Source organism: Corynebacterium wankanglinii (assembly GCF_013601005.1).
Lineage (GTDB): Bacteria > Actinomycetota > Actinomycetes > Mycobacteriales > Mycobacteriaceae > Corynebacterium > Corynebacterium wankanglinii.
The window spans coordinates 1-112,015 of the sequence record NZ_JABFED010000003.1 but is presented as its reverse complement, the minus strand read 5'-3'; the positions used below and the strand labels follow the sequence as shown (position 1 = coordinate 112,015).

Genomic DNA, 112,015 nt, shown 5'->3' with positions numbered 1-112,015 from the left:
TTTCAGCAGATCTACACGAGCTCGGTCAACCGCCACGGATCGCGAGGGTTGTCTTCATTCAAGTACGACGACCTCGCCGGCCAGATGCTCACCGCCGCGAAAGAACGCGGTCAGCTCACGGAACTCGGCGAACGCCTCATCCCGCAGGTCGAGGCGATGAGCAAAGCTAACCGCGAACTGACCGGTCCGGGTGAAGGCGGCTACGGCAACCTCACTGCCTTCGGTCGCGCCGAGTTGAACGGCATCGGCGAGCGCAACGCGCGGCGTAACGCGGAACTGTTCGGCGCTATCGACCGCGAAAAGCGCTCCATTAGTTTTCTGTCCTCCGGTGAGGACCGCGCGATTGAATCCGGCTGGTACTTCGGCAGTGGCTTGCTTGAAACCAATCCGGAACTTACCGACAACCTCACGTACGGTACGGCCGACGGCCATGTAGAGCTCGAGCCCCGCCGAGACCTCCTTTACGCGCACAAGGACAAAACCGCGCCGAGCTACGAGGCATACAAAGCGTGGGCCGACAGCGACGTACTCGCAGAAAAGGTGGAGCAAGCCTACGCAAAACCCGCATCCCGGGAGGCGGCCCAGAGCCTACTGAGAAAGATATTCGCGCCGGAATTCATCGATGCGATCGATAACGGCACCCTGACGTTCGTCGGCGTTGAGAAGAAAGACAAGTCTGTCGAGGGCATCGTTGATGCCGCCCTGCAATTCTATAACCTTTACATCATTGCCCCAGCCATGGAGGAAGAGCCAGCGAAACCCGCCGAAGGTTGGATCTTCGCCGAATACATGGATGAGTCCGACGGACCGACATTCGCTTACCTTCTCGATGTCGAGGACTACTACGAGAAGGGCCCAGCTATCGCAGGCCAAACGGTCTCGTACGACAACTTCGCGCCACTGCTCGACCACATGCTCGCCGGTGTGCGCGAGCGCGCCGAGGGCGGTGACATCGCGGCCGAGTTCCGTTTCGGCCACGCGGAGACCATCATTCCGCTAGCGGCGTTATTGAAACTGCCGGGCTCAGAAAAGGGCGTGCCGGCGAACCAGGTCATGGACTATTCCAACTCCTCGTGGCGTGGCGACAAGGTCGCACCGATGGGAGCGAACATTCAATGGGACGCGTTTCAAAACGACAACGACGACACCATCGTCCGGATGCTGTACAACGAGGCCGAAGTTCCGTTCCACTCAGGCTGCGTGCCGATCGAAGAAGGTTCGATGTTCTACACGCTCGATGAGCTTGAAGACTGTCTCCCGCTGGGCGCAACCTCAGACCACGCAAAGGCCCGCCTCACCGAGACCGCTACGCCCGTTCCGGCGCCAGAAACGTCGTCCAGCAAGATGGGCGCGCCCGAAGTCATCGCGATTGCCGTTGCAGCCTTCTTCTCGGTCTGGGCCCTGCTCGGTCTTGGTGGGGAGGTCATTGCGCGGCTGATGCCCCGCTAGCCCAATAATCAATTGCGCAGGACGTCCCGGTACTTGCCGGGTTCTGGCTGCGGGGCGAAGTTCGGGGACTGGTCCTTGTCCACCAGCACGGCGCGCACCCCTTCGGCGAAGTCCGGCTCACGGGTCATCAGCGCGCCCAGGCGCCGCTCGTTGTCAAGCGCCCCGGCGAGGTCCTTTGATGCGTTGGCGGCGAACAGCTCGGCGGCTGCGACCAGCGACGACGGGGAGGCCTGCGCTGTGAGCTTTGCGACGAGCTCCGCCAACTTGCCGTCCAGCCTTCCCTGAATCTCCGCCCAGGAGCCCTGGAACGTGCGCTCGATTCCGTCGTAAAGCGATGAAAGCTCCGACTCCCCCGGCTCCACCGCAACGGTGTCCAGATAGCCGGGGCCCTCCTCGATGATGCCCTCGAGCACTCCGTCGAGCGAGGAAACCTTGTGCGTGGCAAGCCCTGTGGCCAGCATGTCGTCGGGGCTCAAGCGATAGCCCGTCAACCCCAAAAAGGTGCCCAAGCTTTGCGACGGCACCTTCGGCAAATTCTGCAGCACCCACGACATGCCCACGTCTGTGATGTAGCCGATGTTCATCTCCGGCATGGACGCAAAGGCGTCTTGGGTGACCACCATGTGCGAGCCGTGGGCGGACACACCCATGCCTCCGCCCATAATCACCCCGTTGCACAGTGCGATGTAAGGCTTGGGGTAGTTCGCGATGTCCAAGTTCATGGCGTACTCGTCGGCGAAGAACGCGTCTACTTCGGCCTCGCGGCCTTCGAGGATGCCGTCACGGGCCGCGCGGACGTCGCCACCGGAGCAGAAATGCTTGCCGGAGGATTGGATGACAACCTGTTCGACGGCGTCATCGTCGCGCCACTGCTTGAGTGTGGCGTCGATGGCGCGGGCCATCTCGGGGGTGAGTGAATTCAGCGCCTTCGGGCGGTCGAGCGTGATCACCCCGGTGGTGTTGCGGACTTCGGTCTTCACAAACTCGGTCATGCCAGCCAAGTGTTCCACATCACAGCTGTACTGTGGGGCCAATGCACGTACCTCGGTTAATTGCGCTGGATATGGACGGCACACTGCTCGACCCATCTGGGCGGGTCCCAGACGATTTTTGGCCGCTGGCCGATACCGCACGCGAACGGGGCATCACCATCGCGCCGGCGTCCGGACGCCAGCTGGCCACGCTGCAGGCGATGTTCCCCGGCTTCGACACCTTCATCGCGGAAAATGGCGCGGTGGTGTGGCACGGCGGGCGGGTCGTCTCCACCACTGCCCTTCCCGCCCAGCCGGTTCAACGCCTGCTCGCCGCGCTGCCTGACGCGCCGTCTGCCGCCCACGCCGTGGTGTGCGCGCCCGAGGTCGCGGCCACCGCGCCCCTACCGCCGGTCGTGGACGCGGAGGTGGATAAGTACTACGCGTCGCGCACCCTGCTTCACGACGTCCCTCCGGCCACCACCGTCAAAATCGCGCTCTACGTCGAATCGGACGCGGAGCGAGACGCGCTTGCGTGGGCCCGCGAGGTAGTGCCGGAGCTGCGCGCCGTGGTCTCCGGGGCGCATTGGCTGGACCTCATGCACCCGGACGCGGACAAAGGCAAGGCGCTGCGTGAGCTCGCCGTAGCGCTCGATGTGCCGATGCCTGCCACCGCGGCGTTCGGCGACTACCTCAACGACCTCGGCATGCTCCAAGCTGCGGGCCACGCCGTGGCGATGGGCAACGCCCACGACGACCTGAAGGCCGTCGCCGACGAGGTGGTGGGGACAAACGCGGAGCACGCCGTCGTAGCGAGGCTGGCACAATGGCTCAAATGATCGACTTTGCCCAACCCGCCGATGTTGTCGCCCCGCAGCTGCTCGGCTGCGTGATCACACACAACGGGGTGAGCATCCGGCTTACCGAGGTGGAGGCGTATGCGGGAGCGCAGGATCCCGCCGCGCACACATACCGGGGCAAAACCGCCCGCAACGCGGCGATGTTTGGCCCACCCGGCAGGCTGTACGTGTATTTCTCCTACGGCATCCACTACAACGGCAACATCGTGTGCGCCCCCGAAGGCGATGGCCAGGGTTGCCTCATGCGCGCAGGTGAGGTGATCGCGGGCGAAGAGCTGGCGCGTGAGCGCAGGCAACGCCCAGACAGGGCTCTCATCCCCTTCGATAACCTCGCACGCGGGCCCGGAAACCTCGGCCAGGCGCTGGGCCTGACCTTGCCGGATAACGGCACCGAGGCGCAGCTGACAATGCGGGAGCAAGAGCCCGAGTGGGTCGCCGGCCCGCGCATCGGCATCTCTAAGAACTCCGACGCCCCGTGGAGGTTCTGGATCCCCGGGGACAAGACGGTGTCCTCACCCCGCGGGTACCCGAAAAAGCGCTAGTTACTTGCGCTTGTTCTTGTTCTTTTTGCCCTTGCCGTCCCCCTTGTGGCGCTCGAGGTCGGCGGCGACGTCGGGGACGTAGCGGAACTCGTCGCGAGGCGGGCGCTCGTAATCGGTGATCTCCGGGCGCTCCGGAATCTCCGGCAGGTCGGGCGTGATGTGCTCGTACGGGATGGTGGACAACAGGTGCGAGATGACGTTGATGCGCGAACGTTTCTTGTCCTCGCTCTCCACCGTGTACCACGGCGCGGACGGGATGTCGGTGTGCACGAACATCTCGTCCTTGGCACGCGAGTACTCCTCCCACTTCGTAATGGATTCGAGGTCCATCGGGGACAGCTTCCACTGGCGCAGCGGATCGTTGCGGCGGGACTTGAAGCGCTTGTACTGCTCCTCGTCAGACACGGAGAACCAGTACTTGCGCAGCATGATCCCGTCCTCGACCAAGAGACGCTCGAAGATTGGCGCCTGGTGCAGGAAGCGGCGGTACTCCTGGGAGGAGGCGAAGCCCATCACGCGCTCAACACCTGCGCGGTTGTACCACGACCGGTCGAAGATGACGATCTCGCCGGCGGTGGGCAGCTTCTCCACGTAGCGCTGGAAGTACCACTGCCCCGCCTCGCGGTCGGTCGGCTTCGGCAACGCCTCGACGCGGCAGGTGCGCGGGTTCATGTACTGGGTGATGCGCTTGATTGCGGAACCCTTGCCGGCGGCATCGCGGCCCTCCATGACAATGACGAGGCGTTCGCCGTTTTCCACCACCCACTGTTGCATGGCGACGAGCTCGGCCTGCAGGCGCAGCAGCTCTTTTTCGTAGGCCTTCTTGGACAGCTTCGGCGGTTTCTTGTCGTGGCTCATGGGTGTCACCGTACTCGGGTGCTGCGAAACGCCTCAAAAAACGCTGGAAGCTGAGAAGAGAGATCAACATGAAAGAAGCGCTACATTGTTGAACAATAAATGCGATATACTCTTGGTAGCTCTTTTCAGTACCGTCACTCAACTGCACAAACGCGGTAGGTGACAAACGATTTCAATACGGATGCCATGCTTGCACACAACGTTTCCGCCGAGATCCGCCGCGCGATCTCACGCGGTGAATTTGCCCCCGGGCAAAAGCTCAACGAGGTCGCACTGGCCGAGCGCTTCGGGGTTTCTCGTAACACGTTGCGTGAGGCGTTCGCAATGTTGACCTCGGAGGGTCTGTGCGAACGCATCCCCAACCGTGGCGTGTTCCTGGCCACCCCGTCCCCGGAGTTCGTCACCGACACGTTCCGCGCACGTGCGGCCATTGAACCGGCCGCGCTGCTATGGGGTCCCGACCTCGACGTCGACCGGCTGGTGGAGCTCAACGCCGAAGCCCGCGTGGCCATCGAGGAAGAGGACGACGACCTGTTCATCGCCGTGAACCAGGCGTTCCACCACGTGGTGCTGGCGTCCATGGGCTCGAAAACCCTGGGCGACACTATGGACCAGCTCGACGCGTTCCTCCGCCTGGCCACCCTGCCCATCCTGGAGCGGGAACCGGCATTTAACCGCCGCTTCATTGAGGTCAACGAGCACATCGTGGAGCTAGTCAAGGCCGGAGACCGCCAAGCCGCCTCCGACTACCTCCAAGAGCAGCTGATGAAGCAGGCAGAAGCGATCATCGAAATGATCGAAGCGATCAACAACGGCACAGCCTAAGCCTGAGTTACAGATCACACGCGTCGGGCGGTATAACTGAGGTCATGCACATCGATCTCAATGCTGACCTCGGCGAGACCACCGCGGGCAACCCGGTCGCTGACGACGCAGCGATGCTGGAAATGGTCTCCAGCGCCAACGTCGCCACCGGCTTCCACGCGGGTGATCCCCATTCCATCGCTGGCACCCTCAAAAATGCCGCAGGCCACAGCGTCACACTCGGCGCACACGTGGCCTACCACGACCCCGTCGGCTTCGGCCGCCGATTCATGGACTACACGCCCGCAGAGCTGGCAGATGAGACGCTCTACCAAATTGGCGCTCTCGACGCGCTGGCCCGCGTGCACGGCTTGACCGTGCGTTACGTCAAACCGCACGGCGCGCTGTACAACACCATCGTCCATCACGAGGCCCACGCCAAGGCCGTCATCGACGGCATCAAGGCCTTCAGCCCCGAGCTGGCCGTCATGCTTCTGCCCGGCGGCGTCGCCGTCGACATCGCAGAAAAGGCTGGGCTGCGTGTTATCCGCGAGGCGTTCGCGGACCGCGGCTACAACCCGGATGGCACGCTGGTGTCCCGCCGCGAGCCGGGTGCCGTGATGCACGACCCGGCAGACGTGGCGCAGCGAGTGCTCCAAGTCGCCTCCACCGGCTCCGTCACCGCCATCGACGGCAGCGAGGTCAAGGTCCAAGCAGAATCGGTCTGCGTCCACGGGGACTCCCCCGGCTCAGTCGACCTGACCCGCGCCGTTGTGCGCAAGCTTCACGACGAAGGCATTCGCATCGAGGCCACCCTATGAGCTACGACGTAAAACGGGTGGGCACCCGCGCCCTCATCGTCGACCTCCCCGACCTGAAAACGGTCATGGACTTCTACGCCGCCCTGACCGCGACCCCGCTTCCGCACCAGACCGACGTCGTCGCCGCCGCCCGCACCGTGCTGGTCACCTTCGACTCGCCCACCGCAACCACCAAAGCCGTGGATGTTTTAGCCTCCTACGCCCCCGATGCCGCAGACATGGGCACCCCGCGCGACATCGAGATCGACGTGCGCTACGACGGGGAGGATGTGGAAACGCTGGCGGCGTCGCTAGACATGAGCGCCAGCGAACTGATCGAATGGCACACATCCACCACCTGGGTTGCGGCCTTCGGCGGGTTCGCCCCGGGCTTCACGTACTGCGTGCCGGAAGACGCCTCTCGGGCGCTCGAGGTACCGCGCCGGGACTCGCCGCGCACCGCGGTGCCCGCAGGCGCCGTCGCGCTGGCCGGCGAATTCTCCGCCGTTTACCCGCGCACATCGCCGGGCGGGTGGCAACTGATCGGCACCACAACTACGCCGATGTGGGATTCCACCGCCACCCCGCCAGCGCTCGTAGCACCCGGCGACCGCGTGCACTACCGCGCCGCGGAAGCGCTGCCGGAAGACTCGCAGACCGCGCGCAAGCACCTGGCCAGCCCGCCGCGGCGGCCCGTCTTCACGCTCGACGACGCGGGGATGCAAACCCTCTACCAGGACCTCGGCCGCCAAGGCAACGGCAATCTGGGCGTGACCACGTCGGGTTCTTCCGACCGCGCCTCCGCCCGCACCGCCAACGCGGCGGTAGGCAACAAACGTAACGCCACCCTGCTGGAAAACGTCGGCGGGCTGGCCCTGACCGCCCTGGCGGAAACGGTCATTTGCGTCACCGGAGCGGATGCCGAGGTGACCGTCGGCGGGAGATCCGCCCCACTGGCCACCCCCACGATCGTGCCGGCCGGGGCCGAAGTGGTGGTCAAACCAGCCCGCCTGGGCTTCCGCACCTACATCGCGGTGCGCGGCGGCCTGATCGCGGACACCGAGTTGGACTCCGCCGCCACCGACATGCTCTCCGGGCTCGGACCGAAGCCGCTTGCCTCCGGCGACACCATCGCCATGGCGCTGACCCCGCCGCAGTCCGCCAACTCTCTTCTGTCCAACCCCCTGCGCGTCGAGCGCGACGGTGCCGACGTCGTCGGCGTGGTGCGTTGCGTGCTTGGCCCCCGAGACGACTGGTTCAGCGACGACGCCGTGAAGCACTTCTTCTCCACCACATTCACCGTCACCGGAGATTCCAACCGCGTCGGCCTCCGACTCGAAGGTGACGCGCCGCTGACCCGCTCCCGCGACGGCGAACTGCCCAGCGAAGGCATGGTGGCAGGCTCCGTGCAGATCCCGCCGAACGGCCAGCCTGTGCTCTTCCTTCGCGATCACGCGGTCACCGGCGGGTACCCCGTGATCGCCACCGTGATCAACGAGGACGTCGACATCGCCGCACAACTCCCGCCCGGCGGAAAACTCCGCTTCGAGCGCTACTCCCTGGAAGGTTAAGGATGACTCTTTCTGCTGTACTGATTGCCAACCGCGGCGAGATCGCCGTGCGCATCGCACGCACCGCCCGCGATTTAGGCATCCGCTCCATCGCCGTCTACTCCGAGCCCGACACCGGTGCCCTGTACACGCAGGTAGCCGACGAGGCTTACCTGCTGCCGGGCAAGACCTCCGCCGAGACGTACATGAACATCCCGGCGCTGATCGAGGTCGCGCACCACGCCGGCGCCGACTGCCTCCACCCCGGCTACGGCTTCCTGTCTGAAAACGCGGACTTCGCCCGCACCGTCGAGCAGGCCGGCCTGACCTGGATCGGCCCCTCGCCAGAGGCCATCGAGCTGCTCGGCGACAAGCTCTCCGCCCGCGCGCTGGCCGTCGAGGCGAACGCGCCGCTCGCGCCCGGCACCGGGGAGCCGCTGTCCACATGGGAAGAAGCGCGCGACTTCGCTGAAGAACACGGCATGCCTATCGCCATCAAAGCGGCGTTCGGCGGCGGCGGCCGCGGCCTGAAAGTCGTCTTCGACGAGGCCGACATCGAGGAAGGCTTCGCCTCCGCCGGCCGCGAGGCCAAGGAAGCCTTCGGACGCGGGGAATGCTACGTGGAGAAGTTCCTCACCCACCCCCGCCACGTGGAGGCGCAGGTGCTTGCCGACGCCCACGGCAACGTCGCCGTCCTCGGCACCCGAGACTGCTCCACCCAGCGTCGCTTCCAGAAACTGATCGAGGAAGCGCCAGCCCCGTTCCTCACCGACGAGCAACGCACCGCCATCGAAGAAGGCGCGCGCGAAATCATCCGCAAGGCCAACTACCAGTCTGCAGGCACTGTCGAATACATCGTCTCCGAGGACGGCACCGTATCGTTTTTGGAGGTCAACACCCGCGTCCAGGTCGAGCACCCCGTCACCGAGGCTGTCACCGGCGTAGACATCATCGCCGAGCAGTTCCGGGTCGCCGACGGGCTGCCGCTCTCCTTCGTTGAAGGCCAGGACGTTGGCAACGGAATCGATCCGTCGATAAGCGGCCACGCGTTTGAATTCCGCATCAACGCCGAAGACGTCACCAACGGGTTCGCGCCCTCGCCAGGCACCGTCACCCGCTTCGACGTGCCCACCGGCCCCGGCGTGCGCATCGACACCGGCGTGCGCACCGGCGGCCAGATCCCGCCGTACTACGACTCGTTGATGGGCAAGCTCGTGGTGTGGGGCCCCGACCGCGACACCGCGCTGCGCCGGGCCAAACAGGCACTCAGCGAATTCGACATCGAGGGTGTGCGCACCGTCCTTCCGTTCCACCGCGACATGGTGGACGCACCCGAAATCACCGGCGACTCGCTGGACGTGTACACGGACTGGGTGGATCACAACTACTCCCCGTCGCAGAAGCACAACGGTGTGGACATCGAGCACATCTACGACGAGCGCCGCGACGTCGTCGTTGAAATCGACGGGCGGCTGCACACCATCGGCTTCCCCGTCGCACTGCTCGGTGGCGGCGGCTCCGGCCCAGCCGAACCCTCCACCCCAGCCGGTGACGTGGCCGGCGCGGTAACCACCAGCTACGAAGCGACGATCGTGGAATGGCTCGTCGCCGACGGCGACGTTGTGTCCAAGGGCGACGCAATCGCCACCATCGAGGCGATGAAGATGGAATCCTCCATTAAGGCGCCGCGCGACGGCCAGATCTCGCTCGCCGCAAAGCAGGGCGAGCGCGTGAAGGCGAACGCCACCATCGCGACAATCTCCTAGAAATGGGATACGTCACGGCCATAGAATGAGGGTGTCTCCCGCCACAAACAGACGGAGGGACCCTCACTATGGCCGAGACCATGCAAGCGCTCACGTACTTCGGCGAAGGCGACGTCCGGGTCGACACGCGCCCGAAACCGACCATCCTTGACCCCACAGACGCAATCATCCGCATCGACACCACCACCATCTGCGAGGCGATGCAAAACTTCAAACCCGGCGACAAGGTGCTCATCTCGCGCTGTGGCGCGTGCGAACGACCTGCCAATCACGTCGCTTGCAACCCACCACTTCACGTGGGACCAGCTCGATCAGGCGTGGGAGACGTTCTCCCACGCCGATACACACCAGGTGATGAAGGTGATCATCGACAACCCCTAGCCGCCGAAGAGTTGGTTGAGTGCTCCTTGGTTGGTGTTTGTGTGGTGGTGTCCGGTTGGTGAGGCCCATATGGGTGCGCCGCGGTCCATGGTGATGCGGCCGCGTTTGCGTCGTGTGGGGTCGTCGTCGTTGACGCGGTTGTGGTAGCGCCATAGCGGGGCGAGGTTGTCCAGGTTGGTCTGCCCGCCGTGTTGCCATGGTGTGACGTGGTGCGTCTGGCACGCGTATGCGCCGTGGCGGCAGTCGGGAAACGCGCACACCGGGGAAACCATGGCGGCAAGGTCGCGCTGCTTCTGGTTGGCCAAGCGTGTGGTGCGGTACAGGTTGACCGCCCCGTGTGTGGGGTGGAATGCGGCGACTTGCAGTGTCTCGCCGAACTCGGCGGCAAGGTAGTCCGCCCCGGTCATGGTGGTGCCGTCGGTGAGCACCAGTTCGATCTCGTCGCCGGCACCGGCGAGGATGCGCATGTGGGTGTCGATGGGCACCATCACGATCGGGCGGGGTGCGGCGGCAACGACACCGCCGGTGTCGCCGTCGAGGATGCGCCAGAATTCTTGTTCCATTTGGGGTGCGGCCGGAAGCGACGGATCAATGCTGCTACGCAGGCGGTGTTCTAGGTCGGCGGCGTTGCGGTCGGTGGTGTCGATGGTGATGCGTGCCCGGCCGTTTCTCGGCCGGGAGAAGGCGACCTGTTTTTTCTTCGGGGTGGTGTCGGCGGGGATGAGTTCGCGTGCGGCGTGTTCAATCGTGCGGTACCCGCCGCGCACCTCGAGCAGGGCTAGGCGCAGCCGCCACCGCTCGGCCGTGTCTTTGACCCCGCTGATGCGGCGTTCGATCAGGGCGAGTTCGTCGATGGAAAACCCGTGGGCTTTCTGCGCGGCGAGGGCTTGTTTACGGGTGAACTTTGTCGCCCCGTAGTAGACGTCCTGCATCGCCGCCCATGCGCGGGCGCGCTCTGGTGCCATGCCGGCGGCCAGTGCGACGGACAGGTCGAAGTGGCGCAGTGTCTCCATGGATTCTGCGGCCATCGCCTGGATCAGTGCGTCGAACGGGTTCATGGCCACAGACACTAACCACCCCGCACACCCACACAACCCCCAAAACCCAAACCTGTGGACAACCCCCGGCGACGCACACGGACGTTATCCACAGCCACACCCTCTATGGAACCTGATAGGTCAGATCCCGGGCGTCGGTGATGAGCATCTTGCCCGGCGCGTGGCAGATGGCCAGCTCGGGCTTAGAGTGCATCACGATCGACTGAGGTGTTACCCCGCACGCCCAAAACACCGGCACGGTGCCCGCAGGGATGTCCACGGCCTCCCCGAAATCCGACGCGTCCAGGTCCGCAATGCCGATCAGCGCCGGCTCTCCCACGTGCACCGGCGCGCCGTGCACCGCTGGGTAGCGGGAGGTGATGCGCACCGCGTCAGCTACCTGCGACGCCGGGATGGGGCGCATGGACACCACCATCTTTCCGCTGAACACACCGGCGGGTTCGCAGTCGATGTTGGTCAAGTACATGGGCACGTTGCGGCCCTGCTCGATGTGGGCAACGGGCACGTCGTTGTCCAGCAGCGCCTGTTCGAAGGTGAAGGAGCAGCCGATGAGAAACGCGACGGTGTCATCGGTCCAGTAAGAGGTAGCGTCCGAAGGTTCGTCGATAAGCGAGCCATGCGAAAACACGCGGTAGGACGGGATGTCGGTGCGAATATCACCGCCGGCGAGCAGCGGCGATGTCACCTGCCCTGGCTCGAGCACGCCAAGTAGCGGGCACGGCTTCGGGTTGCGCTGCGCAAACAGCAGAAAATCGAAGGCGTACTTCTTGTCCAGCGCGATAAGGTTAGCCTGGGCGTAGCCAGCGGAAAAGCCCGCCGTTGTCGCCACATCGGTGGTGCGGAACAACGCGCGGGCTTGCGCTGGAGGCATGAAAGCGGGCTGCATACAGCTAGGCTACGCCCAAATCTCCGGGAGCCGGGAGATGGAAGACCACCCCATCCAGGCACAACCGACGAGCACGATCAGCCCCACGTACAGGGTCCACTTGGGCGGCTCCCAACCTTTTAGGAGATCCTTGCGGAAGAAGCCGGCCCAGAGGACAACCCCAAATCCGATCGGCAAAATCAAACCGTTGAATGCACCTGCGAAGAGCAGCAGCCTCTGAGGAGCAGAACCCACGAAGAGGTAGATCACTGATGAGACGACGATGAACCCAACAGTGAGCCAGCCGCGCTTCCTCGGGTCGAAGCCCTGTTTGGTCAGGAACGATATCGAGGTAAATGACGCGCCGATGACCGACGACAGGCCAGCCGCCCACAGCACGAGGCCGAATGCCCGGCGGCCAAACTCACCGGCCGCGTGGTAGAAAACGTCTGCCGCGGTATTGTCCTTCGACAGGACGACACCAGTCGTAACAACGCCGAGTACTGCTAGGAAGAGCAGTACACGCAAAATGCCGGTGACGATAATCCCGGTAATGGACGACTTGGTCAGATAGTCGAGGTTTTCAGGGCCTGTGTGCCCAGCGTCGATAAGCCTGTGCACACCCGCGAACACAATGTAGCCGCCTACGGAGCCGCCAATAAGGGTGGTGATGATTTTGAAATCGATCTTCTCCGGCGCGATGGTTTGGCGCATTGCCTCGGCCACAGGCGGGTGGGAGGAGATCGCCACGTACAGCATCAGCACGATCATCAAGGCGCCGAGGATGCCCACAATCACATCCAGGGCAGCACCTGCGCGCTTCCAGAGGAAAACAACGATTGCGATGATGGCGGAAATGGCACCGCCGATCTTCGGATCGACAGACCCTCCCGTCAGCGCCTGCACGCCCAATCCGGTGCCAGCGATGTTGCCAATGTTGAAGACTAGACCGCCGATGCCGACGAGAATCGCGAGGAACCAGCCAAGGCCGGGGAGGATCTCATTTGCCAGCTCGCTGGCGCGCAGCCCGGACACGCCGAGGATGCGCCAAACGTTGAGCTGGATGGCGATGTCCACGAGGATCGACAGCAGGATCGCAAACGCGAATGCCGCGCCCATCTGGACCGTGAACACGGACGTTTGCGTGAGGAAGCCGGGGCCGATGGCCGAGGTGGCCATGAGAAAAATGGCGCCGATCATGGGGCCGATGCCGGCTTTCACCGGTGAGGTGGCTGCTGGCGCATCTGCCGCGGTCGAGCCGCCGGCGGTGGCCTTTTTCGGAGCGGTCACTGGGACACCCCTTTCGAAGACGAGAAATTAATGTGACGCGCAACATCGTAAGGTATGAGTTCCCCACCGGTCACACACCGGGGGTAACGCGCGCCACATCCCCCTCCCCCTGGGGGCGTCTCACCAGCTCGCACGCAGCCGTCGCGGTCACGCAGACCGCTTCAACCGCTGCTTAGGAGACCTTGAACTCCGCCATCTCGTCCCACTCGGTTTTGCCCTCGATGAGGGTGTTGATGATGGTGGGGGTCTCTTTGAGGATCGTGGGGAAGAATTCCTGCGCGGCCTTGAAGTGCTCGGAGTTGACGTGGGCTTCGGCGGCGTCGTCCTGGAACGCCTCGATGAGCAGGTACTCATCCGGGTTGTCTTCGTTGCGGTACCAGTCGAAGAAGATGTTGCCTTCCTCGGCGCGCGAGGCGTCGGTGAAATCCTTGACTAGCTCGCGGAAGTTCTCCACGTTTTCGGGCAGGGGTTTGAATCGCACGTTAATCAGGATCATGCGCCCTACTCTAGCGTTCTAATCGCTCTCCCAGCTCCAGCCATTCCAGCTCGAGCTCCTCGCGCGCATCCTTCGCGGCGGTCAGTTCTTTGGTCTTTGCGCCAATGGCTTCGAAATCACCAGCCTCGGACAGCGCCGCGATGTCGGCCTCGAGCTCCGCCGCCCGTTCGTCTTCCTTGGCAATCTTGCGCTCCAGCGTGTTCATCCGTTTGCGCAGTTCGCGCTCTTCCTGAGAGCTCAGGGCCGATTGCCTATCGACGTCCTCCGGTTTCCCCTCCCCCAGATCCAGCGTGCCGGCGGTGCGGGCTTGCGCGGCGCGGGTGTCGAGGTATTGCTGGATGCCGCCGGGCAGGTTGGTGAGCTTCCCGTCGCCGAAGAGGGCGTAGGTGGAATCGGCGATGCGCTCGATGAGGTAGCGGTCGTGCGAGATGACCACCAAGGTGCCGGGCCAGGAGTCGAGGAGGTTTTCCAGCTCCTGGAGTGTGTCGATGTCCAGGTCGTTGGTTGGCTCGTCGAGAAGCAGCACGTTCGGCTCTGCCATGAGCACGCGGGTGAGTTGCAGGCGGCGGCGCTCGCCGCCGGAGAGGTCTCGAACCGGAGTGCGCTGCCGCTTCGGGGAAAAGCCGAGGCGCTCGGCGAGCTGAGACGCGGACAGCTCCTTCTTGCCAAAGGAGATGTAGGTGGCCACGTCCTCAACAGCGTCGATGACGCGGCGCTCCGGATCGAGGTCGTCGAGCTCTTGGCGCAGCCAGCCGATGCGGGTAGTTTGCCCCTCGATGCGCTTGCCGGCAGCCAGCGGGTGTTCACCGGCAAGGGCGCGCAGCAGCGTGGTTTTGCCGGAGCCGTTGACGCCGACCAGTCCGATGCGCTCGCCCGGCGCTAACCTCCATGTGAGATGGTCGACGAGGGTGCGCCCGTCCGGGGCATCGATGCGGGCGTCTTCCAGCTCGATGACCACGCGGCCCTGGCGCTGCTTGGAAAACGCCATCAGCTCGACGGTGTCGCGCGGCGGCGGCACGTCCTTAATCAGCGCTTCGGCGGCCTCGATGCGGTAACGCGGCTTGGAGGTGCGGGCAGGCGCGCCGCGGCGCAGCCACGCCAGCTCTTTGCGGGCGAGGTTCTGGCGGCGCTGCTCGATCGCATCGGCTTGGCGGGCGCGCTCGGCGCGGGCGAAGGTCCAGTCGTTGTAGCCGCCGTCGTAGACGTCCACCGCGCCGTCGTGGACCTCCCAGGTCAACGTTGCGACCGTGTCCAAGAACCAGCGGTCGTGGGTGACCACCACGACGGCGAGCTTGCGGGACAGCAGGTGGTCAGCGAGCCACTGCACGCCCTCGACGTCGAGGTGGTTGGTCGGCTCGTCTAGGACCACCAGGTCCAGGTCCTGCGCGAGCGCCGCGGCGAGGTTGACCCGCCTGCGCTCCCCGCCGGAGAGCTGCCCCACGGGTGTGTCCAGGCCCAGATCGGCCACGCCTGTGCCCTGCAGCACCTCGCGGACCTTGGCGTTTGAGGCCCATTCGAAGGTCTGCAGTCCAAGCGGCTCGACAACGGCTTGGCCGACCGTCAGGGCGTCGTCGAGCAGAAAGCGCTGCGTCACCACAGCCATGCGCAGGTCGGACGTGTGCGACACGCGGCCGGCATCCGGCGGTTCGATACCGGTGAGCACTTCCAGCAAGGTGGTTTTGCCGCCGCCGTTGACACCGACGATGCCGATACGCTCCCCGCTTTGCACGCCGAGGGAGACGCCGTCGAGCAGCGTTTTGAGCCCCCAGGTTTTGGAGACGTTTTCCAGGTTAATTAGGTTAGCCATATCGGCTGTTCATCTTACGCAGGCAGCAAGTCGTGCAGCCCTCGACTGCGTTGGAACTGGGCCACGATGTGGGCGCACGCCAGCGCATCCGAATCCGCCCGGTGGTGGTTGAGCGCAAACCCCGGGGCGCAATACCCGGCAACCGTGGGCAGGCGGTGGTCCGCTAGGTGCGGCAGCAGCCTCCTGGCCATCCGGCAGGTGCAATAGAACTGGTCCGGGTAGGTGCCGGTGAAGTAATAGCGGTCCAGGCCCCGCCACACCGACGCGTCGAAGGTGGCGTTATGCGCGTACACGGGCGCACCGCCGACGAAATCTACGATGTGGTCGGCGATATCGAACCAGCTGGGCGCGTCCTCGACATCGCCACGGTCGATGCCGTGGATGTGGCTGAACTCAAACAGGATGTACTCCTCCGGCGGGCGCAGGTAGGTGCACAACTGGTCCACGACCTCCCCGTCCGCGACCTTGACTAACGCCACCTGGCACGCCGAAGCGCCAGCAAGGCGGTTGGCGGTTTCGAAGTCGACGGCGACGAACTCGTCTTCGAGCAGCACGCTTGTCGACGGTATCCACTTCGCCGCCGCCACCTTCTTCGGTGCCCGCGCCTTCCCGGTGAGCTCCGCGCGGGGTGTGGCGGGCAAGCGTTTTTCCTCCGCCACCTTCGCCTGCCACGCTGCCTTGTGTGGCGCCGGATTGCGCCCGTGCCTTCGCGCGAGGTGCTCCTCCGCTTTGGCCAGGCGTTTTTCCAGATTCACGCGGGCTTTAGCGTGCTGCGGCTGCGGCGCGGCTGCGAGCCAGCTGCGGATAGCAGCGGCCGCGTCGCTGTACTGGCCCAGCCCGTGATGCAGCGCCGCCACCTCCGCGACGTAGATGTCGAGCGCCCACGCCGGGTCCGAGCACGCGGCGTCCTGCATCGCAAACATGAGCTCCTCCGCGAGCACCAGCGCCGCCCGCGGGTGGCCGTCGCGCTTGAGTTCGCTCACCCGCGGGAGGTGTTCCCAGATTGGCCGCCCCTTCACGGTGGGCGGCACGGGATGTGCGAAATCGCTCAGGCGAGCCTCAACCGTGGAGGTGTTGCCGTCGAGGTAATTGCGGGTGGCGTCGATGAGAGGCATGTCAGGCACACTACGGGGCGCACCCGACACACCCGACGGCCAATTAGCTCACACGTTCGACAACGGCACCGTGGTCGGGGCCCTCAGCCACGAAAACCTCGTACGCGTCGAACTGCTCGGCCACGTGCTCAGCGGCGAACCGTGTGGCATCAGCGCTGTCGCAGAGCACTGCCACAGTCGGCCCGGACCCGGAGACGATCGCGCGGCGGCCTGCATCCCCCGCAGCCGCGAGAACCCGCTTGAGCACCGGGCGCAGCGTTAGCGCGGGCTCCTCTAAGTCGTTGTGGAGCGCCGCGGCGATGCGACCCACGTCGCCCGAGGTCAACGCCTGCGACAGCTGCGCTGAATCCAAGTGAGGGAGCAGGGCGGGGTTGCCGTGCCGGAGGTCGTCGAGAAGCGAGAATGCTTTGCCGGTATTGATGCCGATCTTGGGGTTGATAAACACCCAGTGCAGGCGCCCGCGCGAGAGCATCTCCACCAGCTCGTCGCCGCGGCCGGTGCCCAGGGCCGTGCCACCCATGAGCGAGAACGGGACATCGGCGCCGAGCGAGGCGGCGAGCTCGTACAGCACTTGCGGCGAGAGCGGTTCGCCATACTCGGCCACGAGCGCATTCGCGGCCACGAGCGCGGCCGCCGCGTCGGCGGAGCCACCTGCCATCCCGCCGGCAACGAAGACGTGCTTGTCCACCTCGATGCGCACGCGCGGCACGGCCACGCCGGCGCGCGCTACCACGGCTTCGACGGCGCGCCACGCGAGGTTGCCCGGCCCGTCGATGTCCTCGTCTGGCCGGTCCACGAAAAACGTGGTGCGCATGGTTTCGACGGCAGGGCCGGCGACGGGATCGCCGTCGATACGCAGCCGCACCACCTCGCGCCTGTCCACCGCGTGAAAGACACTGACCAAATCGTGGTAACCGTCCGCGCGCGCCTCACCCACGCCGAGGTGCAGGTTCACCTTGCCCGGCGCGGAGGCGACGATCTCACGCACCTTGCGATTAGCCACGACGGGCCTGGCCTAACCGGATGAAGTCATCCACGATGAGCTTCTCCCCGCGCAGCCCCGGGTCGATGCCGGCGGCGCGCAGCGCATCCTCGGCGGCCGCGGCCGAACCGTAGATGCCCGATAGCGTCGAGCGCAGCGTTTTGCGGCGTTGCGCAAACGCGGCGTCTACCAGCGGGAAGACGGTGTCGCGCAGGTCGCGGGGAGCGTCGTCAGCGACATCGATGCGCACGAGCCCCGATTCGATGTTCGGTGCAGGCCAGAACACGTGCTTGCCAATCGTCCCGGCGCGCGAAACGTCGCCGTAAAACGCGGCCTTCACGCTGGGCACGCCGTAGATCTTGGACCCGGGCTGAGCAGCGAGGCGGTCGGCCACTTCCTTTTGCACCATTACCAGCACTCTGCGTATGGACGGCATCTCCGCCAACACATGCAGCAGCACTGGCACCGAGACGTTGTAGGGCAGGTTAGCCACGAGCGCAGTGGGCGCGACAGGCAGATCAGTGCGGCGAACCTGCAGAGCATCCGTATTCACCACGGTTAACCGGTCGGCGTACTCCGGCGCGAACGCCTGCACGGTGGCAGGCAAACGGCCGGCGAGACGCGGATCGATCTCCAACGCAGTGACGCTGGCGGCGGTGTCCAGCAGCCCCAGCGTTAGAGAGCCCAAGCCCGGCCCGACCTCCACGACGTTGTCGTCGGCCGCGAGCTCAGCCGCGGCGACGATGCGGCGCACGGTATTTGGATCGTGCAGGAAGTTCTGCCCGAGCTTTTTCGTCGGCGTGACGCCCAGCTCGGCGGCAAGTTCCCGGATCTCGGCTGGCCCGAGCAGGTGCGACTGCCCCATTTAGCGGATACCCAGGCGGGCGGTGCAAGCCGGCCAGGCACCCCAGCCCTGGGACGCCTGAACCCGCTCCGCCACGGCGATCTGCTGCTCGCGGGTCGCCTGATCCGCGGTCGGAGCGTATGCGGTGCCACCGTGGCCTGCCCAAGTAGACGGCGAGAACTGCAGCCCACCCTGGTAGCCGTTGCCGGTGTTGATGGCCCAGTTACCGCCTGATTCGCACTGTGCGATGGAATCCCACACACTGCCACCCGCTACAGCCGGGGCGGCCGCACCCGTGTTACCGGAGGCAGCTACGGCCCGTTTGGTTCCGCGGGCGATAACGGCCGGCTTCGCCTTTTTCACTACCTTTTCCTCGGCGATGCCCTCGGACTCGACGACGCCGTTGACGGTGACGGTGCGGTGGATGACCTTGGTCTCTCCCTGCTCGCCCTTCTCACGGACCTTCTCGGCGCCCTCGTCCAGCGCGTCGTCCTCGACGTACTCCGCAGGCGCCTCCACCACCACGGTCTCCGGCCGGTCGACGGTGCTCACCCGGTCCAGCACAATTTCCATGCCGGGCACAACCGCGTCTGCCAGCGCGACATTGAGGCGGTCATCCGAATCGAACGTCACGCCGCGTGCAGACAGGAGCTCCCCAACAGTTTTCGCCGCAGCGGAAACGTAGGTCAGTTTGCCGCCGTCGCGCAGCGCGACAATCTTCGGGGTGGTCACATCCACATTCATGCCGTCGGCAAGCGGCTGTTCGCGGTCGGCGTTGACGGCGGAGGCGCCGGCAACACCAGCTTGGTCGATCAGCTCGCCTACCGTGCTCGCGGTGGAGGTGATCTGCTGGGCCACACCGTCGATCACCACAGCAACCGGCTTGGCGGTGCGCACTGTGACGGTATCGCCGCTAGCCAGCTTTTCTCCCGGCGCCGGGTACACCAGATCCTCCGGCGCTACCGTCACGCCGGCGGAGGCGAGCGCACCCGCGACATCGCCGGCGTAGGTGCGTACGTTTGTTGCCTCACCGTTGACGTCCACCGTGACCTGCTTCTGGGTGGCCAGGGCAGTGCCCGCGCCACCGACCAGTGCGGCACCGGCGACGGTGCCGGCAACTGCGCGCTTGGCGGCGTTGGACTTCTGGTTAATCCGCTTGATTTGACGGGACATGCGCTTCCTCACGACGGGGCTCTGCAAAATCGCGCTGAATCTCCTCAGCACGCAACCCGGGTAACATTACGGTAACGCCCGCCGCGTTTCAAGGCCCTCCGCCCAGCTCACACCCCGTAGACCCGCGAGAATGTCTCTCCAATCTCTCGCGCCACATCGGCCACTTCCATGCCACGCGCGTCCGCCAGAACCTTTGCCGTGTGCCCGATCAACGCGGGCTCATTCTTCGCCCCGCGGAACGGCTCGGGGGTCATGTACGGCGCGTCCGTCTCAACGAGCAGCTGGCCCGCCGGCGCGAGTGCCGCCGCCTGGCGCAACTCCTCGTTGCGCTTGAAGGTGACGTTGCCGGCAAAACTGAGCACGTAGCCGCGCTCGATTGCCTCTCGCGCCACGTCCAAAGGCGAGGAGAAGCAATGCAGGATCACGTGCTCCGGCCGCGGCGCGTCCGCAAGAATACGCATCATTTCCGCGTCGCCTTCGCGGTTGTGGATCATCAGCGCCTTGCCTGACTCCACCGCCAAATCGATGTGCCAGCGAAACGCCTCCTCCTGCACCTCAAGCGGCGCAGTGCCATCGGCGTCGTGCGTGAGCCAATACGTGTCGATGCCGGTCTCCCCCACCGCCACGCAACGTTCGTCCCGGGCCATCTCGGTCAGGCGGGCGCGAGCAGCGTCGTCAAGCTCCTGCGCCCTCGTCGGATGGATCGCGCACGCGGCGAAAACGCGGTCGTTGAGGTGAGCGGCCTGAAGCGCGTACTCCGCTTCCTCCAGCCCATCGCCGACGGTGCAGATGCGCTCCACACCGGCTTCGAGCGCGCGGGCGACAAACGCGCCGACATCTTCCTTCGTGCGCGCGCCGCAGGACGCGAGGTGGGTGTGCGCATCCACCAGGCCGGGAATCGGCTCGGCGGGCACGGGCGTGGGACGCGGTTTCTTTTTGCTCATACGATGCACCCTATGGCATTTGCAGACATCGACTCAGCCATCCAGATCCAAATCGACGCCGACCTTGCCGAAGCCGCCGGCCGCGGCATCAACGGCTCGCCCGCCGACATCGTCGGATCCTTCGAGGCCGAGCTCGCCGATTACCTCGCGCTCCCTGCGGACGTGCGCCGCTCCTTCCCTCGCGGCGAAACCGCGCGTCTCTACGGCACCGCCCTCGGCCAAGCGCTCGTGCGCGAGGGCTTTACATGGCAATTGCTTCACGACGCCTACGGCACCGACCTCGTCGTAGTCAAAGACGCCGGAGGCACGAACGAGAAATACACCGCCCCGCTCGTCGTGGTAGATCAGCGCTTCGAGGACGAGGAACCCGGCAAGCTCACCGAATTCCTCGGGCAATTTCTGTGAACGCGCCACAGTCGATCATGCCGCTGGTACGCCCGGAGCTGCCGCCGGCGTGGCTGTCCACGGGCGATATCGAGCTGTTCTACGAGGAAATCTGCGAGTACACCCGCAGGTTGCGCGAGGCCGGCGTTCCCGCTCAGCTCGAGGTGATCGAGGGCGCACCGCACGCGGTGGAGCTGTGGGCATTCGACGTCGACGTAGTCAAACGCATGCTCGCATCCGCGCGGCAGTGGCTCGGCGCGCAGTTGTAGCCGCCCGGGCTACTGCACTGGCGCCCACTCCGGGCCAGTCTCGCCGAGTTCCGGGTCCAGCTTGGCAATCAGCGGCTGCGGCTTGGCAAGCTCGGTGCCCGGCACCACGTCCACGCGCTGCCACACCGCTTGCTGCTGCGAGTAGTCGCCTGTGATGGTCGGGTACGTCTGGCCTTTCTCCGGCAGGCCGACACCGACGAGGTTGTAGTCCGCGTCGTCCACGACCTCCTCCACTCGCGGCTCCGCGGCCCAGATCCCGGTACGCCCGAGCGTCTCGTGGACCTTCTGCGCTGTGTGCGGGAGGAACGGGGTGAGCATGGCGTTGCAGTCGGAGACCACCTGCAGCGCAGTCCACAGCACGGTGGCCAAACGCTCGCGCTGGGTGTCGTCCTTGGCCAGCTTCCACGGCTCCTGCTCCGCGATGTAGGCGTTGGCCTCGCCAACGACGTGCATCACCTTGGTAACCGCAGACTTGAAGTGGGCCTTGCCCAGCTCCTCGCCGGCGGTGGTGAACGTCTCGGCGGCCAGCTCGAGGATGCGCTCATCGGACGCCGACAGCGGGCCCGGGGCAGGGATCTGGCCGAAGTTCTTGTGCGCCATGGACACGGTGCGGTTGACCAGGTTGCCCCAGCCGTTGGCCAACTCGTTGTTCACGCGGCGGACGAACTCGTCCCACGTGAAGTCCGTGTCGTTGTTCTCCGGTCCGGCCACCGCGATGAAGTAGCGCAGCGGGTCCGGGCCGAATTCCTCGAGGAAGTCCTTGACGTAGATGACCACGCCTTTGGAGGAGGAGAATTTAGACCCGGACATGGTAAGGAACTCAGACGACACGACCTCCGTGGGCAGGTTCAGCTCGCCCAGCTCGCGCACCTCGCCGCCCTTGGCGCCCTTGCCCGCGTAGCCGAGCAGCTCCGCCGGCCAGATCTGGGAGTGGAAGGTGATGTTGTCTTTGCCCATGAAGTAGTAGCCCTCAGTGGCCGAGTTCTGCCAGAACTCTTTCCACGCGTCCGGGTTGCCAGAGCGGTGCGCCCACTCGATGGAGGCGGACAGGTAGCCGATCACTGCGTCAAACCACACGTAGAGCTTCTTCGACGGGTTGTCCTGCCAGTCCTCCACCGGGATCGGGATGCCCCAGTCAATGTCGCGGGTCATGGCACGCGGGCGCATGTCCTCCAGCAGGTTCAGGGAGAACTTCAGCACGTTCGGGCGCCAGTCCTGGCGTGTGCGCAGCCACTGTTCCAACGCGTCGTGCAACGCGGGCAGGTCGAGCATGAAGTGCTCGGTCTCGATGAACTCCGGCGTCTCGCCGTTGATCTTGGACACCGGGTTGATCAAATCAGCCGGGTCGAGCTGGTTGCCGCAGGTGTCGCACTGGTCACCGCGCGCGTCGGTGGCGCCGCAGATCGGGCATGTGCCTTCGATGTAGCGGTCCGGCAGAGTGCGGCCTGTCGAGGGAGAAATCGCTCCCTGCGTGGTCTCGCGGATCATATAGCCGTTCTCATTCAGGCCACGGAAGAGTTCCTGCACCACCGCGTAGTGGTTGCGGGTGGTGGTGCGGGTGAACAGATCGTAGGACAGGCCCAGCCCGGCGAGGTCCTCCACAATCTGACGGTTGTAGCGGTCCGCCAACTCCTTGACGGTGACACCTTCTTTATCCGCCTGCACGAGCAGCGGGGTGCCGTGCTCGTCGGTGCCGGAGACCATCAGCACGTTCTTGCCCGTCATTCGCTGGTAGCGCGCGAAGACGTCAGAGGGGACGCCAAAGCCTGCGACGTGGCCGATGTGGCGCGGGCCGTTGGCGTACGGCCAAGCAACGCACACGAGAACGTTCTGATTGGTCTCGGGAGAAGTCATGGTTCACAGCATAAGTTATGGCCCCGCTCACGCACTGCAATGCGTAAGCGGGGCCGCGACTTTAGGGCGTCGATAGGCAATCGCGCCTATTCCGCGCGTGGTTTGAGCATGCCTTTGACCTGGGCACGACGGGCGTCCAGTTGCGCCTGATCGCGGTGCATGCGGCGCTCAATGGCCAGCTGCCGGGCGAAGCGCTCCTGTTCCTTCTTGTCCAGGTAGATCGTGTCATTAGACATGTCCTTCACAATCGCAAACATGAGCGCGATGAGGATGAACAGGAACGGTGTCGCGGCAACAATAGTTACGGACTGCAGGGAGTTCAGCGCGTCGGAGCCGCCGGAGATGAGCAGGGTCAGGCCGACGAATGCGGTGGCCAGGCCCCACATGGCTGCGAGCCACGGCCTCGCCTCAGTTTTGCCGGACTGCGTCATGGACGCCATCACCGTGGAGGCCGAGTCAGCCGAGGTGATGAAGAACGTGGCCAGCAACAGCAGGGCAAAAATACCCATGATGAAACCGCCCGGCAAAGAATGCAGCAGGTTAAACAGCTGCTCCTCGTTGGAACCGCCGCCGTAGATGGATTCGCCACTTTGCTCCATTTTGATGGCCGTTCCACCGAAGATGGCGAACCACACGGTGGACAGGCCTGCCGGGACGAGCATGACGCCGAGGCAGAATTCGCGAACGGTACGGCCGCGGGAAATGCGGGCCAGGAACGTCCCCACGAACGGCGACCAGGAAATCCACCACGCCCAGTAGAAGATGGTCCATCCGGAGAGGAACTCGCCGGCCTCGCCATCCGCGCTTTCAGCGGTGCGGGCGGCCATCTCGAAGAAGTTATTGAGGTAGTTGCCTACAGCGGTCGGCAACATGTTCAGCTGTGCGACGGTGGGGCCAAGCACGAACACGAAAAGTGCGAGGACGGCCGCGATGACCATGTTCGTGTTGGACAGCCACTGAATGCCCTTGGACACACCCGACATCGCCGACAGCAGGAACGCGAGGGTGAGCACCGCCACGATGCCGATGATCAGGGTGTCGGACGGGTCGTCGACGAAACCGGAAGCTTCCAAGCCGGAGCTGATCTGCAGCGCGCCCAAACCCAGGGAGCAGGCGGTGCCGAAAATGGTGGCGAAGACGGCGAAGCCGTCGATAAGCTTGCCCAGCCAGCCGTTGGCGCCCTTCTCCCCAATCAGCGGGATGAACGCGCTGGACAGCAGCTGTTTACGGCCGAGACGGAAAGTGGAGTACGCGATGGCCAGACCGATGATGGCGTAGACGGCCCACGGGTGCAGGGTCCAGTGGAACATGGTCTGCGCCATCGCGGCGCCGACCTCGTGCGGCTCGTGGCCCGGAACGCCGTCCCGGTACATAGCCAGCGGCTCAGAAGCGCCGTAGAACATCAAGCCGATGCCCATGCCGGCGGCGAACATCATGGCAATCCAGGAGGTGGTTTTGAACTCCGGGCGCTCGTCGGCACTGCCGAGGCGAATCCGGCCGAAACCCGATGCGGAAATCACGATGACGAACGCGACGAAAATCGTGCCGCCGAGGACGAACGCCCAGCCCAGGTTCTCAATGACCCAGCCGAACGCGCTGTCCGCAAAGGTGGAGAAGTTGTCCGGAGCCGCAAGGCCCCAGCCGACAACTGCAGCGACGATTACCGCAAGCGGGATAACAATGCCCCAGTTCACCGGTGCGTCTTCTGCGTCGGCTTCGCGCTCGACGCTTTCCTCCGGGTCGGTGTACCCGGGATACACGCCGCCGCGGTCGGCGCGCAGCAGCGCGGCAAGTTGGCCAGCTGCGGATGATTCGTTATTTTTAATTGGATCCGTACTCCGTGGCTCCGCAGCGGGATCGTGGGGATCCCGCTGGAGATCACGCTGAGACATACAATTCTCCTCGCAAATTTTTATTGTTTTTCTAGGGCGCAAGCAGGCTAGCGCAGATCACACCTGCACGCGAACCAGCGCCGGACAAAAAGCGAGGAAGACGGCACTATTCACGCGCGGACAAAGCCGCGTCGTAGAGGTCCCCCACCTTCACGCCGTGCTCTTTGGCTACCCGTTTCGCGGCGTCTTTCATGCGTTCACCGCCGTCCACCAGATCCAGCACCAGCCCCACCAAGTCTTCCGGCTCTGCTTGCTCGACTGCCCCGCCTTCGATCACGAGCGTGATTTCTCCGCGAACCCCATCTGCCGCCCATTTGGCTAGCTCCCCCAGGGTGCCCCGCTTCACTTCCTCATATGTTTTGGTCAGCTCCCGGCACACCGCAGCCCGGCGGTTCACGCCGAGGACGTCTGCCGCGTCTTCCAGCAGCTGCGCGATCCGGTGCGGCGATTCGAAACAGCACACCGCGCGCCGCTCGTGCACCAGCGTTTCCAACCAAGCCCTGCGCGCCCCCGACTTCCGCGGCGCAAACCCGTCGAAGATGAAATGCCCAACGCTCAGGCCGGACAATGCGAGCGCGGTAGTCACCGCGGACGGCCCGGGGATGCAGCTGACGGGAATACCGGCGTCGTGGGCGGCGGCGACGATGGAATGGCCCGGGTCGGACACCAGCGGCATCCCGGCGTCGGTGACCACGAGGACGGTGCCAGCGCGTGCCGCGTCGAGCAGCTCGCGCGCCCGCGCATCCTCGTTGTGGTCGAAGTTGGACACCACGCGTCCGGTGATCTCTACCCCGAGCGCCGCGGCGAGAGCCCGGGTGCGGCGAGTGTCCTCGGCGGCGATAACGTCCGCGGCGGCCAGTGCGTGCGCCAAGCGCGGCGATGCGTCCGCCACGTTGCCCAGCGGGGTGGCCGCGAGCACAACTCCGGTGGGAAGGATCTGCGTGAGGTCTTCGTGCTCGGCGGACATACCACGGGAGCATACGCCCAAGGCGCTAATATCTTCCGTCGTGACCACTATCGCGAGCACCCCGAACCCGACTGGACCAGCCGCCGGCGCTAACGCTGCAACACCTGAGGCAACGCGAACGGTGCGGCCCACCCGCCCGGCGCCAGAGGCTCCCGTGACCGTGCCGTGGACGCGCCGCGACACCATCGCAGCTTCCGTCATCGGTGTGCTGGCGCTGCTGACCCGCTTCATCGGTTTGTTCCAGCCCACCAGCTCCGGCACCCCCGTCTTCGACGAGAAGCACTACGTGCCGCAAGCCTGGGACATGGTGCGAAGCTCTTTCAACCCTGTCTTGGGCGGCATCGAGTCTAATCCCGGCTACGGCTTGGTTGTGCACCCGCCGCTGGGCAAGCAGCTGCTGGCCATGGGCGAGACTCTCTTCGGATACACCCCGTACGGCTGGCGCATCATGACCGGCTTGTTCGGCACCGCCGTGATCGTCTTTGTTTTCCTGCTCGCGCGCCGAGTCAGCCAGTCCACCAACATCGCGCTGATCGCGGGCATCATCGCGCTTTTCGACGGCGTCCTGCTCGTCTCCGCGAAATTCGGCATGCTCGACATCTTCCAGGTGCTGTTTGTGGTCATGGCCGCCTGGACGCTCGCAGGCGACATGCGCGAGGTGCACCACCGCTGGCACGATGCGTGGCTGGCTGGCAAGCTCGACGGCACTGGCCCGTTCGGCCCCCGCATGGGATTCCGGTGGTGGCGCTTCGCCACCGGCGTGCTGCTCGGGCTCACGCTTTCTATCAAATGGTCCGGTCTGTACTACATCATGTTCTTCGGGCTGCTGTCGTCGTTCTGGGATCTCTACCTGCGCCGGCGCTACGGCGTAGAGAAGCCCGTCGCGGGCACGTTGCTGAGAGACGTCCCTTCGGCCCTTGCCTCCATCGTCCTCATCCCCGCTGTCTTGTACCTGTGGTCGTGGCGCGCCTGGTTCGCTTCCGAGACTTCCGTGTACCGCCACTCGCTTTCCGACGGCACCATCGCAAGCTCCGATTGGCCTTGGCTGGCCAACCTCCCGGAGCCCATTGCAGGCTGGTTCTACTACCACTTCTCGGTGCTCGACTTCCACGCCTCCTTGACCTCCTCGTCCGGCCACTCCCACCCGTGGGACTCCAAGCCGTGGGCCTGGCTGGTCTCCGCCCGCCCGATCCTGTACTACTCCGCCACCGACCTGGAGTGCTCCGTGGCTCCCGGCGACGGGACGTGCCGGGAGATGATCTACATGTTCGGCACCCCCGCCATCTGGTGGCTGACCGTGCCGGTGCTGCTGTGGGCGTGCTGGGTGTGGCTGACCCGTAAGGACTTCCGCGTCATCGTGCCGGTCATTGCGTTCGCCGCCGGATTCCTTCCGTGGCTGGTCGCGTTCGACCGCCAGATGTACTTCTTCTACGCCACCGCACTGGTGCCGTTTACCGCAGTGCTGCTGGCCCTAGCGGTGGGTAACGTGGCGCGCAAGGGCGGGCCGGTGACGTGGTCGTGGGTGAATAAGGTCGCAGGCTTTGAGATGCGGTGGGGCCAGCTCGCCGCCGTGGTCTACCTCGCCCTTGTGGTGGCCAGTTTCATCTACTGGTCCCCCATCTTCTACGGCTTCCGGATCCCGGACTCCTACTACGAGTCCATCATGTGGCTGCCCAGCTGGAAGTAACGCACGCAAATAATTCGCTCGCGGGTAATTTCAGCCCGGCCGGGGTGTGCTCCCCCGGCCGGGCTTTGTGTTTCCCGGTTGTGTTTCCCGCCGCGGCGGTGGGTGTCCTAGTAGGGGCGGGCGTCCAAAAGCTGCCATGTCCGGCGGAGCGCCCCGCCGCGGTCGGCGACCCACGTCCACACCAACGCAACCAGGCTGAGCAGCGGAATGAGCACCCCGGCGAGCTCGAACTGCCCTGTGCCGAGCACCGCGTCGCGCACGGCGAATCCGACGGTGAAGGTGAACATGGTGCCCACAATCAGCAGTACCCCTGGGATCTGTTGCGGACGCCACGCCGTGAAGCCCAGCGCCAGCGCCACCCCGAATCGGACCGAGGCGGTGGAGGCGACCACGGGTTCGTCCCCGCCGGCGATGATGAGGCGCACAGCCCACAGCACCCACACCACGGCCATAGCGCCGAGGAGCACACGCCCGACAGCAATGCCCAGCTCGCGGCGGCGGGCGAAGCGGCGCCACTCGTCGTCCACGCCCGCGAGGATGACGGACGAGAGGTCCTGCGGCGGCGCAAAGGCTTCCTCGTCGTCGCCGTGGAGTTGCTGAGTTAGGGCGAGGGACCGATCTAAAAAGGCGCGGCACTCGGGGCACCCGGAGACGTGGGCGTCCACCACAGCGTCGTCGAGACCGGACGGTTCCCCGTCGATACGCGCGGACAGCGCTTTTTGCACCTCTTCGTGGCTAATCACGGGTGAGCACCCCGTCTAGGCTGGCGCGGCCGGTGCCGAAGACGGTGATGATAAACAGCGACGCGGCCAGCACGAGGATGTATTCCACCCCGCCACCGTCGACGAAGAAGCCGTTGCCCAGGTGCACGAAGTACCCGGCAGAGAGCACCAGAAGGGCGAGGAGCGACGCGGCGATCGTCGTCAACAGCCCCACCGCCAAAAACGCCCCGCCGATGAGTTCGACGGTGCCGGTGAGGTAGGCGGACAGCTGCGGCTGTGGCACCCCGAGCGCGGCGAATTGGCGGCCGGTTTCCGTCATACCGACCTCGAACCAGTGGTTGTAGCCGTGGGCCACGAACACCGCGCCCAGCACGAGCCGGAGCACAAGCAGCGCGAAGTCGCGGACAGCGGGCCTATTCATGCCGATTAGGGTACCCGTGGAACCGAAGCGGGTAGAACTGAGTCCAATACCTATGACTGATCTTCACCTCACACCAGAACAAGGCTGGCCCGTCACCGGCGACGACGGCCTCGCTCGCCCGCCGTGGGCTGCCCATGACCCACTGTTGCGCGAGTATTACGACACCGAATGGGGCATGCCCGTCACCGACGAGCAGGGCATGTTCGAGCGCGTCTGCCTCGAGGGTTTCCAGGTGGGGTTGTCGTGGCGTCTGATCTTGCAAAAGCGCGAGGCACTGCGGAGCGCCTTCCACGGATTCGCCCCGGAAGCCGTAGCAGGCATGAGCATCGAGCATTTGCTTGGCGACGCTTCGTTGATCCGCAACCGGCGCAAACTGGAGGCTGCGGTGAACAACGCCGAAGCCACCCTCGCGCTGCGGGATGAAGGAACGCACCTCGGTGAATTTGTGTGGTCCTACCAGCCCGCCCAGACACCCGTTCCGCGCACGATGGAGGAGGTGCCCACCCGCTCGGCCGAATCGGAGCGGTTGGCGAAGGACCTGAAGAAGCGCGGTTTTACTTTCGTTGGGCCGGTGACCATGTACGCGCTGATGGAGTCCACCGGGATCGTGGACACTAACCTGGTGGGCACCTGGCGGCGCGGGGCGTCCGGGGTGTGGGGGTAAGCGCCGTTTAGTCGTCGTCCATCTCGGCGAACGCTTCCTCCACCGAGTCGTGCTCCTCACGGGAGGCCTCCCACACTTCCTTCGCGGCGGAGAGGTTGATGGCGGCGATGACGGCGCCGACCACGATGTCGAACCAGGCTGTCTCCCACACGAAGGTGAGCAGACCGGCGACGATGATCAGCACATTCGCAAGGGCGTCATTGCGGGCAGCGAGCCACGCCCCGGTTGCCAGCGAGGACCCCTCATCCCGCAGCTGCATCAGCAGGACGGCGCAAATAACGTTGACCACCAGGGCACCGACCGCGATACCGGTCAAGCCCTCCGGTGAGGGTGCCACGGGGTTCATAATCTTGGACACCACCGTGACGATCGCCGCGATCGCTGGAATGAGGATGAGCGCCGCTAGCACGCTGCCAGCGGTACGGCGCCGCGCTGCGGGCCACGCCACGGCGAAGAACACCAACAGGTTGATCGCCGTGTCCTCGAGGAAGTCCGCGGAATCGGCGAACAGGGATGCCGAGCCAATGGCCAGAGCACCGAAAAATTCGACAAAGAATTATGCCAGGTTCAACAGGGCGACGACCAGGACCGCGCGACGGATTTTTGAGCACTCACGGCTGGCAGCATACCATCAGGGTTCCGCTGAGCAGCCCTGGGCCATGCGCCCGTTGAAGGGCTGAGGTAGTCCGCCGGGCACTACTTGCCTAGCTGCTCAACCCAAACAAGGCGCGCACAAAGATAAGAAACCGCAGGCATTTCTACCTGCGGTTTACTGTGGAGCTAAGGGGAATCGAACCCCTGACCTTCGCATTGCGAACGCGACGCTCTACCAACTGAGCTATAGCCCCTCGGCTGCAAAGTTACGTTACTCCTCCCCCGCACTGCGATTAAATCGCCAGCGTGCGAGGGGTGGATGCCGCCCTAACTCGCACGAGTGCCGTAGCCGTCAAGGCCACCGTACCCGTCAGAGTTACGGTACCCGTCAGGGTTGTCGTGGTTGTCGTGGTCCTCGTGGTCGTCGTGCGTCGGAGCAACGCGGGCGGATGGCAGGGACTCGAAGTCTGGGCTCTCATCGTCCAGTTCCAGCACCACAGAGCCTGCGCGAAGGCGTGCGTCCCTAGCGTGCTCCCTGGTGCCTCCCGTGGCCACACCCATCCGCGCCCGGCGCAGCTGGCGCAGACGACGCTCCTGCAACGCACGCTCCTGCAGCACGACCCGGCGCAGCGCGATCATGAACCACGCTGTCATTGCCACGGTGATCGCCGGCAGGACCCACGCCCAGCCTCCGGAGACAAACGCCACGACGAACGTGATCACGCACGCGATGATGAGCCCAAGCAAGGTGCGCTGGCGGCGCTGGAACCGGGTCGCGGTGGTCTTGCGCTCGCGCTCGGGGTCGTAGCCGCCGCGGCCTCGGCGAGATGCCGCGAACGCAATATCCTCCTCGGAGGCGTTCTGGGAGGCCCCGGCGTCCCCAGTGTCCTCACCGCCCTCGTCGTGTGCGGACAGCCCCTTCCCGGCGGTGCCGTCTACGACGTCGGCTTCCGCCTCCACCGCGGCGCTGTCTTCGTGCGTCTCTGCGGCTGGTTCAAAGCCGGTCTCGCGGTCGGCGTAGCCGTAGTCCTCGGGTGCGGTGTAGGACTCGTCGAGCTCGTAGCGATCCTCGTCTGTCAACGCTTCGGCGTCGGCAGCATCAGCCTTTTTGGTCTCATCTGCCTCGGTCTTGTCGTCGGTTGCACTTTCCTCGGCGAGGAGTTTCACCGACGTCGAACCGCCGGTCGAGGCGGCCGCGACTTTAGTGGATCCGCCCGTGGGCACGGCGTCAGCCTCTGCGGTCGCGGTGTCCGCCCTGTCGGGGGCATCCACCTCGTCGGCGGAGCCGGCTTCCTCGGCGGCTGCTTCTGCCTCGTCCTCGACGTGGTCGATCACTTCCCCGTCGACATGGTCCGCAGCCGAGTCGTCCTCCGTGGCGCCGGGGCGGCGGAAGATGGTGCGCAGGGCGGGAGCGTCGTCGATAAGCACGTCCTCCTCCGCGTCTGTAGCCTCCACCACCTCGTAGTCGTCGTCCTCACTGTGGCGGTGGATGTCCGCGGCGGTGAGCTTCGGGCGGCGGCGCTCAACCATCGGCGCGGTGCCGCCCTCGTGCAGCACCCGCGTCTCCTCGTATCCTTCGCCGGAGCGGCGGATCGGTTTGTTGTTGCCGATCATCAGCGGGGCGAGGACGATGATCCAGACAACGAGGATCAAAATGATCATTAAGCTCGGGCTGCCCATCGGCATTGCCACCTTTCCGCGTACGTTGCACCCTAAAGTCAGATGCCCACGCTATCCGGCTGTGCGGCCGGTCCTGGGGTGGCGCGCCGTGGAGTCGGATGCTTTTTCGCGGCGTGCAGCAGCGTTCGTGCTAACGCGCGCGGCCGGCGCCGCGCAGCCGCTGCACCGCGCTCGTGGCGTAGTCGTCGGCGTTGAGTGCAACGAGGTGGTGGTCGCGCCACTGTCCGTCGATGTGGAGGTTGCGCCGCAGAAAGCCCTCCTCGCGGAAGCCGTTGTGCTCGAGCACCTTTCCCGACGCAGGGTTGCCGGGCAGGTACGTGGCCGTGAGCCGGTGCAGGCCGACACGGCAAAAGGCGTGGTCCACGCCCAGCGCGCACGCGAGGGTGGCCACCCCGCGCCCCATGAACGGCGAATGCACCCAGTAGCCGATCCAGCATTCCGACACGATCCCGTGCTGGATGTTGCCGAGCGTCACCTGCCCGGCGAACGTCCCGTCGACCTCAATGACCAGCGGCACCACCGTTCCCTGCCGCGCCAGCCGCTTCAGGTTCAACCAGGTGTTGCGCCACGCCGCGTGCGAGTGCGCATCCTCCCAGGTGCCGCCCACTGTGGGCTCCACGGGCTGAAGCCACTGCTTATCGACGATCCGGGTGCCCGACCACTCCTCCCCGTCGCGCGGGGACAGGGGGCGGAGGTGGACGGAACCGCCGTCGATAAGCGTGGCTTCGGGTGTGGATTCTGGCCACCCTGGAGTGGGCTGGCGAAACATGTCGAACACGGCTGGGGCCTCAGCTGCGTTGGCGGAGGAACTCAACGTCCACGATGTCGCCCGGGCGCACGTGCGTTGCGTCCTCCGGCAGGTGGACCATCGCGTTGGCCTCGGCGAACCCGGCCAGCAGATGGGTCGGGCCGGCCTGGAGGGCAGAGAGTGGCTCCACCAGGTACTCGCCGCTGTCCGCATCGCGCATCAGCCGGGCGCGGATGTAGCCGCGGCGGCCCGGGATGGAGTCCAGCTCGCGCAGGGAGCGGGCCTTGACCCTGCGTCGCGTCACGGCCGTCTTGCCCAGGGAGCGGCGGATGGCCGGGCGGATAAACGTCTCTGCGATGACTAAGGCGCTTACCGGGTTCGACGGGAGAAGGAACGTGGGGATGCGCTCCTCCCCCATCACCCCAAACCCTTGGACGGATCCGGGGTGCATGGCCACCCTCGTGGTATCCACTTGGCCAAGCTCGCGCAAGATCTCCAGGATCGGACCGGCCCCCGAGCCGCCAACCGCGCCAGTGATCACAACGAATTCGCTTTTAGCCACGTGCCCGGCAACTGTCTCGCGCATACGTCGGGGCTCAGCGTTGATAATGCCGGCGCGGTGCACGTCCGCGCCCGCTTCCTTCGCGGCTGCAGCGACGACGTATGAGGCGATGTCGAAAACCTGACCCAGCCCCGGGTTGCGGTCCAGCTCCACCAGCTCCAGCCCGTAGCTCATCACCGTCACGCGGGGGCGGGGGTACACCAGCAACTTGTCGCGGCCCGCCGCAGCGGCCAAACCGATCTGGGCAGGGCCAAGCACCGCGCCTTGGTGCACAGCGATATCGCCAGGCTGGATGTCGTCGCCCGGCTTGCGCACGAAATCGCCGGTTCGGACAGGCCGCTGCGGGGTCACTCGCTTGCGTCCGCGGTCGGTCCATTCCAAGGGCAAAACCGCATCAGCGAGTGTGGGCAGCGGGGCACCGGTAGCCACCCGCACCGCCTGACGGGGTTGCAGCCGCAATGGTTTCTGCGATCCGGCAGGGACCTCTCCCACCACCGGCAGCGCGCGTTCGCGGGCAGGCTGCGCGGCGGCGGGCGTGTCGCCGCCTTCTGATCCTTCGCCGGCCCCTGTGTGCTCGTTACGCTCCGGGCGGCGCAGCCCGGCGGAGCCGCCCACGTCCACCGCGCGCACAGCGAACCCGTCAACCGCGGCCTGGGGGAAGCCCGGGACCTGCTTGGTTGAGGTGACCTCCTCGGCGCACATGAGCCCCAAGGCGTCCGTGAGGGCAACCCGAATGGGCTCAGGCGCGACGGCGGCGCCGATAACAGCGGCTAGCTGGTCCTCTACGCTGCGCATGGCCCGCACCCCTTTCTCCGTCTAGCCGTTGTCCCGCACCTTCGCCGCAATCTCGGGGTGTTCTGCTTCGTACTCGGCGATGATCTTCTTTACCGCGGTGTACAACGCCGGGCCGTACTTCGCATCCCGCAGACCGAAATCCACATTCGCCGGGATATACCCGCCCGGGTTGCCCAAATCGTGCCGCTTGCCATCGTGCACCACCACATGCACCGGATGGCCCTCAGAGATCATCAACTCAATCGCATCCGTGAGCTGCAACTCCCCACCCTTACCCGGAGTGATCCGACGCAACGCATCAAAAATCCCCCGGTCCAGCAAATACCGGCCAGTAGCCACCAACGTCGACGGCGCATCCTCCACCGCAGGCTTTTCCACCATGCCGCGCACACGCATCACCTCAACACCATCGACACCGGCCGCGGCCTCCTCCACGTCGAACACGCCGTAATTGAACACCTCCTCACGGCTGACGTTAAAGGCACACAACACCGAACCCCCGAGTTCGTTGCGCACAGCGACCATCTTGTCCATCACACCCGCCGGCAACACCAAATCATCCGGCAACATCACCGCGACAACATCCTCGTCGTCATCGAGCGCCTCTTCCGCACACCCGACCGCATGGCCCAACCCCAACGGCTCATCCTGGGTCACCGCCACCGCCTCAATCAGACCGTTGGCACGGGCAACCTTGTCCGCCTGGGCGTTCTTGCCGCGGGAAACCATCAGCTCCTGCAGCTCCGAAAACTCGCCGAAGTGGCGCATGATCTCTTCTTTATTCGGCGCGACCACCACCGCCAGACGCTGCGCCCCCAACGCGGCAGCCTCCTCGGCGATCAGCTCAATGCCCGGGGTATCCACCACCGGCAGAAGCTCCTTCGGGACCGTTTTCGTCGCCGGCAAAAAACGTGTCCCCATGCCCGCCGCCGGCACCACAACGGTCTTCACCGAGGGGTTCGAGGCAGCAACGGGGTGGTCAGTAGAATTCGCCATAAACGGGAAGCTTACAGCCCCCGCCCACCACAACCCGGCTGCGACCCGGACGACGTGTCCTAGCTAAGGCAGCCAGACGAGATAGCCAGACAAGTTCAGCGAACACAAGGAACGCGAGCACCACCTTGGATGCCACCCAGCCCATTTCTAAAACCGCAATGCGCAACTCCCACCTGGCCGCGCGGCGGGATCTGCGCACGACCCCGGCGCGCAAGCGGGCCCTCGACCAAGCGATTGTGGATCACACCCGCGCGTGCATCGCCGCGCTGGGTGCCCAGGGCACTAATATCGCCGCGTACAATCCGCTACCTTCCGAGCCTGGCCCCGCTGGTTTCGCGTCTCAGCTCGCACATGCGGCGCGCACGGTGTTTCTCCCCATCGCTCTCCCTCACGGGGTCATGGCCTGGGCAGAGGCGGGCGACGCTAGCGAGCGGGGTGCACTGGGCATTTCGGAGCCCGGCGGCCCGCGCTTTACCTCCCAGGTGTTGCGCTCCTGCGGGCTTGTGGTGGCGCCGGCGTTAGCCGTCGATAGGCATGGCATGCGCCTTGGCAAGGGTGCCGGATACTACGACAGAGCGCTGCATGGCCTGGAAGTACCGGTAGCGGCGGTAGTCTACAGCTGGGAGTTGGTGGATGCTGTGCCGCACGACTCGCACGATCAGGCAGTGGATGCGGTGATTACCCCGGAAGGTTTCTTCTGCGTGTAGGGAACCGTGATGCGCGCACGAGCGTCCTATCCCTATGGATATTCCCGCGTACCTCGACCAATTGCGCACTCCCGGCTACCGGCGCTCCGTACTCATCCGCAGAGCTGCCGCCGTGGTGCTTGTGGTCGCCGCAATTGCGCATCTGCTTATCGACGCCTCACGGTCCGACCCGCCAGTCCTCACCTTCGCGCGCAGCGTCGCCCCCGGGGCGGTCCTCACGGCGGCCGATCTGGAGCTGCGGCGCCTACCTGCAGAATCGGTGCCGGAGGAAGCGTTAACGGACGCCGCGCTGGCGGAAGGGCAGTTGCTCGCGGCGGCCGCCGCACGAGGTGAGGTGGTGACCTCGACCCGGCTCGTCGGGCCGGATTTGGCGGCGCTGCTCACGGCGGACGAACCCGACCAGGATGCGTTCTCGATGGTCCCTGTGCCGCTAGCGGAACCGGACATCCTGCCGATGCTGCACCACGGCGCCTTCGTGGACGTAGTCGGGCAGGGCCCGCGCGTGGTTGCGGCCAACGGGAGGGTCGTCACCACAGGCGACGGTGACGCAGTACTGGTGCTGCTGCGGCAGCAAGACGCGGCGGCGGTCGCAGCCGCATCGCTCTCGGAGCCGCTCACGCTTGTGTTGAGCAACCGCCCACGCCCATTTACTATCCCCTAGCATGCTTCAAGGCTTTAAAGACTTTATTATGCGCGGCAACGTCATCGAGCTTGCCGTCGGTGTTGTCATCGGCGCGGCGTTCACCGGCGTTGTCACGTCGTTCTCCGACGCGATCATCAACCCGCTCCTCGCGGCCCTGGGCGGCGTGGATTACTCCGGCTTGGGCTTCCACGTGCGCGAGGGAAACGAAGCAACCTTCGTCGACTTCGGCGCCGTGCTGACCGCCATCATCAACTTCCTGCTCATCGCCGCGGTGATCTAATTCCTGCTCGTTGCGCCGATGAATAAGCTGGATGAGGCTCAAAAGCGCCACAAGGGCATCAATCCGGAGGAGCCGGCACCGACCGACACCGAGCTGCTCACCGAGATCCGCGACCTGCTCGCCAGCCAAAACCCCACCACAGCACAAAAGCCGTTGAAATAACCCGCGGCCAGCGCCCCGCTACTCCCCGTAGTGCGGCGGCCGTTCCGCATCGTAAAAAGCACGGCCCGTCAGCCCCGGCTCTTCATCGTCGAGCAGCACCTCGCGCTCGGCGTCTAGAGCCGGGTTTTCGTCATCCCACGGGGTTGCCGCCGAGTCAGCGGTCCTGTCGTAGTCCACCTCGGCGATGCGCGCAGCCCGCCTTCTTTTCTTCACCACTATCGCCCGTTCCTGTTCTTAGACGGAATACTGGTTCAGCTCGCCAATGAGGTGGGTCACCAGTGGGGCCAGCGTGGACACACCGTCGCGGATGGCCTGCCGGCTCGATGCCAGGTTAACCACCACCGTGGACCCGGACACTCCGCAGAAGCCGCGCGAGGTGCACGCGTCTACCGCACCGCACGCCTGCCCCGAGGCGCGGATGGCCTGGCTGACACCCGGCACGATCTTGTCAATCACCGCGCGGGTGGCTTCCGGGGTTTTGTCCCGGGGGCCCACGCCAGTGCCGCCGAGGGTGAGCACGAGGTCCACCCCTCCAACGACCCCGGTCTCGATGGCCTTGCGGATCTCTGACTTCTTCGACTTCACCCGCACCACGCCGTCGACCTGGAAGCCGACCTCGCGCAAAAGCTCCACCACCATCTCATCGGTGTTATCTCCGGGCGCGTCGTAGCGGCGGTCGCCCACCAGCACAACGATCGCACACGGCGAGGTGGGCGAGTCGCGCTCCAGCTCAGAGGCGCGCAGTGTGGCGTCATCCGGCTCGGTGATGTCGAGCGCGTCAAACAGTTCCGGCATCGTGGTGGGACTCCCTTTGAAGCTAGACGGGCGAGTGAGACAGATAAGAAGTTACTCGGAACTTAAGGTCACCTCTACCGGAATCGGTTGGGATTGCTCACCACGCTGCACCTGCAATGTGACAGTCTCGCCGAACCCCTGAGAACGGGTGGCTGCAATGAGCGCATCTGCGGAATCAATCGGACGGTCGTTCAGCCGGGTGATCACGTCGCCAGCCTGCAACCCTGCCTGGTCCGCGGGGCTGCCGGGTTCCACCCCCGCCACCACCGCGCCGCCACCCAGGCTCTCAACCACGCTGACGCGCACACCGAGCATCGGCTGCGTCGCCTCCCCCTTCGCAATGAGCTGATCGGCCACGCGCTTAGCAAAGTTCGAGGGAATGGCAAACCCCAAGCCGATGGACCCGCCTTGGCCGCCTTGACCGAAGCCGCCCGCAGACAGCGAGGCAATGGCGGAGTTCATGCCGATGAGGTTGCCGTTCATGTCCACCAGGGGGCCGCCGGAGTTACCGGGATTGATCGCCGCGTCCGTCTGGATGCCGTCCATCAGCGAGCTCTCCCCGCCGCCTTGAGAGGCGCGAACAGGCCGGTTCAAAGCCGACACGATGCCGCTCGTCACCGTTGCGGACAGCCCCAGGGGTGAACCCACCGCAACCACTTCCTGGCCCACCCGCAGATCGTCGGAGTTGCCGAACTGTATGACCGGGAGATCAGCGACGCCCTCGATCTTGATCACCCCGACATCGGTGTTGACGTCGGAGGCCACAAACTGGGCGTCGTGGCGTGAGCCGTCGTTAAGCGAAACCTGGATCTTCGACCCAGGTGTTTCAGCGCCGGCAACCACGTGGTGGTTGGTCAGCACATACCCGTCCGCGGAAATAATGGAGCCGGAGCCCTCGGCGCTGCCGCGAGGTGTGGCAACCTCGATGGACACCACAGCCGGCAGCACGGCTGCCGCCACCTGCTCCACGGAACCGGCGGGGGCTTCCGCGGGATCTGCCACAGTCGGATTGCGCAGCTCGTTGTGTTGGTCAGGCTCATTCCCCGAAACCGCGCTGCTGGGCGTCGAGGACTGGTTGCCAGACTGGGCCGAGCCCGCGAGATAGCCCGCACCGCCGCCCGCGACTAGAGCAGTGGCAAGCGCGATGGCAAACGCCCCGGCGAGGCCACCTCTGCCGCGGCGTTGTGCCGGGGACTGCGATTCGACCTGGTAGACGCTGCTGGGCCCACCGTTCGCAGGAAAGCTAGACGTGTCGCCCGGGTAGTTCAGTTCACTCATGAGGCGCAATTATGCCCGCCCGCCCTGTGGCAAAACTTCGGGGCCTGCACGGTAAAACGTAATACTTACTGAACACTAGCTGTACGTCTTAGCTGTAGCCCTTGCGCGGGATAACGCGGGAGGTGCGGGCAAGCGCGCCCTCGTCCCCGTCCTGCGGGTCATCTCCAGGCGGCCGTCCCGGGAACACCACGCGGAACCGTGCGCCGCCGTCGTCGGATTCCTCAGCCACGATCGTGGCGTTATGGCGGTCGAAGACCTGCTTCACAATCGCCAGACCCAGCCCGGATCCGGGCATCGACCGGGATTCAGGAGCGCGGTAGAAGCGTTCGAAGACCTTCTCCCGCTCCGCTTCGGGGATGCCGGGTCCGGAGTCGTCCACAATGAGCACCGCGTTTCGCTTTGCGGCCTTCAGCGAGACACGGACGGTGCCGCCCTGCGGCGACCACTTCGCGGCGTTGTCGATGAGGTTGATCGGAGCCCGCCCCATAGCGAAACGGTCGCCGTGGATGACCCACGGGTCCGCCTCGAATTGGAAGGCTAAATCCGGGCGGCGGCGACGCACGCGGTCAAGCGCCTCTTCTAGCACTTCGTCGAGGCGGAAATCCTCTGGCTCCGCACCTTGCGCCTCGTCACGGGCGAGGTTGACCAAATCGCCGATGAGGATGGACATCTCCTCCATCTGAGCGATGACATCGCGCTCCAAGTCCAACCGGTCCTGCTCCGAGATCTGGTCTTGGCGCCCGGAGTTGTACAGCATCATGAGCAACTCGATATTGGTGCGCATGGACGTCAGCGGTGTCTTCAGCTCGTGTCCCGCATCAGCCACCAGCTGGGCCTGGCGTGTCTTGGACTCTTCCAGCGTGGTGATCATCCTGTTCACCGATGCAGTGATATCCGCAAACTCGTCGTCGCCGTCTACAGGCAGTTCGGTGAGTTGGTCCGACTCGTTGGCAGCGTCGATTGCCTTGTGCAGCCTACGCACGGGCCGGAGGCCGACGGCGGAGATCGCTGCACCAGCAATCCAGGCCAGCAACCCGCCGGTGCCAGCAATGACTAGCGCGGCGGCGCCCCAGCTTCCGGAGACGATGTGGAACACGTCGAGTGGCTCCGCCATCGCCACCGTCACGCCAGTTTCACTGCGGCGCACCACCACCCGCTCGCCTGCGACAGTGCGCTGGGAAAGCTGGTCACCGGAGGGCATCCGGGTGAACGGCCCTGCCACTGGAACCGGATCGCCATAGAACACGTTGGAACCGGAGGGCGAGGCGGCGATTTTCACCCACGGGGTTGCACGGCGGAAGTCCTCCAGAGCGCGCTCAACGCCTGCCGTATCGCCCGTGCCCAGTTCTTGCAGTTGGAGAGTCACGCCGTAGGTGCGCGTACGCAGGTTGTCGTCCATCACCCGCAGGCGGGTTGTCTCGGAGAGCCGGTACGTAAAAAGCGCGGTGAGGAGGATGACAACGGCGACGATGACGCCGGCGAGCACGGCCAAACTGTTGCGAAGGGACCGGCCGGAGCTGGCTGGGAGGGCCTCAGCTCCATCCGGGTAGCGCCGCAAGATCACGGAGCGGTCTCCCGCAAGACGTAGCCGACCCCACGGACGGTATGGATCAGGCGCGATTCTCCGCCTGCCTCGGTCTTCCTGCGGAGGTACCCGATGTAGACCTCAAGTGCGTTGCCGGACGTGGGGAAATCATAGCCCCAGACCTCCTCCAGGATGGTCTGGCGGTCCAGCACGTGGCGCGGATTCTGCAGCAGGAGGTGCAAAAGCGCGAACTCGGTGCGGGTCAACGAAATCGGCCGGCCGGCGCGAGTGACATCTCGCGTTGAGGTGTCCAAAGTCAGATCCTCAAACTGCAGGCGGGTTGTGTCCTTTTCCGCAGCCTTCCGCGCCTCGGAGCGAGTTCTCCTCAGAAGAGATCCGACCCGGGCGAGCAACTCCTCCAGAGCAAACGGCTTGGGCAGGTAATCGTCCGCTCCCGCATCCAAGCCGGCGACCCGGTCGGATACCCCGTCGCGCGCGGTGAGCATCAAGATCGGGCCATCGTAGCCGGAGGAGCGCAGCGTGCGGCATACACCCAAGCCGTCGAGCTTGGGCATCATTAAATCGAGGATGGTCAGGTCAGGCTGCTCCACGCGGATCTGATCGAGCGCGTCCTCACCATCTTCGGCGAGCACAACGTCGTATCCATTGAAGCGGAGAGAGCGGCGGAGCGACTCGCGGACGGCCTGCTCGTCATCGGCAACGAGAATTTTCATAGGGATATTATGACTTATTTTTTACTCAGAGTTTAACTGAATCGAAAAAACCGGGTCCCACCTGGGGATCCCGGCTTCTGAGATGAGGCATGAAGCCTCGCTCATGCTTAGAACTGCTCGACGTCGATAAGGCCGGCCTGAGCAGCCTTGACTAGGCGACGCGGAATGCGAACCTCCTGGCCATCGACCTTGACAGTCTGCAGATCGGCGTTGTCCGCCTTCCACTGGGAACGGCGCATGCGCGTGTTCGCGCGGGACTTCCTGAACTTCGGTGTTGCCATGGTGAGTCTCCTTTATTCCCTCTAGTTGGACTTCTTCTTGCGGCGGGCCATGCCACCGAAACGCTGGTTGAACTTCTCCACGCGGCCAGCGGTGTCCATGAGGCGCTGAGCGCCGGTCCAGAACGGGTGGGACTCTGCAGTCACGTCAACCACGACGAGCGGATACTCGTTGCCGTCTTCCCACTGCTCGGTGCGTGCGGAGGTCAGGGTGGAGCGCGTCAGGAACTTGTGGCCCGTGTTCGCGTCCTGGAAAATCACCGGGTGGTAATCCGGGTGAATGTCTTTCCTCATTGAATTCGTCTCCCTCAGGATTGAACTACGGGTCGGTTCCGCGCGTTGCGCGGATCGTGCCCGAGTTGGGTGCGAAATGGTCTCTTCATCCGGCGGTCGCCGGACAACCCGTAGCACCTTACAGTTCACGTGCGCGTTTACCTAATTACGCTCGCTGCTTGACGACGTCCCTTCGGCCCCCACACCTATGTATCGACACCCACTTTTCCTCCCCGCTGCCGCACTTTTCGCCTTTGCTGCCCTCGCCGCAGCCGACACCGACGCCGCGGCGACTCTCGCACTGCGACTCTTGCCCGTGCTCGCGTTTGCCGCCAGCATGTCTGTGGTGGTCAACCTTGCCGCCCGGGTCCACCTCTTCGAATGGCTGGTGGCCCGGCTCGAGCGTGCCACCTCGAGCCGGGAGGCGGCGTTCGCAGGCTTCCTCGCCCTCGCCGCGGCGTGCACAGCGTTTTTCTCCCTCGACACCACTGCCATCATGCTCACCCCGCTCGCCATCCAGCTCGCAGCGCGGTTCCGTCTACCTCAACCTGCCGTGGCGTTAGCGGTGGTCTGGATTGCCAACCTCGCATCGATGCCCCTTCCCGTGTCCAACCTGACCAATCTGCTGGCGCTGAGCGGCGGGGCCTTCGATTCGCAGCAGCACTTCCGCCACGCTGCCCGGTTTCCGGCCGCAGCCGCTTTCGCCGTGGCCGCCGCGGCGTGCTACCTCGCCCGCTTCGCATACCGCGGAGCCGCCGGCTGCGCGGAGCACGACAATCAGCACCACTACCCTCGCCCCGGTGCCGCACTGTTAGTCCTGTGTGCCACAATGCTCGCGCTGCTCAGTCCAGTGCCCTACTGGGCCACGAGCACGGTCGCCGCCGCGGCGATGTGGGTCGCAGTCGGCACTGACGGCAGACGCGGTGGCGTTGCCCCGTTAATCCCGTGGCCCGCCTTGGCGTTGGCGGCCGCGCTTTCGGCAGCGGCGACGCTATGCATCACGGCCAGCAGCGTCGCGGGTGCGGTGCGGCACCTCCAGGGCGCGCACCCGGGGCTTCTCGCAGCCGCCGGCGCCGCGGCCGCCAACGCAATCAACAACATTCCCGCCTATTTCGCCCTCGAACCCGCGGCCGGCGATTCGCTCAGTACGATGGCACTCCTTATTGGAGTCAATGCGGGGCCGTTGGTCTCCCCGTGGGCGTCGCTAGCCACACTGCTCTGGGCGGACCAGCTGAAACGTTCGGGCGTGAGCGTGCAGTGGACGCATTTCGCCCTCTGGGGCCTGGCGGTGGCCCCTTTGGCGGTGGGCTCCGCGACGGCCACGCTGCTGGCGACCGCGTAGTTTTCGCGCAGCGCGATTATGAGATAGGCGGGTAAGGCGGTATGGTTGGCTCTCGCTGTTGTCGAAGTACACGTATACGCCTGCGTCAACCGATTGCATTTGCGCCGGTCGCGGACCCTCACTCCGCTTCCTACCTGGCGCTTTACCTCACATAGCGATCGGGTCGTGGGCGGCAAGAAGAGTAAGGAAGCTAACCCATGTCGGCACATTGCCAGGTCACGGGACGTAAGCCGTCGTTCGGCAAGACTGTCTCGCACTCGCACCGCCGCCACTCGCGCCGTTGGAACCCCAACGTGCAGAAGCGCCGGTTCTACCTGCCCTCCGAGGGCCGTACCATTACCCTGAACGTCTCCGCTAAGGGCCTGAAGGTCATCGACCGCGACGGTATCGAGTCCGTCGTTGCTCAGATCCGCGCACGAGGTGAGAAGATCTAATGGCACGTAACGATATCCGCCCGATCATCAAGCTCAAGTCCACTGCGGGCACCGGTTTCACCTACGTGACCCGTAAGAACAAGCGCAACAACCCGGATCGCATCACGCTGAAGAAGTACGACCCGGTTGTGCGCAAGCACGTCGAATTCCGCGAGGAGCGATAATCCATGGCGAAGAAGTCCAAGATCGCTAAGAACGAGCAGCGTAAAGAGATCGTCGCCCGCTACGCGGAGCGTCGTAACGAGCTCAAGGCCATCATCAAGAACCCGGAGACCTCCGACGAGGACCGCCTTGATGCGCAGTTCGAGCTCAACCGCCAGCCGCGCGATGCCTCCCCGGTGCGCGTGCGCAACCGTGACTCGCGTGACGGCCGTCCCCGCGGCTACCTCCGCAAGTTCGGTGTTTCCCGTGTCCGTATGCGCGAGATGGCTCACCGTGGTGAGCTGCCTGGCGTCCGTAAGTCTTCGTGGTAAGGAGGACTCACATTATGAAGCGCAACAATTCGCGTAAGCCGCGCATTGAGCAGTCCCGCCGCCCGAAGAAGAACCCGCTGAAGGCGAAGGGCATCGAGTCGGTCGATTACAAGGATGTGGAGACCCTGCGTCTGTTCATCTCCGACCGCCACAAGATCCGTTCCCGCCGCGTCACGGGTCTGACTCCGCAGCAGCAGCGACAGGTTGCTACCGCTGTGAAGAACGCGCGCGAGATGGCTCTTCTGCCGTTCACCACCCGCTAAATAGCCGGTTGACGATGACAGCGTAGAGTCTTCGGCTCTCTCAAGCACCCGCACTCCCCTCCCCCTGAGGGTCGAGAGCGGGTGCTTTTCGTCTATAGTTATCCGGCGGTCCGCAACCGAGGACGGCAACAATGATGAGGGTCGATGAGAGAGAGGGTCCACGGCATGGCAAAACCAGTCGGGCGGCCACGTAAGCAAAGCCCCCGCCGCAGAGGAGCCACAGCGCGCGAGGAGATCCTCGACGCCGCTTCGGAACTTTTCACCCGGAAGGGCTTCGCCACAACCTCCACACACGACATTGCGGATGCTGTAGGCATGCGCCAGGCATCGCTCTACTACCACTTCCCATCCAAGCGCGATATCTTTCTCACGCTGCTGATGGGCACGCTTCAACCGGCGCTGGATCTGGCTTCGGACCTTGCTAAGACCGACGAAACTGCTGCGGTGAAGCTCTGGGCGCTCGTGGCCGCGGAGTCGCGCATCTTGCTGTCTTCGAATTGGAACATCGGCAGGCTTTACCAGCTGCCGGTGCTATTCTCCGAGGAGTTTGCCGAGTACCACGAGGCCCGCCAGCAGCTGGAGGCTATCTTCCGGGACCTCGCCGCTCAGATTGTCGGCGATGATGACCCGCGCGTCGACCTGCCGTTCCACATGACGCTCGCGGCCATCGAGATGCGCGACAACACAGGCACCGCGCCCTTCCCGCTTGTCGACGATGCGTTGCCCGCCCCCGCCGTCACCCTCGCCGACGCCGTGTTGGACGTGTTGCACACAGACCTCCCCGAGCGCCGCACCGAGCGGATGCTCGAACTGGTCGACCTAGTTTCAAGGGAGAAGTGATCAGGGCTGGCAGCGCGCTTCGGGAAGCAGGCTGGCGCTGGCGGCAAGCTGTTGGGCGGCCGCATCGAGCATCGCCTGGCCTGTCTCGTAACTGCCGTCCGCTGGCAGCGCTGTAAGGCCTACCGGGGCCCAAGAGCCAGCACCGCGGGGGATCAGCCCGAACTGGCGGACCTGATAACTCCCCGTGGTGTCTGGGCCCCACCCGCCTTTGAACAACGCCCCGGTCGTGCCAAGCCCGTAGCGTTGTGAGGGATCGATGTGCCCCATGAGTTGCAGCACCGGTCCGGCACCTTCTACGCATGCGAGGAAGCTAGCTAGGACTGCCTCGTCTGCGGCACTGAGCGGGGTTTGCCCAAACGTGCTGAATTCCGGCCGCACTTTCACGGTGTTGATGCGCGCTGCCAGCCCTACCTCTCCAAGAACGAGGTCAACGGCCTCGGGGCCTACCGCGTTGTAGAGTCGCTCCGCTGCTGCGTTGTCGGAAACGGTGATTGCGGCACGCACGTCCCCGCTCAGATCCGCAGTGCTTCTGGTGGCTGCGACAGCGATGGGCACCTTGATGGTGGACCACGCGGGGCTGGCTTCAGTAAAACCCGCCGCAATTGGGCCGTGCTCCCCCGCCGTGGCAACGCCCAATTGTCCGCCATAGGCGGCAGTGGCCGCATGGACAGCAGCCTCGAGAAGCTCCTGGAGGCTTGCCCCCGCCTCAGGCCCAGGCGGTTGTTGTTGCGGTGACGATTGGGCGGGGGGTGCTGCGACAAACGAGGTCGACGTGACCAGGACGGTTTCCTGTCCCGCACCCCCCGCGCAACCTGCGAGCGCCGCGACCGTGCAGCAAAGAACACACGAACGCGCGCGGCGAACTACCAAATCTTCACCCGCGCGTTGTTTCCACCGGTGCAGTACACGGTGTTTCCACCCGAGCAGGACATGCTGTAGGTCTTTCCAGTCGCAGGGCTGTACGCGGAAACCGTTACATCGGTCGAACCGGTTCGGCCGTAAGCCTCCTGAAACGCCTCAAACACGTTTGCGGCGAAGCTCGCGCTAGTCACGCCGGTGTCAGGTGCGTAGCTGGAGTAGGTGTGCGACTTCCGGGTTGGCTCAGCCGCAGGAGCGGCGGGGGCAGAGACCTGCCCGCCCGATTTCGGCAACGTGTGGGTTTCCACCACCGTGCTGGTTACCGGGGCACTGGTACGTGAAAATGCCCCCGATCCCCCCAGGAAAGCGAGTACCCCCACGAGGGCGGCAAGCAGCACACCGACGAGCACGATCAGCCAGGTGTTGGGGCCACCGCGCCGTTCAGGCTGTTGGAAGCTACTCACGTACGGCTGAGCATAGGACTGCTGGTACGGCTGCCCGTACTCGGTGTGCTGCGGATACTGCTGCTGCGGCAATGCGGCAAACTGCTGCGTTTGCTCGCTTCTCTGATCCGCCGAGTACGGCTGGTCCGGTGTCCATCTGCTGGAGCCTTGGTTGGTCATGCCTGCGCCTCCCCTGCGGCTGCATCACAGATGCCGCAAAGAAATAGTGATCTGTCAGCGCAAATCTTAGCGCACAGGACGCAGCCTGAACCCGATGTTGGCGCGAGCGGTTAGCATCGAGACGTGGGCAGATCCCCCCGCATGGCGTTCAGACCGTTGGCGAGGTCGTCCAACATGGCGAAGCTGCCTTGGTGGCCCTTCGGACTGTAAGCGGTGATGGCCACGGCGATGTCGCCGTTCGGCCCTGGAATCAGGCCGAACTGGCGGGCCAGGTGCCCACCTTGGTAGTAATTCCAACCGCCCTTAAAACGCGCGCCGCCGATGCGCCCCAATCCCCAACGCTGGTAGTCCACAACGCGCCCCATCATGTCCAGCACCGGCTCGTGGCCGGCTACGCAGCGCAGGCCTGAAGCGAACGCCGCTTGGTCGCTGGTGGTCCACATCGTGCCCATTTGGTATGCAGCAGGGGTAGTTGCGCGCGCCCCTGCTTCCTGGATCACGCGCTCGTAGCTCGTAGCGGGCACGCGCGCGAACATGCGGTGGGCGGCAGGATTGTCAGAGCGGGTGACCGCAATCTCCGCGTCCTGGTAGAACGCCGGGTCCTGGCGCAACGCTGCAATAGACAGCGGCACCTTCATGGTTGAAAAAGCAGGCTCCGGGCGGTTATCGCCTGCGGTGAAGCTTCCCACGGAGACGGCGGCGCGCCCTCCGTGCCGTGCCACTACGTCCGCCACCAGGCGGTTCAACTGCCCCTGCACGTCTGCTGGGGGCGCGACCTGCTTGTGCTGCCCTGGCTTAGGGGTGGTTAGCGGCAGCGGTAGGCGGATGGCGTTTCGTACTTGAGGCGGCAGCTGGTTGTAGGCCTGCACGAAGGGCTGGCCCACTACCGGAATCTGGTCAATGGCCGTGTAGTTGGGCACAGAGGACATGGGCAGCGTCAGACCCGCGGTGAGGGCCAGCGCCGCGATTTTGGAGGGCACGGGTGCGTCTTTCTAGTGAGCGAAGTGGCGGGTGCCGGTGAGGTACATGGACACGCCAGCTTCCTTGGCTGCAGCGATGACTTCCTCGTCGCGGATGGACCCGCCCGGTTGTACCACGGCTTTCACACCGGAATCAGCGAGCAGCTGGAAGCCGTCGGCGAAGGGGAAGAATGCGTCGGAAGCAGCCACCGCACCGTTCGTACGGTTGCGCCCCTCATCCAAGGTGTTGGCGCGATCGACCGCGAGTTTCGCGGAATCGACTCGGTTGACCTGGCCCATGCCAATGCCTACCGACGCCCCTTCGGACGCAATCAAAATGGCATTCGACTTCACGCACCGCACGGCGCGCCACGCGAATTCAAGGTCCGCCAGAGTCTGCTCGTCCACGGCCTCGCCGGCAGCAAGGGTCCAGTTGGCGGCGTTGTCGCCGTCGGCCTGATAGGAGTCGCGCTCCTGCACCAGCCAGCCACCTGCGATCTGCTTGCGCTCCTCCTGCGCTTGCTTGGGCTCGACTTCGAGGATGCGCAGGTTCTTCTTCGTCTGCAGCAGCTCGAGGGCATCCGCGGCGTACGACGGCGCGACGACGACCTCGGTGAAGATCGGCTTGATCTGCTCCGCCAGCTCCAGGGTCACCTCACGGTTGCAGGCAATCACGCCGCCGTATGCGGAAACCGGGTCGCAGGCGTGCGCCTTTTTGTGCGCGTCCGCGATGGAAACGTCGGACACTGCCACACCGCACGGGTTGGCGTGCTTGATAATGGCCACGCATGGGCGCTCGTGGTCCCAGGCGGCGCGCCACGCGGCGTCGGCGTCCTGATAGTTGTTGTAGCTCATCTCCTTGCCGCCGTGCTGCGTCGCGGCGGCAAGACCCCAGCCCTCGCCTTCGAGGCGGGCGGCCTGGTGCGGGTTCTCACCGTAGCGCAGTGCCGTAGAGCCCTCCCCCGCGGCTTCCGCGCCCAGTTGGGAGGACATCCAGGAGGAGACCGCGGCGTCGTAAAGCGCAGTGTGCGTGAACGCCTCTAAAGCGAGCTGCTTGCGCTGCTCTTCTTCGAAACCACCGTTCTTCACTGCCTCGGCGACCTCGCCGTAGCGCGCGGGGTCGACCACCACCGCCACCGACGGGTGGTTCTTCGCAGCCGCGCGAACCATGGAGGGCCCGCCGATGTCGATCTGCTCGACGCACTCGTCGAAGCTGGCGCCCGATGCCACGGTCTCCTCGAACGGGTACAGGTTGACCACCACCAGCTGGAACGGCTCGATGCCCAGCTCCTCCAGCTGGCTGACATGGCTGTCCTTGCGCAGGTCAGCCAAGATACCGGAGTGCACGCGCGGGTGCAGCGTCTTCACCCGGCCATCGAGGACCTCCGGAAAACCGGTTAGCTCCGCGACCTCGGTCACCGGCACACCAGCGTCCGCGATGCGCTTCGCGGTAGAGCCGGTGGAAACGATCTCCACACCCGCCTCCCCGAGCGCACGAGCTAATTCCTCAAGCCCGGTCTTGTCGTAGACGCTGATTAGGGCGCGCTTAACCTCGCGCTTAGACATTGAATACAGCCTTTCCGTTTACGATGTCAGCCTTCTGCAGCAGCTCCACGATCTGCTCACGTTCAGCCTTCTTGATTCGCTCGTGGAGCTCCGCCTCTGTGTCCCCCGCCTCAACGTCGATCGCGCGCTGGGCGATGATCTCGCCGCTATCCAGCCCGGAGTCCACATAATGCACCGTGCACCCGGTGACCTTGACACCGTAATCGAGCGCGTCTTTCACCGCGTGTGCGCCCGGGAACGAGGGCAACAGAGAGGGATGAGTGTTGATGGTGCGCCCCTCGAATTGTTCAAGGAACGCGGGGCCGAGAATCCGCATGAAGCCGGCAGAGACCACCACGTCGGGCTCTACCGCGGCCACCGCCGCGACAAGTTTGTCATTCCAATCGTTGCGGTTGGCCTCCATAGGCACAACTGCGGTACGGATTCCAGCATTCTTCGCGCGTTGGATCCCGGGACAAATTTGATCCGCCACCACGAGGTCAACGCGGTAGCGGTTCTCTTGGCCGTCGAGGATCGCTTTCAACAACGTGCCAATTCCCGACACGAGGACGGCCACAGATTTCGCAGAGTCACTCACGAAGGCCAGTTTAACTACCGCTGTACGCCGACGCGCGTTGCCTCACCACCGCTACCCCGCGAACTAGGGCCCCCGTCAGCGCTACCCAGAGGAAGAGGGAGGATGCAAGCGCAAACGGGTCGGCTCCCACCAACCCGTACGCGCCCGCAGCCCCGGACGCATAAATGCCGAGGAGCGCTCCAAGCAGCGCCGCCCACGTTGCTGTCGCTGCAACGTCCACGAGACCCGCAGGCTTGACCACGAATGCGTGCGCCAGCACCGCCGCCGGCACAACTAACAACACCGGCGCCCACCCAGGCATGGCGGCGGGGACCGCGGCGAATAGCGGCAGCGGCGGGTACGCCACGTTGGAGGTGGCAAACAGGCTCACGCTCGTGCCTGCGTAGTCGAAGCTGCCCCCGAGCAACACCGTGAGCTGGGCAATCACCGCATTCGGCAGATACAGCAGGCTCAGGCAGACAAGTGCCACCGCCCCACCGAAACCGAGCTGGGGAAACTGCGAAACAAGCTCCGCGATGCGGCCGTGCCCAAACGCAAGCGCAACCACGTAGACAACACCGGCAGCAGCAAGCAGGCGAAGCACAAGGCGGGCGGCCGCGGCAGCCGCATCAACCGCACCGGTGGGCACGCCGCTGCGCTTGGCTAGCGCCTGCCAAACCACGCGACGCACGCCAACAACGAAGCCGACGAGGTGCACGATAAGCGGTTTGAGCAGCGCCGCCACTACCGGAGGTGCGGAAACGGCGTAGACGTGCGACGCGTCATACACCATAAATAAGGCGATAGCACTGACAACGAGGGCCATGCCCAGGACGAGGCCGAGCAACGTAATCAGGTCGAGCACGCTGACCCGCCCAGCAGTGGCTTTGCGCACTTGGGTGGAGACGATCGCCGCAACGCCCACGACAGGCAAAAGGGGCATGGCGGAAAGCGTGACGCCGTCGATACGCAACGGCACACCGTGAAGCGCAAACCACGTCTCGCCAACGGCGCCAGGGAAGTACGTCAAACTCCACCCGCTGATCAAAATTGCGGCGAAACACAAAGCGATGGTGCCGAGCACCAACGCGAGATTCGGGATCAAGGCGTACGGCAAGTAGTGGCGCATCCGCCCTGCGAGTGTCGCCGGGGCGGCGTCCCGGGCCACAGGGCGCGTGATCCCCGTGATTGTCCGTGCTGACTTCCCCTTTCGGCGCTGGCGTCGCGCATCCGACGGGCGCGGCCGGGGGCTGGGTGTGGTGCTCATCGCGTCCTACTTTGCCACCACAGCCGCGAAGCCCACCACAATGACACCCGGCAGCTCATCCGAGCCGACCCCCGCAGTCCAGATCGCGGAGTGGCAAACAAATGCGGTCGAGCGGGGGTGTAACGCTGCCCCAATTACGCGCGATTTAAGACATCTTCCAGCATTCGTCTTGCTCCCAGGAAACCGATTCGTTACAGTAGCCTCTCGTAGATAACAGGAAGGTCACAATCCGTCTGTGAGCAGCAGGAGGAAGTGGCCAACGGAAGATCTCAAAGAGGGCACATGTTCAACTCCACGAAGCAGGGCGGCAAGCACCGCAAGCAGTCCCCGAACAAGGGGCGCGTCGCTGTTGTCGCAGCGGCGACAGGTGCCGTCTCCACCGCCGGTTTCTCCGGTCTCGTCGCCGGTGCCCTCACCAGCAACCAGCACGACGAGCAGGACGTGAGCATCAAGCTCGCTGCCGATGCCGATGAGCTGCAGACTTCGGCACCGCAGGCCCCCGCAGCCTCTACCGAAGAGACTCCGCAGATCCTCGCCATCGCCGAGTACAAGCCCGTTGAAAACCTCGCAGAGCAACTGGATAAGGCAGTCCAGCACTCTGAGGAGGTAGCGCGCCAGGACGAGGCCGCGCGTGCCCCGCTTTTCACCAAGCCCGCTGAAGGCGCTTACACTTCCGGGTTCGGCCCTCGTTGGGGCACGATGCACAACGGCGTCGACATCGCGAATGCGCCGGGCACCCCGATCCTCGCGGTCACGGGCGGCACGGTCATCGACTCCGGTCCGGCGCAGGGCTACGGCAACTGGATCCGCATCCGCCACGAGGACGGCTCCATTTCGGTATACGGCCACATGCAGTCCCTGTACGTGGCGGTCGGCGAAACCGTCCAGCCCGGCCAGCTCATCGCCGGTATGGGCAGCGAGGGCTTCTCCACCGGTTCCCACCTCCACTTTGAGATTTGGCCCGACGGCGCAACCCCGATTGATCCGGCACCGTGGCTGGCCGCGCACGGAATCAACCTCTAAGACGGCTTTCCCGTTCAATTCCCGGGGCCGCCCACACCGACACAGGTGTGGGCGACCCTTTCCATATTCCACCGCGGGGTGGGGGTGCATCCACCACCCCCACCCCGCTAACATCCGTAACAATTTTCACATGTGCAACACGCCGAGTGAGCAGGCTAGACGCGTGTCGCACTCCGATTTTTCGAACAAACGTGCACGTCACAGCGTTGCAAGGCCACCCGTGGGACGTTAAATTCAACGCCTGTGTGCGTGGCCGAGACCGCGCCAGGCCCCCTCTACAGCGTTAGAAAAGGTATCCCCACCATGAACCGTCGAATCACTTTGAGCCTCGCAGCCGTCTCGGCAGCAGCGGCAATGGCACTCGCCATGGTGCCGTCCCCCGCGTCCGCCCTCACCATCACCGTGGGAGGTAAGAACATCTCCGATGCTGGACAGGCGCTCGGTGCTGTGTCGAAGGCCGCGGGAGCGATCAAGGAGAGCGGTGCGACGATCACTGCCGGCGACTACAAGGTCGTTTACGATCCCCGCGCTCTCGAGGCCCCCTTGGCCGCAGCGTTCGCCCCGGCCCAGAGCAGCGACTGGGTTGCCCCGCAGCGCGGCCGTACAGCAGACGGTCGCACTGTCGTTGTACCTGCCTCCGGCCACTACACGTCCGGATTCGGTCCGCGATGGGGCTCCGTGCACCAAGGCATCGACATTGCTAACTCCCTCGGCACACCCATCTACTCCGTCATGGACGGCACCGTAATCGCGGCGGGCCCGGCAACTGGGTTCGGCAACTGGGTCGTGATCAAACACGACGGCGGCGAGGTGTCGGTATACGGCCACATGCGTCACTACGACGTCGCGGTCGGCCAGCGGGTGAGCGCGGGCCAGAAGATCGCCTCAATCGGCAGCGAGGGCCAGTCCACCGGCCCGCACCTCCACTTTGAGATTAAACCGGACGGGCAGACCCAGGTGGACCCCGTTGGGTGGTTCGCTGCGCAAGGGATCAAAATTTAGAGCTTCTCCATCGGTACCCCGCCGATGGTCATGAGCCTCACGGTGCCGGACGAACCGAAGTCAATGGTTACCGTCTCCCGCACCCCGGCGCCTTCAACCGCCATCACGGTGCCCAAGCCATACTTCGCGTGATTGACCCGATCCCCCACCGCGAGGTTGAGGTTCTTGTGCACCGTCGCTCCGGTACCTCCCCTGCGGGTGCGGGATTGGCCGCGCGAACGGGCTGGCGAAGGCGTCCCCCATGCGTCAGAGCTATAGGAGCGCTCCGGCTCCAGCCGCCGCCAGTGGATAAGATCTTCCGGAACTTCCGCGAGGAAGCGACTGGCTGGGTTGGTTACGGGAGAACCCCACGATGCGCGCAGGATCGCACGCGTGAGGTAGAGCTGCTCCTTCGCGCGGGTGATGCCCACGTACGCCAAGCGGCGTTCCTCCGCGAGCTCCGCCGGATCGCCGAGCGCCCGTAGGTGCGGGAACTGGCCGTCTTCCCATCCTGTGACGAAGACCACCGGAAACTCTAGCCCTTTCGCAGTGTGCAACGTCATCAACGTCACCACTCCCTGCTCGTTGTCAGGCAACTGGTCGGCGTCCGCGACGAGGGAGACCTTCTCCAAAAACGCCTGTAGCGATCCCGGCGCTGGCTCGCCGTCCTGCATCACCTCATTGAGCTCCTCGTCGGACATGTACGCCACCTGGTTTGCAGCTTCTGAGGAAAATTCGCGGGCAACGGAAACCAACTCGTTGAGGTTGTCCAGGCGGGCCCCATCCTGCGGATCATTCGACGCCTCAAGCTCCGCACGGTAGCCGGTTGCCTCCAGCACCCTTGTGATCAGCGCGTCGAGATCCGGCATACCCGTGACCTCATTGCGCATCGAAGGCATGTCGTCCCGGATCTGTTGCAGCATTTCCACGAATCCGCGGATGGCGTTGACTGCGCGGGAACCGAGCATGTCCACGTTGCCCCCAGCAGCGTCTTCCAGCGCCCGCCCGAAACTCACTCCTTTATTGTCGGCGTGAAGCGCGACCATCGCCTGCGCCTTATCCCCGATGGCTCGCTTGGGTACGTTCACAATCCGGCGCAGGCTCACCGTGTCGTCCGGATTCTCAAGCACTTTGAGGTAGGCGACAATGTCGCGGATCTCGCGGCGCTCGTAGAAGCGTGTACCGCCGACGACCTTGTACGGGATACCTGAACGGATGAAGATGTCCTCGAGCGCGCGGGAAGCGTTGTTGGTGCGGTACATCACCGCCATGTCCGAATACGGCACTCCCCTGTCCGCCAAGGTGTCAATTTCAGACGCGATAAAGCGGGCCTCATCGTGCTCGTTGTCGGCCACGTAGCCGACGATCTTTTCGCCGGCACCCTGGTCCGTCCAGAGCTTCTTCGGACGCCGGCCCTCGTTCTGCGCAATCACCGCGTTGGCGGCGCCCAGGATGTTCTGTGTCGAGCGGTAGTTCTGCTCCAGCAAGATGGTCGTGGCTTCGGGGTAGTCGCGCTCGAACTCCTCGATATTGCGGATAGTCGCCCCACGGAACGCGTAAATCGACTGGTCCGAATCACCCACCACAGCAAGCTCCGGCGCGTCAGCGCCATCGCCGACAAGGGTGTGGATGAGCTCGTATTGGGCGTGGTTGGTGTCCTGGTACTCGTCCACCAACACGTGCCGGAAGCGGCGGCGGTAGTAATCCGTGACTTGCGGATGTTCCTTGAAGATGCGCACGACCTCTCCAATGAGATCGTCAAAATCCACAGCATTGGACTGCCGCAGACGACGCTGATACTCCCCATACACCCTGGCCACCGTGGTCTCGAACGGGTTGTGGGTGCGCTCGGCGTTGGTAAGCGCCTCGTTCGGACCGATCAGCTCGTTTTTGAGGTTGGAGATGCCGTTGGCCAACGTGCGCGGCGTGAACTTCTTCAAATCGAGGTTGAAGTCTTTCGCGATCATGCCCAGCAGCCTGCGCGAATCGTCCGAATCGTAAATAGTGAAGTTCGTGTTTAGCCCCGGCACCAGCTGAGCCTGCTGCCGCAGGATTCTCACGCACACGGAGTGGAAGGTAGCCACCCACATGCGCTCCGCCTCCGGCCCCACAAGTTGGCCGACACGATCCTTCATCTCGGCCGCGGCCTTATTGGTGAATGTGATGGCGAGAATCTGCCACGGCGCGACGCCGCGATTTTGCAGTAGGTAGGCGATCCGCCGGGTCAGCACCGCAGTCTTGCCGGAACCCGCGCCCGCGACGATGAGCAGCGGACTACCTTCGTGGACGACGGCGGCCTGCTGCTGCGGATTCAAACCCAGTGTCAGATCAGTCATGGCCGTAACTGTACTAACGCCACCGACACGACCCGTGCGGGTGTTCGAACTGGCATAATCGGCTCTCATGAGTGAGCTTGAAATCCGCACGCCATCCGGCACAGACAACCCTCTATCGGACGCGGAAATTCAGGCGTACCGCAAGGAGATCGACCGCCTTGACCGCGTCATCCTCGACGCGGTCAAGCGCCGAACCGAGATCTCCCAGGCCATCGGCAAAACCCGCATGGGCTCCGGGGGCACGCGCCTGGTGCACACGCGCGAGGTGGCGATTATCAACCAGTTCCGCGACGAGCTAGGAGAGGAAGGCCCCGGCCTGGCGCAGATCCTCCTACGCCTCGGCCGGGGCAAGTTGGGCTAGACCCCTGAGTTTTCCTCGCTAGTTGTCCTCGCTGGAGTTCGCGGCGTCGAGGGAATCGAGCACGACCTCAAATTCCAGCAGCTCGGCCGATTGAGACACCGGCTTGCGCGGCTGCTCGCCCGCCTCGGCTCCGCGTGATTCCCCGTGCCCCGCGCGCCCGGCACCTTCCCACCACGCCTGGTAGGACTCCTCGTCAGCCCAGCGGGTGAACACAAAGTAGCGGTCCTCACCTTTGACGGGGCGCAGCAGCTGGAACCCCTCGAAGCCGGGCTGGCCGTCAATGGCGTGCTTGCGGGCTGCGAACCGGCGCTCCAGTTCCTCGCCAGCGCCCTCAGGGACGGTAATTGCGTTGATTTTGACGATGCTCATAGGCGCCATTATCCACGCCCGGGGAATGGGAGCGCATGCCCACACATGCCCGCCTGGTTTTGGCTACCGTTGATCCAGGACTATCCAACCGCTACCTGGACCGTCACCTGGGAGGCTCACATGCACGACATCACGTCCACCGAAAGCTGGGGAACGCTGGAGAAACTCCATGCGGAGAAGTCCCGCACCACCCTGCGGGACTTGTTCCGGGCCGACCCCGAGCGGGCACAGCGCTACACCTTCGACGCTGCTGGTCTGCACGTGGATCTTTCCAAGAACTTGGTTGACGGAGACGTCGCAAAGCACTTGCTCTCGCTTGCCAACGAAGCGGAGCTCAAAAAGCGGATCGAGGCAATGTTCAACGGTGCGCACATCAACGCCACCGAGGACCGCGCGGTGCTGCACACCGCGTTGCGCGCTCCAGCTGCAACCGCGTTGAACGTCGACGGACAAGATGTCACCGCCGACGTGCACGAGGTGCTGGGCCGGATGCGCGATTTCGCCACCTCCCTGCGCTCGGGCGAATGGGTGGGCCACACTGGCAAGGCAATCACGAAGGTGGTGAACATCGGCATCGGTGGCTCCGACCTGGGCCCGGCGATGGCCGCGCAGGCGCTGCGGACCTACGCAACGGCAGGTATCACCGCGGAATTCGTTTCCAATGTGGATCCGGCGGACATGACCCGCGTGCTGGGTGAGGTACACGCCGAAGAGACATTGTTCATCGTCGCGTCCAAAACCTTCACCACGCAGGAAACGCTCTCCAACGCCCACGCCGCGAAGCGATGGCTGCTCGAGCAGTTCAACGGTGATGAATCGGCGATTGCGAAGCACTTCGTCGCCGTCTCCACCAACGCCGAGAAGGTGGCCGAGTTTGGCATCGACACGGCCAACATGTTCCCCTTCTGGGACTGGGTCGGCGGGCGCTACTCCATGGATTCCGCGATTGGCTTGAGCCTGATGGCCGTGATCGGCCCGGAAGATTTCACGCGGATGCTCGACGGTTTCCACGCCATGGACCAGCATTTCCGCCTCACCCCGTTCGAGGAAAATGTGCCGGTGCTCATGGGCTTGCTCAATGTCTGGTACCGCAACTTCCACAAGGCGCAAACCCACGCAGTGCTCCCCTATTCGCAGGACCTGGCGCGCTTCCCCGCATACCTCCAGCAGCTGACCATGGAGTCCAACGGCAAGCACACGCGTATCGACGGCGCAAGCGTCGCCTACGACACCGGAGAAATCTACTTCGGTGAGCCGGGCACCAACGGCCAACACGCGTTTTTCCAGCTCATCCACCAGGGCACAACGCTCGTGCCGGCAGACTTCATCGGTTTTGCCAAGCCCAGGGCAGATCTGCCCACGGCCTCCGGCGATGGCTCCATGCACGACCTGCTCATGGGCAACTTCTTCGCGCAAACGAAGGTGCTTGCGTTCGGGAAAACCCAGCAGGAAATCGAAAACGAGGGGGTGTCGCACGCGCTGGCACCGCACAAGGTCATGCCCGGCAACCGGCCAACCACCACCATCCTCGCGGAGGAGTTGTCCCCGCACAGCCTCGGTGCCCTGATCGCGCTGTACGAGCACATCGTCTTCGTGGAAGCTGCAATCTGGGGCATCAACGCCTTCGACCAGTGGGGCGTGGAGCTTGGCAAGGCGCAAGCCAACGACCTTGCGGCTGCTGTGGCGGGCGAAGAGGCGCCTGACACGGGCGACGTCTCCACCGATAGCCTGATCACCTGGTACAGGAGGCACCGCTAATGGGCGACGCAGTCTCATCCGAGTCCTACACCCCGCGCCAGCGCACCACCTACCGGCGCCGCCTGGAGGACGAGCTGGAGCGCTTTGACCGGCACCTCCAGGCCGCAGAGTTTGTGGACCACGGCACGATCGGGCTCGAGCTGGAGCTCAACCTGGTTGACGACGCGATGAAACCACACCCGAATAACCAGGCTGTTTTGGCGCAGTTGGGCGATGAGTATCAGTCCGAGATCGGCGCCTACAACGTGGAGATGAACCACCCGCCGTTGAGCATCGCGGGAGACGGGCTGGACAGGTTGGCCGAAGGCGTCGCCAAGCGTCTCGCCACGGTGCGTGAAGCGGCTGAGCGGGCAGGGTCGCACCTTGCAACGATCGGGACGCTGCCCACGATGACCTCGCAGTTCCTGGACTCGGACGCTTGGATGACCCAGGAAAACCGCTACGCCGGGTTAAACAACTCCATCCTGGAATCGCGCGGGGAGCTGGTGAAGATCGATCTTCGCGGCGAGGAGAAATACACCCACTACTTTGAAACTATCGCCCCGGAATCCACCTGCACCTCTATGCAACTGCACTTGCAGGTCGCGCCGAACCGCTTCGCGGACGCGTGGAACGCCTCCCAAGCCATCGCGGGGGTGCAAGTGGCGCTGTCGGCGAACTCGCCGCTGTTTCTGGGGCACAAGTTGTGGCACGAGTCGCGCATCCCGGTGTTCAAGCAATCCATCGACACCCGCACCAAAGAACTGATCAACCAAGGTGTCCGCCCTCGCGTATGGTTCGGCGAGCGCTGGATTACCAGTGTCTTCGACCTGTTCGAGGAAAATGTGCGCTACTTCTCGCCGCTCCTGCCGGAAGGCCGTGCCGAGGCGGGTGCGCCGTTTATGAACGGCGACAACCCGGGCCTGCACTACCTCAACCTGCACAACGGCACAATCTGGCGCTGGAACCGGCCAATTTACGATCCCAACGGCGAGGTCAGCCACATCCGCGTGGAGAATCGTCTGCTGCCGGCCGGTCCAACGGTCACAGACATTGTGGCGGACGCGGCGTTCTACTACGGGCTGGTGAAGGCACTGAGCAACCAGACTCGCCCGGTGTGGTCGCGACTGAGCTTCGAGGCGGCCAACCGGAACTTTATCGCCGGCGCAAGAAACGGCATTGAGGCCGAGGTGGAGTGGCCGACGCTCGGGACGGTGGCGGTAACGGAGCTCGCGGAAAAATACCTGCTTGAGCTGGCGGCCGAGGGGCTGCGCTCCTTGGATGTGGACACGTCCTGCGCGGACGAGTACCTCGGCGTGATCGAGGGCCGGGTGCGTGCGCGTCAGAATGGAGCGGCGTGGCAGCTTGCCGCGCTAGACAAGGTGGCTACCGGCTCCAAACCGGCGACGAGCGAACGCGCCGACGGGCTCGCCCGCGTTTTGCGCCAGTACATGAAAAATTCCCAGGCAGGCGCGCCGGTGCATACTTGGACGCTTGAGGTTGAGTAGGGCAAGATAGGCCCAATGCAGAGCATCATCGACTGGATTGTGGGCCTCATGGAGACCCTCGGCGCCCCCGGCGTCGGCATCGCGATCCTCTTGGAGAACCTCTTCCCGCCGATCCCCTCCGAGGTTGTCCTGCCGCTGGCCGGATTCACCGTCGCGCAGGGCTCGCTGAACATGGTCAACGTGTTCATCTGGTCCGTGCTGGGCTCCGTTATCGGCGCGTATGTGCTGTACGGCGTCGGCGCGTGGCTCGGACTCGAACGGCTGCGCAAGATCGCCGACTGGATGTGGCTCGTTCGCGCCTCCGACGTGGACTCCGCGATGAACTTCTTCCACAAGTACGGCAAACCCAGCGTGTTCATCGGCCGCCTCATCCCCGGCGTACGCTCGCTGATCTCCATCCCCGCCGGCTTAGACAAGATGAACCTTGTCACCTTCGGCCTGTGGACCACCCTCGGCTCCGGCATCTGGAACGCCATCCTGATCTACCTCGGATTCGTCCTCGGCGACAACTGGGAAAAGGCCACCGAGTACGCCGACACCTACTCCAGCGTGATCTACGTGGTGCTGCTGCTGATCATCCTCGGGTTCCTGGTGTTCTTCATCCGCCGTGCGGTGCGGGAGCGCCAGGCTCAGGCTGGCACCGCGGACACCACCACATAACCCGCTCCAGATCACCCTCCCCGCCGAGGAAGCCCTTGGTGATCAAAGTGCCGCACCGCCTGCACGGCTTGTTGTTGCGGCCGAACACGTAACTCGTCTCCCCCGCCCGCTTGATTCCTGTGGTCACGCGGACGGGGGCGTCTTTATTCGCCCACATCAGCCGACGCGCAAGTTGCACATGCTTAGCGACGTCAACGTTGCGCACCAACTCCGCCGGATGCGTACCCGCGAGGAAGTTGATCTCCGCGCGGTACTCGTTGCCGATGCCGGCCAGTTTTCGCTGATCCAGCAGTGCCCGGCCGATCTCGCGGTCTGGCTCCGCCTCGATGCGTCTGACCGCCTCGTCAAAGTCGAAATCCGGGTCGAGCAGGTCCGGGCCGAGGTAGCCCATCTCTAGGGCGTACTCCCGGGCCGGGAAGACGCGGACCACACCGAGCCAGAAGCCGACCAGTTCGATGTCGGCCTTTGGTACGTCGCTAAGCCTGAGCACGACGCGCGCGGCGTGACCGGGTTTGCGCCACCGCTCCCCCGCGCGATGCATTGACCACGTGCCTTCCATTTTCAGGTGGGTGTGCAGGATCTGCGACTCGTGGCCTGGCGCGGCGAATTCCATGAACAGGTGCTTGCCGTAGGGCCAGACGCGCTCGCAGGTCATACCGGTGAAATCCACGGTGGCGTAGCTCGGTACCTGGATGCTTGTCCGGGTCACCTCGCGCCCGGCTATCCACTGCAGACGTTTGGAAAGCTGGTAAACCGAATCCCCTTCTGGCATGGGCGAAAGCGTACACGCCTATCCGCTGCGTATCGACGCCCTTCGGCGAGCGCCAGGGAGACCTCGCTGTTTAGAACATATTTTCGAACGACGGATGACCGTGTCGGACTCATTGCTACTTTGATTCCTAACGCCAACGAAAGTGGAGGAAGGAGGGTGCGATGCACAGCATCACCGAACTGGTGGACAGGGTCGTCGACGGCCTCACGCAGTTGCGTTTGCTTATGGACGACCCTTCGGCCCTCCCCCTCACCGCCATCACCCCCGACATCGCTCGTCTTGAACGCGCGATGGACAAGAAGGCATACCTGGATGCTGCGTTCGCCCAAGCTTGTGTACTCGCGGACGCCGGCAAACTTGTCGGCGCGAACTACCCGGACGCGTACCTGACCGAGAAGCTCGGGATTTCCCGCGGCGAGGCGTACAACCGCTTGGCGCGGGCGAAAGCGATGTTTGCCCCGCCGCCACCTCCGCCGGAGCCGGATCTGGAGGATCTTTTCGACGGTGGGGAAACCGCCGAGGATGAACGCGCCGCTGCCGAGGAGGCCGCGCGCAAGAAGACCGAGGAAGAAGCAGAACGGCGCCGCAAGGACCAAGAGGACGCGCGCAGGCGAGCCGACGAGATTCCGGCTGCGAAACAGGACATCATCCGCCGTGAGCTGGACAGGCTACTCAAGGCCGCGGAGGGCGATCGGATGCGCATCTTCTCCCGCGCAATGGAACAGGCGAAATACCGGGACGAGAAAGACCTTCGAAGCTTCGTCAAGCGCTTAGTGGACGATGCGAACAGGCCACACGCGAAGGCGAACCCGAATGCTGGGTTTGAAAAACGCGACGCATCGTTGGGCAAAGAAAACGCGGACGGCACCTTCGATGTCCGCCTCAGTATGACTGCGGGCGACTACGCGCTGTACAAGGCACTGACGGACAAGGGGCTGGCACCCAACTCGAACATCCCGGCCGAGCTGCAGGGCGAGCGCGACCCGCGCACCCGTGGCCAGCGCCGCTACGACCAGTTCATGCGAATCCTGCGCCAGTACGAGGAGGGCGAGCAAGCCGCGAACGGCGGCGCCGCCTCCGTGGTTGTCTCGATCACCCTCGATGATCTGGCGCAGGCCGACGCCAACACCCTGTTCCAGACCAACGTCGGGGTGGAGCTCGACGCCTTCGATCTGGTTCGGCTAGGCATGGACGGCACCAGCGATTTTCTGCTCACCGTCGACGGGCTTTCCGGGGTGCCGCTGCACCTCGGCCGGTCGAAGCGGCTCGCCTCGGTGGGCCAACGCATCGCCATGTTTGCAGTGCAGGGCGTGTGCTCCTGGGCCGGCTGCACAACCTCCATGAGCGAGTGCGAAGCCCACCACATCATTTCCTGGCTGCGGTACGGCGCAACCGACATCGAGAACCTCACAGGCCTGTGTCCCACCCACCACAGGTGCAACAACGACCACCGAGACGGCTCCTTCAACAAGGGGTACATGGATTACGACCCCGACACCGGCACGGCGATACTCGTCAAAGCTGACGGTACCCGCCACGCCAACACCACGGACCCCGCCATGCACTCCGCCGTCAACCGGATCCGGGCGAAGCGGGCATCGGCGCCGCCACCGCGCGGCACAACCCACTGGCCCACGTCACCGCCCCCGCCCACTTTCGGGCCCTCGGGCGCGCACCCCGGCCACGCCGGGCATACGCCCAACCACACACCGAGTTACCGGATGCCGTTGCGACCCTAACCGTCCCAGCGGGGCAGGCCTCATCGCGCCTACCACCTAGTCGTCGAAGCTCAAGCCCTCGGGCGGCTCCGCGTCCCCACCATCTAGCTCCCCGAGCGCCTCGGCCACGCTCCGGCCGCGCCGCTTCGGGGGCGCCGAGGCCCTGCCGCCGATCTTCACGCCCTTGTGGCTCACGGTCGCGCCATACTCCTTCAGGGAGAACGCTGGCGAGCCGTTGAGCTTCTCCACGCCCAAGGGTTGCATCCGCCCCTCCCTCACGGCCTGCGTCAGCGCGTCGATGACCAGGGGCATCGGGTCACCCACCCCCTCCGGGAAGTGGTCGAAGAACGTGGTCATGGTCTTCCCGCCGCGGGTGACGTGCGCCGCCAGGAGGCCGTCGATGAGCACCACCATCGCCCCCGCCGAGCGGGTCGGCCCATGCTCCGGCCACGGCAGCGCCGCCCCGTACGGGTTCGCCGGGTCGGTTGCGGCCAGCACGTGCACGTTCGGGTTCTTCGCCCCCGACGGCCAGCCGACCAGGTCGTCGGAATCCTGGTGGCCTCGCAGGCGGTCGATCGTGGCGGGCGTGGAAAACTGCGACGCCCCCAAGCCTTCCACAAGGTAGCCACGCATCGCCTTGCCGGATTCCTCGAAACCAGAAAGCGTCTTGTACGCCAACGCGAACCCGCCCAGGATGTCCTCCGCCACCACGGAGCCGCGGGTGACCACGCCGTAGCGGTCCAAAAGCGACTCGCCGAGCGCCACCGAGCGGCGCGTCGCGTCCCCGTCCGGCGCGGGCGTGAGCGACCAGCGCCCGATCATGTCGGGCGGGGTCAGCGTCGCAAACGAGGTACGCCCCGAGCGCACCCTGCTTCTCGACGGCCTCCGCTTCGCCCTGTGCGCCGCCTTCCCGCCCGCCAGCCGCGCACGGATGGGGGCGAAGGAGTCAGGCGACAAGAACCCGGCCTCGACCAGGTCCCACATGGCCTCGCGCAGCTCCTCGGTGGTGGTCGTGGGCTCCAGCAGATCTTGGAACAAGAACCCGCCGCCGCGGCGCACCTTCTCCATGATCTGGGACTGGGTCAGCGACAGCAGCGGCTCGTCCATTTGCGGCATGAGCTGGGCGGCGTAGTCGGCGGGCAGCAGCATGATCCAGGGGTCGCGCGCGCCCGCCTTGCCCGCGCCGACGATGACGATCTCGCCCGAGGCCGTGAGCTCGTCGAGCATTGCCGGCGAGTAGTCCCCCACCCGCGCGGGCAGGATGTGGGATTCCCAGGCGCTGGCCGGCAGCCGCACCCCGGCGAGCTGCTCGAGCACCGAGTACACCCCGTCCGCCCCGCGCAGCGGAGGCGTGACCCCCACCGGCGCGACGTTGGACCAGGCGGGCAGGAAGCGCCCGTACGCCGACTGCGAAACGGGGCGGGTCTGGGCACGCGCCGCCGCGAGCGAGCGGGTGCGGATGATGCGCAGCACCTCGGCGGCGACGTACTCATCCTCGTCCACGCCCTGGCGGTAGCGCCCGGGGACGACCTTGTCCTTATCTATAAGACGCGACAGCGGCTCATAGGCAGCGCCCACCGCCAGCCCGAACGCGTCCGCCAGGTCGCGCAGCGTGAACGGCCCGCGCGTGCGCACCCACCGCCCCACCAGCTGGGCCAGCGCATCCGGGATGGTGTCCACCTGGGCAGCGACGCCGGGCGGGACGGGCACGCCGAGGGCGTCGCGAAGCAGCGGCGCATCCAAGGTTTGCGCGATGTGCTCGCGCCCGCCGATGCGCACCCGCATCACCCGGCCGTGCAGCGACTGCTCCAGCGAGTTCAGCGGCACCGAGGTGTACGCCTCGAGCTGGTCTAGCGGCACCGGGCCGACGATGCGCAGGGTGTCCGCGAACTGCTCGCTCGTGGAGGCCCGCCCGATGCGGCGCAAGCTGGCGTCGACCTCGGCGATGATGTCGGCGTCGAGAAGCTCGCGCAGCTCGACGGTGCCAAGCAGTTTGGCCAGCAGCGACGGGTCCAGCGACAGCGCGGCGGCGCGTTTTTCCGCCAAGGGCGTGTCGCCCTCGTACATGAAGGCGCCGGTGTAGTTGAACAGCAGCGAGGACGCGAACGGGCTGGGCGTGTCCGTGGTCACCTCGGCGATGCGCACCCGGCGCGTGTTCACGTCCCGCATGACCTCCTGCAGCGCGGGCAAGTCGTAGACGTCCTGGAGGCATTCGCGCACCGTCTCCAGGATGATGGGGAAGGACGGGTAGTTGCGGGCGACGTCGAGAAGCTGCTCGGCGCGCTGGCGCTGCTGCCACAGCGGTGCGCGCTTACCCGGGTTGCGGCGCGGCAGCAGCAGGGCGCGAGCGGCGCACTCGCGGAAGCGGGAGGCGAACAACGCGGAGTTTCCCACCTGCTCGGTCACGATGTCCGCGATCTCGTCGGCGTCGAATTGGAAGAGCGAACCGTCCGGCTCCTTCTCCCCCTGCGGCAGGCGCAGCACGATGCCGTCGTCGCCCGCGACCGCCTGGGCGTCCATGCCCGTCTCCTGCGCCACGCGCCACCCCGTCGCCAGCGCCCACGCGGCGTTGACGCCCTTGCCAAACGGGGTGTGCAGCACCACGCGCCAGTCCCCCAGCTCGTCGGTGAAGCGCTCGAGCACGAGCGTGGTCTCGTCCGGCAGGATGCCGGTCGCCTCCTCCTGCTCCTCTAAGTATTGGAGCAGGTTGTTGCGGGCCCGCTCGTCCAAGCTGGGGTCAATCGCGTCCTTCGCTTCTCGGCGAAACCTGCCCAGCGCCTTCCCCAACTCATACGGCCTGCCCAGCCCGTCGCCGGTCCAAAACGGCAGGCGACCAGTGTGCCCGGGCGCGGGGGAAACCTGCACCTGGTCGCGGGTGATGTTCTCGATGCGCCAACTCGAGGCGCCGAGGGTGAACACGTCGCCGACGCGGGACTCGTAGACCATCTCTTCGTCCAGCTCGCCCACGCGGCGGGGCGCCCTGTCCCCTTCTTGCGAGCCTGCGAGCAAGAAGACGCCGAACATGCCGCGATCCGGGATCGTTCCCGCATTGGTCACCGCGACCCGCTGGGCACCCGGCCGGGCCTTGAGGGTGGAGCCCTCGAGGATGGCGCGGGGCCGAAGCTCCGCGAAGTCCGTGGACGGGTAGATGCCGATGACCAGGTCGATCACGGAGTCGAACACCTCGCGGGCGAGGTCCCGGTACGGCCAGGCGCGGCGCACGGTGTCGTACCACTCGTCCACATCCAAGTCCTCGAACGCCACCGCCGCCACCGTCTGTTGGGCCAGCACGTCGAGCGGGCTGCGCGGGGTGTGCAGCTCCTCGATCAAACCCTCGCGCATGCGCGGCACCGTCACCGCGGTCTGCACGAGGTCGGAGCGATGCTTCGGGTAGAAGGTGCCCTCCGAGACCGCGCCCACGGTGTGCCCGGCGCGGCCCACGCGCTGCAGGCCCGAGGCCACCGAGGGCGGGGATTCGACCTGGATAACGAGGTCCACCGCGCCCATGTCGATGCCCAGCTCCAGCGAGGATGTGGACACCACCGCGCGCAGCGAGCCTTCTTTCAGCATCGTCTCGGTCTGGGCGCGCTCGTCCTTGCTCACGCTGCCGTGGTGGGCGCGCGCGATCACCTTCGCCGCGTGGCCTGCGGTGTCCACCGACTTCATCAGCTGCGCCGGCGGACGCCGCGTTTGCGGGGATAACGCCTCCGGGTCATGCTCTGCGGCCCACAGCTCGTTGAGCTGGCTGGTCAGGCGCTCGGCGGTGCGGCGCGAGTTCACGAACACGATGGTGGAGCGGTGGTCCATCACCTGCCGGTACACGGCGAGCTCGATGTGGGGCCAGATGGAGGATTGGGATTTGGCCGCAAACGGTTCGACCGCGGTGCCGGGCGAAGCGTCGTCGTCAAGCGACAGCGTGCTGTCGAAGATGGCGTCCCCAATGGTGGAGGCATCCTCAGGCACGGGCAGGTCCGACATGTCGTCCACCGGCACGCGCACGTCGAGATGCCAGCGCTTCTCCGCGGGCGGGTTGATGATGGTGGTCTGCGGCCCGAGGAAGTTCGCCACCGCCTCGATCGGACGGACGGTGGCGGACAGGCCCACCCGCTGGAAGTCGCCGGCGAGCCTGCGCAGCCTTTCCAAAGAGAGCGACAGGTGCACGCCGCGCTTCGTGCCCGCGAGCGCGTGGATCTCGTCCACGATGACGGTGTCCACCGTTTTCAACATGCCCGCCGCCTTCGAGGTGAGCATGAGGTAGAGCGACTCGGGCGTGGTGATGAGGATGTCCGGCGGTTTGCGCAGCTGCCGGTTCCGCTCGGACTGCGGGGTGTCGCCCGAGCGCACCGCGACCGAGATGTCCGGCATGTCGCGGCCCATGCGCTGCGCCACGCGGGCGATGCCGTTGAGCGGGGCGCGCAGGTTGTTCTCCACGTCCACGCCGAGCGCTTTGAGCGGGGATATATACAGCACGCGCACGCCGCCGTGGGTGGACTGCTTCGCGCCGGCTTCCCCGCCGACCGGCAGCGCCTGCTGTCCGTCCCGCTCCACCAGCGAGTTGAGGGACCAGAGAAACGCGGCCAGCGTCTTACCGGAGCCCGTCGGCGCGACCACGAGCGCGTTCTCACCCTGGCTGATCGCCTCCCACGCGCCCTCCTGCACCTTGGTGGGGGCCTCGAACACGTCCTCGAACCAGGTGGCCACCTGCGGGTGGAAGCGGGCAAGGATCGACGAGCTCATTGTGCAGACTTTAGCCCGCGTACGCAGGGGGCGGTAGAGTCGGGCGCATGACTGCTCAGTACTCGGATTCCCGGCTGACAAACCTCATCGCGGAGGGCACAGGCGAGATTCTCAAAGGTGTGCGTGGCGTGGGGCTCCTGCGCGGCCGCGAGCTCGGCGAGGCGGGCGATGAACTGGCCCAAAACTGGATCGCCCGCGTACTCGCGCAGCACAGGCCTGAGGACGGCGTCCTGTCGGAGGAGGCCGCCGACGACCAGGGGCGGCTGAGTAAGGATCGCGTCTGGATCGTTGATCCGCTCGACGGCACCAAGGAGTTCGCCACCGGCCGCCAGGACTGGGCGGTGCATGTGGCGCTCGTGGAGGACGGGGTTCCCACCCACGCGGCCGTCGGCTTGCCGGATTTGGGCGTGGTGTTCAAGTCCTCCGACGTCCGCCACGTCTCGGGCCCGTTTGCGGGCAAGGTGGCCATGTCGCGCAACAGGCCCCCGGCCGTGGCCAAGTACGTGGCCGATGCGCTGGGCTTTTCTGTGGAGCCCGTGGGATCCGCCGGCGCGAAGGCGATGCACGTGCTGTTGGGCGATTACGACGCGTACGTGCACGCCGGTGGCCAATACGAGTGGGACCAGGCCGCACCCGTGGGCGTTGCGCTGGCCGCCGGGCTGCACGCCTCGCGCCTCGACGGCACCGCGTTGCGCTACAACAACTCCGACACCTACATCCCGGACATTGTGATCTGCCGGCCCGAACTGGCAGACGACATCCTCGAGGCAGCTGCGCGCTACCATGACGAACACGGAACATTCGAAGGGGTAGCCAAGTGATTTCCACCCCGTACGAGGACTTGCTCCGCGACGTGCTGGACAACGGCGCCGAGAAAGGCGACCGCACCGGCACCGGCACCCGCTCCGTGTTCGGCCGCCAGATCCGCTACGACCTGTCCGAGTCCTTCCCGTTGCTGACCACCAAGAAGGTGTACTTCAAAGGCGTGGTGGGCGAGCTGCTGTGGTTTCTGCGCGGCGATTCCAACGTGCGCTGGCTGCAGGACAACGGCATCCGCATCTGGAACGAGTGGGCCGACCAGGACGGCGAGCTCGGCCCCGTCTACGGCGTGCAGTGGCGCTCCTGGCCCACCCCGGACGGCGGGCACATCGACCAGATCGAGGAGGTCCTGCGTACCCTGCGCGACAACCCCGATTCCCGCCGAAACCTCGTCTCCGCCTGGAACGTGGCTGAGCTGGACAAGATGGCGCTCATGCCGTGCCACCTGCTGTTCCAGCTCTACGTGGCCGACGGGCGCCTGAGCATGCAGGTGTACCAGCGCTCCGCCGACATGTTCCTCGGTGTGCCGTTCAACATCGCCTCCTACGCGCTTCTGACCCACATGTTCGCCCAGCAGGCGGGCCTTAAGGTCGGCGAGCTGATCTGGACGGGCGGCGACTGCCACATCTACAACAACCACCTCGACCAGGTGCGCGAGCAGCTCACCCGCGAGCCCCGCGAGTACCCGCAACTGAAGCTGCGCAAGGCGGCGTCGATCTTCGACTACACCTTCGACGACATCGATGTCGAAGGCTACGACCCCCACCCCACCATCATGGCGGAGGTGTCCGTATGATGCGGCGCGTGACCCTGGGCGCGATCTGGGCGCAGAGCGTCGACGGCGTGATCGGCGATGGCGCCGGCATGCCCTGGCACCTGCCGGAAGATCTCAAGCACTTCAAAGAAACCACCCTCGGACACCCCATCATCATGGGTCGCCGAACCTGGGAATCCCTGCCCACCCGGCCGCTGCCGGGGCGCGCGAATCACGTGCTGTCCTCGCGGCAGCCGGGCGCGTGGTCGCGCGGCGCCTACGTCTCCCAGGACATCCCGGACCTGGAAGCGGACGCGTGGATCCTCGGCGGCGCGCAGGTGTACGAGGCGACCATCGACGAGGTGGACGTCATCGAGCGCACGCTTATCGACGTCCATCCGGACCTCCCCCCGACCAAAGCCGTCTACGCGCCCCGGATCGACGGCGACTTCGAGCTCGTCCGCGACGGCGAGTGGCAGACCTCCGCTAATGGCCTGCGCTACAAGTTCCAACGATTTGAAAGGGTTTGACATGACCGTTGCTGCACCTGAGACCTCCTCGCACGTGACCATCTTCGCCGCGGGCTGGTGCCCGTTCTGCCGCAAACTGCGCGAGCGGCTCGACCGCACCGAGACCCCCTACGACCTGGTCGACGTGGACGCCGACGGGATGGACGAGGTCAACGCGTGGATCGAGTCCGTCAACGACGGCAACCGCATTGTGCCCACGGTGCTCTACTCCGACGGCACCCACGCCACCAACCCGGAGGCCTCGGCGGTGCGCGCCAAGCTGCGCGAGCTCACCGGCGAGGAGTGAACCGGGGTGCGTCTACCCCGCCTGCACCACAACCATCCAGATAGCCACGAGGTGGAGCACCGCCGCCACAATGGTCGCGGTGTGGAAGTGCTCGTGGTAGCCGTAATAGCGCGCTGACCGCCCCGGCCACTTGAAACCGTAGACCAGCGCGCCGAGTGTGTATATCACCCCGCCGGCACACAACAGCCACACCACCGCCGCCCCGGCCTCGCGCCAGAGGGTTGGAATGAGTGGGACGATGATCCACCCCAGCCCGACGTAGACCACCACGTCAAGCCAGCGCGGGTGGTTGATCCACACGAGGTTGAGCACCGCTCCCCCGATACCGCCCGCCCATGCGACGGCAAGCATTATCGCCGCAGTAGTCGGGTTAAAGACGGTCAGACACAGCGGCGTGTACGTCGCGGCGATGAACACCGAGATAGTGGCGTGATCCGCTCTGCGCCACCATCGCACGGCGTTCGAGGTGCGCCACGGCCAGCGGTGGTACATTGCCGAGACCCCGAACAGCAAAAATAACCCTGCGCCGTAGACGGTAACTCCGAGCGCCTGGAACCACATCAGCGTCATCCAGGCGTACGTGATCAGCACCGTCGCGGCGAGCGCGGAAAGCAATGCCGCAACGAGGTGGAACCAGCCGCGGATCATGGGGCGCTCGCCTCGATCCGCCATAACGTAGCTGCGCCGCACTTGGCCCGGTTTAGTGTCGGTCACGGATCACCCCCGCTTGGAGTCGTTGGATTGGCCTTTACCTTAAACGCATCCAAACCTACGGGGAAGTAAGTTATTCAGGCAAAGTCCCGCAGCGCCGCGCTGGCGGCCCACCAGCCGGGCATGCCGTGCACGCCCGCCCCGGGCGCGGTCGACGACGACGCGAGGTAGAGCCCCCTGCGCAGCCGGTGCGGCTGACGCATAAGCAGCTGAGCGCCGTCCATGGCCCCGCCCGCGATGTCGCCGCCGACGAGGTTGGGATTCCACCCCTCTAGTGCGGCCGGCGGCGTCTCTATCGTGCCCCGCACCACCGCGCGAAAGCCAGGTGCGAAGCGTTCGATTTGCTGGGTAATCTTTTCCGCCACCTCACCAGGGAAGCGCTCCCTGTAGCCGTGCGGGACATGCGCGTACGTCCACAGCACCAGCCCGCGCGAGGGGTCGGCGGCGTACTGCTGCGCCACCATGACGAACGGTTGCTCGGGCATCACTCCAGCGGCCACCGCCTGCTCGGCGCGCACGATCTCCTCGACCGTGCCGCCGACGTGCACCGTGGCCGCTTCGCCCACACGCGCATCGGACCACGGCACCGGCGCGTCAAGCATGAAATCCACCTTGTGCACGCCCGGGCCGTAGCGCCACCTGCGCATCGACTGGGTGCGGCGGGCCGGCAGCGCGGCGCCGTCGATACGCAGCACCTGGGCGGGAGTGAGGTTGAGGATGACGGCATCCGCCTCGGGTAATTCGCCCACCTCTTCCCCGCAGTGGACCACTCCTCCGTGTTCCGTCACAATTTCGCGCAGCGCCGCCGTGATCGCGCCGGAACCACCGTCGGCCACCGGCCACCCGCGAGTCATGCCCAGCGCCCCAAAGAGCAGGCCGAACGCGCCGGTCAGCGGCCGCGACGGCGAGGTGATCGCATGCGTTGCGCTGCCCGCGAGCAGGGCGCGCGCCTCCTCGGTGCGAAAGACCGCCCGTCCAAGTGCCGCCGCCGGCCACACCCCGCGGGCACCGAATCGCGCGAGCGCAACCGGGTGCCTCGGCACACTCGTCATGGGTGAGAGCACGTCTGCGAGCAGCCCGTCAACGTGATCCACCACCGGCCGATGCAGCCGCACCCAAGCTTGAGCGTCCCCGCCGAGGCCAGCAGCGGTTGCCTCCAGCGAGCCGGCCAGCACCGCCGCGCCGCCGTCGAGCGGGTGCGCCATCTCGTACGGCGCGCGCAGCCACCGCACCCCGTAGTTTTCCAGCCGCAACGCCCGGAAGGCGGGGCTGGCGGCCCCGAAGGGGTGGCAGGCGGCGCCGAGGTCGACCAGCGCGGCGTCGTCAAGCATTTGCGTGGCGGCTGCGCCCCCGACCTCACCAGCGCGTTCGCGCACCTCAACCCGCCACCCGCTGACCGCGAGGCGCGCGGCGGCCGTCAGCCCGTTCGGCCCCGCGCCGACGATCACTGCCACAGGTTTCACTCCGCCCATGCTAGTTAGACTGTCGCCCATGAACGCGAAGCAGATTGGCTGGGCGCTGCACTGGGTCGTGCGCGTGGCCGTATTTGTCATGCTCATGCCGTACGCTCTGTTCAAGCTCGGCCTGATGCAGATGGGCCGGCCCGACTTCCCGGAGCTGCTGATTGCGCTCGGCGAGAAGTCGCCCATGGGGCTGTTGTGGACGTTCATGGGCTTCTCCCCCGTCGTACAATTCCTCGCGGGGCTCGCCGAATTCGTCGCCTGCGTGCTGCTGTTGTGGCGTCGTACCGCGTGGCTCGGCGGGCTTATCGGTTTTTTGGACCTGGCCGTGGTGTGGCTGCTGAACATGACGTTCGACGTGCCCGTGAAAATCCCCGCGGCCATCCAGGCGCTGTTGTTCTTGCTTGTGCTGGCGCCGTGGTTGCCGCGGCTGTTCCGCTTCCTCGCCGGGCGCAGCGTTGAGGCCCTGGATGCGCCGCGCGCGATCACGAGCGAAAAGGTCCACCGCGTCACCCGCTTCTTTCCTGTTTTGGCCCTGGTGATCTCCCTCGGCGCAGCCGGGTTTGCCATGTTCACCGGCATCCCGAAGGCGCTCGACCGGGAAGGCACAGAACTGTCGGGCGTGTACTCGGTGGCCGGTGGCGACATCGAGCCGGCTCCCGCCTTGCCCGATGACCAGCGCTGGGCGGCGATCGCCTTCGGCTCCGTCGACGGCGCCGCCGCAGGTAGCTTCTACCGGGTCGAGAGCGCCGAAACCCCCGAGGGCTCCTTCCACGGGCTCGTTGCCTTACGACGAGCCTCCGGCTCCCTCCAAGAAGGCTTCTACACGCTCGACGGCAACCGGGTGATTATCCAGCTCACGGCACCCATGACCGACGACGGCGTCAACGCCGCCCCGCGCGGGCCCGTCATGGAAACACGCGAGTTCACCTGGCGGGCCGGCGAAGGCACGATTGAACTTGTCCCCGCTGGCGGCGAGGAGTTCGTGCTCACCCCGTCGAAGCTGGGCACTACCCTGCTGGACCGGCCGTTTACGTGGGTCTCCTCGCCGTTTAACCGGTAGTTTTCGCAGGTAGATCTGCACAAATGGCGCCCCCGGTAGGAATCGAACCTACGACACCTTCTTTAGGAGAGAAGTGCTCTATCCACTGAGCTACGGAGGCAATGGCGTTAGGTTACCGCAGCGATTGCGCTCCCCGGAAACCGCCGCCGTACCAGCGCGCGTTTCTCGCGCGAGTTTGAGCACAAACCGCCCGTTGGGGCTAGAGTGACGGATGTGACTACCTTTGATCGCCGCTCATTTTTGAAGTCCGCGGGCGCCCTTACCGCCGCTGCGGCGGCCGCATCCACCGCACTCTCCCCCGCCGCGCAGGCTCAGCAGCGTCGAGTGCTGGGCACGGTCGTGGACTACTCGGCTGGGGTGCCGTCGGCAGGCGCTGTGAAAGCAGCGGGCCACATGGGCGCAGTGCGCTACGTTTCCGAGCGACGCCCCGGCGCGGAATGGATGCGAGGCAAGCCCGTGACCATCGGCGAGACCCGCGATTACCAGGCGAACGGCCTAGCCGTCGCCTCCGTCTACCAGTTCGGCCGAGCGGAGACCGCCGATTGGAAACGCGGTGCCCTCGGCGCCGCTGAGCACGCCCCGCAGGCCATCGCACTGCACAAAGCGGCGGGTGGCCCGACCGGGCGCCCGATTTACGTCGCGATCGACGACAACCCGACGCTCACCCAGTTCAACTCGCTGATCAACCCATACCTGAAGGCGATGGGCGTCGCACTGAACGCGGCCGGGTACCAGCTTGGCGTCTACGGCAACTACTACACCATCGCGTGGTGCCTGGAAGACGGCATCGGCTCCTACTTTTGGCAGCACGACTGGGGCTCCCGCGGCCAGATTCACTCGCGCGCAAACATCCACCAGGTTGCGGGCCGCCAGGCTTATATCGAGGGCATCCAGGTGGACATCAACAACGTGTACGCCTCGGACTGGGGCCAGTGGACGCCGGGCCAAGGATCGACGTTAACAAACATGACTCCGGGCGACTGGTCGACACTGCTCCAGGGCAGCAGCCAGCTCTCCTCTTCCTGGCTACCGCGTTAAATGAGAAATTTCTAGGGATTTATCTAAACTAGTCAAAGTATTCTCTTACTACTTTGACAGGAGTCCCGTGAAAACCACCCGCCTTGTCGCCGCCGCACTGACGGCCGCGCTCGCCACCACCACCGTCGTTCCTGCCTCCGCCGCCGACTTCATGTCGCGCACCTACAACCCGGGCTACGCCGACGCGCAGACCACCCCGGGCAACGCGGTGCGCATCCCCGTCAGCGGCGCTTTCCCCGCCGGCACCACGTTCTCGGTCAATGACACGGCAGGCTGGGGCTTTTCTGTCGATGCCTCCGGCACCGTCACCGCCACTCCTCGCGGCCAGTACCCCGGCGCATGGGCGCAAAACTACGTCACCATCACCTACCCGGACCACACCGTGGATTACGCGCTGTTCACCGTGCGCGTTGTCGCCCCGTCGGTCTCCCTCGCAGAGTCGCTCGACTTGTCCTGGGGCGACGCCACCGTGGCGCCGGGCGGGTCCGTGACGCTTCGCCCGAGCGTTTCCCTCCCGGCCGGCTCCCAGCTCGCCGCTCCCACCGGTTCCGGCGGCTGGCGTGTCGAGGCGGACCAGGCCAGCGGCGAGGTCACCGTCTCCGCCCCGGCGGGCGCCCGCGCAGGTGCTGGGCTGGGTATCACGCTCGGCGTGGCCTTCCCGGACGGTTCCACCAAGCAGTACACCTCCCGCATCACCGTGGGCAAGGAGCCAAGCCTATCGACGAGCTCCGCGCCGAAGACCACGCTGAAGACCACGCCGAAGCCCGCCCCTGCCCCGGCGGTGGGCGAACTGTCCTACCCCGACACCGCCGTTTCCGCCAACGAGCGCGTCACCGTCTTCCTCAATGGCTCGCTGCCGGAGGGCGCCCGAGTGATCGGCCCGAACCAGCAGTACAACGGGTGGTCGCTGCACACGGATGAACAGACTGGCGCGATCACCTTCGCCGCCCCGCGAAACGCTCAGCCCGGCTACGCGCTGGTACTCGAGGTGGCTGTCCTGCTCCCGGACGGCAGCACGCGCGACCTGACCGCGAAGGCCTACGTACCGGCAACCGCGGAGGGCGCGACCCCCGGCAGCTCGACCCAGACAACCACCCCGAAGCCAAGCACCCCCAAGCCGAGCACGTCGACCACTGCCCCGAAGCCGAGCACGTCGACCACTGCCCCGAAGCCGAGCACGTCGACCACTGCCCCCAAGCCGGCCCCAACCACCCGCTCCACCCCGGCGCGCCCCGCTGCTGAGACCGCGAACGTGTCGATTGCAGACACCACCATCACGGCTGGCGAGAGCATCGTGGTCACCCCGGAAGGCCTGCCTGAGGGTGCCCGCGTGTTTGTCACCGAGGAGACCCGTGGCGGCTGGACCATCGCCCGCGAGGGCGAGACCGGCATCCGCGTCGCCGCGGCGCGCGGCATGCGCCCCGGCAGCGTGTTGCGCATCAACGCCGCCATTCAGTTCGCGGACTACTCCTCCGTCAACCGCGTGTTCACCGTCAAGGTTGTTCGGGGAACGGCGACGGGTGGGCTGACCACCGCACCCGCACCGACCACCACCGCACCCGCCCCGGCCCCGGGCAACGCGGCCTCCCCGGCGGATGTGATCACGGGTCTCGCCCTCGCGCTCGGCCTGCTCGGCACGATAGGCCTCGTCGGCAGGTTCTTCCCGTTCTTCTAACAGGCGTTAAAACGGCCTGATCCTCCCAGGGATCAGGCCGTTTTCGTGTGTGGCTAGTGGTCGACCGGGGCCTCGACGCCGACGCCGGTCAGCGAGCGGACCTCCATCTCGGCCTGGAGCTCGTCGAAGTTGTCGGGCTTGCCTAGATAGGTGCCGATGATGCCGGCCAGGAAGCCGAGCGGGATGGACACGATGCCGGGGCTGGACAGCGGGAAGATGGCCCAGTCCGCATTGGGGAACATCGCTGTGGCGCTGCCTGACACTGCCGGCGAAAGAGCGATCAGCACGAGCGCGGAGATCAGGCCGGTGTAGATCGATGCCACCGCCCCGGTGGTGTTGAAGCGCTTCCAGTACAGGGAGTACAGAATGGTCGGCAGGTTCGCGGACGCGGCGATGGCGAACGCCAGGGAGACCAGGAACGCCACGTTCTGTTGCATAGCCAGGATGCCGAGAATGATGGAGACGATGCCCAGCACAACCACGGTGATGCGGGAGACGCGGACCTGCTCTTCCTCGGTGGATTGGCCGTCGCGAAGCACTGCGTCGTACACATCGTGCGCGATGGACGCAGATGCCGTGATGGCCAGGCCAGCCACCACCGCGAGCACGGTGGCGAACGCCACCGCAGAGATGAGCGCCATGAAGATGGAGCCGCCGAGCTCGAACGCCAGCAGCGGTGCTGCGGAGTTCGCGCCGCCGGGTGCCGCGAGAATGCGGTCCGGCCCAACGAACGCGGCCGCGGCGTAGCCCAGCACCAGGGTGAGCAGGTAGAAGGAGCCGATGAGCACGATCGCCCAGGTCACAGACTTACGGGCTTCCTTGGCTGTGGGCACGGTGTAGAAGCGCATGAGCACGTGCGGCAGGCCCGCGGTGCCGAGCACCAGCGACAGGCCGAGGGAGACGAAGTCGAGCTTCGAAGTGGTGGATTTGCCGTACTTCAGGCCTGGCTTAAGAATGTCTTCGGCCTGGTAGCCCTTCTCCGCGATGTGGCCGGAGGCGGCGTGTGAGTCAATGGCCCGGTCGAACACCGCCGTCAGGCCGCCTTTGGCCATGATGAAGGCGAGGACGGTCATGATCAGCACGCCGGTGATGAGGAGTACCGCCTTGATCATCTGGACGTACGTGGTGCCCTTCATGCCGCCGACGAGGACGTAGATGATCATGATCACGCCGACGATGCCGACACAGATCGCCTGGGCCGTGAAGGAGTGCAGGTCCAGCAGCACGGACACCAGTGAGCCGGCGCCGGCCATTTGCGCGATCAGGTAGAACAGCGACACAAACAGCGTGCCAAAGGCGGCGGCCACGCGCACCGGCTTCTGGCGCAGACGGAAGGACAGCACATCGGCCATGGTGAAGCGGCCGACATTGCGCAGCGGCTCGGCCACCAGCAGTAGTGCGACCAGCCACGCCACGAAGAAGCCGACGGAGTACAAAAAACCGTCGTAGCCGTTGAGTGCGATGGATCCGACGATGCCCAGGAACGACGCCGCGGACAGGTAGTCGCCTGCGATGGCGAGGCCGTTTTGCGTGCCGCTGAACGACGCTCCTCCGGTATAAAAGTCCGCCGATTCGTTCGTGGTCTTACCGGCGCGAGTCACGATGTAGAGGGTGATCACGATAAAGGCGCCGAAGATCGCGATGTTGAGGATCGGATTGCCGGTCTTCTCGCCGGCTTCGGCGGCGAGCAAGTAGGTCTGCATGGTTTAGCCCTCCATCTCTTGGCGGATGTGAGCCGCCCGCGGCTCGATGTTCTTGTTCGCCCACTTCACGTAGACCCAGGTAATCAGGAACGTGGTGAAGAACTGGGCGAAGCCGAGCCACAGGCCGACGTTGAGGCCGAGGAAGTCCCGGGCCATGGCGTCCGGCGCGAAGGTGGCGAAGACGACGTAAAAGACGTACCAGAGGAACGCCCCGATCATTACCGGGAACGTGAAGCCGCGGAACGTGCTTCGCAGGTCCTGGAATTCGGGGCTTTGCTGCATCGCAACGAACTCGCCTGGAGTTGGTTCGCGGCGCTGCGGGACAGCTGTTGAACCGGCCATGGCCTCGATCCTTTCTTGTATGTGGAGGTGTGGTCCTTGTCTCGCCGGCGTATGTGATCTCCGACTCAACAATCAAAATGTAACCTACAACACACTGACTTTTACACTGTTTCCCACATCTCTTTTAGGAACCGCTTCCGGGCATGCAAAAAGCCCAGCTGCACATTCGTGCAACTGGGCTTGCGGGCCGCGGTAGGGCGTCTACCCCGGGAACGTCAGCGGATCACCCGAAAGGCGCTCGCCCCGGACCCCGTCGAGGGTGGCGACGTCCTCGTCGGTCAGCGCAAGATCCACCGCGCCAAGGTTTTCCACCAGGCGCTGCGGGTTCGCGGTCTTCGGGACCACGGAGCAACCAAGCTTCATCAAGTACGCCAGCGACACCTGCGCCGGGGTGGCCTCGTGCGCGTCGGCGACGGCGCGGATGGCCGGGTCGTCGAAATTGGATCCGCGCGCGATCGGAGCCCACGCCTCGGTCACGATGTCATGTTCCTCGTGGTAGGCGCGCAGCTCCGGTTGGGTGAACCCGGCGTGCAGCTCCACCTGGTTGAGCACCGGGGTGATGCCGGTGGCCTCGATGATCTCGTCGAGAACTTCGGGGTAGAAGTTCGCCACACCCACGGACTGCAGCCGACCCATCCCCTGCAGCTCGGCGATCTGCTCGAATGCCTTGACGTAGGTGCCGTGCTGTGGCCACGGCCAGTGCACGAGATACAGGTCGACGAACTCCAGGTTGAGCCGCTCCAGCGATTCCTGGTAGGCCGCTGCCACCCGTTCCTGGTCGTCGTTCCACAACTTGGTGGTGACGAACAGCTCCTCGCGGGTGACGTCGCCGGCCTTGATCGCGTCGTTGATGGCCTTACCCACCTCGACTTCGTTGTCGTACAGCGCCGCGGTGTCGATGTGGCGGTAGCCGAGTTCGATCGCGGTGCGCACGATCCGTTCCACGTCTTCGCCGGTCAGCTTGTAGGTGCCGAGGCCGAGGAGGGGGAAATCGTAGCCGTCGTTAAGCGTGGTGACGGGGATGCGCATGGGGGGCCTCCTAGCTCGCGTCGAGCAGGTCGATGATGAACACCAGGGTGCGGCCGGACAGCGGGTGACCGCCGCCAGCGGGGCCGTAGGCCTTCTCCGGCGGGATGGTCAGCTGTCGGCGCCCGCCGACTTTCATGCCCGGAATGCCCTCCTGCCAGCCCTGGATCAGGCCGGTGAGCGGAAACTCGGCGGCCTCGCCGCGGTCCCAGGAGGAATCGAACTCCTCACCCGTTTCAAAGTCCACGCCAAGGTAGTGCACCTTGACAAACCCACCGGCCACGGCCTCCTCGCCGTCGCCGACGGTGATGTCCTCGACGACGAGGTCTGCGGGCGCCGGGCCCTCCGGCTTGTCAATGAACGGCTTTTCCATAGCGTTGAAACTCCTTGCAAGTTTGTGCGCGGTTCACAAAGAAACCGCCGAGAACTTCCTCCCAAAAGTATAAGGGAAGAACAATTCTCGGCGGCGCAGCGTCGTAGCCGTATGCCTATCGACGCCCTCCGGTCCCCCTAGCGCTGGTCACGCGGCACGAAGTCGCGCTGCTGGTAGCCGGTGTAAATCTGGCGCGGGCGGTTGATCTTGGTGTTCATCTCCAGCTGCTCGCGGTACTGGGCGATCCAGCCCGGCAGGCGGCCGATAGCGAACAGCACGGTGAAGAAGTCCGTGGGGAAGCCCATCGCGCGGTAGATCAGGCCGGTGTAGAAGTCCACGTTCGGGTAGAGCTTGCGCTGGATGAAGTAGTCGTCGTTCAGCGCGATCTCCTCGAGCTTCATGGCAAGATCCAGCAGCTCGTCGCCGCCGAGGTGCTCGAGCACCTCGTGCGCGGTGTCCTTCACAATGGCTGCGCGCGGGTCGTAGTTCTTGTACACGCGGTGACCGAAGCCCATGAGGCGGACACCCTTTTCCTTGTTCTTCACGCGGTTCATGAAGTCGGTGGCGTCGCCGTCGTGGTTGTTCTTGATGTCCTCGAGCATCTCCAGCACAGCCTGGTTCGCGCCGCCGTGCAGCGGGCCCGCCAGCGCGTTGATGCCGCCGGCGACGGCGACAAACATGTTGGCCTGCGCGGAGGCGATCATGCGCACGGTGGAGGTGGAGCAGTTCTGCTCGTGGTCGGCGTGGAGGATGAGGAGCTTGTCCAGCGCGTCGGTGAGGATCGGGTCGATCTCGTAGTCCTCGGTCGGGTAGCCGAACATCATGCGCATGAAGTTCTCGCGCGGGTTCAGCGAGTTGTCCGGGTACATGTACGGCTTGCCGCGGGATGCGCGGTAGGCGTACGCGGCGAGCATGGGCACCTTGGCCATGAGGCGCACGGTGGCCTTGTTCAGCTGCTCCTCATCCAGCGGGTTGAGCTGGTCCTGGTAGTACGCGGAGAGAATGTTCACCGAGGACGCGAGCACCGCCATCGGGTGAGCGTTGCGCGGGAAGATGTTGAACGCGGCCTTGAAGTCCTCGTCCAAAAGGGTGTGGTGGCGCAGCTCGGAGTTGAAGTTCTCCAGCTCGTCGGTGGTCGGCAGCTCGCCGTTGATGAGCAGGTAGGACACCTCGTTGAAGGTGGCGTTTTCTGCCAGGTCCGCGATGTCGTAGCCGCGGTAGCGCAGGATGCCGGCGTCACCGTCGATGTAGGTGATCTTGGACTCGGTGGAGCCGGTGGAGACGTAGCCCGGGTCGAAGGTGACCAGCCCGGTCTCGCCGAGGAACTTGCCAAGCACGACACCGTCGTTGCCCTCGGTGGCGTGCATGATGTCCATTTCGTACTCGCCGCCCGGGTAGTGGAGTACGGCCTTGTCCTTGTTCTCAGTAGCCACTGATTTCCCCTTCCAGGTAGTTTTCTCGGCTGTCGTTGGGATAGCTTCCGGCAACCAGGTTTTACGTATGGCACTCTAGCAAAGTTTGTGACGCGTCTGACAACACTTGCAACCGCGAGGCCGCACCACAGATACCATGCATGTTTGTGCATGATTTTCCCCAGATACCAGCGCACCTGCTCCCACGAGACGGTCGGTTCGGCTCCGGCCCGTCGAAAGTTCGCCCCGCCCAGCTAGAGGCGCTCGTCCGCTCCGGGCCGATGGGTACCTCCCACCGCCAGCCCCCGGTAAAAAGCCTCGTCGCAGATATCCGCGAGGGCCTGGCCGCGCTGTTCGACCTCCCCGCCGGCTACGAGGTCGCGCTCGGAGTCGGCGGCACCACGGCGTTTTGGGACGCCGCAACTTTCAGCCTGATCCAGCGCCGCTCGGCGCACTTGAGCTACGGCGAGTTCTCCGCCAAGTTCGCCTCTGCCGCCGCCCGCGCCCCGTGGCTCGCCGATCCGTTCATCCGCGAGGCCACCGATCCGCGCGAGCTGGAAGCCGCCGACGCGGACGTCGTCGCGTGGGCGCATAATGAGACCTCTACCGGCGTCGCCATTCCCGTCACCCGCCCGCACACGGACGCCCTCACGCTTATCGACGCCACCTCCGGCGCCGCCGGCCTCCCCGTCGACTTCACCGCCTCCGACGCCTACTACTTTTCGCCCCAGAAGGGGTTCGCCTCCGACGGCGGGCTGTGGCTGGCGTGCCTGAGCCCCGCCGCAGTCGAACGCATCGAGCGCATCCACGCTTCCGGCCGCTTCGTCCCGGCCTTCCTCGACCTCCACATTGCGTTGGAGAACTCCCGCAAGAACCAGACGTATAACACCCCTGCCATTGCCACGCTGATCATGCTGCGCGAACAGATCCGCTGGATGCTGGAGCAGGGCGGGCTCGACGCGATGACCGCGCGCACTGCCGAGTCCGCGCACCACCTCTACTCCTGGGCCGAGCACCACGAGCTCGCCGAGCCGTACGTGCGGGATCCCCGGCTGCGTTCGCAAGTGGTGGGCACGATCGACTTCGCGGAGCACGTCGACGCCGCCCAGCTCGCGGCTGCCCTGCGCGCCAACGACATCGTGGACACGGAGCCGTACCGCAAGCTGGGCCGCAACCAGCTGCGCGTGGGCATGTTCCCGGCGGTGGACCCGGAGGACGTGCGCGCGCTGACGGGGGCGGTGGACTGGCTGCTCGCTGCCGGTGTGGGCAGCCGTTGACACGTCGGGGAGTCCGTTAAGCTGGACGCGTATCTGCCCAGCGGAAAGGTGATCTATGCGCGAGCTGTACTTCTTGGAGGAGGAGTCGACGGAGACGTTTTTCGTCCTCCGCGACGACAACGGGATGCGCTACCAGTTGGCGCGCGCCGAGCTCGAGCCCCTGCGTATCGACGATCGCTCCGCCACACCTCCCGCAGAACCCGCCGCAGCCCCGGCGCCAGCCGAGGAGGTGGAGCCCGCAGAGCCGCAACCTGCACCAGCGCCGGAGCCTGCCCCGGTTGAGCGGACCCTGCCGGAACCCGATCCTCTGTACGCCACCCCGCTGTCCATGCGCCCGAACGAGATCCAAGCCCGGCTGCGCGCCGGCGCCACCGCCGCCGAGCTCGCGGACGAGATGGGGGTGGCGCAAAGCCGCCTGGATGTGTACGCCCACCCGGTGCTGCTCGAGCGCGCGCAGGTGGCCGAGGCCGCGAAGCAGTCCCACCCGGTGCGCGAGGACGGCCTGGCGAAGCAGACCCTCTTCGAGATTCTGGCTACGGCTTTCGCGGCCCGCGGGCACTCCATCAGCGACGCGGAGTGGGACGCCACCCGCGAGCAGGGCGACAGCTGGGTCGTCCGCGTGACCTGGAAGGCGGGGTTGACCGAGAACGAAGCGCTGTGGACTTTCAAGCGCGCCATGGGCTCGGGTGCGCAGACAGAGGCGCGCAACGCGATGGCCGCGGACCTGACCGACCCCGACTTTGCCCAGCCGGTGCGCTCCCTGTCGGCGGTGCGCACCGAGCGAGACGACGCGGTAGGTGTCGACGGGGCGGGGCAACCGGAGGTCGTCGATAGGCAAGACGATGTGGTTGAGGGCGACTTCCTACGCCACCCCGACGAGGACGAGCATCCGCAGCAGCGGCGCCGGAAGGCCGTCACCCCGCACTGGGAGGATGTGTTGTTGGGTGTTCGGACGAATACCAAGCGCCCGAAGCGGTAGAACATTTCAGGATGTGGCCATGAGTTTCCCAGCGGTCGTTACGCTTTGGTTTGTCAATACCGCCGATCCTGCCGGCGTGCTCGAGCGGGAGCCGAAGGCCGACCGCGGGTTCGGGCGCAAGCTGCTCGCCCAGGTCAACCCGGCTTGGCCGATCACCCCGATCGGCTCGTTCCCGCTGAACCGTTCCTCGGTGCCCGGCCGCGACGAGTTCTACATCGCCGGCTTCCCCGGGGTGTCCGTGGTGCGGATGCTTGTCGACGACGCTTCCTCCCTCTCCCAAGGCTCCCCATGGCTCACGGCCCTGCCCGCTTCGGACGTTTTTGTCATCGCCACCGGGATGGACAACGATTACGGCGGGTTCGCCCACTTCATCGGCGACACGGTTTCCCGCAGCTTCTGCGCAACCCGCACGCACGTCATCGAGGACACGGGTCTGCCGGAGCCGTTCGAGGCCCCCTACTGGGCCGGTGAGCGCGCCGAGCAAGCCGGCGGCATCGCGCTGCCCTTCGAGCCGAGGGATTTGGCGTTGTCCGCCGAGCGCCACTGGCTGGGGGTGGACATCGGCGAAGACGGCCCCGACATCAACGTGGTCGGCTACGCCGTGGACGGCCGGCCGGAGCCGAAGATTGAGGAGAGGAAGGCGCCGGCGGTGAAGTCCGTGGACGCCGTGGCCTCCAGGTTCGCGGAGAAGTCCAAGGCCTACGACGACTACGAGGACGCGCCCGAGGATGAGTCCGGTGACGAGTTCGCGGAGCTGGCGGACGCGTCGGTGGCGGCAGCGAAACGCGTCGGGCGCGGCCTGCGCCGCCGCTGGGCGGAATTCTGGACGGCGCTGTCGGAGCGCATCCGCCATTTCGACCGCTAGCGGGCGCTCGGCGGCCTGCTACCGCGCCCGTTCGTAGAACGCGATCGCGGCGGATGTTGCCACGTTGAGCGAATCGGTACCCGGGGCCATGGGGATCTTCGCGCGCACATCGGTGGCGCGCATCGCGTGCGGGGTGAGGCCGGGGCCCTCGCCTCCGACGAGGAACGCGACCTTGTCGTAGCCCTGGATGGCGTCTTTCAACTCGACGGCGTCATCGGCCGGGGTGAGCGAAATCAGCCACCACCCGGCTTCGCGCAGCTGTTCCAGGGAACGCTGCCACGTTGTCGGGGTGCCGTCCAGGTGCGCGAATGGGGTGCGCAGCACGTGCCCCATGGATACGCGCACGCTGCGTCGGTACAGCGGGTCCGCGGTGGACGCGCCGAACAGGACACCGTCCACGCCCATGCCGGCGGCGTTGCGGAAGATGGAGCCGATGTTCTCGTGGTCGCCCACGCCCTCCAGAATCACGAGGGTGCGCGCGCCGTCGATCACGTCCGCCACGGTGAGCGGCTCCGGCTTGTCCGCGGAGACCAGCAGGCCGCGGTGCATGTCGTAGCCGGCCACTTCCCCCATGATCTCGCGCGTGATCTGATACACCGGCACGCCGCGGGCGGCGAGCTGGTCGCCGTAGTCCTCCATGAAGGACGCGAGTCGCCCGCCAAAGCCGAACACGGCGCGCACCGGGAAGCGGGATTCCACGAGCCGCCCGGCCACTAGCGGCCCTTCCGCGAATACTAGGCCCTTGTCCTTGTCGGAGTGTTTGAGGTCGCGGATGTCGTTGAGGCGGGGGTCCAAAGGGTCGTCGATAGGCAAAAGCATCTAGCCGAGTGCCGCCAAGATCGGGCCCTGCGCGAAGTAGACCACGAACAGGGCGGAAATGAGCCACATGATCCAGTGGATGTCTTTCACCTTGCCCGCGAACAGCGAGAGCAGAGCGAAAGAGATGAATCCGACGCCGATGCCGTTGGCGATGGAGTAGGTCAGCGGCATGGTCACGATGGTGAGGAACGCCGGCAGCGCGACGGTGAAATCAGTCCAACGGATTTGTCCAACCTGCATCATCATGAGCGCACCCACGACCACGAGGACGGGGGCCACGGCCTCGATGGGCACGATCTCGTAAAGCGGGGTGAAGAACATGGCGGCCAGAAACAGCACGCCTGTGACCACGTTGGCCAGACCGGTGCGCGCGCCGTCCGCGATGCCGGCGGACGAATCCACGAACACCGTGTTCGAGGACGCGGACGCCGCCCCGCCCACCACAGCGCCGAAACCTTCGACCACTAGGGCCCGCTTCATGTCCGGCAGCACGCCGTCTTCACCGGCGAGTCCGGCCTGGCGCCCGAGCGCAGTCATGGTGCCCATGGCATCGAAGAAGTTTGCCAGCACGAGTGTGAACACGAGCAGCGATGCGGAGATCACACCGACGTTGACAAACGCGCCGAAGAGGTCGACGTTGCCCACAATCGACAGGTCTGGAACGCCGCCCAGGGATTCGGGCAGGGACGGCACGGCCAGGTTCCAACCCTCCGGGTTGTCCGCGGAGGATCCCGCGCCGGTGAGCTTCTCCACGATCATGGCGATGACGGTGGTGACCACGATGCCGATAAACAGGCCGCCGCGAATGTTGCGGACCACCATGAAGCCGCAGATGAACAGGCCGATGATGAAGACGAACGTGGGCCACGAAGAGATGGAGCCGCCGGTGCCGAGCTGAACCGGGACGGTGGTCATGGCGGCGTCGGGGATGCGGCGGACAAAGCCGGCGTCCACGAGACCGATGGTGGCGATGAACATGCCGATGCCTACGCTCATGGCCACCTTCATGGAATCCGGGATGGCGTTGAACACTGCGGTGCGGAACCCGGAGACGGCGAGCAGGACGATGATGATGCCGTCGATGACCACCAGGCCCATCGCCTCGGGCCAGGTCAGCCCCTGCTGGCCCACCATGGTCACTGCGACAAGGGTGTTGATACCCAGGCCGGTGGCGATACCGAACGGGTATTTCGCAACCACGCCGAACAGGATGCTCATCACGCCTGCGGTCAGCGCGGTTGCGGCAGCAACCTGAGGGATGCCCAGGACTACCCCCTCGCGGTCCGGGCTGGTGCCGATGATCAGCGGGTTGAGCAGCACGATGTAGGCCATCGCGAAAAACGTCACTACCCCGGCGCGCACCTCGGTGCCGACCGTGGATCCGCGCTCGCTGATGTGGAAAAAGGAGTCCAGCGCGCCGCGCGGCTGCGGCTGTTCCTTATGCAGTTTTGCTCCCGTGGTGGTACTCACGTCGCAACAGTGTCGCATTCTGCCTGCGAAAACGCCAATCGTTGGGCGCCCCAACGATTGGGGCGGCGGCTACTGCCCGACGGTGGTGTCCGAGTGCGCTCCGCAGCCGTACGACGATGCCACCACATGCCCATCCGCGGAGTACTCGTTGGCGCAGACGCCGAAGTGCTCGCCCACCGGCTCCCCCAGCGGGATATAGAAGGCGCAGGAGCGGCACGACAGCGCGGCCTTCTCCGCGAACTCGCTGTTCGGCCCGAAGTCCCCGGTGCGCCAGCGCTTCTTCGCCTCCTCCAGCCCGGTGACGGTGAGGTACCGCTTCGTCTCCCGGCCGGTGAAGGTGACGGCGTCGCGGGAGAAGGAATCGTCGGTCACGCGGTCGTCGTCAGGCGAAAGCTCCATGATGTCGCCCGGGCCCAAGTCCCCTGGCAGGAGGCGCTCGGAGTACGGCACCCAATCCGGGGCCTCGAGTGCGCCCTGCGACGGCACAAGCGCGACCTCGTTGACCGTCACCCAGTCCGAGCCGTCGGCGCACGCCACCACGGCGTTCCATTCCCAGCCCGCGTAGCCAGGCACATCCGCCTCGAAGCGGTGCGTGGCTACGTTGCGGCCGAGCCCGGTCACCCCGATATGCTCGCCCACTTCCCCTGCGGCGATCTCTGCCAGCGCCTCCCGCGCCGTTGTAACTGCGTCCGCGGACAGCAGGGGGCTGGGCTGCTGCGGTTTGCGAGAACGGTTGTTGGATCGTGACACGGTTCCCCATTATTGCCCACGTGGGGCAAGATAGTTTCCATGGGTCGTTTCACCGCCGCCGTCTGCTGCTCCACGCTCGCTCTGCTGGCGGGTTGTTCCTCCCCCGAGGCCGCAGGCCCCGGAGTAGAGCGCCTGACCGCCCACGTTGAGCAGCGCCTGCCGTTCGACAGCTCCAGCTTCACCCAGGGTCTCGAGGTCGCCGAGGACGGCACCATCTATGTGGGCACCGGCCAGGAGGGCGAATCCCGCCTGTACACCCGCTCGCCCGAGGGCGAGGAGTTGAGGTCGGTGGACCTGGATCCCGCGTTCTTTGGCGAAGGCATCACGCGTATCGACGACATCCTGTGGCAACTCACCTGGCAAAACGGCACCGCCATCCGCCGCGACGCCGCCACGCTGGAAGAAACCGGCCGCGCGCACTACGACGGCGAGGGCTGGGGCATCTGTTCCCGCGAAAACGAGGTGATTTTCTCCGACGGCACGGCGGAGCTGCGCCGCATGGACCCGGAAACCTTCCAGGAGCGGGAACGATTCACCGTCACGCTGGACGGCCAGCCAGTGCTTGGCCTCAACGAGCTGGAGTGCGTGGGCGACGACATCTACGCCAACGTGTTCACCACCACCAACATCATGCGCATCGACGCGGCCACGGGCGACGTCACCGCCGTCATCGACGCCTCTGCCCTGCCCAACAACGCGGAACCGGACCCGAACAACGTGCTCAACGGCATCGCGCACATCCCCGGAACGCAGGAGTTTTACCTCACCGGCAAGCGCTGGCCGGACATGTACCGCGTGACGTTCCGGGACGAGCAGGCCGCCAAGTAGGATTGCGCGCCATGGCACGACAACGCGCATCGTCGCAGCAGTGGAAAGTTTTGGCCATCGCCCTCGTGGGCGTACTGGTGCTGGTCGGGGCGGTCTACGCCTTCTTGCGGTACCAGGACAGCAAGCCGGGGACGCCTGTGGGCGATCTTGAGGTATCCGTCACGGCGGGCGGGCAGGCGGAGCAGATCCCGGCCTACACCGTGTGCGAATTGGATGCCGAGTGCCCCGGCGGCGAACCGCCGAGGGTGCGGCTGCCCGATCAGGGCGAGGTGACATTCACCGTGCCCGCCGAGATCGAGCGCAATAGCTGGCGGCTGCTGCTCATCTACGACGACCCGGCGGCCAACACCGAGCGCGTGTTCACCTCCGGCGAGTCCGGCGAGGAGACGACACCGGCGGTCACCGAGTCCGGCGCCAAACTGGTCGTCGCGGAGATCACCACCCTGGACATTGAAAAAGGCGATGACGGGGAGGAAACTCCCGTCATCGCCACGTGGTCGGTCGGCTTCGAGTAGACCAAAGGTTCGTCGTCAAGCATCCAGCTCGCGGGCGACCGCGCGCAGGATCTCCGCCACCTGGCGGCCCTCCTTGCGGTCCGGGTAGCGGCCGTTGGTCAGCGCGGGCTGCACCTGGGTTTCGATCAAGGTCATGACATCCGCGAGCATGCTGCCCAGCTCCTCCGGCTTCCGGCGGTGCACCGGGCGGCGCTTCGGCTCCTCTAGCACCTTCACGCGCAGCGCCTGCGGGCCACGGCGGCCTGCCGCGAAATCGAACTCGATGCGCTGGCCGGCGACTAGCTCATCCACGCCGTCGGGAAGCACAGACTTGCCGATGAAGACGTCTTCATCGCCCGGGTTGGACGCGAAGCCGAAGCCCTTTTCGGTGTCGTACCACTTCACCTTTCCAATAGGCATGGCATCCTCCTTCAGGTTCCGGATTGGCCAGCAGGATGCAGGCCAAAATAAAGGAATTACATTACACCGGGAATTGGAAAATAGCGATCGTGACCCAGAACACGAATGTCCGTCTGCCCCACCCTCACCTGCACAAATGGTCCCGCGCCGTTTCGCATGAGCACCATTTCGTGCCGGTTGCGTGACACAATCGTTACAAATGGTTAGGCTGTCCCGAGAATTGGCGGTCAACGACGAGAGGAAACAACGTATGGGACGCCACTCCAAGAAGACCACCTCCACGGGCAAGAAGGCTCTGGCAGGTACCGCGGCAGCTGCAGCGCTGGCTGGCATCGTCGCCCCGCAGGCAACCGCAGCCCCGGACTCCGACTGGGACAAGCTCGCGCAGTGCGAATCTGGCGGCAACTGGGCCATCAACACCGGCAACGGCTACTACGGCGGCCTGCAGTTCTCCTACGGCACCTGGCTGGCGTACGGCGGCGGCGAGTTCGCCCCCACCGCGAACCAGGCCACCCGCGAGCAGCAGATCATCGTGGCAGAGCGCACCCTGGCCAGCCAGGGTTGGGGCGCCTGGCCCGCCTGCTCAGCGCGCTACGGCCTGAACTCCGCGCCGACCAACCGCGACGCGCAGGCGGTGAAGCCCGCCCCGAAGCCGGCACCTGCCCCCGCGCCAGCTCCGGCAGCGCCGGCCTCCCCGGCCCCGCAGCAGGCCGCCACCGTCGAAGTCGACACGCTCTACAGCCAGCTGCGCGTTGCCGTCAACGCCCTCGGCTTCCAGGTCCCGGCAGTAGTGCAGGACAACTACGCCGCCAACCGCCACGACTACAACGCGTTCTACGCCGCTAACCAGCCGCTCATTGACGCCGCCCTGGCCGGTGATTACACCAAGGTTGCGAACCTGCTCGGCGCCAACTTCGGGGCACAGGTCAACGACACCCTCGCCTCCCTGCAGCAAACCTACCTGCCGCGCTAGGCGCTATTCGCGAACACACCCGCCTTGAGGCGGGTTTTTCTTTTGCCTGCGCCCGAACCACCCCGCCCGAACCACACAGCGTTCAGGCACGCAAAAAGGTGGTCACAGCGGATACTGTGGCCACCTTTAGACGTCGCTACGCAGGCGCTTAGCGGTTGATGCGCGTAGTCGGGTGGACGTAGCCGGTCTCCTCCGCCTTCAGTGGCAGGACCAGCTCGTCGCCGAACGGGCTCGATGCACCCGTGAGCTTGGAGGAAATCTCGGTGACCGGGTGGCCGTTACCAGGGGTGTGCGCGGGCCACGCTGGGTTTGCGCGCCCGATCTTCTCTACATCTTTAGCCATGCCCCTTATTCTTTCACGCCCGCAGTGAAAACGCACGTAAACTCACCCCCGCAATGTCTACCTTCCCCGAATTCTTGCATTCGCTTGACGACGCCCAGCTTCGCGCCCTCATCCGCTCCCGACCGGACACCTTCTTCCCCACCCCGCCGACGACAGGGTCCTTGGCCACCCGGCTGAGCTTGCCCGGCTCCGCCTCCCGCGCGCTGATGCAGCTCACCGCCGCCGACCTGGCGGTGCTGGAACAGCTGGCAGACGCGGGCGCGGAACTCGACCCGGTGGACGCCACCGGCTTCGGCGACGTGGAGCACCTGCGCGCCCTCGCGCTGGTCTTCGGCCCGGACCACGGTTTGCGCGTATCCCCCGGCACGCTGTCCGCCCTGCCGCCGGGGTGGCGCGTGACGGACACGTTGCCGCCCGGAGCGGCCGAGGCCCTGGACCAGCTGCCCGCGCGCGAACGCAAGGTGCTGGAAACTCTGGCCGCGTCGAGCGGCGTGGGCACCACGGGGGCGGCCGGGCCGGACGCGGACCCGGAGACGCCAGTGTCACGGCTGCTCGCCGCTGGGTTGCTCGTGCGGGTGAACGCGAACACGGTGCGCCTGCCCCGGCCGGTGCGCGACGTGATGCGCGGCGCCGCACCGCGCGAGTTCCCGCTCACCGCGCCCCTCCTGCCCGAGGTGGACCAAGCCGCGGTGGATGAGGCCGCGACTGTCCAGGGGCTGGACGCTGTACGGAAGATGCGTCAGTTGATCATGGCGCTCATGGATACGCCGGTGGCCCTGAACAAGGACGGCACCGTCGGGGTGCGCGCGGCGACGAGCCTGGAAAAGACGCTGGACTTCGACCCGCGCTTGCTCATCACCATCGGCGAGTCCGCCGGTCTAGTCGGGCGCGGAAACGTGGACGATGACGACGTGCTTGCGCCCACGCACGACGCATTGACCTGGATCGACGCCACGCTTTCCCACCAGTGGGCGATCCTCCTCGTTGGCTGGGCAGCCTCCCCGTGGCGCGCCGACACGGAGGCGAAGCTGCTCTCGGCAGACATGCACGCGCCTGCCGTGCGCCACGCGCGCCTGACCATCCTGCGCCACGCCGGTCGCACCGACCAGCTGCTGTTCCACGCACCGCTGGAGGCCTCCGGGTTTTCGCCGCAACTTGTCCAGGCGGTGGTGGAGGAGGCTGTGTTCGTCGGCGCACTTGCCGGGACCCCGGAGCTGGCGCAGTCCGCGCCGCTGCACGCGCTGCTCGAGGGCGCAGACGTCGCAGCCACCACCGAGGAGCTGGTCCCCGCCTCTGTGGATACGCTCATCGCTCAGGGCGACATGACCATGCTGGCGCCGGGCCCGCTGGAGCCGGACATGGCGTCCTTTCTTGAGCGCATCGCCGAACTGGAATCGCCCGGCCTGGCCAGCGTGTGGAGAGTCACCGAGGCCTCGATGCGGCGCGGTCTCGACAGCGGGCTCGCCGCCGAGGAGATCCATGGTTGGCTGGACCGGCACGTCATGGGTGAGGTGCCGCAGGCGATCACCTTCCTCGTCGACGACATCGCCCGCACCCATGGCGCCATCCGCGCGGGCGCTGCCATGAGCTACATCCGCTCGGCGGACCCGGCGCTGATCGCCACCGCCGCCGAGCGCTGCGGCCTTCGCGTGCTCGCCCCCACCGTGGCGGTGTCGGAGCTGCCGTTGCCAAAGCTCATGGCTCAGCTGCGGGCAGCCGGCATGCAGCCCACCGCCGAAGACAGCCAGGGCGCCACGTTGAATATGGCCCCCGAGCCGGCGCTGGTGGCGCCCACTCCTTCCGCCCTGCCGCGGCCGACGCGCGCGACGGACGAGCAGGTGGACACCATTGTGGCCAAGCTCCGCGCCAGCAACACCGGCCCCGACGCCGACCCGGGTGGAAGCGCCTTCGAAACGCTGCGCGCGGCAGCCCGGGCGAGGCGGCATGTGACCGTAGGTTTCGTCGATAAGCAAGGGCGCGGCCGCACGCTCACCGTGCTGCCGCTGAGTGTGACCGCGGGGCAGGTCGACGCGCTCGACGAGGCCGCGGACCGGGTGGTGCGCATCGCCCTGCCGCGCATCACCAAAGTGGTGCTGGCCTAGGGAATTCCGCCAGCGGTTGCCGAGCACTCAAAAACCTTTAAGGTTCGGTTTATCCCCTACCCCGTGTCTTAAAGGAATTGTCATGCGCTCACGCTTCCTCGCCATTACCGCGGCGACCTCGTTGGTCGCCTCCACCCTCGTCGCCCCGGCGGCGTTCGCCGACGTCGATGCCACCAACGACTACATCGCCGCGAACTTCAAAAACCCGTTCACCTTGCCCACGAACGCGCCGCAGGACGTCGTGCTGCAGGCCGGCGCCACCGAAAGCTCGGTACTGCTGAACTGGATCACCGCCGCAGGTGTAGACGGCCAGGCGGTCCGTATCAAGGAAAAGGGCGGCAAGACCAAGACCATCGGAGCGACGTCCACCGACTCCAAGGTCACCGTCACTGAGGGCAAGATCAAAGACGAAGACGGACAAAGACGGCTGGTCCAAGGAGTACACCTTTAACACCGGCACCTTCGGCGACAAGTGGAACTTCCTGGTCTTCGGCGACCCACAGCTCTACAGCACCAAGGACCTCGCGAAGCAGACCGCCGGCTGGAACAACACCGTCACCCAGGCGACGAAGCGCTTCCCCGAGTCATCGTTCCTCCTCTCCGTCGGCGACCAGGCCAACCACTCCGCACTGCAGGAGCACGGCGGCTTCATCTCCCCGGATCCGATGCGCGCGCACCGCACCGTGGTGACCATGGGCAACCACGACTACTACCACGCGCCGAGCTACGAGGCGATGTACAACCGCCCCAACGTCGAGGACGAGAACTACTGGTTCACCTACAACAATGCGCTGGTGATCAACATGGACACCAACGACTGGGAGGACTTTGACGACGACGCCGCGTTCCTGCGCAAGGTAGTCAAGGAGCAGGGCACCGACAAGGACTGGGTCACCCTCACCTACCACCACTCCACGTTCTCCCAGGCGTACCACCAGGAAGACCGTGGCATCCAGTACTGGCGCGAGCGCATGACCCCGGTCATCTCCGAACTTGACGTGGACCTGGTGCTGGGCGGCCACGATCACATCTACACCCGTTCGCACCTCATGAATGGCTACACCCCGGTGGACTCTGGCCGAGTGGCCCAGAAGGGCGAGACGCTGGAGAAGAAGAAAGGTGAGACCCAGTACGTCACCACAAACTCAGCCTCCGGCTCGAAGTACTACCAGTTCTTCGACTTCAAGACGGGCGTGCGCGACGAGGATGTGAAGGAGACCTTCGACCAGACCGTCAAGGAAAAGACCATCCGCGACTACACCGCGGTGTGGAATCAGAACGAGGTGCCGGACTACACCAACGTCGAGGTCACCCCGGAGGGCCTGACCGTGACCACCTACGACACCGGCAACGGCGATGTGGTGGACGCCTTCACGCTCAAGCGCGCGAAGGAAGAGGCCCCGGCGGAGCAGCCGTCGCAGGGGAGCTCGGATTCGGCCGAAGACGGCTCCTCGAAGGGCGCGGTCATCGGCATCGTCATCGCGATCGTCGCGGCGCTGGCTGCCGCGGGCGGCGCGGCTTACATGGGCCTGATCCCGGGCGTGCAGCTCCCGCAGTTCTAGCACCCCGCCCAACAAAAGAACCCCCAAGCGCGCCAGGCACTTGGGGGTTACCTCGTCCTGGCCTAGCGGCTGGCGCGTTCCAGGATTTCCAAAATGTGCTCGTAGTCCTCGCCCGTCGCCGCGGTGAGCCCCAGCTCGCAGGTGCGGTTGGACGACGCGTGGCACGCCGAATCTAGCTCGCTCGCCTGCGCCGCCTCGCGCTGCGTCGCCGAATGCGTCAGCTCCGGGTGCAGCATGCCGCGGTCGCCCGCGTAGCCGCAGCAGTTCCACTCCGCGGGCACGCGCACGTCCTCGGCCGCGGCGCCCGCGACACGCTTGAGCGTATCGACGATCCCAAGGTGCGTCGCCGAACACGTCGGGTGCAGCGTCACCGACTCCACCTTGTGCGTGACGTCCAGGCGCTCAAGCACCTGGTCCTCGACGAACTCGATGGCGTCGATGACGGTGATGCCGATGCCTTCGGCCATGTCGCGGAAGCCGTGGGTGCAGCTGGACGCGTCCACCACCACGGGCAGGCGCCCACCGTCGGTGGCGGCGATGAGCTGGTCGTTCACGCGACGCTGCATGATGTCGTGGCCCGTGCTCATGCCTTTCGACGTCCACGGGGTGCCGCAGCACATCCCGTCGATGCCCTCCGGGACCGTCAGGGCGAGCCCGGCGCGCTCGACGAGCTTGGCAAACGCCGCCGAGGCGCCCACGCCCTCGCCCTGCGGGCCGAACATGGAGTTCACGCACGCCGGCACGAACACGCCCGCCGGCTCCACGCCCGGCGCGCCGATGCGCTGACCGAACGCCTTCGAGCGCTTCGCGCCGCCCTTGGACAGCTCTGGGCGGTACTGCGGCACAGTGTCGTCGCCCACCAGGGTGCGTGCCACGTCGGTGACCTTCTGCACCAGTGAGGTGGGCATGTAGTAGGCGCCAGTCAACGCGGCGGACGCCATGGTGTTGCCCGTCCCCCACGCCTTCGCCGCGGCCGCCCAGCCGGCAGATTCCACAGCGCCGGCCTGGCCGCGGCGCAGGGACTTGATAAATTTGCCGGTGTCGATTTTCACCGGGCAGGCCGTCACGCACATCGAGTCCACCGCGCAGGTGTCGATGCCGTCGTACTGGTAGGCCTCGTCGATATGCTTGACCAGCTCCGCGTCGCCGTCCTGGATCGCCTTCGCACGCGCCCGGCGCACCACGATGCGCTGGCGCGGGGTCATGGTCAGGTCGCGCGAGGGGCACACCGGCTCGCAGTAGCCGCACTCCACGCATGAGTCGATCGCGTCTTCCACCTGCGGGTTGAGCTTGAAGTTCTTCATGTGCTCGCGCTCGTCGTCGGTGATGATCACGCCCGGGTTCATCACGCCGCGCGGGTCGGCTGCGCGCTTGAGCTCCACCATGACCTCGTAGAGCTCGTCGCCGTACTGGCGGCGCACGTACGGCGCCATGACGCGGCCGGTGCCGTGCTCCGCCTTCAGGTTGCCGCCGGCGCCGAGGACGAGGTCCACCATGTCCTCGTTGAAGCCGTCGTAGCGGTTCAAGTTCTCGTCGCCTTCGAAGCGGTCGGTGATGAGGAAGTGGATGTTGCCGTCCTTGGCGTGGCCGAAGATGACGGCGTCGTCGTAGCCGTAGGCGTCGAAAAGCTGCTGCAACCCGCCGCACGTGTCGGCGAGGTCGCCCACGGGCACCGCGATGTCTTCGAGCAGCGCGGTGGTGCCGGACGGGCGCGCCTCCGCCACCTGCGCGTAGAGGCCTTTGCGGAAGGCCCACGCCTTGGCGGCCTCGGCGGCGTCGGTGGTGAACTGCGCCGGGGTTTGCAGGTCGAGCTCGCGCAGGAGCTTGGTGCCGGCCTGCTCGTACTCGCGCAGCTGCTCGGCCTCGTTCGCGTGGTACTCGATCAGCAGCGCGGCCTGGCCGGACAGTTCGAAGCCGGTGATCTGCTCCGGCACCGAGTCGAAGGTGCGGCCGACCTTGATGGAGCGCGAGTCCATCAGCTCCAGCGTGGCGGCCTGGGAGTCGAACAGCGCAGGCAGCGAGCGTGTCGCCGCATCCAGCGTCGGGTACACGGCGATCGTGGTGGTCTTCAGCTTCGGTACCTCCACCGTGCGCAGCACCGCTTCCGCGATGAACGCGAGCGTGCCCTCGGAAGCGACCAGCAGGTGCATGAAGATCTGCAGCGGCGAATCGTAATCCAGGAAGGCGTTCAGGCTGTAGCCCATCGTGTTTTTCAGCGCGAAGTGGCGCTCAATGGTGTCCACGGATTCGCGGTTCTCGCGCACCCGCCGCTTCAGCTGCTCAAGCTTTGCGACGAGCTCCGCTTCCTCCCGCGCGAACTGCGCCCCCGCGTCCTTGTGCGCGGTGTTGATGACGGTGCCAGACGGCAGGACGAAGGTCATCGACTCGATGGTGTTGTACGTGTTGAACTTCGTGCCGCACGCCATGCCGGAGGAGTTGTTGGCGATCACCCCGCCCATGGTCGCCGCGCCTTCGGAGGCCGGGTCCGGGCCGATCTTGCGCCCGTACGGGGCGAGGTGGGCGTTGACCTGGCGCACCGTGGAGCCGGGCTGAACCCGCACACGCGCCCCGCCGTCGAGGACCTCCACACCTCGGAAGTGTTTGCGCACGTCCACCAGCATGCCCCCGCCGCCGGCCTGGCCGGACAGCGAGGTGCCGCCGGCGCGCAGCACCACCGGTGCGCCGGAGGAGGCCGAGGCGCGGAACGCTGCCGCCACGTCGTGGGCCGTGCGGGCCTCCACCACAACGTCCGGGGTGTAGAGGAAGTGGGACGCGTCGTGGGCGTATTTGATGCGGTCGATGGGGCGGGTGGAAAGTGCCTGGTCGGACCCGAGTTCGCGGGCGAGATGCGCTGACGGGGAGGAAACAGTTGCAGTCATAGGACCATGTTATCCCTTCGGCACTGCACGATCTTTCATCCCAACCCCTTGACAAAGTGTTGGGTTTATACAACACTTCAATGCATGTCACCGAAGAAGCTACCGAAGGACCCGATCTTTAACCGTGTCCGCGTCCTCCGGGCCGAACGTGACATGTCGCGCGCCCAGCTCGCGGAACTCATCGACGTCAACCCGCAAACCGTCGGTGCCCTTGAGCGCGGCGACCACTCCCCCAGCCTCGACCTGGCGTTTCGCATCTGCGACGTCTTCGAGCTGCCCGTGGAAGCCGTGTTCTCGCGCACCGAGTTCGCCCCCATGTCGAAGGAGCTGTACACCAAATGAACCGCATCACTTCCATCCGCGACCAAGACCCGTTGAACACCAAGAGGTTCCGCAACCCCCGCGACACCCGCCGGTTGATCGTCGCATTCTTCGCCGGCATCGCTGTGGCCATTGCGGGCACCGTGGCCGGGCAGGTGTCCGATGCCCGTGGGCCGGCGCTTGCCGCCCTGGTCGCCGGAATGCTGGTCAGCATGTACTCCTGGTCCATGCTGCGCGGCGCCAACAACAACATCGACACCGCCCCGGATGAACAGGTCGACGAGTACGAGCGCCACGTGTTGGACACTTGGCGCAAGCGCGCACTCAAGGCGTACTCCGCACTCACCGGCATCGGAGGCACCGTCTTCTTGCTGCTTGGGGCGCTGCGCGGCTCCCCCAGCTCCACCGCACTCATGGCTTGCGGGTACTTCCTGCTGTTTACCTTCCTCATCGTTTACCCGCTGCCCATGGTCGGATTCGCCATTACCTTCAACCGCAAAGAGGAGGAAAAGTGACAACTATCGAAATACGAAACCTGCACAAACGCTTCGGCGACGTCCAGGCGCTCGACGGCATGGATTTCACCGTCCACGGCGGCGAAATGTACGGCTTCGTCGGCTCCAACGGCGCCGGCAAGTCCACCACCATGCGCATTGCGCTGGGCGTGCTCGCCGCCGATTCGGGCGAGGTGCTCCTCGACGGGCAACCGCTTGACGACGACTCCCGCCGCCGCATCGGCTACATGCCCGAAGAGCGCGGCCTGTACGGCAAAGAAAAGATCCTGGACCAGCTGGTCTTCCTGGCCAAGCTCCACGGCGTCGACGGCGCCGCCGCCAAGAAGCGCGGCACCGAGCTGCTCGACGCTCTCGGTCTCGGTGAGCGCCTGAACGACAAACTCGACGATCTCTCGTTGGGCAACCAGCAGCGCGTCCAGCTCGCCGCGTCGCTCATCCACGACCCGGACATCCTGATCTTGGACGAGCCCTTTTCCGGCCTCGACCCGGTGGCAGTGGACGTGATGAGCACGATGCTCACCGACCGCGCCCGCGCCGGCGTGCCGGTGATCTTCTCGTCACACCAGCTCGATTTGGTGCAGCGGCTGTGCGACCGCATCGGCATTGTCACCCGGGGCCGCATGGTCGCTGAAGGAACCGTCGATGAGCTGCGCTCGGGTGGGCCCCTCCGCTACCGCGTGGGCACGCGCGCACGCGGCTGGATCCCGGCGGGCGCGTCGCTCGTGGGCGAGGGTGCCGACTACGTCATCCTCGAAACCGATTCCGCAGACAACGACCAGGCCATCCTGCAGGCCGCGATGGCCGCCGGCCCGGTCCACGAGTTCACCCGCGTCGTGCCGGATCTGGCCGACATGTTCAAGGAGGTTGTGCAGTAATGAAGCCATACTCCCCCGTCCACACAATCACCACCACCGCCAAGCGCGAGGTGCAGATCCTGCTGCTGAAAAAAGGCACCATCATCACGCTGGTGATCCTCCTGCTGGCCATGCTGGGCTTCATCGGCTTCGCCGCCTGGCAGAAAGACAAGGACGAATCCGGCGAGGCCGGCCCGGCGGTCGCCGCGGTGGGCGTGGACGCGCAGCTGCTCAACGACGCCGGCTACGACGGGCGCGCCGCCGCCGACCGTAGCGAAGCCGAGCAACTCGTTCGCGACGGCGACGTCGAGGCCGCGCTGGTAGCTGAGGGAAATCAATGGGAGGTCGTCAGCGACGGAATGCCCTCGACGGGCATCCTCACCGGACTCGAGGGACTGTCGCAGCAGTACTCGCGGGCAGAGACACTGCACAACTTGGGCATTTCCGAGGCAGACTACGAGGCCGCCTCCCCACAGATCGAGGTCGTGCCGGTGGACGTCAGCGGCGACGGCGACACCGAAGAGCACTTCATCCGTCTACTCACCACATTCGTGGCGCTGATGGTGGTGATCTTCACCGTGATCACCTTCGCGGCGCAGGTGGGCAGCCGCGTCACCGAGGAGAAGTCTTCCCGCGTGGTGGAGCTGGTACTCTCGTCGGTGCGCCCGCTGGACTTTTTGGCCGGCAAGCTGCTGGGTACCTTCATCATCGGATTCCTTTCCACCGCCGTCCTGCTGCTGGTGGGTGGGGTCGGTCTGCACCTCTCCGGCCTGGCAGACGGCATCGAACTGGATTGGTCCGTCTTCCCCATTCTGCTTATCGCGTGGGCGCTGGCGATGCTGTTTTTCGGCGCGCTCTACGCGGCGGCGGGCGCGATGGTGCAGCGCACCGAAGACCTGCAGTCCACCCAGATGCCCATCCTGCTGCTGATCATGGCCACCGCCTACATCCCCGGTTTCGGCTGGATGGCCACGGACACCACCTGGATGCAGGTGCTGAGCTGGATCCCGCCGTTTTCCATCTTCGCCGCGCCGCTGTCCTTCGCGGCAGGCGATTTCACCGGGCCGCAGTTGGCAGGCTCGTTCGCGCTCGCCGCGCTGGTGACGGCCCTCGTGGTATGGTTCGCCGCACGCATCTACAAGCGTTCGATCCTGAACAACGGCAGCGTGACCAAATGGTCGCAGGTGCTGCGTCAGGCTTAGCCCGCCGCCTCCGCCTTGAACCCGTCCAGCAGCACGTTGACCACGAACTCCTGCTGGTCGGCATACTCCTCCCCCAGCACCTCGGCAGCCGGCAGCGGCTTGGCAACCGCCGCCAGCGCGCGGTGGAAGCGGACGGGGTCCCTCCCCGCGGGGCACAGCCCAGCCGCCGCCACGCGCTCCAAGATGTCGGCGTAGATCCTCCGGACGCGGTCGACGGCGCCGCTGCCGAAACGGGTGCGGACGCGTTCGAAATCGCCTTCGTCGATAAGCTCCGCCAAAAATCGCCTGCGCAAGCGACGGCAGCTTCAAGCCGACGACGCCGTGTACCGTCTCCCTCCAGGATTGCTCGGGGCGCTCGTCAAAGTCGGCGAGGAACACGAAGACCTCGCACCGACCACCCAGGACGACCCGCAGGCGTCCGGCCACAGCCTTCTCGGCCTGCCGCTGGCGTTCGGCGGCATCATCTCCGCCGTCATCGCTACCTTCCCCTTCCGCGGACATAAGTGAGCCAAGATGGCTGTGGTTACCGGCATCGCTATGGTCGGCGGACTCGTGGCAACCTGGATGCTGCACTCCGTCTACGGGGCCCTTGGCGGCATCTTCGGCATGGAGTGGTTGGCCACCTCTATGGGCATTCTGGCCACCTCGATGCTTACGGCAGGCCTCGCTGCACTCACCGACACACCCGGCATCGGCATCGGCGCAGTGCTCACCATCTTTGTGGGCAACCCGCTCTCCGGCTTGGCCACAGGCCCCTGGTTACTCCCGCACGCTGCGGCACTCATCGGCCAGTGGATGCCCATCGGCGCCACCGGATTCCTAGTTCGCTCGCTCGCCTTTTTCGACGGCGGCGCCGGCGGCGCATGGAGGGTGCTTGCCATCTGGATCGCAGCAGGGTTTGTGATGCTGATGTTCGACCGGTCGAAGAAACATGTGAACGCCCGGTAATGCAGATGAACAGCAGAAGAATTTAATCTGAACAGCTGGATAGAATCCTCTTCCGGATTGAAAGCGCTTTCACCCTTTGGTTCAATGTTCGCTGTGAGAAACTCCATCAAATTTTCAGGCTCAATCGCAATCCTGGTCGGCCTATCTCAGATCGGCGCTATTACTAGCGTCGCGGCGGTTGCCGCAGAATCCACCATTGTCCAGTCGCACGACGCAGTTTCCCGCATTCGCCTTCCACACGGTCCTGCCCCGACTCCGTGGATCGCTGCCCACCGCGGCCAGTGGCGCGATAATCCCGAAAATTCAATTCCCGGCATTCTCGACGCTATCAAGGACGGTGCCGACATTGTGGAGATCGACATCAGCAGCACCAAGGATGGCCATCTCGTCCTCATGCACGATAAGACTGTCGACCGCACCACAAACGGAACGGGCAACGTTGCGGACATGACTCTTGAGGAGATCAAGAAACTGCGCCTGCGCCAGAACCAGGGCAATGGTCCCGCACCTGTAACCGAATATCAGGTACCGACCTTCAAGGAAGTTCTCGCGGCGGTGAAGGGTAAGAATGTGCTCCTCAACCTTGACAAGGGTTGGGAGCACCGCGACCAAATGCTCACGGAGATTCTGGAAGAGGACATGCTCCAATACGCCCTTTTCAAGGGATCCCCTACCGTCGAGGAAGCGGTCGCGTTTATGAAAGCGAACCCTGACGCCTATTACATGCACGTTATCAACGACAAGGAAGCTGACCACTTTGACAAGTTTGTCGAAGCCGGTGTCATGCCAGACGTTTTCGAAATCGCCTGGGACTCCGATTCCGACCCTCAAGGTGCTGACGATTTCTGGAAAAAGGTAGACGGCAAGGCCGCCATCTACGCCAACTCTATGTGGAACTCTGTGGGCGGTGGCCACACGGACGAGGCCTCCCTCATCGATCCGGCTACCGGTTGGGGCTACCACGTTGCCCGTGGCGCAGACATTATTCAGACCGACAATGTAAAGTCCATCTACGCTTGGCGCTCCGGCGAGGACATCACCAAGTACGGTCTGAAGGAAGGTTCTATTCGAGTCCAAGCCGAAGATTACGTGAACGATCCGGCGTGGTTCAAGGACGACAACGAGAAGAACGATTGCAAGGTTCCCGTTGCCCATCCCGGCAATCCGATTGACGCGTGCAACCTCGATGGGGCACAGATCATTCAGTACATCCGAGACGAGTTCTGGGCACTGGATTTCGATATTCCTAAGGACGGCGAGTACGAGCTGACCATGCGCCAGTCCGCCGACACCGAGCCCGGTGGCACCGTCACGGTGGAGACCGGCGATGGGCAGCGCCGAGTGGTGGCAACCCCGAATACCACCCACAACCGCCACTTCACGGTAATTAGCTTGGGCAAGTACGACTTGAAGAAGGGCACCAACCGAATCAAGTTCACTTTCACCCATCCCGACTACATGTCAGTCGACTGGGTTCAGGCCGACCTTGTCGTGCCAACGGCTACGACTGTAACCGCACCCGCACCAGCACCAGTAGTCACCACCGTCATCCCGCCCGCGCCGGCGCCGAAAACAACCGTTGTGACCACCACTGTTGCTGCCCCTACTGTCCAGCAAGACACTTCATCGAGGGCCGGTAGCAGCGCCGGGCTGTTCATCGGCGGCACCTTCCTCGGCGCGTTCGCAGTAGTTCTCGCTTTGATCGCCGGCTTGGGCGGCCCGATCAACACCGCCGCGGATCAGATTCGTGCAATGCTTCCGATGTAAGTCGGTTTCGAATCTCAACCCCCGTTTCCGCAGACCCCCGCCGCAATCTGAACTGCTCCCCATTAGTTGGACTGAGAAATCAGTTACCGACTACCGGGGAGCAGTTTTCAATGAGACCACGAAGTTCGCTGAGTGAGACTCAGCGGGGGTCTCACCACCAAATGCATAAATGACAGCCATCCGACGAATCTGAAAGGCCAAAAAGATGGGCGAGCTACGAGTAACCAGAACCAACCTTTCCGATGGCCGCGAGCTCCTCTATTTCGACGAGCCAGGCACCCCCGAACGAACCGCCAGCGATTTTCGCGACTTGGCGCGCGTGCAAACTGAGTCGTGGATGCGCCGAGATCCTCTGACCGGCGATTGGGCGATCTACGCGGCACATCGCCAGAACCGCACGTTCTTGCCTCCCGCAAACGAGGACCCTCTGGCTCCTACACGTCTGGGACAGCATCCTAGTGAAATTCCCGAAGACGATTACCAAATAACGGTTTTTGAGAACCGGTTTCCGTCGTTGAGTATGCACCTCGGCTTTGCGGAAGGCCACGATCCCTACGTTGGCGGAAATGAGCTCTTCCACCGCGCTCCTGCCCTCGGCCGCTGCGAGGTCGTGTGTTTCACCCCAGACGCAGACGGTTCATTCAAAGATCTCCCGCTGGCGAGAAAGCGTGCCCTCATCGACGTGTGGGCGCAGCGAACGGAGGAGTTGGAAGCCATCGATGATGTCGCTTTGGTGTTCCCGTTCGAGAATCGCGGCGAGGAGATTGGCGTAACTCTTCATCACCCGCACGGCCAGATTTACTCTTACCCGTTCGTGCCTCCTCGTGCTGCGGCCATCGCGAAACAGGCGCGCACCCATCGGTCGAGCCGGAGCACATCGCTCTTCGACGAGATCATCGCGGCTGAGCTCCATGCCGGCGATCGCGTTATCGCCGACACCCCCCACTTCCTCGTGTTCACCCCCGCCGCTGCCAAATGGCCCCTCGAAATTATGGTGATGGCAAAACGAGCGGTCCCCTCATTCCCCCATCTCACCTCCGAGGAACGGGATGACCTCGCGGCCATACTTGACTCCCTGTTCCGCGCAGTCGACATGTTCTTTGAGGGCGTTGAGCGGACACCCTACATTGCGGCATGGAACCAGGCACCCGCTAAGTCGCCAGACGATGGCAGGCTGCATCTTCAGCTGTTCTCTCTCATGCGCTCCCCCGGCCGGATGAAATACCTGGCGGGCAGCGAATCCGGGATGGGGGTTTGGGTTAGCGACACCACCCCCGAATCAGTTGCCAGTAAAATGCGACAACTATACGTTCCCGATTAGCGCCCGCCGCCTGAGAATTGATGAGCCGTGGCCAGCGTGCGCCCTGGCACAAAATGGCCCACTAGCGTTTCATGAACCACGGGCTGCCGCGGGTTTTCCAATCTTGAACCCATTACCTGAGAGGCCCGTGCCACTACCCCTTCAACAGGCAGCCGAAGAGTGGCTAGACCGAGATCCTGCCACCTCGGAAACACTCCATCCACGCCAGTAACGCTGACAGCTTCAGGAATTTTCAAGCCAGCCATAGTGCAATAGTCAATGAACTGCAAAGCTCGGTCGTCTGCGGGAAACATTACGCAAGTAGCGCGCCCGGAACTGACGAGTTCGAGAACCCGTTTTATGGTCGCCATCCGTTTGCCGTGTCCCCCAGCATCAACGACTGCAACGTCCACCCCTGCTTCTCGAAGAGTTCGGATCATCGCTAGCGACCTGTGCGACTCGGATGAAGACACCTCAGCGGGAACATTCACGACACAAACAGTCTGATGACCATGATAGATAACATTGTTCGCCATTATCTCGCCATGCGCGTCCTCGTCGTAAGAAATCGCTGTAATCTCATCGTGGAGTTCCGGACGCCCGATCGAAATCATCGGGACAGTATCAAGGAGAAGTTCCACGTCTGACGGGCGGATGGAGCCGGTCGCAAGAAATATGCCGTTGACACCGAGCTTTAGCATCCGGTCGAGCGCCGAAAGCTCGTCGGCGGTGCGGCCTCTGATTGTGGGCACCGAAGCAACGAGCTGGAAACCAGCTTCTTCTGATTGGCGCTGAAGCTGCGAGTAGAAGAAGCCGTAGTAGGTGCTCGCGGGATTTCGAAGCAGTAATCCCACCGTCGGAATCTCATTCTTGCGTCCCGCTAAGGTTTGAGCTGCAACATTAGGCACATAGCCTAACGAAGAGATTGCATCGTTTACTCGGGCGATCGTTTCTTTGCTAACCGAGGAATTCCCGGTCATTACTCGAGACACGGTTGCGCGGGAAACACCCGCAACGCGCGCCACATCATCCATCGTGACGCGCGTTTTGTGGCTGCGTGTGTTTTGCATTGACCGGCCTCGGGAAAGCTGACGGAGAAATGGTAAGCGCCAATTCTAATTGCCGCCGTCAACCGATGCCGCTCAGCCTCCCCTATTTGCGCGATGAGAGGAAGCGGTTGAGCAGCATCGGCCAATCGGTCTGGATGATGTCGGCGCCGTGATCTACAAGGAGACCCCAACCCTTTTCAGGTTCATCCAGAACCGAAACTTCGTCGTCCCAACCGAGAAATAGCGGAACACGGTTCGGAAGGTTCAGTGCATTGAGCTGCACCAAAAGATTCGCGTCATGCAGATTCTTTGCAAGATCGGGAGATGCCAACTCCGAGCCATCATTCTCCGCGACAATCTCGATTGCCATAGTGTTGATCCCGCCAAGCGAAAGGACGAGATCCACTTCTTCGATCGTTTTCACAATCGGCATGAATGGATACTTCACCGGGTGGGAGGCAAGCTCCTCTAACCACTGGATCGATACTGGCGCTTTTAGCAGCACCCGCTCTGCGCATTGAAAACTATCGAGGAACGGCAACAGTCTCTGCCAGTAATTCCACGACCGGTCGATGTTGATTATCGTATCCGAAGATGCCTCGAGAATGGTCGCGAGTTTTTCGACCCCGCACTTCTCAGCCTCGGCCGAAACAAAAGTTTCATATTGCAGGCGCTCCAGCTCCCCTGTTGACAGGGTTAAGATGTCTTGGTCCAACCCAAAGTAGTGACCTTCGTAGCCGTTGTGAAACGTGAAGAAATCACCGTCGGTCGATTCGATAACATCAATCTCCACAATGTCGGCCCCGGAGACTACCGCAGCCCGAACTGCCTTGGCTGTGTTCTCAACGATACTGCCCGAGTTCTGCCCTCGGTGAACAGCCACCAGTGGTTTCTTAGCTCTGATTGCAGACAAGAAGCGGTGGTTTATGTCTTGATAGGCGGGATCACCAATAACATCGAATGCCATTAATTCATAACCTCGTTCATTTTAGTCGGGAGCGCCCTACGGCGGAAGATGTTCCTCAGCCATCCCAATCCGAATCGGCGACGGGCGTGAGACGGCTTGCTGCTGCGACCGTAAACCGAGTAAAGCACCAAGCTAGAAATGATCATCAGGAGCACCGTGTAAACAAACGTGAGCGCAGTCGTATCATTCAAGGTGTCCGACTCAGTTGCGTTGTAGATGAAAATGCCTAACGGCTGGTAGAACGGGTGCGCAAGGAAGATTGCGGTGTCGTAGTCGTCCAACAACGCATTGAAGTTTCGAGCAGTGATTGCCGCAGCGACAGGCAATACGATTGGCAAAAGGATCTTCCTGAAAATATTGAACTCGCTAGCTCCAAGCAGTGACCCAGCTTCCTCGAGATTGTCGGGAACACCTGTGTAAGAGGCCTTCAGCATCCTGAGCGTAAATGGAATCTTCTCGATTACGTAACCGATTGCCAGCAGAATCACCGTGCCAGAAAGAACCTGCCCGAACACCAGTGGCTGCGGTGTGCTGAAGGTAAGCAGGAGACCCAATGCGATCATCGTTCCCGGCAGCAACCAAGGGATGTGCAAGAGGTACTCGAGCCAGATTGTCACAGTATTGCGGTGTCGCTGGATCAAGCGTGCGACAAAAAGCATCGCGAAAACAACCACCACTGAAGCAACCGCGGAGTACGCGATCGAGATAGCGAACGGTTTGATGGCGGCGGGATCCGTGAAGATGCGTGCGTAGTTGCTCAACGTGAAATCTGCAAAGCGAATTTGACCGCTGCTAATCGCCGAAGCATTAGTGAACGAGAAAATGAAGATTAGTACGGGCGGTGTGACATAGATCAGCCAGAGGAGCCACGCGAGGAAGTGGACAATGGCATTCACCACTGGGTTGTCAATCTTCTGTTTCTGAAGCGCAACCGGAACCTTAGACACAGAAAAGTAAGTTCCGCCCTTTTCGGCACGGTTAAGTATCGCCAGCATGATGATGGTCATGATGCCCAGGAACATAGCTAGCGTCGCAGCAAGGTCGCGAGAACTGACAGTCCGAGAGAAGGTCAGAATCATCGGCGAGATCGTCTGGAAGTTCTCTCCGCCAAGGATCAAAGGAGCGGTGAGAGCTCCAAGGCCTCCAAGGAATGTGAGAATCGTGATGGCGAACACCATGGGTCGAAGGACTGGTAGAACAACCGCTCTGAATGTTTGCCATGTCGAGGCGCCCATCTGTTTTGACGCTTCAATGGTCTGGTAGTCAATCTTCGAAATCGAGTCAGAAAGAAACAGCAGGTGACTTCCCGTCCCAGTGAAGGTCATGACCAAAATGACCGCGAGTGCACCTTTAAACCAGTTGGTGTCCATCTCGGGAAAGATCCTCGCCGCCGCGTTAGTCAGGTAGCCGTTCGAACCGTAAATCAGGTTGTAAGCCGAAACCATAACGACACCGCCGTAAAGCAGCGGCGTGGCGAATCCGAGAAATAGAATCCGGGAGCCCTTGATGTCAAAGTAGCGGGTGACGAGAACGATAAAGATGCCGACCACGTTCACCGTGATGCAGAGCGCGAATGCGAGAATGATTGAGTTTCGAAGCGACTTCATCGCACGCTCGGAAGCAAACAGCTTGGAGAAAACGTCTAAACTCCATTCGCCGTTCTGCCTGAACACTCCCAGTAGGAGTGAGAGGTTCGGCCAGATCAAAAAGGTGATAAGAACGTATGTCATCACGATGAGAACCACGATGTTGAGGGGGGACTTCAACATCGAGCGAATCGATAAAAGGTTTTTATTCATCGGTTCATCTCCTACTTCGCTACCCGGCGACCGTCTGCGTCGAAGCTGTTAATGGAGGAGTCTTCTAGCAGCAGCGTGACTTCGCGGCCTGCGATGTTCTGCGGGATTGGCCCCGACACGTTAACCCGCAAGGGAGCGCCGAGCGCGTTGACCTCGAGAACGGAGTGGTCACCCAAGTAGCTTTCGCTGACAACTGTCGCTGGGAGTCGTAGGGCGCTGCCGGCACTCGACTGAGCTTCAGCAGGTTGGATCGTCAGTCGCTCTGGCCGGATATAGTGCGTGTGCGACGGAGAGAGGTGCGCTCCTTGGTTATTCAGCTCAGCAATCTGAGCTTCGCTGAGCCCATTCACCTGCCCGAGGAAGGTGCAGACAAACTCCGTTGCCGATTCCTCATATAGTTCGCGCGGGGTGCCGACCTGTTCGATGCGCCCCTCGTCCAGCACAGCGATGCGGTCGGACATCGAAAGGGCTTCTTCTTGGTCGTGGGTGACGTAGACCGTGGTGATCCCCACCTCGGATTGGATGTCCTTCAGCTGGATACGCAGCTGCTTTCGAAGGCGCGCGTCGAGGTTCGACAACGGCTCGTCGAGGAGCAGAATACTTGGTTCCATGACCAGGGCTCGCGCGATAGCAACGCGCTGCTGCTGGCCGCCGGATAACTCAGAAATTTGCTTACCTAGTTGCTCGTCCGTGAGGGATACTTGCCGCGCCGCTCTGGTGGCCCGTTCTGAAATCTCACCCTTCGGCAATTTGGCCATTTTGAGGCCGAATTCAATGTTGTCGCGCACATTCATCGACGGGAACAGCGCGTAGTTTTGGAACACCATACCAATCCCGCGTTTTGACGGGTGAGCGTGAGTTACATTCTTACCGTCAATCGCAACCGTTCCTGAAGACGGTGTAATAAAGCCTGCAAGTGTGCGAAGTGCGGTGGATTTACCGCACCCGGAAGGGCCAAGGAAAGTGAAGAACTCACCCTCGTGGACGTCGAGGTTGAAGTCAGGGATTGCGACAAAGTCGCCATAGACAACCTTGATGTGGTCAAACTTGATCATTGGGATCTCCGAAGTGGCTTGTAGGAAAGTTTTTCAGAATAAAAGCCTCGTCTTCAGGAAACGAGGCTTTAAGCCAGATAGTGGTTCGGGCGGACCTTACAGGTACTGCAGCTCGATCTTTTCAATCCAAGACGGAAGGTTCTTCGCTACAGTCGGCCAATCAATGTCCTGGGCCTTGAAAGAATCAGTCTGCTGAACAGCATCTTGGTTAGCCTCAGCGAGGGCATCCTTGTTCACGGGAGCTGTGAAGAACTCGTTTGACCACGCAGCTTGAATTTCGCCCGAACCGAACCAGTTGATGAACTCCTCGGCCTTGGCGTTGTCACTGCCTGCCACCTTTGCAATGTGCTGGGTCGCCATCGGCACACCAATCGCCGGGTGAACAGCGCTGGTTTCGATACCGTACTCCTTCTCGCGGTTCGCCTTGCCTGCCAGCCACATCTGACCAGCGTCAACTTCATCGGACTTCATGCGGGCGTAAAGGTCAGTACCCTTCACGGACTTCACACCGTTCTTGAAGTAGGCTTCGATTGCGTTCCATCCCTCGTCGGACACGCCCAAGTCGCCTGTTTCGTCGAGATGGCGGGAGAGGATACCGGAAAGCACCATCTGCGTAGTTGCGCCGCCAAGACCAGACGGAACCTCATAGCGGTTGTGGAAGCGATCTTGCTCCCACAGGTCAGTCCAGTCCTTTGGAGCGTCTGCTTCGGTGAATGCCGCATCGTTATAAACGAGCATGATTGGCTCGCGCACGATCGGCCAGTACTGCTCATCATCGCCGAGACCCGCCTCAACCTTGTTAGACCAATCTGGCTTGTACGGTTCTAGGACCCCATCAGCTTTCAGGTGCTCAAAGAAGACATTGTTCAAACCGAAGACCACGTCAGCCATCGGGTTTGCCTTTTCAGCCACGAGCCGGTCTTGGATATCGCCACCGCCGAGGTTGACGAACTCAATTTCATAACCAGCCTCGGCGGCCTTTTCAGCGAGCCATTCGCCGCGGCCGTCAGAAACTGAGTTTGAGTAGATGACTAGCGGATCCTCGGATCCGCCCTCAGAGGACGAGCTGCAAGCCGCTAGAGAAAAGGCAGCGGCGACGGAGGCGATCACAGCAGTTGCTTTCTTCAAGATGGTTGGGCGATTCACGAAATTGCCTTTCGATCACAGTTGACAGGAGCCAAAGCGGTTCTCACGAAAATGACCATGCCGAATCACTTCGTGAACGCGCTTTCATTCGCATATTCCATGCCAAGGGTAAAATTCTGTTAACCAAAACCTTAATCGTGCAAGAATAGTTGGAAGCGCTTTCGTAACATGTTCGGCCAAAAGGGTCATTCCCCTTTTATTCCCGTTGACTGATACGACGCCCCCCAGAGGCATAATGCTCGCATGACTCATAACGACGGCCCACTGATCGTCCAATCGGACAAGACCGTCCTGCTCGAGGTCGCGCACCCAGACGCGCCCAAGGCCCGCGCCGCGCTCGCCCCCTTCGCAGAGCTGGAGCGCGCGCCCGAGCACGTCCACACCTACCGCATCACCCCGCTGGCGCTGTGGAACGCGCGCGCCGCCGGCTTCGACGCCGAGCAGGCCGTTGACACCCTCGAGCGCTACTCGCGCTTCCCCGTGCCGCAGGCGCTGCTCGTGGACGTGGCCGAAACCATGGCCCGCTACGGCCGGTTGAAGCTGGTCAACCACCCCGCCCACGGCCTCATCTTGGAGGCCGATGACCCCGCGATCCTGGTCGAGGTCACCCGCTCCAAGAAAATCCGGCCGCTCATCGCCTCGCCTATCGACGACCTCACGGTCCCCGTCCACCCCTCCTCCCGCGGCCAAATCAAACAGGAGCTGACAAAGCTGGGCTGGCCCGTGGAGGACCTCGCCGGCTACGTCGACGGCGAATCCCACCCCATCGCCCTGAACCACAACGGCTGGCAGCTTCGCGACTACCAGCAATACGCCACCGAATCCTTCTGGGAGGGCGGCTCCGGCGTGGTGGTGCTACCCTGCGGCGCCGGCAAGACCATCGTCGGCGCCGCCTCCATGGCGCAAGCGCAAACCACCACCCTCATCCTGGTCACAAATACTGTGGCGGGCCGCCAGTGGCGCGACGAGCTGCTGCGCCGCACCACCCTCACCCCCGAGGAGATCGGCGAGTACTCCGGTGAGCGCAAGGAGATCCGTCCCGTCACCATCGCCACCTACCAGGTGGTCACCCGCAAGACCAAGGGCGAATACCGCGCGCTCGAGCTGTTCGACTCCCGCGACTGGGGCCTCATCATCTACGACGAGGTCCACCTCCTGCCCGCGCCCGTTTTCCGCATGGCCGCGGACCTGCAGTCGCGCCGCCGCCTGGGCCTCACAGCCACCCTCGTGCGCGAGGACGGCCGCGAAGACGACGTGTTCTCCCTCATCGGCCCCAAGCGCTACGACGCCCCATGGAAAGAACTCGAAATGGCCGGCTACATCGCCACCGCCGAGTGCGTCGAGGTCCGCACCACGCTTTCCGACGAGGAACGCCTCACCTACGCCACCGCGGAGACCCGCGAGCGCTACCGGCTGGCGGCCTGCTCGCGCGGGAAACTGGAAGTCGTCGATAAGCTGCTGGCGAAGCATGAGGGCCAACAGACCCTGATCATCGGCGCGTACGTGGACCAGCTCGAGGAGATCGCCGCGCGCATCGATGCCCCGCTCGTCGACGGCAAAACCACCACCAAAAAACGCGAGGAGGCGTTTCAGGCGTTCCGCGACGGCGCGATTCCCACCCTCGTAGTGTCCAAGGTGGCGAACTTTTCAATCGACCTGCCGGAGGCCGCCGTAGCCATCCAGGTTTCCGGCACCTTCGGCTCGCGCCAAGAAGAAGCCCAGCGACTAGGGCGGTTGCTGAGGCCAAAGTCCGACGGCTCGGAAGCCGTGTTCTACACCGTCGTCGCCCGCGACACCCTGGATTCCGAATACGCCATGCACCGCCAACGTTTCCTGGCCGAACAGGGCTACGCGTACCGGCTCGTGGACGCCTCCGACCTTTACACTTGAATGCCATGAGTGGCATGAAGGTATTCAAGTTCGACGTCGACGAGGATTTTGCGAAGCAGCACAACGAGATGGTGCGCGACACCCGCAGCTTGGTCGCCTCCGGCATCGCCATCTTCGTCATCTCTGTCATCGCCGGCGCGGCAGTATGGTTCCTCGTCGATGCGGCATCGCCCTGGCGCTGGCTCGGCTCCATAGGCCTCGTTCTGTTCGGAGTCCTCATGCTCGTCGTTGCCATGCTCATTCCCCGGAAAGTGGGCGGCATCCAGGAGCTCTACGACCACCACCCACTGGCCCCCGCCATCATCACCGAGCGCGCCGGGACCACCGTAACCCTGACCGCGCTGGTCAACCTGAACGTGGACCCCGACCAGCCGCCGCGATGGGGCATCACCTCCCGCGTGGTGCAGCCGCTGCCTAACACGCCCGACAGGGTGGGCACCAAAGTGCCCGTCGCAGCCATTGGCGCGCAGCGCTCCGCACGCGACCAGCAGCATTGGCAGACCATCACGCCCATGCCCATCGCGTGGGGAACTCCGAACGAGGCAGTAGTCTCCTCAGCGCGAGGAGCAATCCCCCAGGAGCAGTGGAACCTACTCGAGCGTGCGCGCAAGAAGTCCGAACTTGTCGAGCAATCCAAGAACGCCCTGATGGAACTTTAACGCTCCTCCTCGGGGCGGGGTGGGTCGTGCGGGGTGGTTGTCGTTGTAGTTTGGCAGTTGGTCGAGTAGTGGAGGTCGAGTCCGTAGCTATGCGGGGGTGTGCTCGACCTGGGGTACTCGACTTTCGCCACTGTGGGCTCCTTCGTGGGTGCGGATCCTGCCACCGCGGCGTATGTGGCCTCCTGTCGATAGGTAGAGCCCCGCTGTTGATTGCGGTGTGGTGGTGCGGGTTGTGGTTGTCGAGTAGGGCCCGGGGGTGGGGGTGTGTTCGACGTGGGGTACTCGACCTCCAGCACGAACCGGCGTGTGCGCATGATCTGACATATCACCAATGGCGACTAGGGGGAACACGGCCTGATTCTGGGCCCAGTGTCAGATCGTGCGCAGGCAGGGTGGTGCGGGCCCGCCGCGTCGCGTGGCGGTGGTCGAGTGGTGGTGGTCGAGTACGGCCCGGACCACCGGAGTGCTCGACCTGGGGTACTCGACGTTCACCACACAATCAGCGCCACCGCACACGCAACCCATTACCGGTTGCTTGCGGGGTGTCCCGCTTGTATAGATACGTGAAAGCACCCGCCCACACATGGTGTGGGCGGGTGCATAAGTGTGAAGTTGTTGGGTCGGCGGTAACCTACTCTCCCACTCCCTCCCGGGGGCAGTACCATCGGCGCGGGCGGGCTTAGCTTCCGGGTTCGGAATGGGACCGGGCGTTTCCCCGCCGCTATCAACCACCGACACACCT

Annotated in this window: 110 protein-coding genes, 2 tRNA genes, 1 rRNA gene and 2 pseudogenes (1 of these 115 cut by a window edge); 54 read left to right on the top strand and 61 right to left on the bottom strand. The window is 64.7% G+C overall.

Annotated features, from left to right (window positions below; genetic code table 11):
• On the top strand, positions 1-1,449 hold the 3' portion of the coding sequence (locus HMA55_RS05965; protein WP_181192164.1) for a histidine-type phosphatase. The gene continues 162 nt to the left of window position 1, outside the view; 1,449 of the gene's 1,611 nt are visible here — the last part of the coding sequence; its start codon lies beyond the left edge, outside the window; the stop codon is at positions 1,447-1,449.
• Positions 1,450-1,457: 8 nt separating this feature from the next.
• On the opposite strand, the gene HMA55_RS05960 is transcribed toward HMA55_RS05965, so the two are convergent.
• Positions 1,458-2,441, bottom strand: a complete 984-nt coding sequence (locus tag HMA55_RS05960) for a 3-hydroxyisobutyryl-CoA hydrolase (protein ID WP_181192163.1) — start codon at positions 2,439-2,441, stop codon at positions 1,458-1,460.
• Positions 2,442-2,482: 41 nt separating this feature from the next.
• Here HMA55_RS05960 and HMA55_RS05955 point away from each other — a divergent pair, with 41 nt between their 5' ends.
• Together HMA55_RS05955 and HMA55_RS05950 are read left to right on the top strand one after the other, a co-directional pair.
• Positions 2,483-3,259: an HAD family hydrolase gene (locus HMA55_RS05955; RefSeq protein WP_181192162.1), complete on the top strand. Its 777-nt coding sequence runs from the start codon at positions 2,483-2,485 to the stop codon at positions 3,257-3,259.
• Positions 3,256-3,822: a DNA-3-methyladenine glycosylase gene (locus HMA55_RS05950; protein WP_181192161.1), complete on the top strand. Its 567-nt coding sequence runs from the start codon at positions 3,256-3,258 to the stop codon at positions 3,820-3,822. Before HMA55_RS05955 ends, HMA55_RS05950 begins: the two co-directional genes overlap by 4 nt.
• Here HMA55_RS05950 and ppk2 read toward each other — a convergent pair whose 3' ends face one another.
• On the bottom strand, positions 3,823-4,680 hold the full coding sequence (ppk2, locus tag HMA55_RS05945; protein WP_181192160.1) for a polyphosphate kinase 2: 858 nt from the start codon (positions 4,678-4,680) through the stop codon (positions 3,823-3,825). It abuts the gene before it with no gap.
• A gap of 186 nt (positions 4,681-4,866) precedes the next feature.
• Between ppk2 and HMA55_RS05940 the strand changes: the two genes are divergently transcribed.
• The 5 genes from HMA55_RS05940 (at position 4,867) to HMA55_RS05920 (ending at position 9,981) form a co-directional block, all read left to right on the top strand.
• Positions 4,867-5,505, top strand: a complete 639-nt coding sequence (locus HMA55_RS05940; RefSeq protein WP_181192159.1) for a GntR family transcriptional regulator — start codon at positions 4,867-4,869, stop codon at positions 5,503-5,505.
• A gap of 44 nt (positions 5,506-5,549) precedes the next feature.
• A complete protein-coding gene (locus HMA55_RS05935; RefSeq protein WP_181192158.1) occupies positions 5,550-6,305 on the top strand; it encodes a LamB/YcsF family protein in 756 nt (251 codons plus the stop codon).
• Positions 6,302-7,855 (top strand): 5-oxoprolinase subunit B/C family protein, encoded by a 1,554-nt coding sequence (locus tag HMA55_RS05930; RefSeq protein ID WP_181192157.1) that lies wholly within the window; start codon positions 6,302-6,304, stop codon positions 7,853-7,855. The genes HMA55_RS05935 and HMA55_RS05930 overlap by 4 nt, the downstream gene beginning before the upstream one ends.
• Before the next feature lie 2 nt (positions 7,856-7,857).
• Entirely contained in the window at positions 7,858-9,600 is a 1,743-nt protein-coding gene (locus HMA55_RS05925; RefSeq protein WP_181192156.1) for an acetyl/propionyl/methylcrotonyl-CoA carboxylase subunit alpha, read from the top strand.
• Positions 9,601-9,843: 243 nt separating this feature from the next.
• Positions 9,844-9,981: a hypothetical protein gene (locus tag HMA55_RS05920; RefSeq protein ID WP_181192155.1), complete on the top strand. Its 138-nt coding sequence runs from the start codon at positions 9,844-9,846 to the stop codon at positions 9,979-9,981.
• On the opposite strand, the gene HMA55_RS05915 is transcribed toward HMA55_RS05920, so the two are convergent.
• The 10 genes from HMA55_RS05915 to HMA55_RS05870 form a co-directional block, all read right to left on the bottom strand.
• Positions 9,978-11,039, bottom strand: a complete 1,062-nt coding sequence (locus HMA55_RS05915; protein ID WP_181192154.1) for an HNH endonuclease signature motif containing protein — start codon at positions 11,037-11,039, stop codon at positions 9,978-9,980. The genes HMA55_RS05920 and HMA55_RS05915 overlap by 4 nt on opposite strands.
• A gap of 103 nt (positions 11,040-11,142) precedes the next feature.
• Positions 11,143-11,925 carry a putative hydro-lyase gene (locus tag HMA55_RS05910; RefSeq protein WP_181192153.1) on the bottom strand — a complete coding sequence of 261 codons (783 nt, stop codon included), beginning with the start codon at positions 11,923-11,925 and terminating at the stop codon, positions 11,143-11,145.
• A 9-nt stretch (positions 11,926-11,934) separates the two neighbouring features.
• Positions 11,935-13,104, bottom strand: coding sequence for an NRAMP family divalent metal transporter (locus HMA55_RS05905; protein WP_181192245.1), 1,170 nt, complete (start codon positions 13,102-13,104; stop codon positions 11,935-11,937).
• 262 nt (positions 13,105-13,366) lie between these two features.
• Positions 13,367-13,690 (bottom strand): putative quinol monooxygenase, encoded by a 324-nt coding sequence (locus HMA55_RS05900; RefSeq protein ID WP_181192152.1) that lies wholly within the window; start codon positions 13,688-13,690, stop codon positions 13,367-13,369.
• Positions 13,691-13,700: 10 nt separating this feature from the next.
• Entirely contained in the window at positions 13,701-15,497 is a 1,797-nt protein-coding gene (locus HMA55_RS05895; protein ID WP_181192151.1) for an ABC-F family ATP-binding cassette domain-containing protein, read from the bottom strand.
• 14 nt (positions 15,498-15,511) lie between these two features.
• Positions 15,512-16,612, bottom strand: a complete 1,101-nt coding sequence (locus tag HMA55_RS05890; protein ID WP_181192150.1) for a 3'-5' exonuclease — start codon at positions 16,610-16,612, stop codon at positions 15,512-15,514.
• A 43-nt stretch (positions 16,613-16,655) separates the two neighbouring features.
• The gene (locus HMA55_RS05885) at positions 16,656-17,615 is read right to left on the bottom strand and encodes a 4-(cytidine 5'-diphospho)-2-C-methyl-D-erythritol kinase (RefSeq protein WP_257802436.1); all 960 of its coding nucleotides are present in this window, start codon (positions 17,613-17,615) and stop codon (positions 16,656-16,658) included.
• Positions 17,608-18,459 carry a 16S rRNA (adenine(1518)-N(6)/adenine(1519)-N(6))-dimethyltransferase RsmA gene (rsmA, locus tag HMA55_RS05880; RefSeq protein ID WP_181192149.1) on the bottom strand — a complete coding sequence of 284 codons (852 nt, stop codon included), beginning with the start codon at positions 18,457-18,459 and terminating at the stop codon, positions 17,608-17,610. Before rsmA ends, HMA55_RS05885 begins: the two co-directional genes overlap by 8 nt.
• On the bottom strand, positions 18,460-19,611 hold the full coding sequence (locus HMA55_RS05875) for a resuscitation-promoting factor (RefSeq protein WP_181192148.1): 1,152 nt from the start codon (positions 19,609-19,611) through the stop codon (positions 18,460-18,462). It lies immediately after the preceding gene.
• 107 nt (positions 19,612-19,718) lie between these two features.
• Positions 19,719-20,555, bottom strand: coding sequence for a TatD family hydrolase (locus HMA55_RS05870; RefSeq protein ID WP_181192147.1), 837 nt, complete (start codon positions 20,553-20,555; stop codon positions 19,719-19,721).
• A gap of 12 nt (positions 20,556-20,567) precedes the next feature.
• Here HMA55_RS05870 and HMA55_RS05865 point away from each other — a divergent pair, with 12 nt between their 5' ends.
• Both HMA55_RS05865 and HMA55_RS05860 read left to right on the top strand, forming a co-directional pair.
• The gene (locus HMA55_RS05865; protein ID WP_181192146.1) at positions 20,568-20,960 is read left to right on the top strand and encodes a DUF3806 domain-containing protein; all 393 of its coding nucleotides are present in this window, start codon (positions 20,568-20,570) and stop codon (positions 20,958-20,960) included.
• A 17-nt stretch (positions 20,961-20,977) separates the two neighbouring features.
• Complete coding sequence (locus HMA55_RS05860; protein ID WP_181192145.1) at positions 20,978-21,208, top strand: alpha/beta hydrolase; 231 nt, start codon at positions 20,978-20,980, stop codon at positions 21,206-21,208.
• 9 nt (positions 21,209-21,217) lie between these two features.
• Here HMA55_RS05860 and metG read toward each other — a convergent pair whose 3' ends face one another.
• From metG to rsmI, 3 genes are all read right to left on the bottom strand, one after another.
• Entirely contained in the window at positions 21,218-23,062 is a 1,845-nt protein-coding gene (metG, locus tag HMA55_RS05855; protein ID WP_181192144.1) for a methionine--tRNA ligase, read from the bottom strand.
• A gap of 86 nt (positions 23,063-23,148) precedes the next feature.
• Complete coding sequence (locus tag HMA55_RS05850) at positions 23,149-24,954, bottom strand: BCCT family transporter (RefSeq protein ID WP_181192143.1); 1,806 nt, start codon at positions 24,952-24,954, stop codon at positions 23,149-23,151.
• A gap of 106 nt (positions 24,955-25,060) precedes the next feature.
• Complete coding sequence (rsmI, locus tag HMA55_RS05845; RefSeq protein WP_181192142.1) at positions 25,061-25,921, bottom strand: 16S rRNA (cytidine(1402)-2'-O)-methyltransferase; 861 nt, start codon at positions 25,919-25,921, stop codon at positions 25,061-25,063.
• 121 nt (positions 25,922-26,042) lie between these two features.
• Between rsmI and HMA55_RS05840 the strand changes: the two genes are divergently transcribed.
• On the top strand, positions 26,043-27,608 hold the full coding sequence (locus tag HMA55_RS05840) for a dolichyl-phosphate-mannose--protein mannosyltransferase (RefSeq protein ID WP_181192243.1): 1,566 nt from the start codon (positions 26,043-26,045) through the stop codon (positions 27,606-27,608).
• A gap of 107 nt (positions 27,609-27,715) precedes the next feature.
• Here the strand turns inward: HMA55_RS05840 and HMA55_RS05835 are convergent, their stop codons facing one another.
• Together HMA55_RS05835 and HMA55_RS05830 are read right to left on the bottom strand one after the other, a co-directional pair.
• Entirely contained in the window at positions 27,716-28,351 is a 636-nt protein-coding gene (locus tag HMA55_RS05835) for a zf-HC2 domain-containing protein (RefSeq protein ID WP_181192141.1), read from the bottom strand.
• Positions 28,344-28,751: a DoxX family protein gene (locus tag HMA55_RS05830; protein WP_181192140.1), complete on the bottom strand. Its 408-nt coding sequence runs from the start codon at positions 28,749-28,751 to the stop codon at positions 28,344-28,346. Before HMA55_RS05830 ends, HMA55_RS05835 begins: the two co-directional genes overlap by 8 nt.
• A 52-nt stretch (positions 28,752-28,803) precedes the next feature.
• Here HMA55_RS05830 and HMA55_RS05825 point away from each other — a divergent pair, with 52 nt between their 5' ends.
• The gene (locus tag HMA55_RS05825; RefSeq protein WP_181192139.1) at positions 28,804-29,415 is read left to right on the top strand and encodes a DNA-3-methyladenine glycosylase I; all 612 of its coding nucleotides are present in this window, start codon (positions 28,804-28,806) and stop codon (positions 29,413-29,415) included.
• A 7-nt stretch (positions 29,416-29,422) separates the two neighbouring features.
• Here the strand turns inward: HMA55_RS05825 and HMA55_RS05820 are convergent.
• The 6 genes and pseudogenes from HMA55_RS05820 to HMA55_RS05795 all read right to left on the bottom strand — a co-directional run.
• Positions 29,423-29,959 (bottom strand): annotated as a pseudogene (locus HMA55_RS05820) (cation transporter); the annotation flags it as partial.
• A 231-nt stretch (positions 29,960-30,190) separates the two neighbouring features.
• A tRNA-Ala gene (locus HMA55_RS05815) sits at positions 30,191-30,263 on the bottom strand.
• A 73-nt stretch (positions 30,264-30,336) separates the two neighbouring features.
• Positions 30,337-31,671, bottom strand: coding sequence for a divisome protein SepX/GlpR (gene sepX / locus HMA55_RS05810; RefSeq protein WP_181192138.1), 1,335 nt, complete (start codon positions 31,669-31,671; stop codon positions 30,337-30,339).
• A gap of 148 nt (positions 31,672-31,819) precedes the next feature.
• Positions 31,820-32,458: a GNAT family N-acetyltransferase gene (locus tag HMA55_RS05805; RefSeq protein WP_181192242.1), complete on the bottom strand. Its 639-nt coding sequence runs from the start codon at positions 32,456-32,458 to the stop codon at positions 31,820-31,822.
• A gap of 19 nt (positions 32,459-32,477) precedes the next feature.
• The gene (gene glp, locus HMA55_RS05800; protein ID WP_181192137.1) at positions 32,478-33,794 is read right to left on the bottom strand and encodes a molybdotransferase-like divisome protein Glp; all 1,317 of its coding nucleotides are present in this window, start codon (positions 33,792-33,794) and stop codon (positions 32,478-32,480) included.
• A gap of 21 nt (positions 33,795-33,815) precedes the next feature.
• Positions 33,816-34,790, bottom strand: coding sequence for a UTP--glucose-1-phosphate uridylyltransferase (locus tag HMA55_RS05795; RefSeq protein ID WP_181192136.1), 975 nt, complete (start codon positions 34,788-34,790; stop codon positions 33,816-33,818).
• A 125-nt stretch (positions 34,791-34,915) separates the two neighbouring features.
• Between HMA55_RS05795 and HMA55_RS05790 the strand changes: the two genes are divergently transcribed.
• The 3 genes and pseudogenes from HMA55_RS05790 (at position 34,916) to mscL (ending at position 36,582) form a co-directional block, all read left to right on the top strand.
• Entirely contained in the window at positions 34,916-35,497 is a 582-nt protein-coding gene (locus HMA55_RS05790) for a 5-formyltetrahydrofolate cyclo-ligase (RefSeq protein ID WP_181192135.1), read from the top strand.
• Positions 35,498-35,531: 34 nt separating this feature from the next.
• Complete coding sequence (locus HMA55_RS05785; protein WP_181192134.1) at positions 35,532-36,158, top strand: SAF domain-containing protein; 627 nt, start codon at positions 35,532-35,534, stop codon at positions 36,156-36,158.
• Between the two features lies 1 nt (position 36,159).
• Positions 36,160-36,582, top strand: a pseudogene (mscL, locus tag HMA55_RS05780) (large conductance mechanosensitive channel protein MscL).
• A gap of 18 nt (positions 36,583-36,600) precedes the next feature.
• Here mscL and HMA55_RS05775 read toward each other — a convergent pair.
• The 7 genes from HMA55_RS05775 to HMA55_RS05745 all read right to left on the bottom strand — a co-directional run bounded on the left by HMA55_RS05775 (position 36,601) and on the right by HMA55_RS05745 (position 41,486).
• Positions 36,601-36,795, bottom strand: a complete 195-nt coding sequence (locus tag HMA55_RS05775) for a hypothetical protein (protein WP_181192133.1) — start codon at positions 36,793-36,795, stop codon at positions 36,601-36,603.
• Positions 36,796-36,816: 21 nt separating this feature from the next.
• Positions 36,817-37,377, bottom strand: coding sequence for a MogA/MoaB family molybdenum cofactor biosynthesis protein (locus tag HMA55_RS05770; protein WP_181192132.1), 561 nt, complete (start codon positions 37,375-37,377; stop codon positions 36,817-36,819).
• Positions 37,378-37,428: 51 nt separating this feature from the next.
• Positions 37,429-38,655, bottom strand: a complete 1,227-nt coding sequence (locus tag HMA55_RS05765; protein ID WP_181192131.1) for a S1C family serine protease — start codon at positions 38,653-38,655, stop codon at positions 37,429-37,431.
• 88 nt (positions 38,656-38,743) lie between these two features.
• The gene (locus tag HMA55_RS05760; RefSeq protein WP_181192130.1) at positions 38,744-40,219 is read right to left on the bottom strand and encodes a HAMP domain-containing sensor histidine kinase; all 1,476 of its coding nucleotides are present in this window, start codon (positions 40,217-40,219) and stop codon (positions 38,744-38,746) included.
• The gene (locus HMA55_RS05755; RefSeq protein ID WP_181192129.1) at positions 40,216-40,914 is read right to left on the bottom strand and encodes a response regulator transcription factor; all 699 of its coding nucleotides are present in this window, start codon (positions 40,912-40,914) and stop codon (positions 40,216-40,218) included. The genes HMA55_RS05760 and HMA55_RS05755 overlap by 4 nt, the downstream gene beginning before the upstream one ends.
• A gap of 107 nt (positions 40,915-41,021) precedes the next feature.
• A complete protein-coding gene (gene rpmF / locus HMA55_RS05750) occupies positions 41,022-41,195 on the bottom strand; it encodes a 50S ribosomal protein L32 (protein ID WP_038610496.1) in 174 nt (57 codons plus the stop codon).
• 21 nt (positions 41,196-41,216) lie between these two features.
• Positions 41,217-41,486: a type B 50S ribosomal protein L31 gene (locus tag HMA55_RS05745; RefSeq protein WP_181192128.1), complete on the bottom strand. Its 270-nt coding sequence runs from the start codon at positions 41,484-41,486 to the stop codon at positions 41,217-41,219.
• A gap of 187 nt (positions 41,487-41,673) precedes the next feature.
• On the opposite strand from HMA55_RS05745, the gene HMA55_RS05740 reads away from it, so the two are divergent.
• From HMA55_RS05740 to HMA55_RS05715, 6 genes are all read left to right on the top strand, one after another.
• Positions 41,674-42,807: an SLC13 family permease gene (locus tag HMA55_RS05740; RefSeq protein WP_181192127.1), complete on the top strand. Its 1,134-nt coding sequence runs from the start codon at positions 41,674-41,676 to the stop codon at positions 42,805-42,807.
• A gap of 197 nt (positions 42,808-43,004) precedes the next feature.
• Complete coding sequence (rpmB, locus tag HMA55_RS05735) at positions 43,005-43,241, top strand: 50S ribosomal protein L28 (RefSeq protein WP_038610488.1); 237 nt, start codon at positions 43,005-43,007, stop codon at positions 43,239-43,241.
• Positions 43,241-43,405: a 50S ribosomal protein L33 gene (gene rpmG, locus HMA55_RS05730; protein WP_006841072.1), complete on the top strand. Its 165-nt coding sequence runs from the start codon at positions 43,241-43,243 to the stop codon at positions 43,403-43,405. Before rpmB ends, rpmG begins: the two co-directional genes overlap by 1 nt.
• A gap of 3 nt (positions 43,406-43,408) precedes the next feature.
• The gene (rpsN, locus tag HMA55_RS05725; protein ID WP_034999472.1) at positions 43,409-43,714 is read left to right on the top strand and encodes a 30S ribosomal protein S14; all 306 of its coding nucleotides are present in this window, start codon (positions 43,409-43,411) and stop codon (positions 43,712-43,714) included.
• Between the two features lie 11 nt (positions 43,715-43,725).
• Entirely contained in the window at positions 43,726-43,977 is a 252-nt protein-coding gene (rpsR, locus tag HMA55_RS05720; protein WP_172796731.1) for a 30S ribosomal protein S18, read from the top strand.
• A 165-nt stretch (positions 43,978-44,142) separates the two neighbouring features.
• Positions 44,143-44,817: a TetR/AcrR family transcriptional regulator gene (locus HMA55_RS05715; RefSeq protein ID WP_181192126.1), complete on the top strand. Its 675-nt coding sequence runs from the start codon at positions 44,143-44,145 to the stop codon at positions 44,815-44,817.
• Here the strand turns inward: HMA55_RS05715 and HMA55_RS05710 are convergent, their stop codons facing one another.
• The 6 genes from HMA55_RS05710 to HMA55_RS05685 all read right to left on the bottom strand — a co-directional run bounded on the left by HMA55_RS05710 (position 44,818) and on the right by HMA55_RS05685 (position 50,646).
• Complete coding sequence (locus tag HMA55_RS05710) at positions 44,818-45,453, bottom strand: serine hydrolase (RefSeq protein WP_181192125.1); 636 nt, start codon at positions 45,451-45,453, stop codon at positions 44,818-44,820. It lies immediately after the preceding gene.
• Positions 45,454-45,680: 227 nt separating this feature from the next.
• The gene (locus HMA55_RS05705) at positions 45,681-46,298 is read right to left on the bottom strand and encodes a hypothetical protein (RefSeq protein ID WP_181192124.1); all 618 of its coding nucleotides are present in this window, start codon (positions 46,296-46,298) and stop codon (positions 45,681-45,683) included.
• A gap of 110 nt (positions 46,299-46,408) precedes the next feature.
• Positions 46,409-47,278, bottom strand: coding sequence for a serine hydrolase (locus HMA55_RS05700; RefSeq protein WP_181192123.1), 870 nt, complete (start codon positions 47,276-47,278; stop codon positions 46,409-46,411).
• A gap of 12 nt (positions 47,279-47,290) precedes the next feature.
• Complete coding sequence (purH, locus tag HMA55_RS05695; protein WP_181192122.1) at positions 47,291-48,823, bottom strand: bifunctional phosphoribosylaminoimidazolecarboxamide formyltransferase/IMP cyclohydrolase; 1,533 nt, start codon at positions 48,821-48,823, stop codon at positions 47,291-47,293.
• Positions 48,816-49,409 carry a phosphoribosylglycinamide formyltransferase gene (purN, locus tag HMA55_RS05690; protein ID WP_219910447.1) on the bottom strand — a complete coding sequence of 198 codons (594 nt, stop codon included), beginning with the start codon at positions 49,407-49,409 and terminating at the stop codon, positions 48,816-48,818. The genes purH and purN overlap by 8 nt, the downstream gene beginning before the upstream one ends.
• A gap of 1 nt (position 49,410) precedes the next feature.
• The gene (locus HMA55_RS05685) at positions 49,411-50,646 is read right to left on the bottom strand and encodes a cell division protein PerM (protein WP_181192121.1); all 1,236 of its coding nucleotides are present in this window, start codon (positions 50,644-50,646) and stop codon (positions 49,411-49,413) included.
• Between the two features lie 282 nt (positions 50,647-50,928).
• Here HMA55_RS05685 and HMA55_RS05680 point away from each other — a divergent pair, with 282 nt between their 5' ends.
• Together HMA55_RS05680 and HMA55_RS05675 are read left to right on the top strand one after the other, a co-directional pair.
• Positions 50,929-51,669 (top strand): M23 family metallopeptidase, encoded by a 741-nt coding sequence (locus HMA55_RS05680; protein WP_181192120.1) that lies wholly within the window; start codon positions 50,929-50,931, stop codon positions 51,667-51,669.
• Between the two features lie 303 nt (positions 51,670-51,972).
• Complete coding sequence (locus tag HMA55_RS05675) at positions 51,973-52,671, top strand: M23 family metallopeptidase (protein WP_181192119.1); 699 nt, start codon at positions 51,973-51,975, stop codon at positions 52,669-52,671.
• Here HMA55_RS05675 and pcrA read toward each other — a convergent pair.
• On the bottom strand, positions 52,668-54,986 hold the full coding sequence (pcrA, locus tag HMA55_RS05670) for a DNA helicase PcrA (RefSeq protein WP_235961804.1): 2,319 nt from the start codon (positions 54,984-54,986) through the stop codon (positions 52,668-52,670). The two genes, HMA55_RS05675 and pcrA, sit on opposite strands and share 4 nt — an antisense overlap.
• A 67-nt stretch (positions 54,987-55,053) precedes the next feature.
• On the opposite strand from pcrA, the gene HMA55_RS05665 reads away from it, so the two are divergent.
• A complete protein-coding gene (locus HMA55_RS05665; RefSeq protein ID WP_181192117.1) occupies positions 55,054-55,347 on the top strand; it encodes a chorismate mutase in 294 nt (97 codons plus the stop codon).
• Between the two features lie 18 nt (positions 55,348-55,365).
• Here HMA55_RS05665 and HMA55_RS05660 read toward each other — a convergent pair whose 3' ends face one another.
• Positions 55,366-55,716, bottom strand: a complete 351-nt coding sequence (locus tag HMA55_RS05660; RefSeq protein ID WP_181192116.1) for an antibiotic biosynthesis monooxygenase family protein — start codon at positions 55,714-55,716, stop codon at positions 55,366-55,368.
• Positions 55,717-55,836: 120 nt separating this feature from the next.
• On the opposite strand from HMA55_RS05660, the gene pgi reads away from it, so the two are divergent.
• From pgi to HMA55_RS05645, 3 genes are read left to right on the top strand one after another with little or no spacing between them, the layout of a single operon-like run.
• Positions 55,837-57,474: a glucose-6-phosphate isomerase gene (pgi, locus tag HMA55_RS05655; protein ID WP_181192115.1), complete on the top strand. Its 1,638-nt coding sequence runs from the start codon at positions 55,837-55,839 to the stop codon at positions 57,472-57,474.
• Entirely contained in the window at positions 57,474-58,961 is a 1,488-nt protein-coding gene (locus HMA55_RS05650; RefSeq protein ID WP_181192114.1) for a glutamate--cysteine ligase family protein, read from the top strand. The genes pgi and HMA55_RS05650 overlap by 1 nt, the downstream gene beginning before the upstream one ends.
• 15 nt (positions 58,962-58,976) lie before the next feature.
• Positions 58,977-59,621, top strand: coding sequence for a DedA family protein (locus HMA55_RS05645; RefSeq protein ID WP_181192113.1), 645 nt, complete (start codon positions 58,977-58,979; stop codon positions 59,619-59,621).
• Here the strand turns inward: HMA55_RS05645 and HMA55_RS05640 are convergent.
• Positions 59,560-60,393 (bottom strand): DNA-formamidopyrimidine glycosylase family protein, encoded by an 834-nt coding sequence (locus HMA55_RS05640; protein WP_181192112.1) that lies wholly within the window; start codon positions 60,391-60,393, stop codon positions 59,560-59,562. The genes HMA55_RS05645 and HMA55_RS05640 overlap by 62 nt on opposite strands.
• 161 nt (positions 60,394-60,554) lie before the next feature.
• Between HMA55_RS05640 and HMA55_RS05635 the strand changes: the two genes are divergently transcribed.
• A complete protein-coding gene (locus HMA55_RS05635; RefSeq protein WP_181192111.1) occupies positions 60,555-62,132 on the top strand; it encodes an HNH endonuclease signature motif containing protein in 1,578 nt (525 codons plus the stop codon).
• A 36-nt stretch (positions 62,133-62,168) separates the two neighbouring features.
• Here the strand turns inward: HMA55_RS05635 and HMA55_RS05630 are convergent, their stop codons facing one another.
• Positions 62,169-66,848 carry an ATP-dependent helicase gene (locus HMA55_RS05630; RefSeq protein ID WP_181192110.1) on the bottom strand — a complete coding sequence of 1,560 codons (4,680 nt, stop codon included), beginning with the start codon at positions 66,846-66,848 and terminating at the stop codon, positions 62,169-62,171.
• Positions 66,849-66,895: 47 nt separating this feature from the next.
• On the opposite strand from HMA55_RS05630, the gene HMA55_RS05625 reads away from it, so the two are divergent.
• From HMA55_RS05625 to HMA55_RS05610, 4 genes are all read left to right on the top strand, one after another.
• On the top strand, positions 66,896-67,669 hold the full coding sequence (locus tag HMA55_RS05625; protein WP_181192109.1) for a 3'(2'),5'-bisphosphate nucleotidase CysQ: 774 nt from the start codon (positions 66,896-66,898) through the stop codon (positions 67,667-67,669).
• Entirely contained in the window at positions 67,666-68,463 is a 798-nt protein-coding gene (locus tag HMA55_RS05620) for a thymidylate synthase (protein ID WP_374680601.1), read from the top strand. Before HMA55_RS05625 ends, HMA55_RS05620 begins: the two co-directional genes overlap by 4 nt.
• Positions 68,464-68,531: 68 nt before the next feature.
• Positions 68,532-68,951: a dihydrofolate reductase gene (locus tag HMA55_RS05615; RefSeq protein WP_235961816.1), complete on the top strand. Its 420-nt coding sequence runs from the start codon at positions 68,532-68,534 to the stop codon at positions 68,949-68,951.
• Between the two features lies 1 nt (position 68,952).
• Complete coding sequence (locus tag HMA55_RS05610; RefSeq protein ID WP_181192108.1) at positions 68,953-69,237, top strand: glutaredoxin domain-containing protein; 285 nt, start codon at positions 68,953-68,955, stop codon at positions 69,235-69,237.
• A gap of 12 nt (positions 69,238-69,249) precedes the next feature.
• Here the strand turns inward: HMA55_RS05610 and trhA are convergent, their stop codons facing one another.
• Positions 69,250-69,909 carry a PAQR family membrane homeostasis protein TrhA gene (trhA, locus tag HMA55_RS05605; protein ID WP_181192238.1) on the bottom strand — a complete coding sequence of 220 codons (660 nt, stop codon included), beginning with the start codon at positions 69,907-69,909 and terminating at the stop codon, positions 69,250-69,252.
• Between the two features lie 116 nt (positions 69,910-70,025).
• The gene (locus HMA55_RS05600) at positions 70,026-71,420 is read right to left on the bottom strand and encodes a phytoene desaturase family protein (RefSeq protein WP_181192107.1); all 1,395 of its coding nucleotides are present in this window, start codon (positions 71,418-71,420) and stop codon (positions 70,026-70,028) included.
• Between the two features lie 19 nt (positions 71,421-71,439).
• Here HMA55_RS05600 and HMA55_RS05595 point away from each other — a divergent pair, with 19 nt between their 5' ends.
• Positions 71,440-72,471, top strand: a complete 1,032-nt coding sequence (locus HMA55_RS05595; protein ID WP_181192106.1) for a hypothetical protein — start codon at positions 71,440-71,442, stop codon at positions 72,469-72,471.
• Positions 72,472-72,495: 24 nt separating this feature from the next.
• On the opposite strand, the gene HMA55_RS05590 is transcribed toward HMA55_RS05595, so the two are convergent.
• Positions 72,496-72,571: transfer RNA gene (locus tag HMA55_RS05590), tRNA-Arg, on the bottom strand.
• 104 nt (positions 72,572-72,675) lie between these two features.
• On the opposite strand from HMA55_RS05590, the gene HMA55_RS05585 reads away from it, so the two are divergent.
• Together HMA55_RS05585 and HMA55_RS05580 are read left to right on the top strand one after the other, a co-directional pair.
• On the top strand, positions 72,676-73,509 hold the full coding sequence (locus tag HMA55_RS05585; protein WP_181192105.1) for a DUF1906 domain-containing protein: 834 nt from the start codon (positions 72,676-72,678) through the stop codon (positions 73,507-73,509).
• A gap of 67 nt (positions 73,510-73,576) precedes the next feature.
• Positions 73,577-75,184, top strand: coding sequence for a Rib/alpha-like domain-containing protein (locus HMA55_RS05580; RefSeq protein ID WP_181192104.1), 1,608 nt, complete (start codon positions 73,577-73,579; stop codon positions 75,182-75,184).
• Positions 75,185-75,237: 53 nt separating this feature from the next.
• On the opposite strand, the gene HMA55_RS05575 is transcribed toward HMA55_RS05580, so the two are convergent.
• The 5 genes from HMA55_RS05575 to HMA55_RS05555 form a co-directional block, all read right to left on the bottom strand.
• A complete protein-coding gene (locus HMA55_RS05575) occupies positions 75,238-76,887 on the bottom strand; it encodes a solute symporter family protein (protein WP_181192103.1) in 1,650 nt (549 codons plus the stop codon).
• 3 nt (positions 76,888-76,890) lie between these two features.
• A complete protein-coding gene (locus tag HMA55_RS05570) occupies positions 76,891-77,229 on the bottom strand; it encodes a DUF485 domain-containing protein (protein WP_181192102.1) in 339 nt (112 codons plus the stop codon).
• A 201-nt stretch (positions 77,230-77,430) separates the two neighbouring features.
• Complete coding sequence (locus tag HMA55_RS05565) at positions 77,431-78,258, bottom strand: aldo/keto reductase (RefSeq protein WP_181192101.1); 828 nt, start codon at positions 78,256-78,258, stop codon at positions 77,431-77,433.
• Between the two features lie 10 nt (positions 78,259-78,268).
• Entirely contained in the window at positions 78,269-78,628 is a 360-nt protein-coding gene (locus HMA55_RS05560; protein WP_181192100.1) for an FKBP-type peptidyl-prolyl cis-trans isomerase, read from the bottom strand.
• 137 nt (positions 78,629-78,765) lie between these two features.
• Entirely contained in the window at positions 78,766-80,061 is a 1,296-nt protein-coding gene (locus HMA55_RS05555) for a citrate synthase (protein WP_181192099.1), read from the bottom strand.
• 140 nt (positions 80,062-80,201) lie between these two features.
• On the opposite strand from HMA55_RS05555, the gene serC reads away from it, so the two are divergent.
• From serC to HMA55_RS05540, 3 genes are read left to right on the top strand one after another with little or no spacing between them, the layout of a single operon-like run.
• On the top strand, positions 80,202-81,317 hold the full coding sequence (gene serC, locus HMA55_RS05550) for a phosphoserine transaminase (RefSeq protein WP_181192098.1): 1,116 nt from the start codon (positions 80,202-80,204) through the stop codon (positions 81,315-81,317).
• A 55-nt stretch (positions 81,318-81,372) separates the two neighbouring features.
• Positions 81,373-82,296 (top strand): septation protein SepH, encoded by a 924-nt coding sequence (gene sepH / locus HMA55_RS05545; protein ID WP_181192097.1) that lies wholly within the window; start codon positions 81,373-81,375, stop codon positions 82,294-82,296.
• 19 nt (positions 82,297-82,315) lie between these two features.
• Positions 82,316-83,161, top strand: a complete 846-nt coding sequence (locus HMA55_RS05540) for a DUF6928 family protein (RefSeq protein WP_181192096.1) — start codon at positions 82,316-82,318, stop codon at positions 83,159-83,161.
• Positions 83,162-83,179: 18 nt separating this feature from the next.
• Here the strand turns inward: HMA55_RS05540 and HMA55_RS05535 are convergent, their stop codons facing one another.
• The 3 genes from HMA55_RS05535 to HMA55_RS05525 are packed head-to-tail and all read right to left on the bottom strand — an operon-like array spanning position 83,180 to position 86,200.
• Complete coding sequence (locus HMA55_RS05535) at positions 83,180-83,980, bottom strand: TrmH family RNA methyltransferase (RefSeq protein ID WP_181192095.1); 801 nt, start codon at positions 83,978-83,980, stop codon at positions 83,180-83,182.
• On the bottom strand, positions 83,981-85,468 hold the full coding sequence (locus HMA55_RS05530) for an NCS2 family permease (RefSeq protein WP_181192094.1): 1,488 nt from the start codon (positions 85,466-85,468) through the stop codon (positions 83,981-83,983). It lies immediately after the preceding gene.
• 51 nt (positions 85,469-85,519) lie between these two features.
• The gene (locus HMA55_RS05525; protein WP_181192093.1) at positions 85,520-86,200 is read right to left on the bottom strand and encodes a DUF3027 domain-containing protein; all 681 of its coding nucleotides are present in this window, start codon (positions 86,198-86,200) and stop codon (positions 85,520-85,522) included.
• 39 nt (positions 86,201-86,239) lie between these two features.
• On the opposite strand from HMA55_RS05525, the gene HMA55_RS05520 reads away from it, so the two are divergent.
• Both HMA55_RS05520 and HMA55_RS05515 read left to right on the top strand, forming a co-directional pair.
• Positions 86,240-87,028, top strand: a complete 789-nt coding sequence (locus HMA55_RS05520) for a glutaminyl-peptide cyclotransferase (protein WP_181192092.1) — start codon at positions 86,240-86,242, stop codon at positions 87,026-87,028.
• 11 nt (positions 87,029-87,039) lie between these two features.
• Positions 87,040-87,543, top strand: a complete 504-nt coding sequence (locus HMA55_RS05515) for a DUF2771 family protein (RefSeq protein WP_181192091.1) — start codon at positions 87,040-87,042, stop codon at positions 87,541-87,543.
• 15 nt (positions 87,544-87,558) lie between these two features.
• Here the strand turns inward: HMA55_RS05515 and HMA55_RS05510 are convergent, their stop codons facing one another.
• The gene (locus HMA55_RS05510; RefSeq protein ID WP_181192090.1) at positions 87,559-87,942 is read right to left on the bottom strand and encodes a cold-shock protein; all 384 of its coding nucleotides are present in this window, start codon (positions 87,940-87,942) and stop codon (positions 87,559-87,561) included.
• Between the two features lie 250 nt (positions 87,943-88,192).
• On the opposite strand from HMA55_RS05510, the gene HMA55_RS05505 reads away from it, so the two are divergent.
• A complete protein-coding gene (locus HMA55_RS05505) occupies positions 88,193-88,915 on the top strand; it encodes a resuscitation-promoting factor Rpf1 domain-containing protein (RefSeq protein WP_181192089.1) in 723 nt (240 codons plus the stop codon).
• A 148-nt stretch (positions 88,916-89,063) separates the two neighbouring features.
• Here the strand turns inward: HMA55_RS05505 and HMA55_RS05500 are convergent, their stop codons facing one another.
• Positions 89,064-89,258, bottom strand: coding sequence for a hypothetical protein (locus HMA55_RS05500; protein WP_181192088.1), 195 nt, complete (start codon positions 89,256-89,258; stop codon positions 89,064-89,066).
• Between the two features lie 53 nt (positions 89,259-89,311).
• Between HMA55_RS05500 and HMA55_RS05495 the strand changes: the two genes are divergently transcribed.
• The 3 genes from HMA55_RS05495 (at position 89,312) to HMA55_RS05485 (ending at position 92,922) form a co-directional block, all read left to right on the top strand.
• On the top strand, positions 89,312-91,360 hold the full coding sequence (locus HMA55_RS05495) for a helicase-associated domain-containing protein (protein ID WP_181192087.1): 2,049 nt from the start codon (positions 89,312-89,314) through the stop codon (positions 91,358-91,360).
• Between the two features lie 82 nt (positions 91,361-91,442).
• Positions 91,443-91,811, top strand: a complete 369-nt coding sequence (locus tag HMA55_RS05490) for a hypothetical protein (RefSeq protein WP_181192086.1) — start codon at positions 91,443-91,445, stop codon at positions 91,809-91,811.
• Positions 91,750-92,922, top strand: a complete 1,173-nt coding sequence (locus tag HMA55_RS05485) for a metallophosphoesterase family protein (RefSeq protein ID WP_181192237.1) — start codon at positions 91,750-91,752, stop codon at positions 92,920-92,922. The genes HMA55_RS05490 and HMA55_RS05485 overlap by 62 nt, the downstream gene beginning before the upstream one ends.
• 62 nt (positions 92,923-92,984) lie before the next feature.
• On the opposite strand, the gene HMA55_RS05480 is transcribed toward HMA55_RS05485, so the two are convergent.
• On the bottom strand, positions 92,985-95,801 hold the full coding sequence (locus HMA55_RS05480; RefSeq protein WP_181192085.1) for an FAD-binding and (Fe-S)-binding domain-containing protein: 2,817 nt from the start codon (positions 95,799-95,801) through the stop codon (positions 92,985-92,987).
• Positions 95,802-95,885: 84 nt separating this feature from the next.
• On the opposite strand from HMA55_RS05480, the gene HMA55_RS05475 reads away from it, so the two are divergent.
• Genes HMA55_RS05475 through HMA55_RS05460 form a run of 4 tightly spaced genes read left to right on the top strand, consistent with a single transcriptional unit; the run spans position 95,886 to position 98,693 of the window.
• Complete coding sequence (locus tag HMA55_RS05475) at positions 95,886-96,143, top strand: helix-turn-helix transcriptional regulator (protein ID WP_181192084.1); 258 nt, start codon at positions 95,886-95,888, stop codon at positions 96,141-96,143.
• Positions 96,140-96,637 carry a hypothetical protein gene (locus tag HMA55_RS05470; RefSeq protein WP_181192083.1) on the top strand — a complete coding sequence of 166 codons (498 nt, stop codon included), beginning with the start codon at positions 96,140-96,142 and terminating at the stop codon, positions 96,635-96,637. The genes HMA55_RS05475 and HMA55_RS05470 overlap by 4 nt, the downstream gene beginning before the upstream one ends.
• Complete coding sequence (locus HMA55_RS05465; RefSeq protein WP_181192082.1) at positions 96,634-97,512, top strand: ABC transporter ATP-binding protein; 879 nt, start codon at positions 96,634-96,636, stop codon at positions 97,510-97,512. The genes HMA55_RS05470 and HMA55_RS05465 overlap by 4 nt, the downstream gene beginning before the upstream one ends.
• Positions 97,512-98,693: an ABC transporter permease gene (locus HMA55_RS05460; RefSeq protein WP_181192081.1), complete on the top strand. Its 1,182-nt coding sequence runs from the start codon at positions 97,512-97,514 to the stop codon at positions 98,691-98,693. Before HMA55_RS05465 ends, HMA55_RS05460 begins: the two co-directional genes overlap by 1 nt.
• On the opposite strand, the gene HMA55_RS05455 is transcribed toward HMA55_RS05460, so the two are convergent.
• Entirely contained in the window at positions 98,690-98,986 is a 297-nt protein-coding gene (locus HMA55_RS05455) for a hypothetical protein (RefSeq protein WP_181192080.1), read from the bottom strand. The genes HMA55_RS05460 and HMA55_RS05455 overlap by 4 nt on opposite strands.
• Positions 98,987-99,014: 28 nt before the next feature.
• Between HMA55_RS05455 and HMA55_RS05450 the strand changes: the two genes are divergently transcribed.
• The 4 genes from HMA55_RS05450 to galT all read left to right on the top strand — a co-directional run bounded on the left by HMA55_RS05450 (position 99,015) and on the right by galT (position 102,729).
• Positions 99,015-99,200 carry a hypothetical protein gene (locus tag HMA55_RS05450; protein WP_181192079.1) on the top strand — a complete coding sequence of 62 codons (186 nt, stop codon included), beginning with the start codon at positions 99,015-99,017 and terminating at the stop codon, positions 99,198-99,200.
• A gap of 6 nt (positions 99,201-99,206) precedes the next feature.
• Entirely contained in the window at positions 99,207-99,641 is a 435-nt protein-coding gene (locus HMA55_RS05445; protein ID WP_181192078.1) for a hypothetical protein, read from the top strand.
• Positions 99,642-99,734: 93 nt separating this feature from the next.
• On the top strand, positions 99,735-101,408 hold the full coding sequence (locus HMA55_RS05440; RefSeq protein WP_181192077.1) for a glycerophosphodiester phosphodiesterase family protein: 1,674 nt from the start codon (positions 99,735-99,737) through the stop codon (positions 101,406-101,408).
• Between the two features lie 205 nt (positions 101,409-101,613).
• Positions 101,614-102,729 (top strand): galactose-1-phosphate uridylyltransferase, encoded by a 1,116-nt coding sequence (gene galT / locus HMA55_RS05435; protein WP_181192076.1) that lies wholly within the window; start codon positions 101,614-101,616, stop codon positions 102,727-102,729.
• On the opposite strand, the gene HMA55_RS05430 is transcribed toward galT, so the two are convergent.
• From HMA55_RS05430 to HMA55_RS05410, 5 genes are all read right to left on the bottom strand, one after another.
• Entirely contained in the window at positions 102,726-103,778 is a 1,053-nt protein-coding gene (locus HMA55_RS05430; protein WP_181192075.1) for a LacI family DNA-binding transcriptional regulator, read from the bottom strand. The genes galT and HMA55_RS05430 overlap by 4 nt on opposite strands.
• A gap of 82 nt (positions 103,779-103,860) precedes the next feature.
• The gene (locus tag HMA55_RS05425) at positions 103,861-104,724 is read right to left on the bottom strand and encodes a glycerophosphodiester phosphodiesterase family protein (RefSeq protein WP_181192074.1); all 864 of its coding nucleotides are present in this window, start codon (positions 104,722-104,724) and stop codon (positions 103,861-103,863) included.
• Positions 104,724-106,523 (bottom strand): ABC transporter permease, encoded by a 1,800-nt coding sequence (locus tag HMA55_RS05420; protein ID WP_181192073.1) that lies wholly within the window; start codon positions 106,521-106,523, stop codon positions 104,724-104,726. The genes HMA55_RS05425 and HMA55_RS05420 overlap by 1 nt, the downstream gene beginning before the upstream one ends.
• An 11-nt stretch (positions 106,524-106,534) precedes the next feature.
• Complete coding sequence (locus HMA55_RS05415) at positions 106,535-107,578, bottom strand: ABC transporter ATP-binding protein (protein ID WP_181192072.1); 1,044 nt, start codon at positions 107,576-107,578, stop codon at positions 106,535-106,537.
• Between the two features lie 96 nt (positions 107,579-107,674).
• Positions 107,675-108,724, bottom strand: a complete 1,050-nt coding sequence (locus HMA55_RS05410) for an extracellular solute-binding protein (protein ID WP_219910436.1) — start codon at positions 108,722-108,724, stop codon at positions 107,675-107,677.
• 243 nt (positions 108,725-108,967) lie between these two features.
• On the opposite strand from HMA55_RS05410, the gene HMA55_RS05405 reads away from it, so the two are divergent.
• Positions 108,968-110,614 carry a DNA repair helicase XPB gene (locus tag HMA55_RS05405; protein WP_181192071.1) on the top strand — a complete coding sequence of 549 codons (1,647 nt, stop codon included), beginning with the start codon at positions 108,968-108,970 and terminating at the stop codon, positions 110,612-110,614.
• Between the two features lie 5 nt (positions 110,615-110,619).
• A complete protein-coding gene (locus HMA55_RS05400) occupies positions 110,620-111,273 on the top strand; it encodes a DUF3239 domain-containing protein (protein ID WP_308239987.1) in 654 nt (217 codons plus the stop codon).
• Positions 111,274-111,891: 618 nt separating this feature from the next.
• On the opposite strand, the gene rrf is transcribed toward HMA55_RS05400, so the two are convergent.
• Positions 111,892-112,009, bottom strand: a 5S ribosomal RNA gene (gene rrf / locus HMA55_RS05395).
• Positions 112,010-112,015 lie beyond the last annotated feature (6 nt).

What these genes read in the sequence shown, in the direction of transcription:
- HMA55_RS05960 (WP_181192163.1), bottom strand. Translation starts at nt 2,441, where the DNA reads ATGACCGAGTTTGTGAAGACCGAAGTCCGCAACACCACCGGGGTGATC.
- HMA55_RS05955 (WP_181192162.1), top strand. Translation starts at nt 2,483, where the DNA reads ATGCACGTACCTCGGTTAATTGCGCTGGATATGGACGGCACACTGCTC.
- HMA55_RS05950 (WP_181192161.1), top strand. Translation starts at nt 3,256, where the DNA reads ATGATCGACTTTGCCCAACCCGCCGATGTTGTCGCCCCGCAGCTGCTC.
- ppk2 (WP_181192160.1), bottom strand. Translation starts at nt 4,680, where the DNA reads ATGAGCCACGACAAGAAACCGCCGAAGCTGTCCAAGAAGGCCTACGAA.
- HMA55_RS05940 (WP_181192159.1), top strand. Translation starts at nt 4,867, where the DNA reads ATGCTTGCACACAACGTTTCCGCCGAGATCCGCCGCGCGATCTCACGC.
- HMA55_RS05935 (WP_181192158.1), top strand. Translation starts at nt 5,550, where the DNA reads ATGCACATCGATCTCAATGCTGACCTCGGCGAGACCACCGCGGGCAAC.
- HMA55_RS05930 (WP_181192157.1), top strand. Translation starts at nt 6,302, where the DNA reads ATGAGCTACGACGTAAAACGGGTGGGCACCCGCGCCCTCATCGTCGAC.
- HMA55_RS05925 (WP_181192156.1), top strand. Translation starts at nt 7,858, where the DNA reads ATGACTCTTTCTGCTGTACTGATTGCCAACCGCGGCGAGATCGCCGTG.
- HMA55_RS05915 (WP_181192154.1), bottom strand. Translation starts at nt 11,039, where the DNA reads ATGAACCCGTTCGACGCACTGATCCAGGCGATGGCCGCAGAATCCATG.
- HMA55_RS05910 (WP_181192153.1), bottom strand. Translation starts at nt 11,925, where the DNA reads ATGCAGCCCGCTTTCATGCCTCCAGCGCAAGCCCGCGCGTTGTTCCGC.
- HMA55_RS05905 (WP_181192245.1), bottom strand. Translation starts at nt 13,104, where the DNA reads ATGATCGGCGCCATTTTTCTCATGGCCACCTCGGCCATCGGCCCCGGC.
- HMA55_RS05900 (WP_181192152.1), bottom strand. Translation starts at nt 13,690, where the DNA reads ATGATCCTGATTAACGTGCGATTCAAACCCCTGCCCGAAAACGTGGAG.
- HMA55_RS05895 (WP_181192151.1), bottom strand. Translation starts at nt 15,497, where the DNA reads ATGGCTAACCTAATTAACCTGGAAAACGTCTCCAAAACCTGGGGGCTC.
- HMA55_RS05890 (WP_181192150.1), bottom strand. Translation starts at nt 16,612, where the DNA reads ATGCCTCTCATCGACGCCACCCGCAATTACCTCGACGGCAACACCTCC.
- rsmA (WP_181192149.1), bottom strand. Translation starts at nt 18,459, where the DNA reads ATGGGGCAGTCGCACCTGCTCGGGCCAGCCGAGATCCGGGAACTTGCC.
- HMA55_RS05875 (WP_181192148.1), bottom strand. Translation starts at nt 19,611, where the DNA reads ATGTCCCGTCAAATCAAGCGGATTAACCAGAAGTCCAACGCCGCCAAG.
- HMA55_RS05870 (WP_181192147.1), bottom strand. Translation starts at nt 20,555, where the DNA reads ATGAGCAAAAAGAAACCGCGTCCCACGCCCGTGCCCGCCGAGCCGATT.
- HMA55_RS05865 (WP_181192146.1), top strand. Translation starts at nt 20,568, where the DNA reads ATGGCATTTGCAGACATCGACTCAGCCATCCAGATCCAAATCGACGCC.
- HMA55_RS05860 (WP_181192145.1), top strand. Translation starts at nt 20,978, where the DNA reads ATGCCGCTGGTACGCCCGGAGCTGCCGCCGGCGTGGCTGTCCACGGGC.
- metG (WP_181192144.1), bottom strand. Translation starts at nt 23,062, where the DNA reads ATGACTTCTCCCGAGACCAATCAGAACGTTCTCGTGTGCGTTGCTTGG.
- HMA55_RS05850 (WP_181192143.1), bottom strand. Translation starts at nt 24,954, where the DNA reads ATGTCTCAGCGTGATCTCCAGCGGGATCCCCACGATCCCGCTGCGGAG.
- rsmI (WP_181192142.1), bottom strand. Translation starts at nt 25,921, where the DNA reads ATGTCCGCCGAGCACGAAGACCTCACGCAGATCCTTCCCACCGGAGTT.
- HMA55_RS05830 (WP_181192140.1), bottom strand. Translation starts at nt 28,751, where the DNA reads ATGAATAGGCCCGCTGTCCGCGACTTCGCGCTGCTTGTGCTCCGGCTC.
- HMA55_RS05825 (WP_181192139.1), top strand. Translation starts at nt 28,804, where the DNA reads ATGACTGATCTTCACCTCACACCAGAACAAGGCTGGCCCGTCACCGGC.
- sepX (WP_181192138.1), bottom strand. Translation starts at nt 31,671, where the DNA reads ATGATCATTTTGATCCTCGTTGTCTGGATCATCGTCCTCGCCCCGCTG.
- HMA55_RS05805 (WP_181192242.1), bottom strand. Translation starts at nt 32,458, where the DNA reads ATGTTTCGCCAGCCCACTCCAGGGTGGCCAGAATCCACACCCGAAGCC.
- glp (WP_181192137.1), bottom strand. Translation starts at nt 33,794, where the DNA reads ATGCGCAGCGTAGAGGACCAGCTAGCCGCTGTTATCGGCGCCGCCGTC.
- HMA55_RS05795 (WP_181192136.1), bottom strand. Translation starts at nt 34,790, where the DNA reads ATGGCGAATTCTACTGACCACCCCGTTGCTGCCTCGAACCCCTCGGTG.
- HMA55_RS05785 (WP_181192134.1), top strand. Translation starts at nt 35,532, where the DNA reads ATGGATATTCCCGCGTACCTCGACCAATTGCGCACTCCCGGCTACCGG.
- HMA55_RS05770 (WP_181192132.1), bottom strand. Translation starts at nt 37,377, where the DNA reads ATGCCGGAACTGTTTGACGCGCTCGACATCACCGAGCCGGATGACGCC.
- HMA55_RS05765 (WP_181192131.1), bottom strand. Translation starts at nt 38,655, where the DNA reads ATGAGTGAACTGAACTACCCGGGCGACACGTCTAGCTTTCCTGCGAAC.
- HMA55_RS05755 (WP_181192129.1), bottom strand. Translation starts at nt 40,914, where the DNA reads ATGAAAATTCTCGTTGCCGATGACGAGCAGGCCGTCCGCGAGTCGCTC.
- rpmF (WP_038610496.1), bottom strand. Translation starts at nt 41,195, where the DNA reads ATGGCAACACCGAAGTTCAGGAAGTCCCGCGCGAACACGCGCATGCGC.
- HMA55_RS05745 (WP_181192128.1), bottom strand. Translation starts at nt 41,486, where the DNA reads ATGAGGAAAGACATTCACCCGGATTACCACCCGGTGATTTTCCAGGAC.
- HMA55_RS05740 (WP_181192127.1), top strand. Translation starts at nt 41,674, where the DNA reads ATGTATCGACACCCACTTTTCCTCCCCGCTGCCGCACTTTTCGCCTTT.
- rpmB (WP_038610488.1), top strand. Translation starts at nt 43,005, where the DNA reads ATGTCGGCACATTGCCAGGTCACGGGACGTAAGCCGTCGTTCGGCAAG.
- rpmG (WP_006841072.1), top strand. Translation starts at nt 43,241, where the DNA reads ATGGCACGTAACGATATCCGCCCGATCATCAAGCTCAAGTCCACTGCG.
- rpsN (WP_034999472.1), top strand. Translation starts at nt 43,409, where the DNA reads ATGGCGAAGAAGTCCAAGATCGCTAAGAACGAGCAGCGTAAAGAGATC.
- HMA55_RS05715 (WP_181192126.1), top strand. Translation starts at nt 44,143, where the DNA reads ATGGCAAAACCAGTCGGGCGGCCACGTAAGCAAAGCCCCCGCCGCAGA.
- HMA55_RS05705 (WP_181192124.1), bottom strand. Translation starts at nt 46,298, where the DNA reads ATGACCAACCAAGGCTCCAGCAGATGGACACCGGACCAGCCGTACTCG.
- purH (WP_181192122.1), bottom strand. Translation starts at nt 48,823, where the DNA reads ATGTCTAAGCGCGAGGTTAAGCGCGCCCTAATCAGCGTCTACGACAAG.
- HMA55_RS05685 (WP_181192121.1), bottom strand. Translation starts at nt 50,646, where the DNA reads ATGAGCACCACACCCAGCCCCCGGCCGCGCCCGTCGGATGCGCGACGC.
- HMA55_RS05680 (WP_181192120.1), top strand. Translation starts at nt 50,929, where the DNA reads ATGTTCAACTCCACGAAGCAGGGCGGCAAGCACCGCAAGCAGTCCCCG.
- HMA55_RS05675 (WP_181192119.1), top strand. Translation starts at nt 51,973, where the DNA reads ATGAACCGTCGAATCACTTTGAGCCTCGCAGCCGTCTCGGCAGCAGCG.
- pcrA (WP_235961804.1), bottom strand. Translation starts at nt 54,986, where the DNA reads ATGACTGATCTGACACTGGGTTTGAATCCGCAGCAGCAGGCCGCCGTC.
- HMA55_RS05665 (WP_181192117.1), top strand. Translation starts at nt 55,054, where the DNA reads ATGAGTGAGCTTGAAATCCGCACGCCATCCGGCACAGACAACCCTCTA.
- HMA55_RS05660 (WP_181192116.1), bottom strand. Translation starts at nt 55,716, where the DNA reads ATGAGCATCGTCAAAATCAACGCAATTACCGTCCCTGAGGGCGCTGGC.
- pgi (WP_181192115.1), top strand. Translation starts at nt 55,837, where the DNA reads ATGCACGACATCACGTCCACCGAAAGCTGGGGAACGCTGGAGAAACTC.
- HMA55_RS05650 (WP_181192114.1), top strand. Translation starts at nt 57,474, where the DNA reads ATGGGCGACGCAGTCTCATCCGAGTCCTACACCCCGCGCCAGCGCACC.
- HMA55_RS05645 (WP_181192113.1), top strand. Translation starts at nt 58,977, where the DNA reads ATGCAGAGCATCATCGACTGGATTGTGGGCCTCATGGAGACCCTCGGC.
- HMA55_RS05640 (WP_181192112.1), bottom strand. Translation starts at nt 60,393, where the DNA reads ATGCCAGAAGGGGATTCGGTTTACCAGCTTTCCAAACGTCTGCAGTGG.
- HMA55_RS05635 (WP_181192111.1), top strand. Translation starts at nt 60,555, where the DNA reads ATGCACAGCATCACCGAACTGGTGGACAGGGTCGTCGACGGCCTCACG.
- HMA55_RS05630 (WP_181192110.1), bottom strand. Translation starts at nt 66,848, where the DNA reads ATGAGCTCGTCGATCCTTGCCCGCTTCCACCCGCAGGTGGCCACCTGG.
- HMA55_RS05625 (WP_181192109.1), top strand. Translation starts at nt 66,896, where the DNA reads ATGACTGCTCAGTACTCGGATTCCCGGCTGACAAACCTCATCGCGGAG.
- HMA55_RS05615 (WP_235961816.1), top strand. Translation starts at nt 68,532, where the DNA reads ATGCCCTGGCACCTGCCGGAAGATCTCAAGCACTTCAAAGAAACCACC.
- HMA55_RS05610 (WP_181192108.1), top strand. Translation starts at nt 68,953, where the DNA reads ATGACCGTTGCTGCACCTGAGACCTCCTCGCACGTGACCATCTTCGCC.
- trhA (WP_181192238.1), bottom strand. Translation starts at nt 69,909, where the DNA reads ATGGCGGATCGAGGCGAGCGCCCCATGATCCGCGGCTGGTTCCACCTC.
- HMA55_RS05600 (WP_181192107.1), bottom strand. Translation starts at nt 71,420, where the DNA reads ATGGGCGGAGTGAAACCTGTGGCAGTGATCGTCGGCGCGGGGCCGAAC.
- HMA55_RS05595 (WP_181192106.1), top strand. Translation starts at nt 71,440, where the DNA reads ATGAACGCGAAGCAGATTGGCTGGGCGCTGCACTGGGTCGTGCGCGTG.
- HMA55_RS05575 (WP_181192103.1), bottom strand. Translation starts at nt 76,887, where the DNA reads ATGCAGACCTACTTGCTCGCCGCCGAAGCCGGCGAGAAGACCGGCAAT.
- HMA55_RS05570 (WP_181192102.1), bottom strand. Translation starts at nt 77,229, where the DNA reads ATGGCCGGTTCAACAGCTGTCCCGCAGCGCCGCGAACCAACTCCAGGC.
- HMA55_RS05565 (WP_181192101.1), bottom strand. Translation starts at nt 78,258, where the DNA reads ATGCGCATCCCCGTCACCACGCTTAACGACGGCTACGATTTCCCCCTC.
- HMA55_RS05560 (WP_181192100.1), bottom strand. Translation starts at nt 78,628, where the DNA reads ATGGAAAAGCCGTTCATTGACAAGCCGGAGGGCCCGGCGCCCGCAGAC.
- serC (WP_181192098.1), top strand. Translation starts at nt 80,202, where the DNA reads ATGTTTGTGCATGATTTTCCCCAGATACCAGCGCACCTGCTCCCACGA.
- sepH (WP_181192097.1), top strand. Translation starts at nt 81,373, where the DNA reads ATGCGCGAGCTGTACTTCTTGGAGGAGGAGTCGACGGAGACGTTTTTC.
- HMA55_RS05540 (WP_181192096.1), top strand. Translation starts at nt 82,316, where the DNA reads ATGAGTTTCCCAGCGGTCGTTACGCTTTGGTTTGTCAATACCGCCGAT.
- HMA55_RS05535 (WP_181192095.1), bottom strand. Translation starts at nt 83,980, where the DNA reads ATGCTTTTGCCTATCGACGACCCTTTGGACCCCCGCCTCAACGACATC.
- HMA55_RS05530 (WP_181192094.1), bottom strand. Translation starts at nt 85,468, where the DNA reads ATGCGACACTGTTGCGACGTGAGTACCACCACGGGAGCAAAACTGCAT.
- HMA55_RS05520 (WP_181192092.1), top strand. Translation starts at nt 86,240, where the DNA reads ATGGGTCGTTTCACCGCCGCCGTCTGCTGCTCCACGCTCGCTCTGCTG.
- HMA55_RS05515 (WP_181192091.1), top strand. Translation starts at nt 87,040, where the DNA reads ATGGCACGACAACGCGCATCGTCGCAGCAGTGGAAAGTTTTGGCCATC.
- HMA55_RS05510 (WP_181192090.1), bottom strand. Translation starts at nt 87,942, where the DNA reads ATGCCTATTGGAAAGGTGAAGTGGTACGACACCGAAAAGGGCTTCGGC.
- HMA55_RS05505 (WP_181192089.1), top strand. Translation starts at nt 88,193, where the DNA reads ATGGGACGCCACTCCAAGAAGACCACCTCCACGGGCAAGAAGGCTCTG.
- HMA55_RS05500 (WP_181192088.1), bottom strand. Translation starts at nt 89,258, where the DNA reads ATGGCTAAAGATGTAGAGAAGATCGGGCGCGCAAACCCAGCGTGGCCC.
- HMA55_RS05495 (WP_181192087.1), top strand. Translation starts at nt 89,312, where the DNA reads ATGTCTACCTTCCCCGAATTCTTGCATTCGCTTGACGACGCCCAGCTT.
- HMA55_RS05490 (WP_181192086.1), top strand. Translation starts at nt 91,443, where the DNA reads ATGCGCTCACGCTTCCTCGCCATTACCGCGGCGACCTCGTTGGTCGCC.
- HMA55_RS05480 (WP_181192085.1), bottom strand. Translation starts at nt 95,801, where the DNA reads ATGACTGCAACTGTTTCCTCCCCGTCAGCGCATCTCGCCCGCGAACTC.
- HMA55_RS05475 (WP_181192084.1), top strand. Translation starts at nt 95,886, where the DNA reads ATGTCACCGAAGAAGCTACCGAAGGACCCGATCTTTAACCGTGTCCGC.
- HMA55_RS05470 (WP_181192083.1), top strand. Translation starts at nt 96,140, where the DNA reads ATGAACCGCATCACTTCCATCCGCGACCAAGACCCGTTGAACACCAAG.
- HMA55_RS05460 (WP_181192081.1), top strand. Translation starts at nt 97,512, where the DNA reads ATGAAGCCATACTCCCCCGTCCACACAATCACCACCACCGCCAAGCGC.
- HMA55_RS05445 (WP_181192078.1), top strand. Translation starts at nt 99,207, where the DNA reads ATGGCTGTGGTTACCGGCATCGCTATGGTCGGCGGACTCGTGGCAACC.
- galT (WP_181192076.1), top strand. Translation starts at nt 101,614, where the DNA reads ATGGGCGAGCTACGAGTAACCAGAACCAACCTTTCCGATGGCCGCGAG.
- HMA55_RS05430 (WP_181192075.1), bottom strand. Translation starts at nt 103,778, where the DNA reads ATGCAAAACACACGCAGCCACAAAACGCGCGTCACGATGGATGATGTG.
- HMA55_RS05425 (WP_181192074.1), bottom strand. Translation starts at nt 104,724, where the DNA reads ATGGCATTCGATGTTATTGGTGATCCCGCCTATCAAGACATAAACCAC.
- HMA55_RS05420 (WP_181192073.1), bottom strand. Translation starts at nt 106,523, where the DNA reads ATGAATAAAAACCTTTTATCGATTCGCTCGATGTTGAAGTCCCCCCTC.
- HMA55_RS05415 (WP_181192072.1), bottom strand. Translation starts at nt 107,578, where the DNA reads ATGATCAAGTTTGACCACATCAAGGTTGTCTATGGCGACTTTGTCGCA.
- HMA55_RS05405 (WP_181192071.1), top strand. Translation starts at nt 108,968, where the DNA reads ATGACTCATAACGACGGCCCACTGATCGTCCAATCGGACAAGACCGTC.
- HMA55_RS05400 (WP_308239987.1), top strand. Translation starts at nt 110,620, where the DNA reads ATGAGTGGCATGAAGGTATTCAAGTTCGACGTCGACGAGGATTTTGCG.